Annotated in this window: 101 protein-coding genes, 2 tRNA genes, 1 other RNA gene and 6 pseudogenes (2 of these 110 cut by a window edge); 45 read left to right on the forward strand and 65 right to left on the reverse strand. The window is 57.9% G+C overall.

Features of this window, described 5'->3' with window-relative positions:
- The 11 genes from infB to rlmE form a co-directional block, all read right to left on the reverse strand.
- A protein-coding gene (gene infB, locus ACJJU9_RS21185; protein ID WP_048385662.1) for a translation initiation factor IF-2 crosses the window boundary here: on the reverse strand, positions 1 to 151 show its 5' portion. The gene continues 2,363 nt to the left of window position 1, outside the view; the window shows 151 of its 2,514 coding nt (coding positions 1-151); the start codon lies at positions 149 to 151; its stop codon lies off the left edge, out of view.
- A gap of 27 nt (positions 152 to 178) precedes the next feature.
- On the reverse strand, positions 179 to 1,660 hold the full coding sequence (nusA, locus tag ACJJU9_RS21190; protein ID WP_153334004.1) for a transcription termination factor NusA: 1,482 nt from the start codon (positions 1,658 to 1,660) through the stop codon (positions 179 to 181).
- Between the two features lie 47 nt (positions 1,661 to 1,707).
- Positions 1,708 to 2,166 (reverse strand): ribosome maturation factor RimP, encoded by a 459-nt coding sequence (gene rimP, locus ACJJU9_RS21195; protein ID WP_048385666.1) that lies wholly within the window; start codon positions 2,164 to 2,166, stop codon positions 1,708 to 1,710.
- Between the two features lie 142 nt (positions 2,167 to 2,308).
- Positions 2,309 to 2,385: transfer RNA gene (locus ACJJU9_RS21200), tRNA-Met, on the reverse strand.
- Positions 2,386 to 2,482: 97 nt separating this feature from the next.
- Positions 2,483 to 2,568 (reverse strand) — tRNA-Leu (locus tag ACJJU9_RS21205).
- Between the two features lie 29 nt (positions 2,569 to 2,597).
- Positions 2,598 to 2,981, reverse strand: coding sequence for a preprotein translocase subunit SecG (gene secG, locus ACJJU9_RS21210; protein ID WP_407729454.1), 384 nt, complete (start codon positions 2,979 to 2,981; stop codon positions 2,598 to 2,600).
- 4 nt (positions 2,982 to 2,985) lie between these two features.
- Complete coding sequence (tpiA, locus tag ACJJU9_RS21215) at positions 2,986 to 3,741, reverse strand: triose-phosphate isomerase (RefSeq protein ID WP_153372992.1); 756 nt, start codon at positions 3,739 to 3,741, stop codon at positions 2,986 to 2,988.
- A 66-nt stretch (positions 3,742 to 3,807) separates the two neighbouring features.
- The gene (gene glmM / locus ACJJU9_RS21220; protein WP_048373262.1) at positions 3,808 to 5,145 is read right to left on the reverse strand and encodes a phosphoglucosamine mutase; all 1,338 of its coding nucleotides are present in this window, start codon (positions 5,143 to 5,145) and stop codon (positions 3,808 to 3,810) included.
- A gap of 16 nt (positions 5,146 to 5,161) precedes the next feature.
- On the reverse strand, positions 5,162 to 6,013 hold the full coding sequence (gene folP, locus ACJJU9_RS21225) for a dihydropteroate synthase (RefSeq protein WP_048385670.1): 852 nt from the start codon (positions 6,011 to 6,013) through the stop codon (positions 5,162 to 5,164).
- An 8-nt stretch (positions 6,014 to 6,021) separates the two neighbouring features.
- On the reverse strand, positions 6,022 to 7,935 hold the full coding sequence (gene ftsH / locus ACJJU9_RS21230; protein ID WP_278941714.1) for an ATP-dependent zinc metalloprotease FtsH: 1,914 nt from the start codon (positions 7,933 to 7,935) through the stop codon (positions 6,022 to 6,024).
- 190 nt (positions 7,936 to 8,125) lie between these two features.
- The gene (rlmE, locus tag ACJJU9_RS21235) at positions 8,126 to 8,776 is read right to left on the reverse strand and encodes a 23S rRNA (uridine(2552)-2'-O)-methyltransferase RlmE (RefSeq protein WP_019410404.1); all 651 of its coding nucleotides are present in this window, start codon (positions 8,774 to 8,776) and stop codon (positions 8,126 to 8,128) included.
- A gap of 105 nt (positions 8,777 to 8,881) precedes the next feature.
- On the opposite strand from rlmE, the gene yhbY reads away from it, so the two are divergent.
- On the forward strand, positions 8,882 to 9,190 hold the full coding sequence (gene yhbY, locus ACJJU9_RS21240) for a ribosome assembly RNA-binding protein YhbY (protein ID WP_048373256.1): 309 nt from the start codon (positions 8,882 to 8,884) through the stop codon (positions 9,188 to 9,190).
- A 292-nt stretch (positions 9,191 to 9,482) separates the two neighbouring features.
- Here the strand turns inward: yhbY and greA are convergent, their stop codons facing one another.
- The 7 genes from greA to grpE form a co-directional block, all read right to left on the reverse strand.
- A complete protein-coding gene (gene greA, locus ACJJU9_RS21245; RefSeq protein ID WP_048373254.1) occupies positions 9,483 to 9,959 on the reverse strand; it encodes a transcription elongation factor GreA in 477 nt (158 codons plus the stop codon).
- Positions 9,956 to 13,177 (reverse strand): carbamoyl-phosphate synthase large subunit, encoded by a 3,222-nt coding sequence (gene carB, locus ACJJU9_RS21250; RefSeq protein WP_048373252.1) that lies wholly within the window; start codon positions 13,175 to 13,177, stop codon positions 9,956 to 9,958. Before carB ends, greA begins: the two co-directional genes overlap by 4 nt.
- 114 nt (positions 13,178 to 13,291) lie before the next feature.
- Positions 13,292 to 14,428, reverse strand: coding sequence for a glutamine-hydrolyzing carbamoyl-phosphate synthase small subunit (gene carA / locus ACJJU9_RS21255; protein WP_407729455.1), 1,137 nt, complete (start codon positions 14,426 to 14,428; stop codon positions 13,292 to 13,294).
- Between the two features lie 260 nt (positions 14,429 to 14,688).
- Positions 14,689 to 15,495 (reverse strand): 4-hydroxy-tetrahydrodipicolinate reductase, encoded by an 807-nt coding sequence (dapB, locus tag ACJJU9_RS21260; protein ID WP_048385673.1) that lies wholly within the window; start codon positions 15,493 to 15,495, stop codon positions 14,689 to 14,691.
- Between the two features lie 10 nt (positions 15,496 to 15,505).
- Complete coding sequence (gene dnaJ / locus ACJJU9_RS21265; RefSeq protein WP_048373247.1) at positions 15,506 to 16,630, reverse strand: molecular chaperone DnaJ; 1,125 nt, start codon at positions 16,628 to 16,630, stop codon at positions 15,506 to 15,508.
- Between the two features lie 319 nt (positions 16,631 to 16,949).
- Positions 16,950 to 18,866: a molecular chaperone DnaK gene (gene dnaK, locus ACJJU9_RS21270; protein ID WP_048373245.1), complete on the reverse strand. Its 1,917-nt coding sequence runs from the start codon at positions 18,864 to 18,866 to the stop codon at positions 16,950 to 16,952.
- A gap of 100 nt (positions 18,867 to 18,966) precedes the next feature.
- The gene (gene grpE, locus ACJJU9_RS21275) at positions 18,967 to 19,533 is read right to left on the reverse strand and encodes a nucleotide exchange factor GrpE (RefSeq protein WP_048373243.1); all 567 of its coding nucleotides are present in this window, start codon (positions 19,531 to 19,533) and stop codon (positions 18,967 to 18,969) included.
- 253 nt (positions 19,534 to 19,786) lie between these two features.
- Between grpE and recN the strand changes: the two genes are divergently transcribed.
- Positions 19,787 to 21,469, forward strand: a complete 1,683-nt coding sequence (recN, locus tag ACJJU9_RS21280; protein ID WP_048385675.1) for a DNA repair protein RecN — start codon at positions 19,787 to 19,789, stop codon at positions 21,467 to 21,469.
- A gap of 96 nt (positions 21,470 to 21,565) precedes the next feature.
- On the opposite strand, the gene fur is transcribed toward recN, so the two are convergent.
- Positions 21,566 to 21,979 (reverse strand): ferric iron uptake transcriptional regulator, encoded by a 414-nt coding sequence (gene fur, locus ACJJU9_RS21285; protein WP_048373240.1) that lies wholly within the window; start codon positions 21,977 to 21,979, stop codon positions 21,566 to 21,568.
- 98 nt (positions 21,980 to 22,077) lie between these two features.
- Between fur and ACJJU9_RS21290 the strand changes: the two genes are divergently transcribed.
- Positions 22,078 to 22,611, forward strand: a complete 534-nt coding sequence (locus ACJJU9_RS21290; protein WP_048373239.1) for an outer membrane protein assembly factor BamE — start codon at positions 22,078 to 22,080, stop codon at positions 22,609 to 22,611.
- 59 nt (positions 22,612 to 22,670) lie between these two features.
- Here ACJJU9_RS21290 and ACJJU9_RS21295 read toward each other — a convergent pair whose 3' ends face one another.
- Together ACJJU9_RS21295 and ACJJU9_RS21300 are read right to left on the reverse strand one after the other, a co-directional pair.
- On the reverse strand, positions 22,671 to 22,988 hold the full coding sequence (locus ACJJU9_RS21295) for an RnfH family protein (RefSeq protein WP_153372986.1): 318 nt from the start codon (positions 22,986 to 22,988) through the stop codon (positions 22,671 to 22,673).
- Positions 22,981 to 23,415, reverse strand: coding sequence for a type II toxin-antitoxin system RatA family toxin (locus ACJJU9_RS21300; RefSeq protein ID WP_048373235.1), 435 nt, complete (start codon positions 23,413 to 23,415; stop codon positions 22,981 to 22,983). Before ACJJU9_RS21300 ends, ACJJU9_RS21295 begins: the two co-directional genes overlap by 8 nt.
- Before the next feature lie 233 nt (positions 23,416 to 23,648).
- Here ACJJU9_RS21300 and smpB point away from each other — a divergent pair, with 233 nt between their 5' ends.
- Positions 23,649 to 24,131: an SsrA-binding protein SmpB gene (gene smpB / locus ACJJU9_RS21305; RefSeq protein ID WP_048373233.1), complete on the forward strand. Its 483-nt coding sequence runs from the start codon at positions 23,649 to 23,651 to the stop codon at positions 24,129 to 24,131.
- A gap of 89 nt (positions 24,132 to 24,220) precedes the next feature.
- Here the strand turns inward: smpB and ACJJU9_RS21310 are convergent, their stop codons facing one another.
- Positions 24,221 to 24,988: a GntR family transcriptional regulator gene (locus ACJJU9_RS21310; protein ID WP_048373231.1), complete on the reverse strand. Its 768-nt coding sequence runs from the start codon at positions 24,986 to 24,988 to the stop codon at positions 24,221 to 24,223.
- 260 nt (positions 24,989 to 25,248) lie between these two features.
- Here ACJJU9_RS21310 and ACJJU9_RS21315 point away from each other — a divergent pair, with 260 nt between their 5' ends.
- The 5 genes from ACJJU9_RS21315 (at position 25,249) to ACJJU9_RS21335 (ending at position 32,835) form a co-directional block, all read left to right on the forward strand.
- A complete protein-coding gene (locus tag ACJJU9_RS21315) occupies positions 25,249 to 26,943 on the forward strand; it encodes a lactate permease LctP family transporter (RefSeq protein ID WP_407729456.1) in 1,695 nt (564 codons plus the stop codon).
- Positions 26,944 to 27,087: 144 nt separating this feature from the next.
- Positions 27,088 to 27,912, forward strand: a complete 825-nt coding sequence (locus tag ACJJU9_RS21320; protein ID WP_407729457.1) for a (Fe-S)-binding protein — start codon at positions 27,088 to 27,090, stop codon at positions 27,910 to 27,912.
- Entirely contained in the window at positions 27,909 to 29,360 is a 1,452-nt protein-coding gene (locus ACJJU9_RS21325) for a LutB/LldF family L-lactate oxidation iron-sulfur protein (RefSeq protein WP_407729458.1), read from the forward strand. Before ACJJU9_RS21320 ends, ACJJU9_RS21325 begins: the two co-directional genes overlap by 4 nt.
- Entirely contained in the window at positions 29,357 to 30,028 is a 672-nt protein-coding gene (locus tag ACJJU9_RS21330; RefSeq protein ID WP_153327467.1) for a lactate utilization protein C, read from the forward strand. The genes ACJJU9_RS21325 and ACJJU9_RS21330 overlap by 4 nt, the downstream gene beginning before the upstream one ends.
- Complete coding sequence (locus ACJJU9_RS21335) at positions 30,025 to 32,835, forward strand: FAD-binding and (Fe-S)-binding domain-containing protein (RefSeq protein ID WP_407729459.1); 2,811 nt, start codon at positions 30,025 to 30,027, stop codon at positions 32,833 to 32,835. Before ACJJU9_RS21330 ends, ACJJU9_RS21335 begins: the two co-directional genes overlap by 4 nt.
- A gap of 138 nt (positions 32,836 to 32,973) precedes the next feature.
- Here ACJJU9_RS21335 and ACJJU9_RS21340 read toward each other — a convergent pair whose 3' ends face one another.
- Positions 32,974 to 33,324, reverse strand: a complete 351-nt coding sequence (locus ACJJU9_RS21340) for a DUF6124 family protein (RefSeq protein WP_048373219.1) — start codon at positions 33,322 to 33,324, stop codon at positions 32,974 to 32,976.
- A gap of 490 nt (positions 33,325 to 33,814) precedes the next feature.
- Between ACJJU9_RS21340 and ACJJU9_RS21345 the strand changes: the two genes are divergently transcribed.
- From ACJJU9_RS21345 to tnpC, 6 genes and pseudogenes are all read left to right on the forward strand, one after another.
- Positions 33,815 to 34,093, forward strand: a complete 279-nt coding sequence (locus ACJJU9_RS21345; protein WP_407729460.1) for a hypothetical protein — start codon at positions 33,815 to 33,817, stop codon at positions 34,091 to 34,093.
- Positions 34,094 to 34,165: 72 nt separating this feature from the next.
- Positions 34,166 to 34,557, forward strand: a transfer-messenger RNA (tmRNA) gene (gene ssrA, locus ACJJU9_RS21350).
- A 281-nt stretch (positions 34,558 to 34,838) separates the two neighbouring features.
- Complete coding sequence (locus tag ACJJU9_RS21355) at positions 34,839 to 35,324, forward strand: ImmA/IrrE family metallo-endopeptidase (RefSeq protein WP_407729461.1); 486 nt, start codon at positions 34,839 to 34,841, stop codon at positions 35,322 to 35,324.
- Positions 35,321 to 35,806, forward strand: coding sequence for a hypothetical protein (locus ACJJU9_RS21360; RefSeq protein ID WP_407729462.1), 486 nt, complete (start codon positions 35,321 to 35,323; stop codon positions 35,804 to 35,806). The genes ACJJU9_RS21355 and ACJJU9_RS21360 overlap by 4 nt, the downstream gene beginning before the upstream one ends.
- A gap of 613 nt (positions 35,807 to 36,419) precedes the next feature.
- Positions 36,420 to 36,755, forward strand: a complete 336-nt coding sequence (gene tnpB, locus ACJJU9_RS21365) for an IS66 family insertion sequence element accessory protein TnpB (protein WP_407729463.1) — start codon at positions 36,420 to 36,422, stop codon at positions 36,753 to 36,755.
- An 81-nt stretch (positions 36,756 to 36,836) separates the two neighbouring features.
- Positions 36,837 to 38,363, forward strand: a pseudogene (gene tnpC / locus ACJJU9_RS21370) (IS66 family transposase).
- A 241-nt stretch (positions 38,364 to 38,604) separates the two neighbouring features.
- Here the strand turns inward: tnpC and ACJJU9_RS21375 are convergent.
- Together ACJJU9_RS21375 and ACJJU9_RS21380 are read right to left on the reverse strand one after the other, a co-directional pair.
- A complete protein-coding gene (locus ACJJU9_RS21375) occupies positions 38,605 to 38,880 on the reverse strand; it encodes a hypothetical protein (protein WP_407729464.1) in 276 nt (91 codons plus the stop codon).
- Positions 38,881 to 38,994: 114 nt separating this feature from the next.
- Positions 38,995 to 39,258 carry a hypothetical protein gene (locus tag ACJJU9_RS21380; protein WP_407731021.1) on the reverse strand — a complete coding sequence of 88 codons (264 nt, stop codon included), beginning with the start codon at positions 39,256 to 39,258 and terminating at the stop codon, positions 38,995 to 38,997.
- A 166-nt stretch (positions 39,259 to 39,424) separates the two neighbouring features.
- Between ACJJU9_RS21380 and ACJJU9_RS21385 the strand changes: the two genes are divergently transcribed.
- A complete protein-coding gene (locus ACJJU9_RS21385) occupies positions 39,425 to 39,706 on the forward strand; it encodes a hypothetical protein (protein ID WP_407729465.1) in 282 nt (93 codons plus the stop codon).
- On the opposite strand, the gene ACJJU9_RS21390 is transcribed toward ACJJU9_RS21385, so the two are convergent.
- Both ACJJU9_RS21390 and ACJJU9_RS21395 read right to left on the reverse strand, forming a co-directional pair.
- Complete coding sequence (locus tag ACJJU9_RS21390; protein WP_407729466.1) at positions 39,673 to 40,497, reverse strand: ORF6N domain-containing protein; 825 nt, start codon at positions 40,495 to 40,497, stop codon at positions 39,673 to 39,675. The two genes, ACJJU9_RS21385 and ACJJU9_RS21390, sit on opposite strands and share 34 nt — an antisense overlap.
- Positions 40,494 to 40,643 carry a hypothetical protein gene (locus tag ACJJU9_RS21395; protein ID WP_407729467.1) on the reverse strand — a complete coding sequence of 50 codons (150 nt, stop codon included), beginning with the start codon at positions 40,641 to 40,643 and terminating at the stop codon, positions 40,494 to 40,496. The genes ACJJU9_RS21390 and ACJJU9_RS21395 overlap by 4 nt, the downstream gene beginning before the upstream one ends.
- A 32-nt stretch (positions 40,644 to 40,675) precedes the next feature.
- Between ACJJU9_RS21395 and ACJJU9_RS21400 the strand changes: the two are divergent.
- A pseudogene (locus ACJJU9_RS21400) lies at positions 40,676 to 41,152 on the forward strand (site-specific integrase); the annotation flags it as partial.
- Between the two features lie 452 nt (positions 41,153 to 41,604).
- A complete protein-coding gene (locus tag ACJJU9_RS21405; RefSeq protein ID WP_407729468.1) occupies positions 41,605 to 42,594 on the forward strand; it encodes a hypothetical protein in 990 nt (329 codons plus the stop codon).
- A gap of 160 nt (positions 42,595 to 42,754) precedes the next feature.
- Here the strand turns inward: ACJJU9_RS21405 and ACJJU9_RS21410 are convergent.
- Positions 42,755 to 43,037, reverse strand: a pseudogene (locus ACJJU9_RS21410) (helix-turn-helix domain-containing protein).
- Between the two features lie 377 nt (positions 43,038 to 43,414).
- Here ACJJU9_RS21410 and ACJJU9_RS21415 point away from each other — a divergent pair.
- Entirely contained in the window at positions 43,415 to 43,702 is a 288-nt protein-coding gene (locus tag ACJJU9_RS21415; RefSeq protein ID WP_407729469.1) for a hypothetical protein, read from the forward strand.
- 24 nt (positions 43,703 to 43,726) lie between these two features.
- Here ACJJU9_RS21415 and ACJJU9_RS21420 read toward each other — a convergent pair whose 3' ends face one another.
- Positions 43,727 to 45,337 carry a hybrid sensor histidine kinase/response regulator gene (locus ACJJU9_RS21420; protein ID WP_407729470.1) on the reverse strand — a complete coding sequence of 537 codons (1,611 nt, stop codon included), beginning with the start codon at positions 45,335 to 45,337 and terminating at the stop codon, positions 43,727 to 43,729.
- Between the two features lie 113 nt (positions 45,338 to 45,450).
- Here ACJJU9_RS21420 and ACJJU9_RS21425 point away from each other — a divergent pair, with 113 nt between their 5' ends.
- The 7 genes from ACJJU9_RS21425 to ACJJU9_RS21455 all read left to right on the forward strand — a co-directional run bounded on the left by ACJJU9_RS21425 (position 45,451) and on the right by ACJJU9_RS21455 (position 51,708).
- Entirely contained in the window at positions 45,451 to 46,053 is a 603-nt protein-coding gene (locus tag ACJJU9_RS21425; RefSeq protein ID WP_407729471.1) for a LuxR C-terminal-related transcriptional regulator, read from the forward strand.
- 450 nt (positions 46,054 to 46,503) lie between these two features.
- Positions 46,504 to 47,535 carry a phosphate ABC transporter substrate-binding protein PstS gene (gene pstS, locus ACJJU9_RS21430; RefSeq protein WP_048385760.1) on the forward strand — a complete coding sequence of 344 codons (1,032 nt, stop codon included), beginning with the start codon at positions 46,504 to 46,506 and terminating at the stop codon, positions 47,533 to 47,535.
- 71 nt (positions 47,536 to 47,606) lie between these two features.
- Positions 47,607 to 48,572 (forward strand): phosphate ABC transporter permease subunit PstC, encoded by a 966-nt coding sequence (pstC, locus tag ACJJU9_RS21435; protein ID WP_048372864.1) that lies wholly within the window; start codon positions 47,607 to 47,609, stop codon positions 48,570 to 48,572.
- The gene (gene pstA / locus ACJJU9_RS21440) at positions 48,572 to 49,465 is read left to right on the forward strand and encodes a phosphate ABC transporter permease PstA (protein ID WP_048372866.1); all 894 of its coding nucleotides are present in this window, start codon (positions 48,572 to 48,574) and stop codon (positions 49,463 to 49,465) included. The genes pstC and pstA overlap by 1 nt, the downstream gene beginning before the upstream one ends.
- 75 nt (positions 49,466 to 49,540) lie before the next feature.
- Positions 49,541 to 50,302: a phosphate ABC transporter ATP-binding protein PstB gene (gene pstB, locus ACJJU9_RS21445; protein WP_019410462.1), complete on the forward strand. Its 762-nt coding sequence runs from the start codon at positions 49,541 to 49,543 to the stop codon at positions 50,300 to 50,302.
- Between the two features lie 72 nt (positions 50,303 to 50,374).
- Positions 50,375 to 51,073: a hypothetical protein gene (locus ACJJU9_RS21450; protein ID WP_048372868.1), complete on the forward strand. Its 699-nt coding sequence runs from the start codon at positions 50,375 to 50,377 to the stop codon at positions 51,071 to 51,073.
- On the forward strand, positions 51,073 to 51,708 hold the full coding sequence (locus tag ACJJU9_RS21455; protein WP_048372871.1) for a hypothetical protein: 636 nt from the start codon (positions 51,073 to 51,075) through the stop codon (positions 51,706 to 51,708). Before ACJJU9_RS21450 ends, ACJJU9_RS21455 begins: the two co-directional genes overlap by 1 nt.
- Positions 51,709 to 51,853: 145 nt before the next feature.
- Here ACJJU9_RS21455 and ACJJU9_RS21460 read toward each other — a convergent pair whose 3' ends face one another.
- Positions 51,854 to 52,729 carry an EamA family transporter gene (locus ACJJU9_RS21460; RefSeq protein WP_273219897.1) on the reverse strand — a complete coding sequence of 292 codons (876 nt, stop codon included), beginning with the start codon at positions 52,727 to 52,729 and terminating at the stop codon, positions 51,854 to 51,856.
- 117 nt (positions 52,730 to 52,846) lie between these two features.
- Here ACJJU9_RS21460 and ACJJU9_RS21465 point away from each other — a divergent pair, with 117 nt between their 5' ends.
- From ACJJU9_RS21465 to ACJJU9_RS21475, 3 genes are read left to right on the forward strand one after another with little or no spacing between them, the layout of a single operon-like run.
- Positions 52,847 to 53,620, forward strand: coding sequence for an AraC family transcriptional regulator (locus tag ACJJU9_RS21465; protein WP_407729472.1), 774 nt, complete (start codon positions 52,847 to 52,849; stop codon positions 53,618 to 53,620).
- Positions 53,610 to 54,185 carry a helix-turn-helix domain-containing protein gene (locus ACJJU9_RS21470; RefSeq protein WP_407729473.1) on the forward strand — a complete coding sequence of 192 codons (576 nt, stop codon included), beginning with the start codon at positions 53,610 to 53,612 and terminating at the stop codon, positions 54,183 to 54,185. Before ACJJU9_RS21465 ends, ACJJU9_RS21470 begins: the two co-directional genes overlap by 11 nt.
- 26 nt (positions 54,186 to 54,211) lie before the next feature.
- Positions 54,212 to 54,394, forward strand: coding sequence for a hypothetical protein (locus ACJJU9_RS21475; protein ID WP_407729474.1), 183 nt, complete (start codon positions 54,212 to 54,214; stop codon positions 54,392 to 54,394).
- An 83-nt stretch (positions 54,395 to 54,477) separates the two neighbouring features.
- On the opposite strand, the gene ACJJU9_RS21480 is transcribed toward ACJJU9_RS21475, so the two are convergent.
- Positions 54,478 to 54,936, reverse strand: coding sequence for an Rrf2 family transcriptional regulator (locus ACJJU9_RS21480; RefSeq protein ID WP_407729475.1), 459 nt, complete (start codon positions 54,934 to 54,936; stop codon positions 54,478 to 54,480).
- Positions 54,937 to 55,079: 143 nt separating this feature from the next.
- On the opposite strand from ACJJU9_RS21480, the gene ACJJU9_RS21485 reads away from it, so the two are divergent.
- Positions 55,080 to 55,964 carry an NAD(P)/FAD-dependent oxidoreductase gene (locus ACJJU9_RS21485; protein WP_407729476.1) on the forward strand — a complete coding sequence of 295 codons (885 nt, stop codon included), beginning with the start codon at positions 55,080 to 55,082 and terminating at the stop codon, positions 55,962 to 55,964.
- 123 nt (positions 55,965 to 56,087) lie between these two features.
- Here the strand turns inward: ACJJU9_RS21485 and ACJJU9_RS21490 are convergent, their stop codons facing one another.
- The 9 genes from ACJJU9_RS21490 to ACJJU9_RS21530 form a co-directional block, all read right to left on the reverse strand.
- A complete protein-coding gene (locus ACJJU9_RS21490; protein WP_407729477.1) occupies positions 56,088 to 57,896 on the reverse strand; it encodes an ABC transporter ATP-binding protein in 1,809 nt (602 codons plus the stop codon).
- An 81-nt stretch (positions 57,897 to 57,977) separates the two neighbouring features.
- A complete protein-coding gene (locus ACJJU9_RS21495) occupies positions 57,978 to 58,496 on the reverse strand; it encodes a DOPA 4,5-dioxygenase family protein (RefSeq protein WP_153372926.1) in 519 nt (172 codons plus the stop codon).
- A 106-nt stretch (positions 58,497 to 58,602) separates the two neighbouring features.
- On the reverse strand, positions 58,603 to 59,724 hold the full coding sequence (locus ACJJU9_RS21500; protein ID WP_407729478.1) for an ABC transporter substrate-binding protein: 1,122 nt from the start codon (positions 59,722 to 59,724) through the stop codon (positions 58,603 to 58,605).
- Positions 59,721 to 60,896 (reverse strand): ABC transporter ATP-binding protein, encoded by a 1,176-nt coding sequence (locus tag ACJJU9_RS21505; RefSeq protein WP_407729479.1) that lies wholly within the window; start codon positions 60,894 to 60,896, stop codon positions 59,721 to 59,723. The genes ACJJU9_RS21500 and ACJJU9_RS21505 overlap by 4 nt, the downstream gene beginning before the upstream one ends.
- Before the next feature lie 2 nt (positions 60,897 to 60,898).
- A complete protein-coding gene (locus tag ACJJU9_RS21510; protein WP_407729480.1) occupies positions 60,899 to 62,752 on the reverse strand; it encodes an ABC transporter permease in 1,854 nt (617 codons plus the stop codon).
- A gap of 16 nt (positions 62,753 to 62,768) precedes the next feature.
- The gene (locus ACJJU9_RS21515) at positions 62,769 to 65,528 is read right to left on the reverse strand and encodes a TonB-dependent receptor domain-containing protein (protein WP_407729481.1); all 2,760 of its coding nucleotides are present in this window, start codon (positions 65,526 to 65,528) and stop codon (positions 62,769 to 62,771) included.
- A gap of 102 nt (positions 65,529 to 65,630) precedes the next feature.
- A complete protein-coding gene (locus ACJJU9_RS21520) occupies positions 65,631 to 66,596 on the reverse strand; it encodes a FecR family protein (RefSeq protein ID WP_407729482.1) in 966 nt (321 codons plus the stop codon).
- On the reverse strand, positions 66,593 to 67,102 hold the full coding sequence (locus ACJJU9_RS21525) for a sigma-70 family RNA polymerase sigma factor (protein WP_048385783.1): 510 nt from the start codon (positions 67,100 to 67,102) through the stop codon (positions 66,593 to 66,595). The genes ACJJU9_RS21520 and ACJJU9_RS21525 overlap by 4 nt, the downstream gene beginning before the upstream one ends.
- 210 nt (positions 67,103 to 67,312) lie before the next feature.
- The gene (locus tag ACJJU9_RS21530; RefSeq protein WP_153372918.1) at positions 67,313 to 68,473 is read right to left on the reverse strand and encodes an MFS transporter; all 1,161 of its coding nucleotides are present in this window, start codon (positions 68,471 to 68,473) and stop codon (positions 67,313 to 67,315) included.
- 273 nt (positions 68,474 to 68,746) lie between these two features.
- Here ACJJU9_RS21530 and ACJJU9_RS21535 point away from each other — a divergent pair, with 273 nt between their 5' ends.
- The 4 genes from ACJJU9_RS21535 (at position 68,747) to ACJJU9_RS21550 (ending at position 72,383) form a co-directional block, all read left to right on the forward strand.
- Complete coding sequence (locus tag ACJJU9_RS21535) at positions 68,747 to 69,553, forward strand: energy transducer TonB (RefSeq protein ID WP_407729483.1); 807 nt, start codon at positions 68,747 to 68,749, stop codon at positions 69,551 to 69,553.
- 82 nt (positions 69,554 to 69,635) lie between these two features.
- On the forward strand, positions 69,636 to 70,355 hold the full coding sequence (locus tag ACJJU9_RS21540; protein WP_407729484.1) for a MotA/TolQ/ExbB proton channel family protein: 720 nt from the start codon (positions 69,636 to 69,638) through the stop codon (positions 70,353 to 70,355).
- Position 70,356: 1 nt separating this feature from the next.
- Positions 70,357 to 70,758: a biopolymer transporter ExbD gene (locus ACJJU9_RS21545; protein WP_048372930.1), complete on the forward strand. Its 402-nt coding sequence runs from the start codon at positions 70,357 to 70,359 to the stop codon at positions 70,756 to 70,758.
- Positions 70,759 to 70,982: 224 nt separating this feature from the next.
- Positions 70,983 to 72,383, forward strand: coding sequence for a metallophosphoesterase (locus tag ACJJU9_RS21550; protein WP_407729485.1), 1,401 nt, complete (start codon positions 70,983 to 70,985; stop codon positions 72,381 to 72,383).
- Positions 72,384 to 72,525: 142 nt separating this feature from the next.
- Here the strand turns inward: ACJJU9_RS21550 and garD are convergent, their stop codons facing one another.
- The 3 genes and pseudogenes from garD to ACJJU9_RS21565 all read right to left on the reverse strand — a co-directional run.
- Positions 72,526 to 74,079: a galactarate dehydratase gene (garD, locus tag ACJJU9_RS21555; RefSeq protein ID WP_153372908.1), complete on the reverse strand. Its 1,554-nt coding sequence runs from the start codon at positions 74,077 to 74,079 to the stop codon at positions 72,526 to 72,528.
- 60 nt (positions 74,080 to 74,139) lie between these two features.
- The gene (gene kdgD / locus ACJJU9_RS21560) at positions 74,140 to 75,051 is read right to left on the reverse strand and encodes a 5-dehydro-4-deoxyglucarate dehydratase (RefSeq protein ID WP_153391155.1); all 912 of its coding nucleotides are present in this window, start codon (positions 75,049 to 75,051) and stop codon (positions 74,140 to 74,142) included.
- 327 nt (positions 75,052 to 75,378) lie between these two features.
- A pseudogene (locus ACJJU9_RS21565) lies at positions 75,379 to 75,681 on the reverse strand (Lrp/AsnC family transcriptional regulator); the annotation flags it as partial.
- Between ACJJU9_RS21565 and ACJJU9_RS21570 the strand changes: the two are divergent.
- Positions 75,680 to 76,084, forward strand: a pseudogene (locus ACJJU9_RS21570) (LysE family translocator); the annotation flags it as partial. The pseudogenes ACJJU9_RS21565 and ACJJU9_RS21570 overlap by 2 nt on opposite strands.
- A gap of 134 nt (positions 76,085 to 76,218) precedes the next feature.
- Entirely contained in the window at positions 76,219 to 79,395 is a 3,177-nt protein-coding gene (locus ACJJU9_RS21575) for an autotransporter domain-containing protein (protein ID WP_407729486.1), read from the forward strand.
- On the opposite strand, the gene ACJJU9_RS21580 is transcribed toward ACJJU9_RS21575, so the two are convergent.
- From ACJJU9_RS21580 to ACJJU9_RS21635, 12 genes are all read right to left on the reverse strand, one after another.
- A complete protein-coding gene (locus ACJJU9_RS21580; protein ID WP_407729487.1) occupies positions 79,392 to 80,168 on the reverse strand; it encodes a hypothetical protein in 777 nt (258 codons plus the stop codon). The two genes, ACJJU9_RS21575 and ACJJU9_RS21580, sit on opposite strands and share 4 nt — an antisense overlap.
- 326 nt (positions 80,169 to 80,494) lie before the next feature.
- A complete protein-coding gene (locus ACJJU9_RS21585; RefSeq protein WP_407729488.1) occupies positions 80,495 to 84,139 on the reverse strand; it encodes a toxin VasX in 3,645 nt (1,214 codons plus the stop codon).
- On the reverse strand, positions 84,139 to 85,035 hold the full coding sequence (locus ACJJU9_RS21590; protein WP_407729489.1) for a DUF4123 domain-containing protein: 897 nt from the start codon (positions 85,033 to 85,035) through the stop codon (positions 84,139 to 84,141). Before ACJJU9_RS21590 ends, ACJJU9_RS21585 begins: the two co-directional genes overlap by 1 nt.
- Before the next feature lie 72 nt (positions 85,036 to 85,107).
- The gene (locus ACJJU9_RS21595) at positions 85,108 to 85,620 is read right to left on the reverse strand and encodes an Hcp family type VI secretion system effector (RefSeq protein WP_048372946.1); all 513 of its coding nucleotides are present in this window, start codon (positions 85,618 to 85,620) and stop codon (positions 85,108 to 85,110) included.
- Positions 85,621 to 86,093: 473 nt separating this feature from the next.
- Complete coding sequence (locus tag ACJJU9_RS21600) at positions 86,094 to 86,672, reverse strand: TerD family protein (RefSeq protein ID WP_153391158.1); 579 nt, start codon at positions 86,670 to 86,672, stop codon at positions 86,094 to 86,096.
- A 111-nt stretch (positions 86,673 to 86,783) separates the two neighbouring features.
- Positions 86,784 to 87,818, reverse strand: a complete 1,035-nt coding sequence (locus tag ACJJU9_RS21605; RefSeq protein ID WP_153332132.1) for a TerC/Alx family metal homeostasis membrane protein — start codon at positions 87,816 to 87,818, stop codon at positions 86,784 to 86,786.
- Positions 87,819 to 87,868: 50 nt separating this feature from the next.
- Positions 87,869 to 89,041, reverse strand: a complete 1,173-nt coding sequence (locus ACJJU9_RS21610; protein ID WP_407729490.1) for a TerD family protein — start codon at positions 89,039 to 89,041, stop codon at positions 87,869 to 87,871.
- A gap of 192 nt (positions 89,042 to 89,233) precedes the next feature.
- Positions 89,234 to 89,908 (reverse strand): HAD family hydrolase, encoded by a 675-nt coding sequence (locus ACJJU9_RS21615; RefSeq protein WP_273219678.1) that lies wholly within the window; start codon positions 89,906 to 89,908, stop codon positions 89,234 to 89,236.
- 9 nt (positions 89,909 to 89,917) lie between these two features.
- Positions 89,918 to 90,865, reverse strand: coding sequence for an HpcH/HpaI aldolase/citrate lyase family protein (locus ACJJU9_RS21620; RefSeq protein ID WP_153332129.1), 948 nt, complete (start codon positions 90,863 to 90,865; stop codon positions 89,918 to 89,920).
- Positions 90,865 to 91,959, reverse strand: a complete 1,095-nt coding sequence (locus ACJJU9_RS21625) for a cysteine protease StiP domain-containing protein (protein ID WP_407729491.1) — start codon at positions 91,957 to 91,959, stop codon at positions 90,865 to 90,867. Before ACJJU9_RS21625 ends, ACJJU9_RS21620 begins: the two co-directional genes overlap by 1 nt.
- The gene (locus tag ACJJU9_RS21630; protein ID WP_407729492.1) at positions 91,952 to 92,710 is read right to left on the reverse strand and encodes a trehalose phosphatase; all 759 of its coding nucleotides are present in this window, start codon (positions 92,708 to 92,710) and stop codon (positions 91,952 to 91,954) included. The genes ACJJU9_RS21625 and ACJJU9_RS21630 overlap by 8 nt, the downstream gene beginning before the upstream one ends.
- Entirely contained in the window at positions 92,700 to 93,836 is a 1,137-nt protein-coding gene (locus ACJJU9_RS21635) for a phosphoribosyltransferase domain-containing protein (RefSeq protein ID WP_407729493.1), read from the reverse strand. Before ACJJU9_RS21635 ends, ACJJU9_RS21630 begins: the two co-directional genes overlap by 11 nt.
- A 265-nt stretch (positions 93,837 to 94,101) precedes the next feature.
- Here ACJJU9_RS21635 and ACJJU9_RS21640 point away from each other — a divergent pair, with 265 nt between their 5' ends.
- The 3 genes from ACJJU9_RS21640 (at position 94,102) to ACJJU9_RS21650 (ending at position 97,626) form a co-directional block, all read left to right on the forward strand.
- Positions 94,102 to 95,397 carry a carbohydrate porin gene (locus ACJJU9_RS21640; RefSeq protein WP_407729494.1) on the forward strand — a complete coding sequence of 432 codons (1,296 nt, stop codon included), beginning with the start codon at positions 94,102 to 94,104 and terminating at the stop codon, positions 95,395 to 95,397.
- 170 nt (positions 95,398 to 95,567) lie between these two features.
- Positions 95,568 to 97,034 carry an ArnT family glycosyltransferase gene (locus tag ACJJU9_RS21645; protein ID WP_407729495.1) on the forward strand — a complete coding sequence of 489 codons (1,467 nt, stop codon included), beginning with the start codon at positions 95,568 to 95,570 and terminating at the stop codon, positions 97,032 to 97,034.
- Between the two features lie 91 nt (positions 97,035 to 97,125).
- The gene (locus ACJJU9_RS21650; protein WP_048385823.1) at positions 97,126 to 97,626 is read left to right on the forward strand and encodes a hypothetical protein; all 501 of its coding nucleotides are present in this window, start codon (positions 97,126 to 97,128) and stop codon (positions 97,624 to 97,626) included.
- Between the two features lie 89 nt (positions 97,627 to 97,715).
- Here the strand turns inward: ACJJU9_RS21650 and ACJJU9_RS21655 are convergent, their stop codons facing one another.
- Complete coding sequence (locus ACJJU9_RS21655; RefSeq protein WP_407729496.1) at positions 97,716 to 98,438, reverse strand: histidine phosphatase family protein; 723 nt, start codon at positions 98,436 to 98,438, stop codon at positions 97,716 to 97,718.
- A gap of 503 nt (positions 98,439 to 98,941) precedes the next feature.
- On the opposite strand from ACJJU9_RS21655, the pseudogene ACJJU9_RS21660 reads away from it, so the two are divergent.
- Both ACJJU9_RS21660 and ACJJU9_RS21665 read left to right on the forward strand, forming a co-directional pair.
- Positions 98,942 to 99,874: pseudogene (locus ACJJU9_RS21660) on the forward strand (methyl-accepting chemotaxis protein); the annotation flags it as partial.
- Positions 99,866 to 100,729 (forward strand): methyl-accepting chemotaxis protein, encoded by an 864-nt coding sequence (locus ACJJU9_RS21665; RefSeq protein ID WP_371928891.1) that lies wholly within the window; start codon positions 99,866 to 99,868, stop codon positions 100,727 to 100,729. The pseudogene ACJJU9_RS21660 and the gene ACJJU9_RS21665, both read left to right, overlap by 9 nt.
- A gap of 36 nt (positions 100,730 to 100,765) precedes the next feature.
- On the opposite strand, the gene ACJJU9_RS21670 is transcribed toward ACJJU9_RS21665, so the two are convergent.
- From ACJJU9_RS21670 to ACJJU9_RS21690, 5 genes are all read right to left on the reverse strand, one after another.
- A complete protein-coding gene (locus ACJJU9_RS21670) occupies positions 100,766 to 102,211 on the reverse strand; it encodes a SulP family inorganic anion transporter (protein WP_407729497.1) in 1,446 nt (481 codons plus the stop codon).
- Between the two features lie 159 nt (positions 102,212 to 102,370).
- Positions 102,371 to 104,038 (reverse strand): gamma-glutamyltransferase, encoded by a 1,668-nt coding sequence (ggt, locus tag ACJJU9_RS21675; RefSeq protein ID WP_048372986.1) that lies wholly within the window; start codon positions 104,036 to 104,038, stop codon positions 102,371 to 102,373.
- 116 nt (positions 104,039 to 104,154) lie between these two features.
- On the reverse strand, positions 104,155 to 105,066 hold the full coding sequence (locus ACJJU9_RS21680) for a LysR family transcriptional regulator (RefSeq protein WP_353231182.1): 912 nt from the start codon (positions 105,064 to 105,066) through the stop codon (positions 104,155 to 104,157).
- Positions 105,067 to 105,197: 131 nt separating this feature from the next.
- A complete protein-coding gene (locus ACJJU9_RS21685) occupies positions 105,198 to 105,791 on the reverse strand; it encodes an NAD(P)H-dependent oxidoreductase (protein ID WP_407729498.1) in 594 nt (197 codons plus the stop codon).
- Positions 105,792 to 105,962: 171 nt separating this feature from the next.
- Positions 105,963 to 106,727, reverse strand: coding sequence for a sulfite exporter TauE/SafE family protein (locus ACJJU9_RS21690; RefSeq protein ID WP_407729499.1), 765 nt, complete (start codon positions 106,725 to 106,727; stop codon positions 105,963 to 105,965).
- A gap of 183 nt (positions 106,728 to 106,910) precedes the next feature.
- On the opposite strand from ACJJU9_RS21690, the gene ACJJU9_RS21695 reads away from it, so the two are divergent.
- The 3 genes from ACJJU9_RS21695 to ACJJU9_RS21705 all read left to right on the forward strand — a co-directional run bounded on the left by ACJJU9_RS21695 (position 106,911) and on the right by ACJJU9_RS21705 (position 109,847).
- Positions 106,911 to 107,795 carry a LysR substrate-binding domain-containing protein gene (locus ACJJU9_RS21695; protein WP_407729500.1) on the forward strand — a complete coding sequence of 295 codons (885 nt, stop codon included), beginning with the start codon at positions 106,911 to 106,913 and terminating at the stop codon, positions 107,793 to 107,795.
- Between the two features lie 139 nt (positions 107,796 to 107,934).
- Positions 107,935 to 109,338, forward strand: a complete 1,404-nt coding sequence (locus ACJJU9_RS21700; protein WP_048391243.1) for an amino acid permease — start codon at positions 107,935 to 107,937, stop codon at positions 109,336 to 109,338.
- 164 nt (positions 109,339 to 109,502) lie between these two features.
- Positions 109,503 to 109,847: a cupin domain-containing protein gene (locus ACJJU9_RS21705; protein ID WP_019410498.1), complete on the forward strand. Its 345-nt coding sequence runs from the start codon at positions 109,503 to 109,505 to the stop codon at positions 109,845 to 109,847.
- Positions 109,848 to 109,900: 53 nt separating this feature from the next.
- On the opposite strand, the gene mmsB is transcribed toward ACJJU9_RS21705, so the two are convergent.
- Together mmsB and ACJJU9_RS21715 are read right to left on the reverse strand one after the other, a co-directional pair.
- A complete protein-coding gene (gene mmsB, locus ACJJU9_RS21710; protein ID WP_153330092.1) occupies positions 109,901 to 110,788 on the reverse strand; it encodes a 3-hydroxyisobutyrate dehydrogenase in 888 nt (295 codons plus the stop codon).
- Between the two features lie 10 nt (positions 110,789 to 110,798).
- Positions 110,799 to 112,313 (reverse strand): CoA-acylating methylmalonate-semialdehyde dehydrogenase, encoded by a 1,515-nt coding sequence (locus ACJJU9_RS21715; RefSeq protein ID WP_407729501.1) that lies wholly within the window; start codon positions 112,311 to 112,313, stop codon positions 110,799 to 110,801.
- Between the two features lie 129 nt (positions 112,314 to 112,442).
- Between ACJJU9_RS21715 and ACJJU9_RS21720 the strand changes: the two genes are divergently transcribed.
- Positions 112,443 to 113,393 (forward strand): LysR family transcriptional regulator, encoded by a 951-nt coding sequence (locus tag ACJJU9_RS21720; RefSeq protein WP_407729502.1) that lies wholly within the window; start codon positions 112,443 to 112,445, stop codon positions 113,391 to 113,393.
- Positions 113,394 to 113,517: 124 nt separating this feature from the next.
- Here the strand turns inward: ACJJU9_RS21720 and ACJJU9_RS21725 are convergent, their stop codons facing one another.
- Together ACJJU9_RS21725 and ACJJU9_RS21730 are read right to left on the reverse strand one after the other, a co-directional pair.
- Entirely contained in the window at positions 113,518 to 114,024 is a 507-nt protein-coding gene (locus ACJJU9_RS21725; protein ID WP_123752181.1) for an OmpA family protein, read from the reverse strand.
- 5 nt (positions 114,025 to 114,029) lie between these two features.
- Positions 114,030 to 114,607: the 3' end of a diguanylate cyclase domain-containing protein gene (locus ACJJU9_RS21730; protein WP_407729503.1), read on the reverse strand. The gene runs 694 nt beyond the window's last position; the window shows 578 of its 1,272 coding nt (coding positions 695-1,272); the start codon falls outside the window, past its right edge; its stop codon occupies positions 114,030 to 114,032.

Raw genomic sequence — 114,607 nt, forward strand, 5'->3', positions numbered from 1 at the left:
TCAGGTGAGTCAGCAGAGCTTGCTTCTCACTGTCGGTCACATTCTGCTCGGCGGCGGTGTGCGGCAGACCTGCCTCACGCATCTGCTGCAACAGGCGCTCAACCGGTGTTTTGACCTCATCGGCCAGTTGTTTCACCGTGACTTGCGTCATGCATTTCTCTCCTCAGGCCGCGCCTAATTACTCGAACCAATGGGCTCGGGCGGCCATGATCAACTTGCCGGCACGATCATCGTCAATGCCGTCGATGTCGAGCAGGTCGTCAATAGACTGCTCGGCCAGGTCTTCGCGGGTAATTACGCCGCGCACCGCCAGTTCCATCGCCAAATCCTTGTCCATACCCTCAAGCGAGAGCAGGTCTTCGGCCGGATGGGCGTCTGCCAGCTTTTCCTCAGTAGCGATGGCTTTAGTCAACAAACGATCCTTGGCCCGAGCGCGAAGCTCGTTGACGATATCTTCGTCAAAGCCGTCGATGTTGAGCATTTCTTCCACCGGTACGTAGGCAATCTCTTCCAGGCTGGTGAAGCCTTCATCAACCAGCACCTGCGCCAACTCTTCATCAACTTCCAACTCTTCGATGAAGTTGCGCAGGATGTCGCCGGTTTCTGCTTGCTGCTTAGCCTGGATGTCCGATTCGGTCATCACGTTCAGGGTCCAGCCAGTCAACTGGCTAGCCAAACGTACGTTCTGACCGCCGCGACCAATCGCCTGGGCCAGATTGTCTGCGCCAACGGCGATGTCCATTGCATGGGCATCTTCGTCGACAATAATTGCCGCTACTTCTGCTGGCGACATCGCGTTGATCACGAACTGCGCCGGGTTGTCATCCCAAAGGACGATATCCACTCGCTCTCCGCCCAACTCGCCGGACACTGCCTGAACGCGTGAACCACGCATACCAATGCAGGCACCTTGCGGATCGATGCGTTTGTCTTTGGAGCGAACGGCAATTTTAGCGCGTGATCCAGGATCGCGGGAGGCCGCCATCACTTCGATCAGGCCCTCGGAGATCTCTGGAACTTCGATACGGAACAGCTCGATCAACATCTCTGGCGCAGTACGCGACAGAATCAGTTGAGGACCGCGGTTCTCGGTGCGAATTTCTTTCAGCAATGCGCGAAGGCGTACGCCAACACGGAAAGTTTCACGCGAGATGATGTCTTCACGGGCCAGCAACGCTTCAGCGTTGTTACCCAGATCGACGATCACGTTGTCACGTGTCACTTTTTTAACGGTGCCAGAAATGATCTCGCCCAAACGCTCGCGATAAGCATCGACTACTTGAGCACGCTCAGCTTCGCGGACTTTTTGCACAATGACCTGTTTGGCCGTTTGTGCAGCAATCCGACCGAATTCGATGGAATCGATTTTCTCTTCGATAACATCGCCGGCTACAGCGCCTGGCCGTTTTGCCTGGGCCTGGTCTACCGCCAACTCGATTGCTGGATCATCCAGATCTTCGTCTTCGACCACAGTCCAGCGACGGAAAGTCTCATAGTTACCGGTGTGGCGGTTGATTTCCACACGCAGATCGACTTCGTCCTCAAAACGCTTTTTGGTAGCGGTGGCCAGAGCCAGCTCCAGCGCTTCAAAAATTACGTTTGCCGGTACGCCCTTTTCATTGGACACCGACTCAACAACCAGCAGTACTTCTTTGCTCATCGTACGCCTCGCCTTTCGCAAGCCATTGGATCCGCGGGATCCGCGTCTCAGTCAAAACTGGGAATAATGTTGGCCTTGTCGATCATATCGATCGGCAACAAGAACTCGTGGTCATCCACTTGCACCACAACGTCCTGTTCCTCTACGCCGCGTAGAAGGCCCTGAAAGTTGCGTCGCCCTTCAAAGGGTGAGCGCAGCTTGATCTTTACTTGCTCACCGACAAACTGGGCAAACTGTTCAAGTGTGAACAGAGGGCGTTCCATGCCAGGAGAGGAAACTTCAAGGGTGTATTCAACAGCGATAGGATCTTCGACATCCAGAACGCCACTGATTTGACGACTGACAATTGCGCAGTCATCCACCAATACGCCGCCTTCTTTGTCGATATACACACGCAACATTGAATGGCGGCCCTGAGCCGAAAATTCAATACCCCAGCATTCATAGCCAAGGGCCACGACCACCGGGGCCAACAAGGCCTGCAACTCTTCTAGCTTGCTCGACACCTGAACCCCCTAGTGCATGTTTGTGCATGCTGTGCAAAATAAAAAAATGGGCGAATCGCCCATCTCTGAAACGTCGCTGAATATCGACGCTATAAAGTGTCCAGTTAACAAAAAGCCCCTGAAAAAGGGGCTCCGCTAAAACTGGTTGCGGGAGCCGGATTTGAACCGACGACCTTCGGGTTATGAGCCCGACGAGCTACCAGACTGCTCCATCCCGCGACAAAGCTGGAGCGGAAGTATACGGCTGATCCTTTGCAGGGTCAATTCCAGCCTTCCACATACAAGAAAGCCCGCAACTGCGGGCATTCTTGATAATTGGTACCGAGAAGGGGACTCGAACCCCTACACCCTATGGGCACAACCACCTCAAGGTTGCGTGTCTACCAATTCCACCACCTCGGCAATACTACAGTTACATCATGAAACCCGTTTTACTTTTGCTCTTGAGCTGGAGGTACGTCAGTCGCTGGAGCAGCCGACTTTTGCTCATTAAGCACCGGCACATCATCTGAAGCCGGTTTTTGCTTTGGTGCTTCCAACACTGCTGGATCTGGCAAACCTACTTGAGTCAGCTCATGAGCTTTCTCTTTAGCAAAGTAACCTAACCCTAAGCTGGTTATGAAAAAACCTGCGGCAAGTATAGCAGTAAACTTACTAAGAAAGGTAGAGGAACCTTGGCTTCCGAACACAGTATTTGATGCACCTGCTCCGAAAGATGCTCCAGCATCCGCACCTTTACCCTGTTGCAGCAATACCAGGGTAATTACACCCAATGCAGCCAACAGATGAAAAACCACTACGACTGTTTCCAGCATTTTCTCAGTTTCCCGCGGCGCGACAAATCGCACCGAACTCATCTGCATTCAGGGAAGCCCCACCAATGAGCCCCCCATCGATATCCGGCATGCTGAACAGTTCGACCGCATTGGCCGCCTTCACGCTGCCGCCGTATAGAAGCCGCACACCTTGTGCCACCTCAGGATTCTTCTGCGCCAGCTGTGCGCGAATGGCCGCATGCACATCTTGCGCTTGCTGCGGTGTTGCAGTCAGCCCGGTACCAATAGCCCAGACCGGCTCGTATGCAATCACTGCGCTTGCAAAGACATCAATACCGAACTCATCAATGACAGCGTTCAGTTGACGCTCTACAACCTCAAGCGTTTGCCCCGCTTCGCGCTGCGCCAGAGTCTCCCCTATGCACAACACCGGCGTTAAGCCAGAAGCTTGAGCAGCTGCAAACTTGCGATTCAGCGTCTCGTTCGACTCACCTAAAATCAGGCGTCGCTCAGAGTGCCCTATCAACACCAGCTCACAACCCGCATCCACCAACTGGCTTGGAGATATCTCCCCAGTCAGCGCACCTTGCTTGGAGTCTATCGCAGCATCCTGAGCGCCAACCGAGATTGGCGTATCTTCCAAGCCATTGATTACACGATCAATAAACAAGTCAGACGGGAATACCGCGATTTCAACATCACTCGGCAAGTCCAGATTACGCAGACCATCGATCAGCTCAGCGACGCTGGCGCGGGTACCGTGCATCTTCCAGTTACCAGCTACCATAGTGCGACGCATGCTTTACCTCGTCGGTCAAAGTGGGCGCAGATGTTACCCAACCAAATCAACGCTTGCAAGCCGAAATCAGGCACAAACTTCACTTACTAGCTTTGTCAGCTCTTCTGCGTAGCCGCGAACCATGTTTTCGTCGTCACCTTCGACCATGACACGCACCAAAGGCTCAGTGCCAGACTTGCGCAGCAACACGCGGCCACGGCCTTTCATTTCATCGGTAACACGTGCACACGCTTCTTTTACAGCCGGGTGCTCAACTGGATTGACGCCCCCGCTAAAACGCACGTTCAACAGCACTTGCGGGCATTTGCGCAGCGCTTGACGCGCTTGAGCGAGGCTTTCACCACGACGGCGCAGCGCCAACAACACTTGCAGCGCCGCAATAATCGCATCGCCGGTTGTGGTGTGCTGGAAGCAAACGATATGCCCGGAGTTTTCACCACCGATCTGCCAGTCACGCTCTTGCAGTGCAGCAATCACATAACGGTCACCGACACCGGCACGCACAAATGGAATACCCAGGTCAGCCAAGGCCAGCTCAAGCCCCAGGTTGCTCATCAGCGTGCCCACCACACCACCCTGCAGCTTGCCGCGCTCATGCAGGTCTCGCGCAATGATGAACAGCAACTCGTCACCATCAACAATGGCGCCCGTGTGATCCACCATCAGCACACGGTCACCGTCACCGTCGAAGGCGATACCCAGGTCTGCTTTTTCAGCCAGTACAGCCGCCTGCAACGACTCCATATGCGTCGAGCCGCAGTTGTCGTTGATGTTCAAACCATTGGGCTGGGCCGACAACACCGTAACGTTGGCGCCCAGCTCTTTGAACACGCTAGGGGCAACCTTGTAGGTCGCACCGTGGGCGCAGTCGAGAACCACTTTCAGGCCGCTAAAGTTGGTACTGGTCGGCACACTGCTTTTGCAGAACTCGATATAGCGACCGGACGCATCATTGATACGCGACACTTTGCCAAGCTTGTCCGAGTCCACAACGGTCATCTGTGCGTCGAGCAACTCTTCGATCATCAGCTCAACTTCATCGGGGAGCTTGGTACCCTCACCCGAGAAAAACTTGATGCCGTTGTCGTCATGAGGATTGTGCGAGGCACTGATCACGATGCCGGCTTCGGCATGAAAAGTTCGCGTGAGGTACGCAATGGCCGGTGTCGGCATTGGCCCCAGAAGCATGACATCTGCACCCGCAGCCGACAGGCCCGCTTCCAGCGCCGATTCAAACATGTAACCGGAAATACGCGTGTCCTTGCCCACCAGAATCCGACAAGCACCCATGCTACGAAACGCCATACCCGCCGCCCAACCCAACTTGAGCATGAAATCCGGGGTAATCGGATAAACGCCGACGCGACCGCGAATACCGTCGGTGCCAAAATACTTCTTCGTCATAAGTGCTCCATCATTCTTAGTCGGCGGACTCTACCGCTGCGATCATCCGTACCACATCAACCGTTTCGGCCACATCATGGACACGCAAAATACGCGCGCCCTTGGTCACGGCAAGTGCCGCCAGCGCAAGGCTGCCAGACAAGCGCTCAGTGACAGGCCGATTCAACGCCTGACCAATCATACTTTTACGCGACACGCCCACCAGCAAAGGCCGCCCCAACGCATGCAGGGCCTCCATATGCTTGAACAAGCTGAGGTTATGTTGCAGTGTTTTTGCAAAGCCAAACCCTGGATCCAGCACAATACGCTCTGGCGCAATACCGGCCGCAACGCATTGTCGGGTACGCTCCAGCAGAAACGCCGAGACCTCACCCACCAGATCCGTGTAATGCGGATTATCCTGCATATCGCCCGGCTCGCCCAACATGTGCATCAAGCACACCGGCAAACCTGTAGCTGCAGCAGCCTGCAAGGCACCTTCACGACGCAACGAGCGAACATCATTGATAAGCCCCGCACCGAGGCGCGCAACTTCCGTCATGACGATTGGCGTGGAGGTATCGACCGAGATAATCACATCTAGTTCACGACTGATGCGCTCAACCACAGGGGCGACCCGATCAAGCTCTTCCTGCGCCAGGACTACACGGGCACCCGGACGCGTCGATTCCCCCCCGACATCAATGAGGGTTGCGCCCGCCAGCACCATCGACTCTGCATGGCGCACAGCCGAATCCGCCGGCGCAAAGCGCCCACCGTCAGAAAAGGAATCGGGGGTAACGTTGAGAATACCCATAACATGCGTATGGGCCAAATCAAGAACCCGGTTGCCGCAAGGCAACCGGGTCAGGGACTGAACAGAAGTCATTTCAAGCCTTAGTGATCAGCTGCAGGACCGCCGATAGGCGCTTCTGGACGATCGGTCTTGTCCAGGGTCGGCGGGGGCGTCGGAGTGCCCTTGCCGCTGTCATCCCAATCACGCGGCTCGCGTGGCGTGCGTCCCGCCATGATGTCGTCGATCTGATCAGCATCAATCGTCTCGTACTTCATCAATGCATCAGCCATGGCTTCAAGCTTGTCACGGTTGTCCGTAAGGATCTGCTTGGCCGTGCCGTAGCACTCATCAATGATGCTGCGCACTTCAGAGTCAATCAGCTTGGCTGTCTCGCCCGAAACGCTCGCACCCTGACCACCACCGCCACGCCCCAGGTAAGACTCGTCATCCTCGGCGTACATCAACGGGCCCAGCTTCTCGGACAACCCCCACTTGGTCACCATGTTCCGCGCAATCTGGCTCGCACGCATGATGTCGTTGGAGGCGCCAGTGGTAACACCGTCAAAGCCCAAGGTCATCTCTTCAGCAATACGACCACCGTAAAGCGAGCAGATCTGGCTGATCAAAGCACGCTTGGAGAGGCTGTAGCGATCTTCTTCCGGCAGGAACATCGTCACGCCCAGCGCACGACCACGAGGAATGATCGACACTTTGTACACCGGGTCATGCTCTGGCACCACACGACCGACGATAGCGTGGCCCGCTTCGTGATAAGCCGTGTTGCGCTTCTCTTTATCCGACATAACCATCGATTTGCGCTCGGCGCCCATCATGATTTTGTCTTTGGCCAGCTCAAACTCTTTCATTTCAACAATGCGTTTACCGGTACGCGCAGCGAACAAGGAAGCCTCGTTCACCAGGTTCGCGAGGTCTGCACCCGAAAACCCTGGCGTACCCCGTGCAATCACACCCGGCTGAACGTCATCACCTACCGGCACTTTACGCATGTGCACTTTGAGGATCTGCTCACGACCACGGATGTCCGGCAAGCCCACCACCACCTGACGGTCAAAACGGCCTGGACGCAGCAGCGCAGGGTCGAGTACGTCAGGGCGGTTGGTCGCGGCAATCACAATGATGCCGTCATTCATTTCAAAGCCGTCCATCTCAACCAGCAACTGGTTGAGAGTCTGCTCACGCTCATCATGACCGCCGCCCATACCGGCGCCACGATGACGACCGACAGCGTCGATTTCGTCGATGAAGATGATGCAAGGTGCGTGCTTTTTGGCTTGTTCAAACATGTCGCGAACGCGGCTTGCACCGACACCCACGAACATTTCAACGAAGTCAGAACCAGAAATCGTGAAGAACGGTACTTTCGCTTCGCCAGCAATCGCCTTGGCGAGCAAGGTTTTACCGGTACCGGGCGGGCCAACCATCAGCACGCCACGAGGAATTTTGCCGCCCAGGCGCTGGAACTTGCCCGGATCACGGAGGAACTCAACCAGCTCGCCCACTTCTTCTTTCGCTTCGTCGCAGCCTGCTACGTCAGCCAGGGTCGTTTTGACCTGGTCTTCAGACAACAGACGCGCCTTGCTCTTGCCAAAGCTCATCGGGCCGCCTTTACCGCCGGCACCGCCCTGCATTTGACGCATGAAGAACATGAAGACCGCGATGATCACCAGAATCGGGAAGCTCGCTACCAGCAATTGAGTCCAGATGCTTTGCTGCTCAGGCAGTTTGCCTTCTACGGTCACATGGTTATCAACCAGATCGCCGATCAAACCGTTGTCCTGAATAGCAGGACGAATGGTTTTGAAGGTATCGCCATCACTGCGTTTGCCGGTGATCACGTAGCCATCCACGGCAACGCGCTCGACTTTGCCATCCTTAACTTGCTGGATGAAGTCGGAATAGTTGAGGGTTTGTGGCTCGTTTGGACTGGAGAAGTTGTTCATCACCGTCACCAGGACAGCTGCGATGATCAACCACAGGATCAGATTCTTTGCCATATCGTTCAATTAGCTACCCTCTGAAGCAAGCCCCGCTATTGAAGCGTGCTTCGCATGATATTCACCGGCATAACTTACTACATTGCCTACAACCCTTGCAGGCTCCGTCTGTAACCCTTTGTGAAACTTGCCTACACAATATTCGTTATGTCAGTTCTGTAAAGCGATACAAAAAAAGCTATCACTTCAGTTAGAGACGCTCATCGCTGGCCGAACCTTCGATGCCGCGGAAGCCGCGCCCCAATAAATACTGCTCGCGAGACCGGTCTCGTGACGACGTCGGCTTGCGCATCTGCACTTTATCAAAAAGTTTGCGGATGTCTTTGTGGTATTGGTCGAAGCCCTCACCCTGGAAGACCTTGATCAAGAAATCACCACCTGGACGCAGTACACGCCCGGCAAGATCCAGTGCCAATTCGCAAAGGAACATTGCACGCGGCATATCTACGGCGGCCAATCCACTCATATTGGGGGCCATATCTGAAATCACAAGGTCTACCTGTGTATTTCCGACGGCTTCGAGAATCTGGGCCAGAACGGCATCCTCAGTAAAGTCACCCTTAATGAAGGTCACGTCCGGGATGCTGTCCATGTCCAGAATGTCGGAAGCGATCAAACGCCCTTGGCCACCAATCAGACGACTGGTCACCTGCGACCAGCCACCCGGGGCCGCGCCCAGGTCAATTACGGTCATGCCCGGACGGATCAAACGGTCACGCTCCTGGATCTCCAGCAGCTTGTAACTTGCACGCGAGCGGTACCCATCCTTTTGCGCCATTTTGACGTATGGGTCGTTGAAATGCTCTTTCAGCCAGTTAAGGCTAGTCTTGGAACGGGCCACGGGGCACCTCAAAAATATAAACGGGTCGTGATTAACTGGGCGGTCCCGGACTCGCTCGGGTAAACTGGCCGCCGCTTTTACAAGATCAGACACAGGGGTCAGATTATGCCGCTCACTCAAGAGCAGAAGAAACAGTACAAATCCATTGGCCACCATCTGAAACCAGTATTGACTGTGGCTGATAATGGTTTGACTGAAGGTGTTTTAGCCGAACTCGAACGCGCATTGGGCGATCACGAGTTGATTAAAATCAAAGTCAACATCCTGGACCGCGAGTCTCGCCTGGAAGCCATTGCAGAACTCTGCAAGGCCGGCAAAGCGGAACTGGTACAGATTATCGGCAAAATGGCGCTTCTGTACCGCAAGAACGTCAATGTTAACAAGAACCTGTCGAACATCCATCGCTTCAAGTGATGCCGACAGGAGTCAAGGGTGCGCCTGGCGCGCCCTGACACTCTTGCTTAGCAATAGCAAAACTGCCCGCGCAATGCATCAGGCAATCAGATCTGCCCAACGCAACACTTCCCGCCGACAGCCACCCTCAAAACGCTATAACGCGTACTGACGAGCGCCTTGTACATCAGCGATGCCAGTCGGTTGTGACCAGCATCGTACACATTCGTTGTACTGCACCTGCCAGCTGCCAACCCGCAACATCCGGGCTGACGGCCAAAGCAGAACGCCCGCACGAAGCGGGCGCTGTTACTTAGATATGACGCACTTCGACAATCTCGTACTCAATGACGCCACTCGGTGTTTTCACCGCGACCACGTCACCCTCTTCCTTGGCAATCAAGGCGCGAGCAATGGGCGAACCCACAGAGATTTTTCCGAGCTTAATGTCAGCCTCATCCTCACCCACGATCTGATACGTCACGGATTCGTCAGTTTCAACGTTCGCGATTTCAACCGTGGTACCGAAAATCACTTTGCCGGTGTGCGGGATAGTCGTGACATCAATGATGACCGCGTTCTGCATGCGGCCTTCGATATCACGAATACGCGCCTCAACCATACCCTGCTGCTCACGGGCAGCATGGTATTCAGCGTTTTCCTTGAGGTCACCCAGCTCACGCGCCGTGCCGATATCCTGGCTCAGCTTGGGGCGAACAACCTTGGTCAGATGAGTGTGCTCTTCTTCCAGGGCTTTCGCGCCCTGGACCGTCATTGGGTATTTGATCATGCCTTCAATCCTGCGTGTAGATCCTGCAAGCGACGTACGGTTTTTTCAGGACCGAATTTAAGCGCTTCACAGATCGCCGCGCCAGCAGCAATAGTCGTGGTGCAGTAAATCTTGTGCTGCAGAGCGTTGCGGCGGATGGAGTAAGAGTCAGCAATCGACTGACGACCTTCAGTGGTGTTGATGATCAACGTCACTTCGTCGTTTTTGATCATGTCGACAACGTGAGGGCGGCCTTCAGTCACCTTGTTCACGCGACGCACTTTCAATCCGGCGGCTTCGATGAACTTGGCAGTACCCACCGTCGACACGATTTCAAAGCCGAGGTCGATCAGGTCACGCGCAACAGCAGCCACCAGCGGCTTGTCGTCGTCACGCACGCTGATAAACGCAGTACCGCCAGTCGGCAGCACTTCGCTCGCGCCCATTTGCGCCTTGGCAAAGGCCTCACCGAAGGTGTCGCCCACGCCCATCACTTCACCGGTGGACTTCATCTCTGGGCCGAGGATCGGGTCAACACCCGGGAACTTGGCGAACGGGAAGACCGCCTCTTTCACACTGTAGAAGTCAGGAATGATTTCTTTAGTGAAGCCGATTTCTTTCAGGGTCTTACCGGCCATCACGCGTGCAGCGATCATTGCCAGAGAGACACCGATGCACTTGGACACGAAAGGAACGGTACGCGATGCACGCGGGTTCACTTCGATCACGTAGATGTCTTCGCCTTGCAGGGCCAATTGCACGTTCATCAGGCCAACTACGCCCAGCTCCAGTGCCATTTTCTTGACCTGCTCACGCATCTCGTCCTGGATGTGCAGCGGCAGCGAGTACGGCGGCAGCGAGCAAGCAGAGTCACCGGAGTGAACACCAGCCTGTTCGATGTGCTGCATGATCGCGCCGATCACAACGTCAGTGCCGTCGCAGACAGCGTCAACGTCCATTTCGATTGCGCAGTTGAGGAAGTGGTCCAGCAGCACCGGGCTGTCATTGGACACTTTCACCGCATCGCGCAGGTAACGCTTGAGTTCTTCTTCTTCGTAAACGATTTCCATCGCACGACCGCCCAACACGTAGGACGGACGAACAACCAGCGGGTAACCGATCTTGCCAGCCGCACGAATCGCTTCGTCTTCGCTGCGCACAGTGGCGTTTGGCGGCTGACGCAGGTTCAGGCGCTCAACCATTTGCTGGAAGCGCTCACGGTCTTCTGCACGGTCGATGGCGTCAGGGCTGGTACCGATGATCGGCACGCCAGCTTCTTCCAGCGCACGCGCCAGTTTCAGCGGTGTCTGGCCGCCGTACTGAACGATCACGCCCTTAGGCTTCTCGACACGTACGATTTCCAGCACGTCTTCGAGGGTCACAGATTCAAAGTACAGACGATCCGAGGTGTCGTAGTCGGTCGAAACTGTTTCCGGGTTGCAGTTAACCATGATGGTTTCGTAACCATCGGCACGCAACGCCAGCGCCGCGTGAACGCAGCAGTAGTCGAACTCGATACCTTGACCGATACGGTTAGGGCCGCCACCCAGGATCATGATCTTGTCACGGTCCGACGGGTTGGCTTCGCACTCTTCCTCATAGGTCGAGTACATGTAAGCGGTGTCAGTGGCGAACTCGGCCGCGCAGGTGTCAACGCGCTTGTAAACCGGGAACACTTCCAGCTTGTGACGGTGGCGACGCAGATTTTTCTCGGTCACACCCAGCAATACAGCCAGACGTGCGTCAGAGAAGCCTTTGCGCTTAAGGCGGTACATGGTGTCGCGATCGATCGCAGACAGGCCCATGGTCTTGATCTTTTCTTCGTCCTTGATCAGATCTTCGATCTGCACCAGGAACCAAGGGTCGATCATGTTCATGCCGAAAATGTCTTCGACCGTCATGCCCGCACGGAACGCGTCAGCCACGTACCAGATACGCTCGGCGCCCGGCACCGTCAGCTCGCGCTTGAGCACGGCCATGCTTTCCGGGTTGCTCAGGTCCAGCTTTGGATCAAGACCGCTAACGCCCACTTCCAGACCGCGAAGGGCTTTTTGCAACGATTCCTGGAAAGTACGGCCGATGGCCATTACTTCACCCACGGACTTCATTTGCGTGGTCAGGCGCGCATCGGCTTTAGCAAACTTCTCGAAAGCAAAGCGTGGCAGCTTGGTTACAACGTAGTCGATGGACGGCTCGAAGGACGCCGGGGTCGCGCCGCCGGTGATTTCGTTTTGCAGTTCGTCCAGGGTGTAGCCAATCGCAAGTTTGGCGGCGATACGCGCAATCGGGAAGCCAGTGGCTTTGGAAGCCAGCGCCGAAGAGCGGGATACACGCGGGTTCATCTCGATCACGACCATACGGCCAGTGTTCGGGCAAATACCGAACTGAACGTTGGAACCGCCGGTTTCAACGCCGATCTCACGCAGTACCGCCAACGAGGCGTTACGCATGATTTGGTATTCTTTGTCGGTCAGGGTTTGTGCCGGAGCCACGGTGATCGAGTCACCGGTGTGCACGCCCATCGGGTCAAAGTTTTCGATCGAGCAAACGATGATGCAGTTGTCCTTCTTATCGCGGACAACCTCCATTTCGTACTCTTTCCAGCCGATCAGCGATTCGTCGATCAGCAGTTCTTTGGTTGGCGACAGGTCCAGACCGCGAGAGCAGATCTCCTCGAACTCTTCACGGTTGTAAGCGATACCGCCACCGGTGCCGCCCATGGTGAAGGACGGACGAATGATGCACGGGAAGCCCAGCTTTTCGAGAACCGCGTTGGCCTCTTCCATGCTGTGAGCGATACCGGAGCGCGGGCAATCCAGACCGATGGACTTCATGGCCTTGTCGAAACGCGAACGGTCTTCAGCCTTGTCGATGGTGTCAGCATTGGCACCGATCATTTCTACGCCGAACTTCTCCAGAACGCCTTCGCGCTCCAGATCCAGTGCGCAGTTCAGGGCAGTTTGGCCGCCCATGGTTGGCAGCAGAGCGTCTGGACGCTCTTTTTCGATGATCTTGGCAACCGTTTGCCACTTGATCGGCTCGATGTAGGTTGCATCGGCCATGTCCGGGTCGGTCATGATGGTGGCCGGGTTAGAGTTCACCAGGATGACGCGGTAGCCCTCCTCACGCAGAGCCTTACAGGCCTGGGCGCCGGAGTAGTCGAATTCGCACGCCTGGCCGATAACAATCGGGCCAGCGCCGAGAATCAGGATGCTTTTAATGTCTGTACGTTTTGGCATGGGTTTGTCACTCAAATCCGCAGGTCAGTCGGCAAGCCGTCAATCAGGTTCCTGAGCTGCACAAGGGGCCGCCGATTTCGGGGCCGCCTTGGGCTACTCATTACAAAGGACTGATCAGCGGCGCTTGGCCATCTCATTGATGAAGCGATCGAACAGCGGTGCAACGTCGTTCGGGCCAGGGCTTGCTTCAGGGTGACCCTGGAAGCTGAAAGCGCTCTTGTCGGTACGCTCGATACCTTGCAGGGTACCGTCGAACAGCGACTTGTGGATGGCACGCACGTTGGCAGGCAGGGTCGCCTCATCAACCGCAAAACCGTGGTTTTGGCTGGTGATCATCACAACACCGGTGTCCAGGTCTTGAACCGGGTGGTTCGCGCCGTGGTGGCCATGACCCATTTTCACGGTCTTGGCGCCGGAGGCCAGTGCCAGCAACTGGTGGCCCAGGCAGATACCGAATACCGGAATCTCTGTCTTCAGCACTTCTTGAATAGCCGTGATAGCGTAGTCGCAAGGCTCAGGGTCACCCGGGCCGTTGGACAGGAACACGCCATCCGGGTTGAGCGCCAATACATCGCTGGCAGGGGTTTGCGCCGGTACAACAGTGACGCGGCAGCCACGCTCAACCAGCATGCGCAGGATGTTCCACTTTACGCCGTAGTCATAAGCCACTACGTGGTAAGGCAGATCGCTGGCTTCGATAGTCGGGTGACTATCGGTTGCCAGGTTCCAGACGCTCGAACGCCATTCGTAAGTTTTGTCGGTGCTGACAACTTTCGCCAAGTCCATGCCTTTCAGGCCTGGGAAACCGCGCGCCGCTGCAATCGCAGCTTCGTCAGAAATGTTGTCACCGGCCATGATGCAGCCGTTTTGCGCGCCTTTATCACGCAAAATACGGGTCAGACGGCGCGTGTCGATACCGGCGATTGCCACAACATTGTTGGCTTTCAGGTAGTCAGACAGCGACATTGTGTTACGCCAGTTGCTGGCAACCAGCGGCAGATCACGGATTACCAAACCTGCGGACCAAACACGATCAGACTCGGCATCTTCCGGTGTAGTGCCGGTATTGCCAACATGCGGGTAAGTCAGGGTCACGATTTGCTGAGCGTAGGAAGGATCCGTCAGGATCTCCTGGTAGCCAGTCATTGCGGTGTTAAACACCACCTCACCAACGGTCTGACCGTCGGCCCCAATGGCTTCGCCGCGAAAAATGCTGCCATCAGCGAGGGCGAGTATGGCTTGCTTAGTCAAGAAGACCTCCCGTAAATAAAGCCTGAAAGGGCGATCGCAGGTTGTAAAAAAGCGGAGTGACGTATGGACACGTCACCCCGCTTCTTCATCGAATTATCTGCGCGCTTTTAGTGGACACACTAAAGCTGTAGCTTACAGAAAAAGGCTTTTTTGGTCTACCGCTAAAAGAGCCCAAAAGGCAGAGGAATGCGACAGATCATCGCTTAGCGGTTGAAAATCGGACTGTTGCGCTTGCAACAGCCCGATTTTACAAAGATGACTCAACGCAGGTCGAGCACATCCTGCATGTCGTACAGGCCGGGCTCGCGCCCGTCGAGCCACTGGGCAGCGCGAACGGCGCCCTTGGCGAAGGTCATACGGCTGGATGCCTTGTGGGTGATTTCCAAACGCTCACCCTCGGCCGCAAACAGCACCGTATGGTCACCCACCACATCACCACCACGAACGGTCGCAAAACCGATCGTCTCGTGCTCACGCGCACCGGTATGGCCCTCTCGACCATAAACGGCAACCTTTTGCAGGTCACGCCCCAACGCATCGGCAATCACTTCACCCATGCGCATGGCCGTGCCCGACGGCGCGTCGACTTTGTGACGATGGTGCGCTTCGATGATTTCAATGTCGGCATCATCACCCATCACCCGCGCTGCGATATCCAGCAGCTTGAACGACAGGTTAACGCCAACACTGAAATTCGAAGCAAAGACCACCGGGATGTCTTTGGCAGCGTCAACCAGTAACTGCTTTTGCGCAGCATTCAAGCCCGTGGTGCCAATGACCATGGCCTTGCCCGCCTGACGGCAGAACGCCAGATTGCCGAGCATCACCTCAGGCAGGGTGAAATCGATCAACACATCGAACTCATCTGCCACGTCTTCAAGGCTTGCAGACAACGGCACGCCAATTCGCCCGAGCGACACCAGCTCACCGGCATCAGCGCCTACAAGCGAACTGCCCGGACGGACAATCGCCGCCGTTAGCCCGCACACCGGCGAGCGCTGCTGAACCGCGTCAATCAGGGTTTTGCCCATGCGCCCGGCAGCGCCCATCACAGCTATACGTCGCATGCCCCGCTCCTTATAAGTCGCCGAAGAAGCGCTTCACGCCTTCGAACCAACCGGTCGCGTTTGGCGAATGACAGCTATCGCCTTCCAGTGTCGAGCGGAACTCTTCCATCAGCTCGCGCTGACGACGGCTCAACTTCACCGGAGTCTCGACCACGACGCGGCACATCAAGTCGCCAACACCACCGCCACGCACCGGGGATACACCCTTGCCACGCAGACGGAATTGCTTACCGGTTTGTGTACCTTCAGGCACTTTGAGCTTGACCCGACCATCCAGCGTCGGCACTTCCAGCTCTGCACCCAGCGCCGCATCAGCAAAGCTGATAGGCACTTCGCAGAACAGATGTTTGCCATCGCGCTGGAAAATCGCGTGCTCACGCACCTCGATCACCACGTACAGGTCACCCGCCGGGCCACCCTGCACACCCGCCTCGCCTTCACCCGACAGACGGATACGGTCGCCCGTATCAACACCCGCAGGCACTTTCACGGACAGGGTTTTGTATTCTTCTACGCGACCGTCGCCGTTGCAGCTTTCGCACGGGTCGGAAATGATCTTGCCCTGACCATGGCAACGCGGGCAGGTTTGCTGCACAGAGAAGAAACCCTGCTGCATGCGCACCTGGCCAATACCGCCACAGGTGGTACAGGTCACAGGCGAAGAACCCTTCTTCGCGCCCGAACCGTCACACGGTTTGCAGTTAACCAGCGTCGGCACACGAATATTGACCGTAGTCCCGCGCACCGCTTCTTCCAGGTTCAGCTCCAGCGTATAGCGCAAATCGCTACCGCGCTGCGCGCCGCCCCGGGAGCCGCCACGGCCACCGCCAAAGAAATCACTGAATACATCGCCGAAAATATCGGAGAAGTTCTGGCCACCAAAACCTGCACCGCCGCCGCCCATTTGCGGGTCAACACCCGCATGACCGTATTGGTCATAAGCAGCACGCTTGCTGGTATCAGACAGCACTTCATACGCTTCGTTAGCCTCTTTAAACAACTCTTCAGAGGCTTTGTCGCCCGGGTTACGGTCCGGGTGGTGTTTCATTGCGAGACGACGATAAGCTTTTTTCAGCTCGACCACAGTGGTGGTCCGTTCGACACCCAATACTTCGTAATAGTCGCGCTTTGCCATAATTCTTTGCACTCTCAAGGACGTTTGGAAGAACCCTCCCGAGCCTCACCAAACCCGCTGAGCCTGAACGTACAAGGCTCAACTCACGTCTTTTCAACGATATTGGTTTCTGATTAACAGCCAATGCATTGGCCGACAGGAGCGGTCACCTCGGGCAGAAACACAAAGAAGTCCCTGCCTCAACCGCCAGCATCCGAGCTTGTCGCATGCTGTAAAAATTCCCTTGCTCCAGACACGCCAACGCGGGAGCAAGCTCCCGCGCGGCGACATCCTACCAGTCACCGCTTATGCACGGTTAACCGGCCGACCAACAAGCTTATTACTTGTTGTCTTTAACTTCTTCGAACTCAGCGTCGACAACGTCGTCCGCTTTTTCAGCCGAATCAGCTGGCTTGGCCGCTGCGTCTGCCGGGTTCGCTTGCTCAGCGTACATTTTCTGTGCGACAGGAGCAGACACCTTGGACAGCTCTTCAACCTTGGCTTCGATAGCGGCTTTGTCGTCGCCTTTAACAGCGGCTTCCAATGCGACTACTGCAGCTTCGATTGCAGTTTTCTCTTCCTCGGTCACTTTATCGCCAGCATCGACGATCATTTTACGAGTCGAGTGAACCAGTGCGTCGCCCTGGTTACGTGCCGCTGCCAGCTCTTCGAACTTACGGTCTTCTTCAGCGTTGACTTCAGCGTCACGGACCATCTGAGCAATTTCGTCCTCGGACAGACCCGAGTTCGCCTTGATCACGATGGACTGGGATTTGCCAGTCGCCTTGTCTTTCGCGCTTACGTTCAAGATACCGTTAGCGTCGATGTCGAAGGTTACTTCGATCTGAGGCACGCCACGTGGAGCGGGTGGAATGTCCGCCAGGTCGAACTTGCCCAACGACTTGTTCTGAGCCGCTTGCTTACGCTCACCTTGCAGCACGTGAATGGTCACAGCGCCCTGGTTGTCGTCAGCCGTCGAGAACACTTGCGATTTCTTGGTAGGAATCGTGGTGTTTTTCTCGATCAGAGCAGTCATCACACCGCCCATGGTTTCGATACCCAGAGTCAGCGGGCTCACGTCCAGCAGCAGAACGTCTTTAACGTCACCGGCCAATACCGCGCCCTGGATAGCAGCACCCATGGCAACTGCTTCGTCCGGGTTCACGTCTTTACGTGCTTCTTTACCGAAGAACTCAGTTACCAGCTTCTGAACCAGCGGCATACGGGTCTGACCACCGACCAGGATCACGTCGTTGATCGCGCCAACGTCGATACCTGCGTCTTTCAGAGCAATGCGGCAAGGTTCGATGGTGCGTTGAACCAGGTCTTCAACCAGCGATTCCAGCTTGGCGCGCGAAATTTTCACGTTCAAGTGCTTAGGACCGGTCGCGTCTGCAGTGATGTACGGCAGGTTCACGTCAGTCGACTGGCTCGAAGACAGCTCGATTTTTGCTTTTTCAGCGGCTTCTTTCAGACGCTGCATCGCCAGCGGGTCACCTTTAAGGTTCATGCCGGTTTCTTTCTTGAACTCGTCAACCAGGTAGTCGATCAGACGAATGTCAAAGTCTTCACCACCCAGGAACGTGTCACCGTTGGTCGCCAACACTTCAAACTGGTGCTCGCCATCAACTTCAGCAATTTCGATCACCGACACGTCGAAAGTACCGCCACCCAAGTCATAAACGATGACAGTGTGGTCGCCTTTCGCTTTGTCCATACCGTAAGCCAGAGCAGCTGCGGTTGGTTCGTTGATGATGCGTTTTACGTCCAGACCCGCGATACGGCCGGCGTCTTTAGTCGCCTGACGCTGGCTGTCGTTGAAGTAAGCAGGCACGGTGATAACCGCTTCAGTCACTGCTTCGCCGAGGTAATCTTCGGCGGTTTTCTTCATTTTCTTCAGAATTTCAGCCGAGATTTGTGGCGGAGCCATTTTCTGGCCGTTCACTTCAACCCACGCATCGCCATTATCAGCCTTGACGATTTTGTAAGGGACCATCTGAATGTCTTTCTGTACAACTTCTTCGTCAAAACGACGACCGATCAGACGCTTCACCGCGTACAGGGTGTTATGCGGATTGGTCACTGCCTGACGCTTGGCCGACTGGCCAACCAGAATTTCGCCATCGTTGGCATACGCAATGATCGACGGCGTAGTACGCGCGCCTTCAGCGTTTTCGATAACTTTTGCTTTACCGTTTTCCAGAACCGACACGCACGAGTTGGTGGTCCCGAGGTCGATACCAATAATTTTGCCCATCTTCACTCTCCCTAAATTTGAATTTTTTTGCCGTAGCAGTAATGACCAACTACGGCATTTCTAAACGCATGACATCTAAATGGGGGCCTTGCGGCCGATTTCAAGCCTGCTCGTCAATCGATGGCGAAACCGGCGCTGGCGCCTTGCTGACTACGACCATAGCCGGGCGCAGTAAGCGACCATTGAGCTGATACCCTTTTTGAAACACCTTGAGCACACTGTTTGGCTCCAGGTCAGCGCTTTCCTGCATGGCCATTGCCTGATGGTGCTCGGCATTGAAGGGTTCGCCGTGCGGATCGATCGCTTCCAGGTGATAACGCTTCAGGGTGTCCTGGAACATTTTCAGCGTCAGCTCGATCCCTTCACGCATTGGGCGAATGCTTTCGTCATCCGGACTGGACAGCTCAAGGCCGCGCTCCAGGCTGTCGATCACCGGCAACAGGTCGCCAGCAAATTTTTCCAATGCAAATTTGTGTGCTTTTTCAACGTCCTGTTCGGCACGACGGCGAACGTTCTGCACATCAGCAGCCACTCGCAAAGCTTGATCGTTAGCTGCCGCCAGTTGCTCTTCGAGCTCCTGCACACGTGCCACCAGATCTACGCCTGCAACATCAGCAGCCTGATTAGCGTCTTGGTTCTGCGTATCCATAGTCTGTTCGTCTGCCATAGATTTCTCCTTTCAAACTTCGTCCGCGAGCTCGACTCGCGCTTCTGCCTCGGTATATGGGGTCGCAATTTTCAGGTTCAAGAGCCAAAAAGCACTAACAATTGCCTTTTAACGCCTCGGCGCACCCCACCCGCCCATACAAAACAGCCTAAAAAAGCCTCAATGCCAAGCAAATAGAACTAAGCACAGCCATTGTCAGCACGAAACAAAACACTGTATAAATAACCAGACATTACGTTTTGGAGCCGCTCCCATGCTGGTGCACCTGTCCGTACATAACTACGCCATCGTTGAACATCTCGATCTAGAGCTGGATCGCGGTATGAGTGTAATCACTGGTGAGACCGGCGCAGGTAAATCGATCATGCTCGATGCACTGGGCCTGACCTTAGGTGACCGCGCAGACAACGGGGTGGTTCGCCCCGGCGCTGAAAAAGCCGACATTCTGGCCACCTTCGACCTGCAGGACATTCCCGAAGCGCGTGCCTGGCTGGCCGAGCGCGACCTTGAGTGTGATGGCCCGTGCATCTTGCGCCGCGTCATCACCGCCGAAGGTCGCTCGCGCGGCTACATCAATGGCACGCCATGCCCCCAAGGCGACCTCAAGGCTCTGGGCGAGCTGCTGATCGACATCCACAGCCAGCATGAACACCAGTCGCTGCTCAAGCCCGACACCCACCGCCGCCTGCTCGATGAATACGCAGGTGCCACCGACCTTGCCCGTCAGGTGCAACTGGCCGCACAACGCTGGCGCCAGACCCGCCAAGAGTTGGAACACCTGTCCAACTCGGGTGATGAACAGCGCGCACGCCATCAACTACTGAGCTACCAGATCGAAGAACTCGAAACCTTGTCGCTCGGTGAACACGAGCTGGAAGAGCTGGAGCAGGAACACAAAAACCTGACCAACGCCGAAACCTTGCTGACCATTTGCCGGCAGGTTGTTGAGCAGTGCAGCGAAAACGACTCCGGCAACGTGCTCAACGCCCTGACCGTCAGCCTGAACCGTCTGGCGAGCATTCATAACAATACCGGCTCATTGAACGAAGCCACCGACCTGCTGGCCAGCGCGCAAATCCAGGTTGAAGAAGCCGTGGGCGAACTCAATCGCTTCATTGATCACTTTGATGCCGACCCCGGTCGCCTGCAGTACCTCGAAGAACGGCTCGACACCATTTACTCGCTGGCGCGCAAACACCGCGTGCAGCCAACCGAAGTCGCCGCACTGCAACAGCGCTTGCTCGATGAACTCGAAACCCTGAACGCCAACGATGAAAACATCGAACGCTTGACCCATGAGCTAGCGTCTTACGCACGCCACTATCAAGAGTGCGCCCGCGAGTTGAGCGACCTGCGCAGCCATGCCGCCACCCGCTTGGGCAGCGCGGTAGAAGAAGAAATCCAGCGCTTGGGCATGCCAGGCGGGCGCTTTGTGATCGAACTGCGTCCAATGAGCAGCAGCGACCCCATGCCTCACGGCCTTGAACACGTAGAGCTGCTGGTCAGCGCCAACCCGGGGCAACCCCTCAAGGCGCTGGCCAAAGTGGCGTCGGGCGGTGAACTGTCGCGTATCAGCCTGGCCATCCAGGTCATCACCGCACAGACCTCACGCGTCCCGACCCTGGTATTCGACGAAGTGGACGTGGGCATTGGCGGCCCGACCGCCGAGATCGTGGGCCAGCTATTGCGCCGCTTGGGCGAGCGCGGCCAAGTGCTGACAGTCACTCACCTGCCGCAAGTGGCAGCGCAGTGCCATCAACATCTATTTGTGCACAAGGTGCGCGAAAGCGAGACAACCCGTACCGCCGTCTCCAAATTGAGCAAAAAAGAGCGCGTAGAAGAAGTGGCGCGCATGCTCGGCGGCATCGACCTGACCAAAGAATCGTTAGCTCACGCCAAGAAAATGGTCGTCACTGCGAAGAATTTGGCCGCTTAGCGACGAACGGTCACAAAAAATTACATTTCAGATAGCACGAAGGCGACTCAGAGGTCGCCTTCGATCGTTTCGCGAACCGAAATTCGCGCGACATGCTTATTTACCTGACTTGCGTACGTACAGCACCAGGTTGTGATCCACCAACTCAAAGCCATGTTTAGTGGCAATGGCGTGCTGCAGCTTTTCGATCTCTTCGTCGAAAAACTCAATCACTTCACTGGTGTCCACGTTGACCATATGATCGTGGTGGCCACCGTCGGCATCAGCCAGTTCAAAGACCGCATGACCACCATCAAAATTGTGGCGGATCACCAGCCCTGCTGACTCAAACTGGGTCAATACACGGTAAACCGTGGCCAGACCGACGTCCTCGCCCGCGTTCATCAGTGCCTTGTAAACATCCTCGGCGCTCATGTGACGCTGATCAGCAGAGTCCAGCATTTGTAGAATTTTGACTCGTGGCAGAGTCACCTTAAGTCCGGCCTTACGTAGTTCGCTATTTTCAACCATGGTTAGCTTTCTCGCGGAAGCGGCTTCGCAGCTTCTCTTAATACGGGTATGATCGGCGTTTACGTTGTCCCAGCCAAGATAGTGGAAGTCGCCCACCGATGCAAAACACCAAGCTCTTGCTAACCAGTTTCACCTTTGTGGGACTGCTCGCACTCGCCGGTTGTTCATTCCCCGGGGTTTACAAAATCGACATCCAACAGGGCAATGTCGTCACGCAGGACATGATAAACCAGTTGCGCCCGGGAATGACCCGTCGGCAAGTGAAGTTTATTATGGGTAACGCCCTGCTGACCGATACATTCCACCCTGATCGCTGGGATTATTTGTATAGCCTGCAGCCCGGCGGCGGTGAACGCCAACAAGAACGCATCAGTGTGTTCTTCAACCAGAACGATCAGCTCGTCAGCCTGTCAGGCGATTTCAAGCCGGGCGTGAGCCGCGACGAAGCGATTCTGGGCAAAGAAGGGTCGACCGAGGTGATCTCACCAACGGATCCGGCACCAGAACCTGCCGAGAAGAGCGAAGTGCCGGCCAAGCCGGGCTCGTTGCTTGATCAAATCCAGAAAGACGTCGACGGCGTTAAAACAGTACCCGTCCCGACGCCTACACCGCTGGACACCCGCGACCAATAATCGCGCGTTGCAAAAAAGCCCGGCATGCCGGGCTTTTTGTTGTCTGCTAAAAAATCGACTTACAACCCGCTCAATCGCTTGGCCTCGGCCGCTTTGGCAGCACGCTGACGGCGGATCTCTTTGGGGTCAGCCAACAGCGGCCGGTAAATCTCGATTCGCTCACCGGCCTGCACCACGCGCACCTGCGGGTCCATGACCTGCTTGCCAAAGATCCCCACAGGGCAATGCTCCAGGTCCAGCTCAGGAAACGCCCGGCCAATCCCTGACGCCAGCACCGCCGCGCGCAACGTTGTGCCCTCAGGCACCGTCAACGCCAACAATTGCTGACGCTCTACCGCCGCGTAAACCACTTCAATCGCTATCACAGACTCAGCCATACAGCTGCTTGGCGCGCTGGCAAAACGCGTCGACCAAGGTATTGGCCGCCTGATTAAACAGGGGCCCCAAGGTCGCCTTTACGATTGCCCCGGCGTAATCAAAGGTCATGTCCAGGCTAATTTTGCAGGCCTTCTCGCCCAACGGCTTGAACACCCAGAGACCGTGCAGCTTGGTGAACGGGCCTTCTTCCAGGTTCATCTCAATCGACTGCCCCGGCGTCAACGTGTTGCGCGTTACAAAGTGCTGGCTCAAGCCGCCTTTGGCCACGCCCAGACTGGCGCGCATCAGCGACTCGGTGCTTTCGATAATCTCGGCCGATGAACACCACGGCAAAAACTCCGGATAACGCGCCACGTCGTTAACCAGGTCATACAAAGCCTGCGCCGGATACGGTAGCAAGGCGGAACGTTGGATATGGGTAGTCATGTCAGCGTTAATTCCACAGCTGGGCGGCAAATACCCTCGGGGTGCCAAGTGGCGCCGCATAAGCGCATCAAGAAAACAATCAGGACGAACAAGGGCAGCATGATACGCGAGGTAAGAAAATTACGCCCAAGCACTCAAAAATGAGCGTGTATTGTCCGGGAATCAAACTACGTGCTCAAGCACACAGGTTGACCGTAGCCGACTTGCTCGCAACTGCCTATAATGCCGCCCCTATGGCTAAACAGAAGAAGCACCCCACAGGGACCATCGCGCAGAATAAAAAAGCGCGACACGATTACTTCATCGAACATCGGTTCGAGGCTGGTCTGGTCCTGGCCGGCTGGGAAGTAAAAAGTCTGCGTGCAGGCAAGGCACAGCTGGTCGACAGCTACGTGCTCCTCAAAGACGGTGAAGCCTGGTTGCTCGGCAGCCATATCTCGCCGCTGACGACCGCCAGCACGCACGTTATCGCCGACCCGGTGCGCAGCCGCAAACTGCTGCTTAACAAGCGCGAGCTTGAAAAGCTGGCCGCCGCTGTGCAGCAAAAGGGTTACGCGTGCGTCTGCCTTTCGCTTTACTGGAGCAAGCACTTGATCAAGTGCGAAATTGCCCTGGGTAAAGGTAAGAAGGAATACGACAAGCGCCATACCGAGCGTGAGCGCGACTCTGATCGCGAGCTGCAACGCGCGGTGCGCAACAAGGGCAAGGACGACTAAGTCCAGGCCTTGTACGTGTAGGAGCGAGCTTGCCTCGCGATCTTTTGATGATTAAAAGATCGCGAGGCAAGCTCGCTCCTACAGGTCATTCACAACCCATTACGTCGCTCTGCCCGCGCCACGCGCTGAACTTCCTGACGTACCTCCTCCAACACTTCCTGCACGTACATGAGATGGCGGCTCGCAACGCCCCGCGCATCCTCAGCCCGACCTTCAACAATCGCCAGATACAACTCGCGGTGCTGATCAATCAGCATGTCGCGCGTTTCGCTGCGCTGCTTGTACATGCCGCCAATGTTGGTCACCACGTTGCGCTTGAGCAAATCGAATAACCCGCGAATCGTGTGCAACAACACCGCGTTGTGGCTCGCCTCGGCAATCGCCAGGTGAAAGTTGGCATCGGCCTCCCCTTCCTCGGCCCGGCTCACCTCGTCTACCCGCGTATAGCAATCCTGCAACCGTTCAAAGGCAAACCGCAGCCGCTCACGGTCCATCTCGGTCGCACGCAATGCTGCGTAATACGCGCAAGACGCCTCCAGGGTATGGCGAAACTCCAGCAAATCGCGCTGCGCCTCCGGGTTGCTTTCGAGCAATTGCAGCAACGGGTCACTGAAAGTCGAGCCCAGCGACGTCGCCACATAGTTGCCACCGCCCTGGCGGCTGATCAGCAAGCCTTTGGCCACCAACTTTTGAATCGCTTCACGCAACGACGGGCGCGACACCCCAAACTGCTCCGCCAGCGCACGCTCGGCCGGTAAGCGCTCACCGGCCTTCAACGTGCCCTCAAGGATCATGCCCTCAAGCTGCTCGACAATATCGTCCGACAAACGGCGCTGACGGATTTGACCAAACCCCATAACTGCTCTCCACGCACCCGACCACGCGCCGGGCCCTCTATTCTCGCCGATTGGCGCTCGCCAAACACCTATCAGAAAAACCGCCTTTTATCCCATCAGTTGCCCTGACAACGAACAGCGCGACTAAAGATTAAGTAGCGGCAAATTGACACACGCCATACAAGGCTTTTAACCTAGCCCACAGCGATTGTAAATTGGTATTACCAATTACCCAAATGCAGTCAGCAGCATCGACCAATAACAATTAGGGGCCACCCCATATGCAAACCTGGCAACAGCTTTACAGCCCGCTCGGCAGCCTCGGCTTGTCCGCACTCGCGGCCGTTATCCCGATTGTGTTTTTCTTCCTGGCCTTGGCTGTGTTCCGTCTCAAAGGGCACGTGGCTGGCAGCATTACCCTTGCCTTGTCGATTCTGGTGGCGATCTTCGCCTTCCAGATGCCGGTCGACATGGCGATTGCCGCCGCAGGGTATGGATTTGCTTATGGCCTCTGGCCGATTGCCTGGATCATCGTTGCCGCGGTGTTCCTCTACAAACTGACCGTTAAAAGCGGCCAGTTCGAAATCATCCGCAGCTCCGTCCTGTCGATTACCGATGACCAGCGTCTGCAAGTGCTGCTGATCGGCTTCTGCTTCGGTGCGTTCCTCGAAGGCGCAGCCGGTTTCGGTGCTCCGGTAGCGATTACCGCCGCCCTGCTCGTAGGCCTGGGCTTTAACCCGCTGTACGCCGCTGGCCTGTGCCTGATCGCCAACACCGCCCCGGTGGCCTTCGGCGCCCTCGGCATCCCGATCATCGTGGCAGGCCAGGTAACGGGCATCGACGCGTTCAAGATCGGCGCCATGGCCGGTCGCCAACTGCCGCTGCTGTCGCTGTTCGTACCATTCTGGCTGGTCTTCATGATGGACGGCCTGCGCGGCGTGCGTGAAACCTGGCCGGCAGCACTGGTGGCCGGCTTGAGCTTCGCCGTCACCCAGTACTTCACCTCCAACTACATTGGCCCAGAACTGCCGGACATCACCTCGGCACTGGCCAGCCTGATCAGCCTGACCCTGTTCCTGAAAATCTGGCAGCCAAAACGCACCGCCGGCGCGCAGATTCCGGGCGTGAGCTCTGACGTTGTTGTTACCGCCAGCGCAGGCGGCTTCGGCAAACCAAACAACTTGATGGTTTCGCCTTACAGCCTGATGCAAATCCTCAAAGCCTGGTCACCGTTCCTGATCCTGACCGTACTGGTCACCATCTGGACCCTCAAACCCTTCAAGGCCCTGTTCTCACCAGGCGGCTCGATGTACGGCTGGGTGTTCAACTTTGCGATCCCGCACCTTGATCAACTGGTGATCAAAACCGCACCGATCGTCAACGCGCCAACCGCCATTGCCGCCGTGTTCAAACTGGACCCGATTTCAGCCACCGGCACTGCGATTTTCTTCTCGGCACTGATCTCGATGCTGATCCTGAAAATCGACCTCAAAACCGGTCTGACCACTTTCAAAGAGACCCTCTACGAGCTGCGCTGGCCGATCCTGTCCATCGGCATGGTGCTGGCCTTTGCCTTCGTGACCAACTACTCGGGCATGTCCTCCACCATGGCCCTGGTATTGGCCGGTACAGGCGCCGCGTTCCCGTTCTTCTCGCCGTTCCTCGGCTGGCTGGGCGTGTTCCTGACCGGCTCCGACACCTCGTCGAACGCCCTGTTCAGCTCGTTGCAAGCCACCACCGCGCACCAGATCGGCGTCAGCGACACCCTCATGGTGGCCGCCAACACCAGCGGTGGCGTAACCGGCAAAATGATCTCGCCACAATCCATCGCCGTCGCCTGTGCGGCAACCGGCCTGGTAGGCAAAGAGTCCGACCTGTTCCGCTTCACCCTCAAGCACAGCCTGTTCTTCGCCACCATCGTTGGCCTGATCACGCTCGCCCAAGCGTATTGGTTCACCGGCATGCTGGTGCATTAAGCAACAGGGCTATGGTTACACCACGTTAAAAGCGCCGGGGCACGTCCCCGGCGCCCACACTTTATTACCCGGTCTGCCTCGCGGCTGAAGAGGGTTTTCAGCCGCTACCGTGGATCTATAACCGGGACCACCCGGAGACGCCTGATGAGCGAGCTTTTTTACAACGCCGTGCCCAACGCGACCCGTGTCGCCCCACCCCTTCCGACCCCGCGCCATTACCCTGCGCACAAACCCCGCAAGGTCTACCTGTTCGGCACCTGCGTCGTCGACCTGTTCTTCCCCGAAGCCGGGATGGACGCGATCCACCTGATCGAACGCGAAGGCATCGACGTGGACTACCCGCAAGGCCAAAGCTGCTGCGGGCAACCGGCCTACACCTCGGGTTATACCGACCAGGCCCGCGAAGTGGCCCGCGCACAATTGGCGCTGTTTGCCGAAGATTACCCCGTGGTCGTGCCCTCCGGCTCCTGCGCCGGCATGCTGCGCGAACACTACGAAGACCTGTTCAAAGACGAGCCAGACACCTTGAAAAAGGTCCACGCCCTGGCCGAACGCACCTTTGAACTCACCGAGTTCTTGCTGTTCGTGTGCAAAGTGAAGTTCAAGGACAGCGGCGCCCCGATCAAAGTCGCGCTGCACACCTCCTGCTCTGCCCGCCGCGAAATGAACACCCACCTGCACGGCCGCGAAATGCTCGCGCAACTGGGCAACGTCGAGCGCATCGACCACAGCCATGAAAGCGAATGCTGCGGCTTTGGTGGGACATTCAGCGTACGCCTGCCCGATATTTCCGGGGCCATGGTCGCCGACAAGACCCGCGCCCTTATTGAAACCGGCGCACACCAAGTGCTGACCGCCGACTGCGGCTGCCTGATGAACATCAACGGCTCCCTCGAAAAACAGCAAAAAGCCCTGCGCGGTCAGCATCTGGCCAGCTTCCTGTGGCAACGCACCGGAGGTGCACAATGAGCGCGTTGATTCCTGCGGTTGTTATAGAAGACTTCCGCGAGCGCGCCCACGAGGCATTGGCCGACAAACAATTGCGAAATAACTTTCGCAACGCCATGGACTCGCTGATGACCAAACGCGCGGTGTCCTTCAGCGATGCCCACGAACGCGAGCATTTGCGTGCGCTGGGCAATGCCGTCCGCGCTCGCGCCCTGTCCAAACTGCCTGACCTGCTGGAACGCCTCGAAGCTAACCTGACCCGCAACGGTGTGCAGGTGCACTGGGCCGAAACCGTCGAGCAGGCCAATGACATCGTGCTCTCGATTGCCCGCCGTCGTGCCGCCAGGCAAGTCATCAAAGGCAAGTCGATGGTCAGCGAAGAGATGGAAATGAACCACGTGCTCGGCGCACAAGGCATCGAATGCCTTGAGTCCGACATGGGCGAGTACATTGTTCAACTCGATAACGAGAAGCCGTCCCACATCATCATGCCCGCGATCCACAAGAACGCCGGGCAAGTGGCCGACCTGTTCCACAACAAGCTCGGCGTTGAATACACCAAAGACGTCGACCAACTGATCCAGATCGGTCGTCGCGTGCTGCGCCAAAAGTTTTTCGAAGCCGACATCGGCGTCTCCGGCGTCAACTTCGCCGTGGCCGAAACCGGCACCCTGCTGCTGGTCGAAAATGAAGGCAACGGGCGTATGTCGACCACCGTGCCGCCGGTACACATTGCCGTCACCGGCATCGAGAAAGTGGTCGAAAACCTGCGTGACGTTGTACCGCTGGTGTCATTGCTGACCCGCTCGGCCCTCGGCCAGCCGATCACCACCTACGTCAACATGATCTCCGGCCCACGCAAACCCGGCGAACTCGACGGCCCCGAAGAAGTCCACCTGGTGCTGCTCGACAACGGTCGCAGCCAAGCGTTTGCTGACAGCGAACTGCGCCAAACCCTCAACTGCATTCGCTGCGGTGCCTGCATGAACCACTGCCCGGTATACACCCGCATCGGCGGTCATGCCTACGGCGAGGTGTACCCCGGCCCCATTGGCGCAATCATCACCCCGCACATGGTCGGCCTGGGCAAAGTCCCGGATCACCCCAGCGCTTCGTCGTTGTGCGGCGCCTGTGGCGAAGTGTGCCCGGTAAAAATTCCGATCCCGGCTTTGTTGCGTCGCCTACGCGAAGAGAACGTTAAATCGCCCGATGCCGTACCACGCATCATGCGCGGTCAAGGCAGTAAGTACTCACGCAAAGAGCGCCTCATGTGGAACCTGTGGGCCAAGCTCAACAGCTCGCCCGCGCTCTACCGCGTGTTCGTCAAAGCCGCCACCCGGCTGCGCGGGCTAACGCCAAACAACGTAGGCCCGTGGACTCAAAACCACAGCGCCCCCACACCTGCCGCCCGCTCGCTGCATGACATGGCCCGCGAACACATGGCGAAAAAGTCGGGAGCCTCACGATGAGCGCCAAGCAAAACATCCTCAACAAACTGCGTAAAAGCCTGACAGGCACCACACCCGTGCCTGACAACTTCGACGAAGCATTGGTGACAGAACCGTGGACCTACACCCCGGAGCAACGCATCCCGCAACTGCGTAAGTTGATGGAAGCCGTGCACACCGAAATCCACCTCACCACTGCACACGACTGGCCCGCCCTGCTGGCGCAATTAGTCTGCGACCGCCAATTGCCGAGCCTGTTAATCGCCCCAACCACAGCGCACGGGCAGAAAGTGACGGCGCATTGGGCACAAAACCCTGCGCTGCCCCCACTCAAAGCCTACGACCGCCCCGTGGAAGAATGGAAAGCCGAGCTGTTCAATGACACCCCGGCCAGCTTCACCACCACCTTGGGCGCGATTGCCGCCACCGGCAGCTTGATCCTCTGGCCAACGCCAGAAGAACCGCGCCTGATGAGCCTGGTACCGCCGGTGCATTTTGCGTTGCTCAAAGCCAGCCAAATCCGCGACAACTTTTATTCAGTGCAACGTGAAATGAACTGGACCGCGGGCATGCCGACTAACGCATTGTTGGTGTCTGGCCCGTCAAAAACCGCTGACATCGAACAAGTGCTGGCCTACGGCGCCCACGGCCCGAAAGACCTGGTGGTATTAATTCTGGAGGACGCATGAGCCTGCCTGCGACGTTTACCCGTGATGCCGAGCGGTTGATCCCCGACGACCGCCGTTTCACCGACACGCTTTCGACCCTGGCTTTCGGCACCGACGCGAGCTTTTACCGGCTGATCCCGCAACTGGTGATCCGCGTCGAATCTGAAGACGAAGTGGTTGAACTGCTCAACCTCGCCCGCCGCGACCAGGTGCCCGTCACCTTCCGCGCTGCGGGCACCAGCCTGTCAGGCCAGGCCATCAGCGATTCAGTGCTGATCGTGCTCGGCGACAACTGGAACGGCAAAGTCATTCGCCAGCAAGGCGCGCAAATCCGCCTGCAACCGGGGGTCATCGGCGCGCAAGCCAACGCCTGGCTGGCCCCGTTCGGGCGCAAGATCGGCCCCGACCCGGCCTCGATCAACGCCTGCAAAATCGGCGGCATCGTCGCCAACAACGCCAGCGGCATGTGCTGCGGCACTGCGCAAAACACCTACCACACCCTGGCCGGTATCCGCGTGGTACTGGCAGACGGCACCCGGGTAGACACCGAAGACGCGGCCAACATCGCCGCCTTTCGTCAAAGCCACGGCGCCCTGCTCGACCAACTGGCGACATTGGCCCGCGAGACCCGCGCCAACGCTGAGTTGGCTGCAAAAATCCGCCACAAATACCGTCTGAAAAACACCACGGGCCTGTCACTCAACGCCCTGGTCGACTTCGATGACCCGCTGGATATCCTCAGCCACTTGCTGGTCGGCAGCGAAGGCACCCTGGGCTTTATCAGCTCGGTGACCTACGACACGGTCATCGACCACCCCAACAAAGCCTCGGCGCTGATCGTTTTCCCCGACGTCGAGACCTGCTGCAACGCGGTCACCGTGCTGAAAAGCCAGCCCGTGTCAGCCGTGGAGCTGCTCGACCGCCGCAGCCTGCGCTCGGTACAAGACAAACCCGGCATGCCCGCGTTCGTTAAAGAACTGTCGGCCAATGCCTGCGCCCTGCTGATCGAGTCCCGCGCGGCCAGCCAAAGCTTGCTGCACGAGCAACTGGCGCAGATCATGGCGTCGCTGGCCGACTTTGCGGTCGAGAAACAAGTCGACTTCACGGAAAACCCCGGCGAAAACGCCAAACTCTGGGCGATTCGCAAAGACACCTTCCCGGCCGTCGGCGCGGTGCGCAAAACCGGCACCACGGTGATCATCGAAGACGTGACCTTCCCGGTCGAGCAACTGGCCATCGGCGTCAACCGCCTGATCGAGCTGTTCGACAAACACCACTACGACGAAGCGATCCTGTTCGGCCACGCCCTGGAAGGTAACCTGCACTTTGTGTTCACCCAGGGCTTTAACAACCCCGAAGAAGTCGCCCGTTACCAAGCGTTTATGGACGACGTGGCGCAACTGATCGCCGTGGAGTTCGGCGGCTCGCTCAAGGCCGAACACGGCACCGGGCGCAACATGGCGCCGTTTGTTGAGCTGGAATGGGGCAGCGACGCCTACCAATTAATGTGGGCACTCAAGCGTTTGCTCGACCCGCAAGGCATCCTCAACCCCGACGTGGTGCTCAGCGAAGACCCGCACATCCACCTCAAAAACCTCAAGCCGATGCCGGCCGCCGACGAGATTGTGGATAAGTGCATCGAGTGCGGTTTTTGTGAGCCGGTGTGTCCCTCTAAAGGCCTGACCCTCAGCCCACGGCAACGGATTGTGATCTGGCGAGACATTCAGGCCAAAAAGCGCGCCGGAGTCGACACCCGCGAGCTGGAAAAAGCCTACGCCTACCAAGGCATCGACACCTGCGCCGCTACCGGTTTGTGCGCCCAGCGTTGCCCGGTGGGCATCAACACCGGCGAACTGGTGAAAAAACTGCGCGCGCGCAGCGCCAACCACCTCAAAGCCGCCGACCTGCTGGGCAATCACTTTGCAACCACGCTACAGGGTGCGCGCTTCACCCTGCACGTGGCCAATGGCGCACGCATTCTGCTAGGTGCGCCGCGCCTGGGCAAAATCTCGGCAGCGCTGACCAAAGCCAGCAAAGGCCGCGTGCCGCTGTGGACCAACGCCATGCCGCAACCCGAGCGAGCAATACGCTTCAGCCCGCCGGTTAAAGATGCCCGCCCGCGGGTGGTGTATTTGGCGGCCTGCGTGTCCCGCGTCATGGGCCCGGCGGCGGGCGACAAAGAGCAAACGTCGCTGCTCGATAAAACCCGCAGCCTGCTGGAAAAAGCCGGTTACCAAGTGGTCTTCCCCGAGAACATGGACAGCCTGTGCTGTGGCCAGCCGTTTGCCTCCAAGGGCTACAACGAACAGGCCGAACACAAACGCCAGGAACTCATCGGCGCCTTGCTGCACGCCAGCCGTGGCGGGGTCGACCCCATTTACTGCGACACCAGCCCGTGCACCCTGCGCCTGGTCCAGGACCTGGGCGAAACACGCCTCGACCTCTACGACCCGGTGCGCTTCATCCGCACCCACCTTGTGGATAAGTTGAACTTCACCCCACAAACCGCCCCCATCGCCGTGCATGTCACCTGCAGCACCCAGCACCTGGGCGAAAGCCAGGCGCTGATCGACATCGCACGGCTGTGCAGCACCGAGGTGGTGATACCGGAGGGGATACATTGCTGCGGCTTTGCCGGCGACAAAGGCTTTACCACCCCCGAGCTGAACGCCCACTCACTGCGCACCTTAAAAGACGCCGTGCAGCATTGCAGCGAAGGAATATCGACCAGCCGCACGTGTGAAATCGGCCTGAGCCAACATGGCGGCATCGACTACCACGGCCTCGTCTACCTGGTAGACCGCGTCAGCACCGCTCGTAATCTTTGAACCCCACGTAGGAGCTGCCGCAGGCTGCGATATGTCTCGGCAGCAACTTAGGCTGTAGGAGCGAGCTTGCCTCGCGATCTTTTGACGTTAATCTTTAAACCTGAAAACGCGCCTGCTTGCACTCAGGCGCGTGCTGCTCTAGTGCGTCGTCAACCCATCCAGCGACTTATCCACATACGCCTTGGCCAACTCTACCAAATGCATGCTCGACAACACCAAACTGCGCGCATGCCCGCTCAAACCATTCCCCGCCTCACACGCCGAAGCACCCGCGCAGCGCAACAAGTCTGACGCTTGGGCCAAAGCCGCTTCTACATTGACGTTGTCGGGTATGGCATACGTGGCCTGATCCACGTGCCGTGGAGGCTTATGGTCGTGCAGGTAGTAATTGAGGGCGCGCTCGGTGGCCGCGCGGTCTAACGACAGTGCATCGCACTGAACAGCCTCTTGTGAGGGTAAGGCAGGTGGATCGGGGACAATCTTTTTCATCGGTACAACTCCATCATTATTTAAGGAGCTGTCACCTGTCGCTACTAAACGAATGGGTGGCAGCCATGCGCAGGTTAGTAGACCGGTAATGACGGAAACCGGCGCGCCACATGGGCGCCCTGCGCACGGCCACCATAAAACGCAGGCCAAAAAAAACGCCTCGCGGAGGTGGCGCCTTGCGCCGTCAATTTAAACCGGGCTACTAAACCCGACCGCTGATGTGCAGCGATGGGCCGAGACTATGCCCCGAACTGGACAGGCGCAAGCGAACGAGAGTGTCTAGGAAGTTTCATAAGAAGGAAAGGGATCGGGCCTACGAACCGCCTGAAAACGCCCCCTTTTTGTGCACAAAAAAATTCATCAAATACTGGCCAAACGCAGGCAGAACTCCTGAGCGTGGCTATAGTCAATTGGCTTGAGCCCTAACGATTGGGGCCTATAACCGAGCCCGGAGCCACCGGGCCTAACTGTGCACAAGGAGCTTGACCCTATGAAACGTACCGCATTGGCTGGTCTGTTTGTATCCGCTGCAATGTTGGCCTCTCCGGTGTTTGCGGCAGATGACCTCTGCCAGATCAACCTGATAAAAATCGCCGATGCCCGAGCGACCCTTATTGCCACCAGCGAAAACACCAAAGGCGACATCGACGCACAGGTTGAAAAAGCAAAAGCCGAGCAAGCGGCTGGCAAAACGGAAGATTGCATCGCGACCACCAGCCAAACCTTGCAGAGACTGCAAAACCTTATTAAAGGCGGTGATGGTAAGTAAGCCCATGAGGTTGGCCTTCTGCGCCGAATTGGCGTAGACTGCGCAGCTTGCTGGTTACGGCCAGCAAGCATCGGGGCCGTTTAGGATTCGACGCCGGTTGCGAAACTCTAGGTGCATGCCGAGTTGGTAACAGAACTCGTAAATCCACTGTTGCAACTACTTATAGTTGCCAATGACGAAACCTACGAGGGTCAAGCTCTCGCAGCGTAAGCTGCCTTAGCCATCCTCCTGGTACCTTCGGGTCCAGCAATCACTAGGGGATGCCTGTAAACCTGAAGTGATTGTCATATAGAACAGGATCGCCGTGCAGTACGTTGTGGACGAAGCGGCTAAAACTTACACAACTCGCCCAAAGCACCCTGCCCTTCGGGTCGCTGAGGGTTAACTTAATAGAAACGGCTAAGCATGTAGTACCGACAGCGGAGTACTGGCGGACGGGGGTTCAAATCCCCCCGGCTCCACCAAATGATCCATACAAATCAGGCACTTAGCAATTAATGCGAGTGCCTTTTTTGTGCCTGAATGGGTGGTTTTGGCTCGGTAATGCCAGCTTAATGACAGCCTTTTCATATCGCCTGCATCCATGATGCCCATCCATTTATACTGTACATAAAACCAGTTAAATTTTAGCGGCAGGCCATCGGCTGGCGTTGTAATTAGGGCTAATGATTTGCATAATTGGCGCCCGCTGGATTCTTCATCCACAATTAATGCACAGATTTATCCACAGGAAAGGGAGGGTTCAATGTCTACATATCTAGCCAGCAACGCTCTCAACCAGTACTGGAATGGCTACCTACCTGTCGACCCCATCCATATTGCGAATCAGTACGGAATTGCCGTATTCGCCGAGGAGGAATTGGATGAGGTCGGTGCGAGCGGCGATTGCTATTTTGACTCTAAAGGTCGCCCGGTTATTCGATATAACCCTAGGGAGGCGATAACGCGTCAGCGCTTTACGATTGCTCATGAGCTTGGCCACATACTTTTGGGCCATATCCAGCCTGGTGAGCGCGCGCATAGAGATCCTAAGCGGAGCTATGACGCCTACAACGAGCGCCCAATGGAGCGCCAAGCGAATGAGTTTGCTGCGCAGCTATTAATGCCGGAGTCCGTGGTTAGGATGGCTGCAAAAAATAACCCAAGCACGCAAGATCTAGCGTATGACTTTATGGTTTCTGTCGACGCAATGGGCTATAGAATTAGAAATCTAGGAGTTATGGCTTGGTGAGCAAGGACGAAAGCAGTACTGCTGCTGAAAAGGATGTTGATCAGTACATTAAAGAGCAAGGCAATCCTCCAGGAGAAAAGCCTCCGAACACAGCGGTAGGGGGTGAGCATAAACCAGATGACAAAAATTGGCTCACTGCAGTAGCTTCAATTCAGCACCTGAAAGAGGGACTTGTCATTTTTTCAGCAGGCGGTGTTTTGATATGGCTAATGTCTATTCTGACGATGTTGATGAATTCAGTCATTTCACTTTTCAGCGAGGCAGTACGTCTTCACTCAGCTCCAGTGACCGTCGTAAAAACGATGGACTGGCATGTGTTAGGGTTGGGAGTCTCTTTGATAGTCTCTGTTTCCGCAGTCTCGATTATCTTAATGAAAAGCGTGTTTGGATCAGGCGGCAAACAAACTCCAGACGGGCTTAAATTATCGGACCTCCCGGTCGGAGAATTTGTTGAGAGTTTGAAGACTTGGTTTAAGCGCTAGGGCCCTCGAGGACCCGTTTATTCTGAAGCAAAATCTGCCGTCAAATCTAAAAGCCCCGGCCTTCGTGACGTCTGGGGCTTTTTCAGTTCACATCTATTAATTCCTGCACATATGCCTAGCACGCCGCCAGCGCGATCAATCCTTGGTCGCTGGCGTCGGTAATGCCAATAACTTGTTGAGCGGTAACCGTCCGGCCAACACACCTTCCTGACGCCGTCGTATGAAGCGATGGTGTCCACCTAAATTAAGTGGACACCATTTTTAGCCTTTTTAAGCGGACGCCCATGCCACAAGAACGCCGTTCCTATTCCAAGTCCTTCAAGGCTTAGGTCATTGCCGAGTGTGCACAGGCTGATACCTCGATTGCCAATGTCACCTTGACCCACAACCTCAATGCCAACCTCGTCCATAAATGGATTCGGGTGCATGTTCAGAAAAACCTGGCACTGCAAACGGCCTTTGTTCCGGTCAAGGCATTGTCGTCGACAGCGGCACCTCAAGTTCTTCCTGCCACGATTCGAATCGAAGTGCCTCATTCAAAAGGCGTAGTCGTGGTGAGCTGGCCGGCAGAAAATGTAGCGGCATGCTCCGCTTTCTTGCGAGACCTGCTGCGATGATTCGCATCGACTCCATCTGGCTTGCCACCGAGCCCATGGACATGCGGGCCGGCACTGAAACCGCGCTGGCGCGAGTTGTCGCGGTGTTCGGTGCGGCGAAGCCGCACTGTGCTTACCTGTTCGCCAACCGTCGCGCCAATCGCATGAAAGTGTTGGTGCATGACGATGTGGGGGTTTGGCTTGCCGCCCGGCGCTTGAATCAAGGACGCTTCTTATGGCCGGGTGTACGACACGGCTCCGAAGTTGAGTTGGATGCCGAGCAACTTCAGGCCCTGGTGCTCGGTTTACCTTGGCAGCGCGTCGGTGCAGGCGGAATCATCTCGATGCTTTAACACCTGCCATGGCGCGCTTGCCAGCGCAATTGGCCCATCAGTCTGTCGCAGGCATGTGCCCTCTCTGGCAAAATCGGCGGCATGACTTCGCATCCGAATCTCGATCAATTAAACCCTGAAGAACTGTGTGCCTTGGCGGCGCAGTTGATCCAGCGCGTCGAGACAATGGACAAGCAAATTGCCCATCACAAGTCCGTCAACGAGAAGCTGGCCCACGAGATTGCGCTGCTCAAACGCTTCAAGTTTGCCAAGCGCAGCGAGCAGCTAAGTCCGGATCAAGCCAGCTTGCTCGACGACTTGATCGACACCGATATCGCCGCCATCGAAGCGGAGCTTGAAGCACTGCAACTGGTGCCTGTCGAAGCCAAAATGCGTCAGCAGCCCAAGCGTGCTGTGCTGCCAGCACAGTTCCCTCGCACGCTGATTCACCACGAACCGCAAGACAGCCACTGCCAATGCGGCTGCGCCCTCAAGCGTATCGGCGAAGATGCCAGTGAAAAACTCGACTACACACCGGGCGCCTTCACTGTGGAGCGCCACATCCGTGGAAAGTGGGTCTGCGAGCAGTGTGAAACACTGATCTAGGCGCCGGTACCGGCGCACGTCATCGACAAAGGCATACCGACCGCAGGCTTGCTGGCCCATGTCATGGTGGCCAAGTTTGCTGATCATTTACCGCTGTATCGTCAGGAAAAAATCTTCGGTCGCGCCGGGCTGCCCATCGCCCGTTCGACCTTGGCGCAGTGGGTGGGCAACTGTGGCGTGCAACTCCAGCCACTAGTCGATGCGCTGCACGAAGCCGTGCTGACGCACGGCGTCGTCCACGCCGACGAGACACCGGTACAAATGCTGACGCCTGGCGCGAAAAAAACTCATCGCGCTTATGTCTGGGCCTATGCCACCAGTCAGTTCTCCGATCTGGCGGCGGTGGTTTACGACTTCAGCCCGAGCCGCGCTGGCGAACATGCCCGAGCCTTCCTCGGCAGTTGGAACGGCAAGCTGGTCTGCGATGACTTTGCTGGCTACAAGGCAGGCTTTGAACTGGGCGTTACGGAGATCGGCTGTATGGCCCATGCCCGCCGCAAGTTCTTCGACTTACACGCGACCAACAAGAGCCAGGTCGCCGAAAAAGCGCTGCACTACATCGCGGCCTTGTATGAAGTTGAACGAGAAGTCCGCGAGCTGGAACCGGGTGATCGGCAGCGAATACGGCAGGAAAAAGCAGCGCCAATCGCCGACGCACTTCATACCTGGATGATTGCCCAGAGGCAGCTTGTGCCTGAGGGATCGGCCATCGCCAAGGCCTTGGATTACAGCCTCAAACGCTGGATAGCGCTGACGCGCTATCTAGATGACGGCGCTGTGCCCATCGACAACAATTGGGTTGAAAACCAAATCCGCCCGTGGGCTCTTGGCCGCTCGAACTGGCTGTTCGCGGGCTCGTTACGCAGCGGTAAACGTGCGGCGGCGATCATGAGTTTGATCCAGTCGGCGCGGCTCAACGGGCATGATCCGTATGCTTATTTGAAGGATGTTCTTACTCGCCTGCCGACGCAGCGGGTGAGTGAGATTATCGAGCTGTTGCCGCACAGGTGGGTGTCCGTTTAATCACGCAAGGTGTGTTGGGCCGACGCTTACGTTGAGCGTACGCTGTGTCAAGTTGGGCTATACGGACCGCATGAACCACGCCAACTACTTGGAGCAGCGCCGGGGCATGGCCGGAGCATGGCCGGAGCATGGCCGGAGCATGGCCGGAGCATGGCCGGAGCATGATGCAGGAGTGGGCCGATATAATCACTCAAGAATACAAAAAAGCATGATTGTACCCAGTTTTCACCGGCCGGCAGTCCTAGCCTTTCTTAACCCATTTATAGATACGCTTGGCGGCAGATAAAAAATCCCATGCTAGTGCCGCACCAATGGCTACACCAGCTAGGCCAATGCGAAATACAGTCTGCTGCCAATCGGTAGATCTATCGAAAACCAAAAATCCAAGCCGATTTAGACCAACACCATAATACGAGTGGTAGGTTACCAAGAAGGCAATTATGCAAAACGCCGCAGACAAACAAAAAACTACAAATCCCAATCTTTTCGTAGGGCTTTCAAACTTTTTAACAATCATTATCAACGGCTCGTAGCTGGAAATAGCGCATTCAACCCATCCCCAATTGTAAAAGCAAGAAGCTACGCACCTAGCCCGTCCCCCTCACGCCGTTCTGCCGACCAAACACAATCCCTACTGACACGCACCAACCGCTGCAACCAGCTCCCGCTCATACCCAATTCGCTGACGGCGCTCGGCGAGCAGCGCCCTTACCTTCACCTCGAGCGAATCAGCTTTCAGCAACCCTGCTGCTGCCCAAGGCGGCACCGCGACCACTTTCGTCTTGCATGGGACCAGTACCGGCACTTCGACACGCACAGTGCGCACTTCGGGCTCGCGGGTGCCGCATCCGGCCAGTATCAGCAGAAAGCAGGCCGGGAATAATTTTTGGAATATTTTGCAGGTGCTTTTGTAGTTCACAGCCCAACTCCTGATCAATGATTGATGCAGCAGGCTTTACAGAAGCGGCTGTCTCGCCGCGTAGCACCCCCGAGCCGACAATAGGGATGTGCATATCCGGTACTTCCTCTCCCGCCAACAAGCAGCGACTGGCAATTTCCCAGTGCTCATCGGAGACCTTCTCTGCATCGCCGCCGGTCTTGCGCTCGAACAGAACCTTGAGCGCCCAATACGCCTCGATGAGCTCCACGTGGGTATCGTCTCGCTGCTCAATCACAGAGCCACCATCGATGGCCTCGACGGCATTCTTGACGCACTCGAAGCACTTCAGCATAAGCGCGGCATCACCGAATTTTTCGAAGAAGGCCTGATCAATGCTTTCGGTCTGTACCGACTTAGGGGGGGGGATAGTCACTGGGGCTTCTCCGGATTGAACTTTTCGTAAAAGAACTGACCGTCCCAGGTCTTTTTCATGGGCAGCTTCTCGGCCATATACAGGTCGAACAGCTTCTTGGTGCCCTCTTCAAGCATCACAGGGGCATAGCGAATAAACCCGGCCATGCCCTCTCCGCTTACCTTGAAAGGTTTTTCGGTGAGCCAGTGCTTATCGCGCGCCATGGAATACACGCGGTACTTGGGGGAGTGATCGGAATTGCTTTCGGAGTTGTAGATCCACTTCAGCTCAAGTAGATAACCGAGAACCAGTTGGGAGTTAACGCCGTTCAGGCGCTTGGCGAACTGAGGAACTGTCTCGCCGGGCATGAACAAGTGCTCCAACGCCTCGATCTTCTTGGCCTGCTGCTGGTTTTCGAGTGCCAGGAAGGCCTTTTCCTCGGCCAGTTCAGCGGCAAGGCGCAGGGCTCCGGGCAGATCCTGCGGTAGTAATGGTGGCTTGGACGGTGAGAAGTACTCGTCGACGAGGCGTGACTGAACTTCCCAAGCCAAGTCATCATTGAATGGCTTGGTCAACAGCATGTAACCGCGCTCAGTGAGCAGAATCCCCTTTGGGGTGCGAGGAAGAAAAACCTCACCCATTGACTGACGACGAATTTCGTCGGCAGTGAGCTCGAAATAATCTCGACCCAAAACGAAGCGCTCGCGATGTTCTCGGAGATTCCGCCCGGCGGTTCCCTCTGGGCGCTCATGCACCTGATCGATCATGGCAAGCGTGACAACACGCTGACCGCGATACTCGACGACGGGTAGTTGGGTGTTATGGATAGTAATTGAGATCATTTCGCGCCCTCATTGCTCAGTGCGCGAAGCTTGCCGAATTGCTCCATGTAGAACTCATTACTGATCAGATCTACGTTAAAAAGCGCCGAGATGAAGCCCTGCGCGCGCCCAATTTCAAGCCAATCCCCTTTTTTGGCATTCTTCACCGCAGCCTCAACCAGCTTCTTGCTTGTCCAATATGGCGACAGCCTGGAAGGGAAAGGTGGAGACAACGAAGACCGCCGCCGGGCGCCGCAGCGTGAAGCTGCTCAGACCTGCGCTGGAGGCTTTGAAAACACAGAAGGCGCACACGTTCCTGGCTGATGCTGAAGTCTTCCAGAATCCGCGCACGCTTGATCGCTGGGCGGGAGATGGTCCGATTCGGAAAACGATGTGGGTGCCTGCGATGAAAAAGGCCGGTGTTCGTTATCGGCGGCCATATCAGACCCGCCACACCTACGCATCAATGATACTGTCCGCTGGCGAGCACCCGATGTGGGTGGCGAAGCAGATGGGTCATACCGACTGGACTATGATTGCCAGAGTGTATGGTCGCTGGATGCCCGCAGCGGATGTAGATGCTGGTCAAAGAGCAGAACTCGCGTTTCTACAGCAAGGTGATATAAAAACTGTTCTACATCAAGGAGATATTGACGCATCAAAACTATTACTTTGACGCTTTCCGTGTCGTCACTGAGAATGCGCGCCAAGCACAACGCCATCACCGGAACTGTTTTATGTTAACAAATGGATTTGATTTCCTTGAACCACTCCCTGACAGCTGCCCACCAGCCAAGGTAACTGCGCCGAGCGAACCTACGCTTTGGCGGCTCTTAAGAGCGGGCAACCATACCGCCAGCGATTTCGACTCACAGCGCAAACGCTCTTCAACACACAAATATCCTGATGAGTGTTCAGCCAGATCTGTTTCGCTGATGACTTCTCTGGCAGCGTGTCGAGCTGCGGCGAAAAGTCCGAGAATGGTAAAAATGAAGTTTACTCATGCCGTTGAGGTGACGTGCAGTAACGACTACGGTGTATGGCACAAAGACCAGCCCACGCACGTGAATTGGTGGCCATACAAATCGGTCGACCCCACAGCAATCACTGGAAAAGTGGAGGCTCTCAATGGCTAAGCTAACGGTTGAAAAAATATTGCTTAGCTATGATGTTCCATTGATTGCGCTCGCTAAGGCAAAAAATGGAGACAAATATTTAGGCGTAAACTATGACGATGGCGAAACCGCATTCAAATTTTATTTTTCCAGAATAAAAACTGAACATCTCAAACAGTTGTATTCAGAAAAAATTGATGTGCACTATGCCGTCACCAAACTTCACAAAGGCAAGTATGAGCTCGGAGAGGTGTGGGGAAGTATTGGAGAAGAATTCAAAACAAAAAGCTCGGCAGTACTTCCGCCTGATGCATTACCAGAGCCTGGGATGTTTATCCCAGGGCACGCCGAAGAAAGCTTGAATAGCGACTTCAAAGTAGTAGATATTGATGGACAGTGGGAAATCAGTGATTTAAGACGGTTCTCAGACTTGGTACAGGATTGCTATTCACTCGGATTTGCACTTCTTGGTGCGACGGGCCAAGCAGCTACCAATAAAATAAACGCGGTGTTTCACAAGCATCCATGGAGAGGCGGATTTAGCTCTGTTAACTTCTTTAAGGAGCTATATAGAAACATTCCAAATGAAGACAGAGCCGCAATCCGGAAAATTGATTACGCGTCTCCAGGTGAAATAAAGTTCTACATGAATGGTGACGTTGCTGATTCAATCAGAGAGCTTGTGAACGGCATCAACGATGATGAAAGCTCGGCTCGCGAAGCCTACAAGAGAGCATACGGATATCTTCAAAACCTGGGCTGGCTTAGTAAATCGGACACTGATATTACGCTTTCAGATCAAGACATCGTCGAACTTGTCGAATTGCTGGAGAATACTTGTGAGGCATTTGGCCTAGACAATAGCGCCTCACATATTCTTGATCTCGCCAGCTTAGATCCGTTGTCAGCTATCAAAATCGTCTTAGCATATTATCGTCGGCTCCAAGGCCTAGCCGACTACGTAGCGACCGGAAAAGCTCAGGATATCTTCCACGACGCCTAATGGCAGCAATATGACAGCCTAGCCGCTGAAAGCCCCGTAACACGGGAGTTAGACGGGGTTTCAAATCCCCCCCGGCCCACCAAATCCGAAAAAAAGACGCCTTAGGGCGTCTTTTTTTGTGTCTAAAATTCACTGAATTAAAGGCCTTCACACCTCAGCATCAGATAGCCTGCAGATCCCACAACGCTTCGATGCTGACTTGCAACCCTTAGCAGCGTCTGTGCCGTCCCCGCAGGTCTGCGACGACCTTGCTCCCAATCCTGCAACGTACGCAGGCTGACCCCGAGAAACTGCGCAAATGCACTTTGAGATAATCCGACTTTAGCTCTCGCCTCAGCGGCGACCGAAAGTGTCACCTCAGTTGCGCGCGCCGCCTTACCAGCTTTCATTTGGCGAACAGAAGCCAACAAGTCTTTCTGAAAATTTTCCATTTCATGATCCATTACTCATCCCCTCTTTCAACTGATTCGGAAAGGCTGTCGGCAGGATTTCGGTTTCAATGACCGTATACGTAGCCAAAAATATACGTAAGCCGTATTAACACAACACCACATTCCCGCTCACCCAACACATCCTCCCCATAGCCAACAGCCACTAGCCCATCCGCCCTAATTGCCCTCCCCTCACCCACCCCCAATACTCCCAACCTCCACCCCAACTCAATCCCAAAAAAACACCCACGGCGGGCGCGGCGTTTAAACCTTGAACGGTTAGCCAGTAGCTAAAACAGGGCCTGCCCCTGCGATGTTCAGTGCGCCTCATAAAGCCCCGCCAATCCAAAACCCCATCAAAAAACAATCAGTACTCCCCAGAGGTTGCCATGAAGCTTTTTCACTCAATGACGGTTCTTACTCTATTCAGCACGTTGGCTATCGGCATGTCCGGGTGCCAAGTGGTCAAGCCTGCGGAGGGTGATCTTAAGAGTCGCGCTCAAACCAGTATTGGTAAGCCGGTTACGGATATTTCGAACATCCGCAACGATTTCAATACCACTTACTTCAGCGTTAAAACCGCTGGCGGGGAATATACGTGTGAGTTGCCCAGCGGCCCGATGGTGGCTCTCGCGTCCATGGGCATGGGGGCAGGCGCGCAGTGCAATAAGCAGTAAGCTCGCACTCGCGCTAACGGCTGGTTAACCCGCTTGTTTGCGCGCGAGTTCTCGCAATGTTGTGCGTAATTCTGTCGGGCGCACGGGTTTGGAAAGGATGGCGATATCGTTTTCTCGTAGCTGTGTCTGGATTTTATCGGTGTCGTGCCCGCTGAGTATCAACGCGGGCACCGCCCAGCCGCGTTGTTGGCGCAAGGTGTTGATGCACTCGATGCCGGTTGCGTGGTTGCCCAGGTCATAGTCGGCGATGATGACGTCGCAGTCGCTGCTCAGGTTTTGCCCGGTCAATTCAGCTTGCACTGTGCAGCCCCAGCGCTCCAGCAGTGCGCGGGTGGCCATTAATACGTTGTGATCATCTTCGATCAGGCAGACTTTCAAGCCTGTGAGCAGCCAGGCTTTGTGCTCGCCTTCTTGAGGGGCAAGGGTGGGCGGCGGCACTGTCGGCGTTAAATCATACAAGCAGACTGACGTGCCGTGGCCGACCCGCGAGCGGATAGCAACCTCAAGGCCCATCAACTGGCCCAGGCGCTTGACGATGGAAAGGCCCAGGCCAACGCCTTCAACGTCTTTGTCGCGCTGATGGCGCACGCGATAAAACTCGTCGAAAACTTTTAGCAGGTGCTCTTTATCAATCCCCCGCCCCTGGTCATGAACCTCGATCGCAAGCCCTTGGTCGCGTTTGCGCACGCCGATCAGTACCGGGCGCTGGGCACCGTATTTGAAGCAATTGGACAGTATGTTTTGCACCATGGTTGTGAGCAGCACAGGGTCGGCCCGAACCCAATGCGGGCAAGGCCGCAGGCGCAATTCAACACCTGCCCAACGCGCAGCTTCGGCGTTTTGCCGCACCACGTCGGCCAAAAACTCCCCCAGGTGCAAGGGCTGAAAGGTCGGTAGTACGCGGCCGTTGTCCAGGGTGTAGAGGTCGAGTATCGAGCGAAAGAGTTGCGAAACGTTGAGGAGCGAGCGGTCGATGCTGTCCACGAGGCGTTGCTCGTCATCCCCCAGGCGGGCTTCGCGCAAGCACGCGGTAAAAAGTCCGATGGAATGGATGGGCTGGCGCAGGTCATGGCTGGCCTGGGCCAGAAAGCGGGATTTTTCCAGGTTGGCGGCTACGGCTTCTTCAGACGCTTTGCGCGTACGCTCCAGCAAGAGGTGTGCATACAGCGGAATCACCGTGCTGGTGATCATCAGCATCAGCACCATAAACGGTTGCGTCTGCCACCAGGGTGTCAGCCAGTAGACGATCATTAACGCCAGCAGCGCCAGCGCCGTGGCAATGGCCAGGTAGCGCGAACCATAGCGCATGCCGTTGCCCAGGTTGACCCAGACCATCACCGCGTAGAGGGGCAACGCCGCTTCTGCGCCGACGATCAACCCGAACGAGGTCCCGGTGTAGTCGTGAATCATCCCCAAAATTCGGCGCACAGGGTAATGCCCGGGCCAATGAGAAATGGCGTAACGAAAGCCAATGGACGCCAGCAGGAACAGCACGTAATAAAGGATGACAGGGACATAACGTTCTACCTGGTGCCCCGGCAGAAAGCCCAGCACGCTGATGTAGCCAATGGCGCAGAGGGTCACAATGATGCGCAAGTTGGCCTGGTCGAGTTCGGTGTTCTTCTGAAACGTCATACAGAGCATCCTGAACTGAGCATCTGGCAGGCCGTGATGGGCCCTACGGGTTATCAACAGGCTCGATGCTAAAGCCATCCTTATAAAAAGCCTGACTCAAGGTAAAACACGATATGTCATGCAGAATCATTATTGCCGACGACCACCCGATGTTTCGCGAGGGGATGCTGCGCACCGTGCAACGCCTGTTACCTGAGGCGACGGTCGAGCAGGCGGGCGACTTTCAGACGGTCAAGGTGTTGATACAAACGGGCGAAGAAGTCGACACGCTTATCCTCGACCTGCGCTTTCCCGGTCTGACCTGCATGAGCCTTTTGCATGAGCTGAGACAAACGTTGCGGCGCACCACGCTGATCGTCGTGTCAATGGTCGATGACCCGGCGCTGATCGAGCAGGTGATGGCTTTGGGCATCGACGGTTTTATTGGCAAAAATATCGCCCCGGACGACATCGGGCAGGCGCTGCTGGAAATTCGAGAAGGCAATGTACTGGTTAAATGTGCGCCCTCGGGCTTGCTGCCACTGCACACCCATGTGCTCACCACTCGCCAGCAGGAAGTGTTGCGCCTGATTGCGGACGGCAAGACCAACAAAGAAATTGCCAAAGAACTCTCTATCTCGCCCTTTACCGTGCGTATTCATGTGTCGGCACTCTTGCGCGCCTTGAATGTGCCCTCTCGGGCAGCAGCGGCGGTGAAGTATTCAGGCATCCATTGAGGCCTGACTGTATCAGTGCGCAAGTACGGGGTAACTACCACAGATGGGCTAGTAGCGGATTGATAGGCGGCGCAGAACGTGGTCTTACACCACCCCGGCGCTCACAGCGCAAACACCCGCCACAGCACTTTTCTGAGTGGAAATGGTCGTATAGCCTTCAAAAAAATGGCCTTTAAAAACCGTTATAAAATGTCCGACACTGCCTTTTGCCACCTCTACCCACCCGTCTACGCTCCAACCTCAAAGCGCCCTGGCGTCGATCAAAGCAGCAGTTTCCACCATTAGGAATTAAGCATGGGAGTGAAGTAACTCGCCCGTTTCAGTGTGCGACGGACCCAGATCGATGGACACCCAGGGTGCTGATGACCCTGTAAGAACAATCGACATTCATAAAAGTGTCACACGATTGTTGCAAAGTTCTCGGGCCCGATCTCACACGGAATTTCTTTGATGAAAAGCTTAATGAAGTCTGCTGCACTGGCTGTTGCTGTTTCTCTCTGCGCTACGTCGGCGGCATTTGCTGCTGAAAGCGTACGTCTGACAGGTTCCGGTGCCAGTTTCCCGGCTCCGATTTACCTGACCTGGTTTAAAGATTTCAGCAAGAAAACCCCTGGTGTCACCGTGGACTATCAGTCCAAGGGCAGCGGTGCGGGCGTTCAGGACTTTTTGAACAAGACCGTTGATTTCGCTGCAAGCGACTCGGCAATGAGCAAAGAAGACATCGCCAAAGTGGCCGAGGGCGTGCAATTGCTGCCAATGACCGCCGGTGAAATCGTCTTGGCGTTCAACCTGCCAGGCAACCCGAAAGAGCTGAAATTGCCACGTGATGTGTACTCCAACATCTTCCTGGGCAAGATCACCAAGTGGAACGACCCACAAATCGCCGCTGCCAACCCTGGCCTGAAGCTGCCTGATCTGCCGATCACTGTGGTGGTGCGTGCTGACTCCAGCGGTACCACCGCGGTCTTCACCAAGCACTTGGCTGCCATCAACCCTGAGTTCAAAAAAGACCTGGGTGAAGGCAATACCGTTAACTGGCCTGCCAGCGACAAGTTCATCAAATCGCCTAAAAACGATGGTGTGACTGCCACCGTTCGTCAGACTCCAGGCGCCATCGGTTACATCGAATACGGCTTCGCCAAGTTGGCCAAAGTTGACTTCGCTCAACTGCAAAACAAGGCCGGCGAGTATGTTGTGCCTAACGCTGAAAGCGGCGCCGAAGCCTTGGCTGCGGTGAAGATGCCAGAAGACCTGGTGGCCTGGCTGCCAGATCCGGACGGTGCCAAGTCTTACCCGATCACCACGTACACCTGGATGATCTTCCGCAAGCACAACGAAAACCCGGCCAAGGCCAAAGCCATGCGTGAAATGGTTGAGTACGGTCTGACTGAAGGTCAGAAAATCTCTGACTCGATGGGCTACATCCCGCTGCCACCGTCGGTTGTTGATCAAGTTCGCAAAGCGTCTGCCAACATCCAGTAACACGCGTGAGGTCTCTCCCGGCAGGCGCTTGCCATGCCGGGAGAGTGTCCCCCCAGCTCCGGAATTAGCCAATGAATACACCATTTGTCGTACCGGTTAATCCGGATTCTGCTTGCCAACCACCGTCCACGAAGGACTTTCTGGTTGATCGCACCTTCCGTGCACTCGCTCGCATAGGGGTCGTTTTGATTCTGGCGTTGGTCTTCGCCTTGGTATTCGAGGTAGGACGCAAGGCCCTTCCCGGCATGGAAAAGCACGGCTTTGACGTGATTTTCGGCAGTGTCTGGGACGTTAACCAAGGCAAATACGGCATTCTGCCGGCTATTTGGGGCACGCTTTACAGTGCCTTTATCGCGTTGCTGATCGCAGGCGTGTTCGGCGTCAGCATGGCGATTTTCCTGACCCAAGATTTCTTGCCAGCCAAACTGGCTGCTGTGTTTCGCACCATCGTAGAACTGCTCGCCGCCATCCCGAGTGTGGTGTATGGCCTGTGGGGCATCTACGTGGTGATACCGGCCATTCGCCCGCTGACCGCGTGGTTGAACACTGAGCTGGGCTGGATTCCTTTCTTCGGCACCTCTTTAAGCGGGCCGGGACTTCTCCCCGCGGCACTGGTACTGGCAATCATGATTTTGCCGACCATTGCTGCTGTTTCGCAGGACGCCCTCACCGCCGTCCCGATGAAAACCAAGCAAGCCGCCTACGGCATGGGCACCACCCACTGGGAAGCGATTCTCAAGGTGATGGTGCCATCGGCCGCCACCGGTATTTTCGGCTCCCTGGTACTCGGCCTCGGCCGTGCGCTGGGTGAAACCATGGCCCTGGCGATGCTGGTAGGCAATGCAAACAATATTTCACTGTCCCTGTTTGCGCCGGCCAATACACTGGCCGCCTTGCTGGCACTGAACTTCCCTGAAGCCGGGCCCAACGAGATCGAAGTGCTGATGTACGCAGCCTTGGTGCTGATGTTCATCACGCTGCTGGTTAACGTGTTCGGCTCCATGATCATGCTCTACGCCCAGCGGGGTCATAAGTAATGACAAACCTCACGTCCCCTACCAAGGCGCTGCCAAGCCTGCAACGTCGGCTCGAAGGCCGCTCGCTGCGCAGCCTGATTTTGACCACGCTGGTCTGGTTTGGCGCGCTGCTGGCCAGCGTGCCGCTGATTTCCGTGCTTTATATGTTGATCACCCGCGGCGGTGCCCGCCTGAGCCTTGAAGTGTTCACCGAGCTGCCACCCACCGGCTTTGAGACCGGCGGCGGTTTCGGTAACGCCCTGGCGGGTACATTTGTGATGGTCGGTATCGCCGCTGCCATCGCAGTGCCGGTCGGCATCCTGGCTGCCGTGTTCCTCGCAGAGCTTGGCCCGGACAGCAAGCTGGCCAACGCCTCGCGCTTTGCCGCCAAAATGCTCACCGGCCTGCCGTCGATTCTGGCCGGTGTATTTGCCTACGCGTTGGTGGTGATGACCACCGGGACCTACTCGGCGCCTGCCGGTGGCGTGGCACTGGCCGTGTTGATGCTGCCAATCGTGGTGCTGACGGCTGAAGAGTCGATGAAGATGGTGCCCAAGATCATGAAAGACGCCGCTTACGGCATGGGCTGCACCCGCTCGCAAGTCATCTGGAAAATCGTCTTGCCCACCGGCCTGCCGGCCATTTTGACCGGTGTGATGCTCGCCGTCGCACGCGCCGCCGGTGAAACCGCGCCGCTGCTGTTTACCGCACTGTTCAGCAACTACTGGATCTACCACGACGGCAGCCTGGCGGTGATGAATCCAACGGCCTCGCTTGCCGTACTGATTTACAACTTCTCTGGCATGCCCTTCGACAACCAGCTCGAACTTGCCTGGGCAGCTTCGCTGGTGCTGGTGATGATCGTACTGCTCGTGAATATCGTCAGCCGTATTTTCGGCAAGCCCAAGTATTGAGATAGGGAGCACCTGATTTTGAACGTATCAACTGCGCAAATAGCCGCTCCGTTTATCACCCAGGCCCCTGTGGTCATGGACTGCAAGCTGGACAAGATTTTCTACGGCAACTTCCTGGCCGTCCGTGACAGCCATGTGCCGATTGAAAAGAACAAGATTACCGGCTTCATCGGTCCTTCTGGCTGCGGCAAAAGTACCGTGCTGCGTAGCCTCAATCGCATGAACGACCTGGTCAAAGGCTTCCGCTTTGAAGGCCACGTGCACTTCCTTGGGCAGGACGTCTACGGCAAGGGCGTAGACCCGGTTGTGGTACGCCGCTACATCGGTATGGTGTTCCAGCAGCCGAACCCGTTCTCGATGAGCATCTTCGACAACGTCGCCTTCGGCCTGCGCCTCAACCGCTACAAGGGCGACATTGGCGACCGCGTTAAACACGCCCTGCAAGGCGCGGCGTTGTGGGATGAGGTCAAGGACAAGCTCAAGGTCAGCGGCCTGTCGCTGTCTGGTGGTCAACAACAGCGCCTGTGCATCGCCCGCGCCATCGCCACCGAGCCAGAAGTGCTGCTGCTGGATGAACCTTGCTCGGCACTCGACCCGATCGCGACCCGTCGTGTGGAAGAGCTGATGGTCGAGTTGAAAAAGGACTACACCATCGCCCTGGTGACCCACAACATGCAGCAAGCCATTCGTGTGGCGGATACCACGGCGTTTTTCTCGGTGGATATCTCCCAGGGCACCCGTACCGGTTATCTGGTTGAGATGGGTCCTACCACCCAGATCTTCGATAACCCACGCGAACAAATGACCAGTGACTACATCACCGGCAAGTTCAGCTGATTAACAGGCGCCCGCACGTCAGCGGGCATCGGTTTGTTTCAACGTGTTTTTTACAGTTTTTCAGGGATACCAATGCCTGCATCGCGTCGTCTTGATCTGCCAGCCATTGAACACTCACTGCGTGAGGTTCAAAGCGGCTTTGCCGAGCTCAGCCGGCACTTTACCGAGCAGCGCGATCCGCTGACCGACGAAGTGCTCAACAATGTGCTTGAAGGCTATGCGCTGATTGATGACTATGTCGCTCGGGGTGTCGACCTGTTTGACCTTCAGCAACTCAACCTGATGCTGGAGATCAATGCGACCGTGCTGTGTGGCAGCGACCCGCAGCGGCGCCTGGAATATGCTCAGCACCTGTTGGCGACCGAGGAGCACTTCTTCAACAACGTTGAGGGAGGCATAAAGGACTTGTTCAACTGGTACGGCGCGCATCGCAACGAATCCGTGTGGAAGCGTGCGGCCGGGGTCTATGTACGCATCCTCAGCGAGCCGCAATTGTTTATCGAAGGCAATCACCGCAGCGGTTCACTGATCGTCAGCTATCTGCTCATGCGCGAAGGCTTGCCGCCGTTTGTACTGACGCTGGAAAACGCCGAAGGCTATTTCAACCCGTCATCGGTCATACGCAATTCGGCCAAACATGGCGTCAGAGCGTTGTATGAATTGCCCAAGATCAAGAAGAAGTACGCGGCTTTCCTGGAAGATCAGTCACCGGCTCCCAGAAAGTTTTTTCTTAAAGACAAACCCTTGACCGTCATTCAAGGAAGGCACTGATGAACAAGGAATCAACCCTCGCTAACGGCCCTACGGTGGTCGGTCGATTAAAGCAGGCCGTCCAGGCCAGCCTCCCGACATCGCTGCAAAAACGCCAACGCGTGCGTATTTCATTTGATATCGATGACACCCTCGCCTGCCAGCTTCACCATTGCGACGTCGAGCAAAGCCGCCTGCCCGATTGCGTCCATCGCTGGTTGGGTGAACCGCTGCGTTTCGGCACCCGCGCCCTCATCCGAGAACTGCGCCGCCAGGGCTGCAGCATTTGGGTCTACACCTCGTCCGGCCGCACCCCGGCCTACATCAAGCGCTGGCTCATGCTGTACGGCATCCGCGTTGACGGCGTGGTCAACAGTGATCGCCACAGCCTTGCGCTGGCCGCTCGCGGGCTGTCAAACGCCCCGTCGAAATTGCCATCGGCCTTCGATATCGACCTGCATGTGGATGACTCCGAAGGCGTGAGGCTTGAAGGTCAGGACCACGGTTTCCGCGTTGTCGTGGTTCACCCCGAAGACGAAAACTGGGCCCGGCAAGTGCTGGACGCCGTCGCCGTGGTCCAGGCGCAACTGGACTGGCAGCACTCGTTCAAACGCCCAGCCCCGGCAACACAAACCGCCAGGGCGTTTTCTTCCTGATCCCTGTAGCCCGCCACTCAGGGTCGCTTCGCAACCCATCGCAGCCTCATGCTTCGGCAGCGACTACAGGGTTCATGCAGCTTTTGTAGGAGCTGACGAGGCACGAAGGCTGCGATGCGGGCCGCAGGACCGCCATTCAAAGTGGCTACGTCCGGCCAACAAGCCGTCGCGGCCACCTCACCATCCCCACCACCAGCGCCAGCAACATCACCCCCAGCGACACCGCTTCGCTCGCCCCCACCCGATGGCCCAGCATCAGCATCGAGCCCACAACCCCGAACACCGGGATCAGCAACGATAACGGCGCAACCCGGGACACCGGGTATTCCCTGAGCAATACATTCCAGCCCCAGTAACAAAAATGCGTCGCGACATAGACCTGAAACAACAGCGACAACACGGCCACCCACTCAACGTGCGAAACAACGCTGACAAACGGTGCGCTGCCGTGTGCCAGCCACGTGAGCGCAAGCAACGGCAGCGGCGGGAACAGACTGGCCCAGACCACAAAGGCAAAGATTTCGCGCACCTTCGACTGCTTGATGATGATATTGCCCACGCTCCAGCTAAAGGCACTCACCACCAGCAACCCATAGCCCACAGTCGTCCCATGGCCAGGGCTACTGAGGATGATACTGATCAGCCCCAACACCCCGAGCCCTACTCCCAGCTTCTGCCCAACACTCAACCGCTCACCAAACAGCAACACGCCCCAGCCCAACGTGAAAAACGCACTGAACTGAATCAACAGCGCAGCGGTGCCCGGCGGCACGCCCATCTCAATGCCCAGGTTAATCAGCGCCCACATCGCCACGCCGAAAATCAATCCATACGCCGCCAGCCATTTCAGGGCGATGGGCGGTCGCTTGATAAAAAACACCCACGGTAGCGCCGCCAACGTAAAGCGCAGCGCGGTGAGCAACAGCGGATCAATGGCCGCCAACCCCAGTTTAGTGATGGGAAAGTTAAGCCCCCACATCGCCGTCACGGCGATGGCCAAGGCCAGGTGTTTGTTTTGCATCGTGATGGCGTCCAGTCGTCAACGCGGATGCCTGTCTGCATTCGCTGGACGTCACTATGCGCACTACGCGCCATGGCCCGCTTGCACTCCAAGGTCAACATTCATTAAATTCGGGCCATGCGCGAAATAGACATAGATCCTTACGAAAACACACCCCGCGATGCTGTCGTCACGGCCAATGACTACCCCCACGGGCAACACTTTGCACTGCACACCCATCAACGCGGGCAATTTGCCTATGCCGCCTGCGGCGTAATCACCGTGTTCAGCGGTCAAGGCAACTGGGTGGTGCCGCCGCAACGGGCGATCTGGGTGCCGGCGGGTGTGGCTCACGAAATGACCATGGCCGGGCCGGTGACCATGCTCAACACGTACATTGCCAACCCGGTCGCCGGGCAACTCGCCCTGCCCGCCCACTGCCAGGTCTTCGGCGTTTCGCCCTTGCTGCGTCAGTTATTGCTGCAAGCCCAGGACATTCCTGCGCTGTACGACGAAGCTCAGCGTGAGGGCCTGCTGATGCGCTTGTTGCTGCACGAAATCGCCGCCATGCCACCCTTGTCCCTCAACGCGCCCCTGCCCAACGAACCCCGGCTTGCACGTGCCTGCCGCCACCTGCTGGCACAACCGTCACTGGACATCGGGATCGACGACATGAGCCGACAAGTGGGCATGAGCCGCCGCACCTTCACCCGGCTGTTTCGCCAACAGACCGGCATCAGCTTTGTCGAATGGCGCCAGCAAGCCTGCTTATTGGCCGCAGTGGTGCGCCTGGGCAACGGCGAACCGGTCACACGGGTCGCCACCGACCTGGGCTACAGCAGCCCCAGCGCGTTTACCAGCGTGTTTCGCAAAGTCTTGGGTGAGGTTCCAAGCCGGTATTTTGCGCAATAGCACGTGCAGGACAATACAAATAATTTTTTGTACAAACCCAAAAAATGACCAACAACATAAATTTTTATTTGTATTAAATAGAAGGCCTTTTTTCTATGACCTACAATACAAACAAATATTTGGCTTAAAGCTCAAAGCAGCCATTACACAAAGGATTATTTACCTTATGCGTATTCAACGCATGTCTGACGAAGCCATTGCCATTCAGTTGGGTAAAGCCATCCGTGAGCGTCGATTGCGCAAAAACACCACCCAGGAACAACTGGCTGAAGCCATCGGTGTCAGTACGCCGACCCTGCAAAAACTTGAAAAAGGCAAAGGCACCCTTGCCGTCCTGATTGCGGCGTTAAGAGAACTCAATGCTCTGGAACTGCTTATAGCGCTGACTAGTCCTGCGCCAGCCAGCCCTTTGGCAGCGTCTAAAACCCCTTCTTTGCGCCTCAGGGCTAAAGGCCGCCCAAAAAATGCATCAAAGGATGTAAGCCAGAAGTATCCGGGCAGCACTACAGGCAAACTGCTCTTCCCTAAAATAACAACGGAGACTGGACTGCCAAACACCAAATGACACTCAACGCAAAGCGGGATGACTTTGTGCTCGAAGACCTGTTCAGAGTCGCGACTCATATCGCCAACTTCAATCCGCGAACAGTCATCAAAAAGGTCGCTTCAGCCGTCAGTCGCTGGAAAACGTTTGCGACCAAGGCGCAGGTTCCTGACGCGCTTATCGACCAGATTGCAGCGTCTCACCGGCTGTACCTGGCTAAAGATCTATAACACTGTCCTCTGCAGCACTCTCAATACAAGGGCTGTAAGGCGACGATCTGAACGTCGTTTAACGGCCCTGAAAGCTCCCCACATCACTGCGCCGTGCTTCCCTCCTCACACCGCCCCAACCCCTGAAAACGCGCCTCAAAATCCTCCGCCAATTGCTCCAGCGTCACACTGCCCAGGCGCTCGATCAGCAGTGCTTGAGCGGCATCGAAAGCATCGGTCAGGGCGGCATTCACGGCTTGTTCAACCAGGCATTCCGGGTGGTCGGTGGATAGGCCAATGGCGAATAGCGAGGCCGAGCCGAGGGCTTCGTGGATGTCCAGCAAGGTCATGTCCGCCAGCGGCTTGGCCAGTGTCCAGCCGCCGCGATGGCCCTTTTCTGAGCGTACGTAACCTTGTTCCTTGAGCAGGGCCATGGTGCGCCGAATGACCACGGGGTTGGTGCCCAGCATCTGCGCCAGGGTGTCGGAGGTCGCCGGGTGTTCGTGGCGCGCCATATGGATCAGGACGTGCAGCATGCGGGACAGGCGGGTGTCGTTTCTCATGGGCGTTCGTTTCAGGCGTGAAGGTGCGCAGAGTATCGCTCGCCACACTAAAAGTTACGAGAGTGTTGACACGCTCACTTCACGTAACTTACGTTGTATCGAGAAATCTTCGAGGGGTCGAAGAGATAACGAGAGGCGAGATCATGGTTTACGACGTGGTGATTGTGGGTGGGAGCTATGCCGGTCTGTCCGCGGGCTTACAGCTGGCGCGGGGCCGGCGCAAGGTGTTGGTGATTGATGCGGGGCTTCGGCGCAATCGATTTGCCCAGCACTCTCACGGGTTCCTGGGGCAGGACGGCCGCGCCCCTGGTGATATTGCCGCTCAGGCGCGGGCGCAATTGCTGGCGTACCCGAACGTTGAATGGGTCGATCAATCGGCGGTCAAGGCCGACCAGTGCGCTGAAGGGTTTGCCGTGGTGACGGCCGACGAACAACGCTATGCGGCGCGGCGTTTGATCATTGCCACCGGCATGGTCGATGTCCTGCCAGAAATCCCGGGGCTGGCAGAGCGCTGGGGCAAGCACGTTTTTCATTGCCCGTATTGCCACGGCTATGAACTGGACGGTGGGCCGATCGGGGTGCTGGCAGCCACGCCAGTGGCGTTGCATCAGGCGCTGATGCTGCCGGATTGGGGCCCGACCACCTTGTTTCTGAATGGTGTGTTTGAGCCCGACGCCGAACAACTGGCCAGCCTCGAAAAACGTGGGGTAACGCTGGAACGCGAGCGGGTTGTGTCCATCAGCGACCACGCGGATATAACGCTGGCCAGCGGGCGTGTGGTTGAGTTGGCAGGCGTGTTTACCCAGCCGCACATGCACATGGCCAGCCCGTTGCCCATGCAACTGGGCTGCGAGTTCGAGGCCGGGCCGATGGGGGATTTCATCAAGGTCAATGCCACCCGCGAAACCAGCGTGCCGGGGGTGTTCGCCTGTGGCGATGCAGCCGTGGCCGCTGGCAACGTAGCCATTGCCGTAGGTGATGGCGCGCGAACCGGGTCCGCGGCGCATCAGTCACTGATTTTCCGCTAATCTCAACACCCCTGTAGGAGCGAGCTTGCCTCGCGATCTTTTAAAAGATCAAAAGATCGCGAGGCAAGCTCGCTCCTACAAATTATGTGGTGCCCGGCGTAGCAGTTGACGAGCTTTGCGAGGCTACGTCCGACTGGGATGCAGCGGTAACACACCGCCCACCTGACGCTCCCATAGTCGACGGTACGCACCATTGGGCCGTTTCAGCAGTTCGTCGTGGGTGCCATCCTCAATGATTTTGCCGTTATCAAAGAACAAGATCCGATCCAGTTGCGCGACCGTTGAAAGCCGATGCGCCACCACGATTACGGTTTTGTCCTGCATCACGTCCGTCAGGGTGTCTTGAATCGCCTGCTCGGTGATGGAGTCCAGGCTGGCCGTTGCCTCGTCCATAATCAAAATGGGCGCGTTTTTGATGATGATCCGCGCGATGGCCACCCGTTGACGCTGGCCGCCTGACAATCGAACCCCGCGCTCGCCCACCAGCGAATGGTATTGGCGGTCCATTTTTGCAATGAAGTCATGGGCGTGAGCCTGTCGGGCGGCCGACTCTACATCCAGTTCACTGGCGTCCGGATTACCGTAGCGGATGTTGTCCAGCAGGCTGCGATGGAACAGCCCGGGTTCCTGAGGAATCAAGCCTATCTGTGAGTGCAAGGAGTGCTGGGTGAAGTGCCGGATGTCTTTGCCGTCGATACTGATGGCGCCTTGCTGCGGGTCATATTGGCGTAATAACAGGTTTAATAACGTCGACTTGCCAGACCCCGAATACCCGACCAGGCCCACACGTTGCCCGGCCGGAATCACCAGGTTCAGGTTGTGAAACAGCACTTGGCCAGCCTGGTAACCAAAGGTCAGGTTGCGTACTTCAATACTGCCACTGACGATTTTGATGTCACGCGCCTGTTGGTCATCGACGATCTCATGGGGCACCACAATGGTTTTGACGCCGTTTTCGATGTTGCCGATGTATTCGAACAAATCAAGAAAGCGCCTGCTGATGTTGCGCGCTTCGGCAATGACGACAAATGACAGGGTGGTGCTCATCACGAACTCCGGCACACCGATGCTGCCTTGCTGCCATAACCACAGCGCAAAGCCCAACAAACCGACTTTGAGCACCAGCGAAGCACTCATCTGGAACAGGACAATTTTTTCGTTAAAGCCAAATGACTGTCGCGCCGCCTGGACTTCACGGGACAAAAACTGCTGCAAATGCGCACGTTCGAAACCGATACGGGCAAACAGCCGCACGGCCGTCAGGTTGCTCACGGCGTCCACGACACGCCCCGTGGTTTCACTGCGCGCCGCAGAAAACGAACGTGAGTACGGCTGGCAACGGCGCGCCAGTAAGTAGGAGCACAGTACAAACACCACAGACCAGACAAACGTGAACATGGCCAGCATGGTGCTGGCCGTCGCCAGAATGATCACCGCCACTGTCAGCGTCACCAGCACCGGCAACACATCAAAGATCAACGCCCACAGCGTCATGTTGACGCCCATCGACGTTTCGGAAATGCGATTGGCCAGTGAGCCGGCGAAGTTGCTGCCAATGTAGCGTTGGGAGTGATGCTGGAGGTAGGCAAACAAGTGCGCCGTGACGCGGGTCCGTTGCAGCGGCGCAACATGCACCCGGCAGAACCCGGCGATGCGCCCGAACACCAGTTCACCCAGATTCAACGCTATAAACAGCGCCAAAGGTGGCCAGATGGCACTTAAATCACGCGGCCCATTGAGGCTGTGGCTGAGCACCCCAACCACCTCACCCAATGCCAGTGATACCGTCACGCCGCAGGCCGAAGACACCACCTGCAAGATCACGATCAACACGTACCAGCGCATGAAATAGCGGGCAAATTGCAGCGTAAAACGAAACGGGCTTGAGGCCAGTTCAGGGATGTGCGAGTCAGAAGTCGCGGTCGACGTCATGGTATTCCTTGGTTCAGACAGGCCGGTTGACCGGTTGTTGTTGGCACAGCCCTCAGTGGGAGGGCTGTGTTATCGAGCGGATCAGGCGCTTGCAACGGGTGGCCATTCGCGGGTTTTGTAGGTGTCATCACCGGGGCGGTAACGCACCGTACCCGCCAGATGGCGCTGCTGGCCCACCAGCAACACGCTGTTGACTTCGGTCTGCTCACCGGCAAGGCGTTGGGCTTCTTTTTCACGCATGCTGTCGAGCCCCAACTCCAGTTGCTTGCCAAACCACAACGTCAGATACGAATGGTCGATGTAGACGTTTTCGGTAATCGCATGCAGCAGCACGCTCAAGCCTTGGCGCGCTTCCAGCAACCAGTACACATAACGCTCGAAGTCTTCTTTAAGAATCGCGAAGCGAAACATCGGTGAGGGATGCAGTCCATTGGCCTGGTCGAGCCAGCGGTAATCCCAGATTTTGAAGCGGTCCTGAAGCTCTTCATTCAGGCGCTCGGCGATGGCGCGTGTCTCTTCAGAAAAATAAATATGGCTGTGCCAGGCGACGATTTCGTCGATCTCGGCAGGTACATCAGGGACGGTAGGCAAGTGAGTCATGAGGCGATCTCGGGCAAGGTTGATAAGGCGCGTTGCGGTGTGGCATCCAGCGAGAACGCTGCATGCTTGCTGGCTTCGGTCATGTGAAGTTCCTTGAAGGGTTGGCTCATAGGGTTTGCTGCCAAAGCGCGCGCAGTTTCGGCACCCACTCTTTAAGGCCGCGGGCGGTTTCCTGGGGGCTGAGCATGTTGAGCCGGGCGGTGTGCGCGGCCTCTTCTGGTAACCCTGGCGGGAGCGGCGCACCCGGCAAATTGCCCAATGAATAGGCTTCGCTGGCCAGCAGGGCCTGGGCGTCAGGGGTCATCAGCCAGGTCAGCAATAAACGCGCAGCGTTAGGGTGCGCAGGCTGCCTGACCAGCCCCTGGCCAAAGGGCACCAGCAAGGTGAAGTCCGCCGGGTACTCAATGGCGATCGGCACCCCCAGCCGTTGCTGACGTAGCAAGGGTGGCAGGTAGGCCCACGGGTTCAGCGCCCGACGACCTTGGGCGAGGCTGATCACCCCGGCCTCTTGCGCGCCACCCGCCCCGCCGCGATCGCGGAGCTCACGTAACTGCTGAAGGTCGATGCGCTGGCGCGTCAGCAGTTGCAGCAGAGCCACGTCGGTGGTGCCTGCACCGCCACCCGGCGCGCCATACTCAAAACTGTTGCGCCACTTATCGTCGAGCAGTTGCGCGACATCCACAGGCAGGGTTTCACCCCCTACACGGCGCGTGCTGTAACCCAGCCCATACACCTTGTTGAAGGTGAAATAGACCTGGTCCTTGTAGCGCCAAGTGGGGTCCAGCGAGGCGCTGCTGCTCGGCGTCCAGCCTTCCAGATAGCCGCGATCGGCGATGTCCATCACCACGTTGACCGGCTGACTGATCAGATCGCCGTAGTGCGCGCCGGTGACTTTTTCGACGTCCAGCCGATCCGTAACCGCCGTGGGCGACAGGTGCATATAGGTCACGCGAATACCCGGAAAGGCCTGGCTAAAACGCGACCACAACGGCTGCCACTCGTAATCCATCGCCGCCTGATACATCACCACCTGCTGCTCACCGCCTTTGATCGCCGCGTGATACAGGGCTTCCATGTCGGCCTGTTGCTGGGCGGTGCCGGTCAATGCGCGGGTGCGCTGAGTCACCTCTTCATCGGTGAACGCCGCTTGGCGGGTGCCGAGGGCGAACACCCCAATAAGCACACCGACCACCAGCAACAGCCGCACGCTGTAAGGAAGGCGCCTCATGCGGCCTCCCGGCCGGGGGCTACGGGCGCTGCAACAAGGGTTTCGGGGCTCTCGTCGCGCGGCATAAGCACCGCAGCACCCGGCTGGATCAACAGATTCACCGCGCGCCCGTTCAACGACTCACGGGTGTGGGCCGTGGTGCCCCACACATCCAGCGCCAACGTCACGGCCAAGGTAAGCCCTTGAACCTGTGCTTGCGCCAGATAGCGATCGCCGGCATAGGTGATCTGCGAAATGACGCCCGCAAGCACCGTCGCATTGGCTGGCGCCGGGTGCTCAAGCGGGACGGCCACCACTTGTGCGGCACGCAGGGCCAGCCATACCGCTGCACCGGGCAAAAGACCGGCTGGATTACTGGAGGCCAGCCACTGATCGCTACCACTGAGCGGCACCTTTGCCACGCCGTCAGATGCGGCGCTGATCTGGCCACGCAGGATATTTTCGAAGCCGACAAACTCCGCGACAAAGTGCGTACGCGGGGTCAGAAATATCTCACTCGGCGTGCCCACCTGTTCCAGCTTGCCGACGTTCATGACAGCGATGCGATCAGCCAGCGCCAAAGCCTCGGCATGGTCGTGGGTGACATAGACCGCCGTGTAGCCCAATTCATCATGAATTCGTCGCAGGTCCTGGCGCAGCCGAATGCGCAGTTGGGCGTCCATGTTCGATAGCGGCTCATCGAACAGCATCAGCCCGGGCCGGGCGACCAAGGCGCGTGCTAACGCCACGCGCTGCTGCTGACCACCGGACAGCTCTGCCGGGTAGCGCTCGGCATGATCGTGCAAGCCGACCAGTTGCAGCGCCTCAATCACTTGGCGCTGCTGGGCTTCACCGAGACGGGTGCGGGTCTTGAGCGGGTAACTGACGTTTTGCCGTACGGTCATGTGCGGCCACAGCGCGTAGTTCTGAAACACCATCCCGATGTTGCGTTTCTCGGGGGCCACAAACAGGCCTTGCTGCACATCGGCCACAGCACGTTCGCCGAGCAGGATTTGCCCGCCGTCGGGTTCTTCCAGCCCCGCAATGCAGCGCAGCGTGGTGGTTTTGCCGCAGCCGCTGGGGCCCAGCAACACGAAAAATTCTCCGGCTTCGATCTGCAGATCCAGATGCTCAATGGCATTGACCCGACCGTCGAAAGCTTTACGGACATTCTTGAGAATTACACGGCTCATGCTCAGAGACCTCCCGTTGTACCCGCGGCCAGGGCCAGGGCACGTTGCTTATTGCGATGGTTATTGAGGTGTCGCGCACGGCGGAAGATCCACAGGGTCAACAGGCTCGCGCCCCACAGGAAAATCGAGAACGCCATCAACACCATGAGCAGCGCAGCGGCCATGCTGTAGTCGCCTGCGCTTTGCAGGTTGTAGGTGATCACCGCCAAGGTATTCACCCCGGGGGACTTGAGCAGCAGCGGGACTTCCAGGTTGCCCGAGACCATCAACGCGCTCATGAACCAACCGGCAATAAAACTCGGGGCGGCGAGCGCCAGCACGATCTCGAAAAAGGTCTGAACAGGTCCGGCGCCACTCATGCGCGCAGCCTCGGACAAGGACGGCGCGATCTGCGAGGTTGCCGACAAGGCGATCTGGCTGGCGAATGGCATGGCCGTGACGATCAACGCCAGTGCCACCAGCCAGATCGAGCCATACAACTGGGCAAAGGCGGGGATGCTCAGCCAGGCCCAGGAGATCGCAACGGTGGTGACCACACCCGGCATGGCCAGCGGGATTAACGTGGCAAAGCGCAGCGCTGCCTGGCTGCGACGCCCCAACTGGCGAGACAGCGTTGCGACGCTGAAGGCCAGGGTCATGACCACCGCACCAACAATCACCCCCAGTACCAGCGTCACGCGGATCGCTTCGATCACTCGGGGTTGCTCCAGCACGCTGATGTAGCGCGCCAGCGACAAATCGCTATAAACCCCCGGGTAAGGCTGGATCGACGAGAACGCCAAAGCCCCCAGCGGCAAAACAAACGAAAGCACTAAAAACAGCAGCACCAGCACGCAGACCAATGAGCGAAAGCCGCGCAAACGCAGGAGCCTGGCACGGGAAAACTTGCCGCTGACTGACACGTAGCCCTTGCGCCCCAGAACCCGTAGTTGGCCCATGTAGATCAGCGCAATAAACGCGACAAACAGGCTCGACAAAATGCTCGCCTGTGCATAGTCGGCAGGTCCGGCTCCGCCCCCTACCAGGTTAAGCAGCAAGGTGGCCATCACCACAATGTTGTCTGGCCCGCCGAGAATCAAAATCGGCTCAAACACCTGCAGCCCGGCAATGATCCCCAACAACGCAACGCTGGTCAGCGCGGGGGCCAGGCTCGGCAGGTTAATGCTAAGAAAGGTTCGAAACGGCCCCGCTCCCGACAGGTACGACGCCTCATCGTGCGAGCTGTCCAATGCGCGGAATGCCCCCACGATAAACAAATACGTCAGGGCGACCTTTTTAAGGATCAGGACCGTGTAAATCCCCCACCAGCCCTGAACGTTCAGCCATGGTGATTCAACGCCCAAGCCATAGCGCAACGCGTCATTGAGCAACCCGGTCCAGGGGTTGGCCAACTGGGTGAAGGCAATGGCGTAGAAAATGCCCGGAGTGACAAACACCAACAGCATGCACGGCATGATCCAGCGACGTATCCACAGGTCCGTGCGCTCGCTGATAAATGCCAGGGCGATGGCAAAAAACAGCGAGGCCACGGTGCTGACCACGGCGATCTTCACGGACGCCCAGATCGCCGCGAGCATGCCCGGGTTATGGAACGCCACTTGCCAGGCCGCCAGCGTCCACTCACCCGGCAGAAACGGTGCACTGCTGCGAAACGCGCCGACCACCAGCATGATCAAAGGCCACACAAACAAGACCGCGATCACCGCAAAAAAAGGCACGAACCACGCGCTTTTAATCAGCGCACGCGGGCTGGCGCGGTTCCCGCTCAGGCGGGCCAGATACATCAACAAACGCTGCCTGAGCCCCGGTTCAAGCGCTTCGCGAGGCAACGTGGCGCCTGGATTATTACGACTCATGCTCCTGCTCCCTGTTTTAGAACTGGTAGTTCAAACCCACGTAATAAAAGGCACCGGAGGCACCCGCCGGGGCGATGAAGCCGTAGCGGTTGATCCCGTTGACCTGGTTGTACGATTTGTATTTCTCGGGGTAGGTATCGAACAGGTTATTAGCGCCTGCGTTCAGGCCCAGCTCGCGGGTCAGTTGGTAACGCACATCAAGGTCCACGACCCATTGCGGGCTGAACGTCTGGTCGCGGCTTTCGAGGGTCGGGTGGTTGTAGGTGTACTCGCCAAAGCGCGTGGCTTGTACGTTCACGCCCCATTTGCCGAGGGTGTAGTCGCTGGACAAAATGAGCTTGTTTTCTGGCGTGCCGTTTTCCGGGTTGCGCAGCACGTCACGGGTAAACAGCGTGGTCCCGGTGCGGGTCAGGACCGAGCCCTGTTTTACGTTGCTGACCTTGGTGTCGATCACGCTCAGGCCCGCCCCCAAGTCCAGCCTGCCGTACTGTTGCAGGTCGAGCCGGTGCTTGAGCTGGGCGTCAACGCCGGTGGTCCGGGTGTCGTAGCCGTTGGTGTAGAACGAAGCGCCGGAGAAGTTGCTCAGACCAGCCTTGGCCAAAATGTCGCGCACGGCCGTCGAGCTGTTGTCAGCCGGGTCTTGCAGGGTCTGAGTCGCGAGAATGTTGCCATCGATGTCGATACGATAAGCATCGACCGTCAACGATGTCCGCTCATCAGGGGTCCAGACAAAACCAAGCGAGAAGTTTTTGGCTTTTACCGGGTCGAGGTCTTTGGCGCCAAAGGCTGCCACCGCGCTGTCACCGGGGCGAAACAAGCGGGTACGACCGGGTGCTGCCGCGCCGCCGTCGAAGCTCCAGTTACCCGTGTAGGTGGTGGTTTGCGTGGACAACTGCCCCAGGCTCGGCGCACGGTAGCCGGTGCTGAACGTCGAACGAATGGCAAACGCCGGAGTAAACGTATACCGCGCAGACAGCTTGCCGTTCACAGTGTCGCCAAAGTCTGAATAGTGCTCGGCCCGCAGTGCGGTGCCTATTTCTAGCTTGTCGGTCAGGTGGCCTTCAAGCCCGGCATACACGCCCGCCACATTGCGCGACAGGCTCCCCAGGTCATCAGGGTTGATACCGGCAATGTCCACTGCGCCAAACCGCGCCCGTTGCCCCGCGCCCTGTTGCCCGGCAGGAATCAGCCCGCCGCCGTAATCCCAGGACTGTTCATCACCAATGTCGTTAATGGCAAAGTTTTCATGCCGATAAGCCGCGCCGCCCGACAACGTCCAGGGCGAAGGTGCCCAGTTGAAATCCAGGTCATGGGTCCAGTCCAGCGCCAGGTTGGTGGTCTTGCTTTCACTGGCCCCGCGATAGAAAGAAGTGGCCGACGCCAGCCCATAGCTGGGGCTCAGGCTGTTCTCCAGATAGCCGCGGACCTCGTTCTTGCCATACGACAACGACAGGTCAAAGTTACCGAGGAAGGCCTCGGCATACTTCACACCGACCACAGCGGAGGTGTCGTAGCGTTTCTCGGAGACACGCGGCTGAAAGCCGTCCGGGTAGATCGCCTTGATGTTGTCCCGCGAGGTGGAATAGTTGGGGTTAACGTCGTTGACGTTGTTCGAGTAGGCGTAATTGAGTGTGGAGTACAGCCGGGTTTCATCGTTCAAGCCCAGCTCCGCGTTGGCCAGCAGTGAACCCTGATCACGACCGCCCTGCCCCCATCGACCCGTGCGCAAATCACCCGGCGGGCCTGCGTTGACGTACTGATTGTCGACCCCGCTGCGGTCGACCGGGTTGTTGCTCAGGCCATCGGCACTAAGGGTCAGAAACCCGTCGCCCGGCAAGCGGGTGCCCCACCATCCATTGGCGTTGCGTGTCTCGCCGTCACCTTTTTTGTATTGCCCATAACGGGTTTGCAAGCCGCCCCCGCTGTCCTTCTCTTTGAGGACAACGTTAATCACCCCGGCAATCGCATCCGAGCCGTACTGCGCCGAGGCACCGTCGCTCAAGACTTCAACACGCTCGATACCGCTGATAGGAATGTTGTTCAGTTCTACCAGTTGGTCCGCGCCCCACGGGTCGACGCCCGACAAGCGCCCGGTAGGGTTGCGGCGCTTGCCGTTGACCAGAATCAGGGTGTACGCCGGGCTCAGCCCGCGCAGTGAGGCCGAGCGCACGGCGCTGGTGCCCTTGGAGGCGTTTTGACCTTGGGGAAAGTTGAACGAGGGCACCAGCAACGTGAGCGCCTGATTGAGCGTTACGGCCCCCGAATTTTGAATCTGTTCAGGGGTGATCAGCTCCACCGGCGCCAGGCTTTTGAGCGCCGTGACATCCTGGCGGCGAGTACCGAGGGTCACCACCGTGGCCAGCGTCGGATCAGCACCATGAGCCGCTTGCACCGGCGCGGTTTTGGCGGGCACCACAGCGGACGTTTTGGCGCCCGCCTGCGTAATCACAATCGCCCCGCTGGCGGTGCGGCTGGCACGCAAACCGGTGTTGTGCAGGGCCCGATCAATCGCCTGGTCACGGCTCAGCTCACCCTGAATGGCGACGCTGTCCAGACCTTCCAATGAGGCTTGATCAAAGGAAATCGGCGTGCTGGTTTGCCGAGAAATCGCCAGCAAGGTATCTGCCAGCGGACCTGCTTCAAGGGTGAAGTGTTCGAGGCGCTGATCAACCTGCGCTGGGTCATCTGCCAACGCAGCAGACGGCAATGCACCGAGGCTCAACAGCAGCGCGCAGGCAAGAGGGGCAAGGGCAAAGTTACGAGTGGGTATCGGCATTTCGAATTCACTGTGCTCAAGGAGGATTACTTTCCATGAGCAACTGCTTCAGTGAATTTTCAGGAGCGCCCTAGATCGTTTACGCCTATCGATAGAACTCGCTCACGCACGCTCAATGCTGATCCAGTAAGGGCCAAAGCGATTAACCCGAATCGGCAACTGCTGCTCGAGCATTTCCAGGGTCTGGTCGCTGTTGTCCAACGGATACAGTCCGCTGACAGACAGGCTCGCCAAACTGTTATCCAGGCGCACGATGCCCCGTCGATAGGTGCGAAGGGTGTCCACGACCTCGCCCAAGGGCTGATTGCGCGCTTCAAGCCAGCCACTGAGCCAGGCCGTCTCGCCCTTGCGCATGGCTTGCTGTTCTACAACCACCCGGTCATTAAACAGCACGCTGCGCTGCGGCTCGATCGTAATGCTCGGGCCTTTGCCGGGCGTCAATTGCAGGGACCCTTCCAATGTACTCAGACGGGTGGCATCGGCGTTCTGGCGCACCATCAGCCGCCCACCGGTGCTGCTGATGACACCTTGAGCGGTACGTAAGGTAAAGGGTGTACGGGAGTCTTTAGCGACATCCAGCACCAGTTCGCCCTGATACAGCTGCAACCGGCGCTGGTTGTCGACAAACGCCGTCGCCACCCGGCTCCGAGCATTGAGCTGTACATGACTGCCGTCAGCCAATTGCCAGGTACGCCGCTCAGCCGTGCCGGTTTCCAGCTCATCCACAGACGGCCATGACACGCCCGCCGTACGCCCCAACACGCTGATCGACAACGCCAGACCACCGAAGGCCAGCGCATTGCGCAAGAACGTGCGGCGCCCGGAAGGCGCATTGATCGCCTGCAGGATCGGCGCACTGGAGCGACCACGCCAAGGCGAACTCTGGGCGGCCCCCAAACCCTTTTGAATCCGGCTGAACGCGGCAGCATGCCGAGGGTCCGTCGCCAGCCAGACTTCAAAGGCGTGGCGCTCTGCGCTGGCGACCTCACCCGACTGCAAACGCACCATCCACAGGACGGCCTCTTCAGCCACACTGTCTTCAAGCACGGCACCTGCGCCACGACTCACGATTCAAATACCTGATAACAGCAGCGCAATGCCTGAGCCATGTAGGTGTGTACGGTGCCGAGCGAAATACCCAAGTGCTCACAGATACGGGTGTAAGTCAGCCCTTCAATCTGATTGAGCAAGAACACCGCTTTGGCCTGGCTGGTGAGGCCATCAAGCAACTGGTCAATGGCCAGCAAGCTCTCGATCAGCATCAACTGCTCTTCGGGCGCCGGTTGGAACTGTTCAGGGATGTTCTGCATGGTTTGCAGGTACGCCCGCTCCAGATCGCGGCGACGCCAGCCTTCATACATCAAGCGTTGGGCAATGGTCGTCAGCAATGCCCGAGGCTCACGGAATGAGCCGGGGTCCGGGAGGGTCAAAATGCGCGCAAACGTTTCTGCCGCAATGTCTTCAGCGCCATGCGGGCAGTCCATACGTGAACGCACCCGGGCGCACAGCCAGTGGTAATTAAGCTTGAATAACTCGCCGATTCGTTCGCGATTTTGCGCACCTGAAACGCTCATTTCTATCACGCCAAAAAGCTGCTGCCCCGCTCCTTGGTAGGGTGTTCAGCCAGCGGTTTACTGTCGGCGTCCTTGAGTTTTGGTGCGCCCTGTCGCCTTGGGCAACAGTGCGTGGACTATGACTGAACGCTGTTTAGCGGAGAAAGAATAAAAAAATCGGCTGTGTTTAATTTTGGAATAAAAGCCCCCACCGACAGGTTTTCGCGAAGGCTATTCAGTTTTTCGAAACACCAGCATTGCGGCAAATACAGCCCCCACGGCAGCGATGCACAGCATAAGCGCCTGATCACTGATATACGTCGCCACGGCCCCGGTGGCGATGGGGCCCAGTACGCCGCCCAAGGTGTAGAACAGCGCTATTGCGGTCATGGCGGTCGACACTTGATGCTTGGCCACGCGGTCGGCGGCTTCGATCACGGCCACGGTGTTCATGCCGCCAATCGCTCCGCCCCAGACAAACACCACCAGCGCCGCCAGCCACGGCAAAGGCTGGCTGAAGGGGATGGCCAAGGTGCCCAGCAAGAGCAGCAGGCCGCAGATCAATTGCGCGGTTTTGTAGGAACTGCGGTCGGCCATCCAGCCGATGGGCAGTTGCAGCAAGGTGCCGCCCAGCCCGAACACGGAGATCAGCAGCGTCGCGGCAGTCAGCGGGTAGCCCGCAGCCAGGCTGTAGGGGGCGAGAAACGACACCGTAGAGGTCTCGGCAAACCCTGCAATCAAGGCGGCGCCCAAGGCGATGGGGATGAGGCCGTAGAAGTTGCCATGGGCTTTTTCTTGCGGTGTTTGCGGCTGCGAATCGTGGCTTTTGAGGGTCAGCGCCAGCGCGCCCGATAGCAGCACGATCGCCGCGCAGGCGTAGTACGGCAGCGCGCCGTCAACACCGAACACCACCAGCAGCAACGGGCCAATCGCAATGCCCAGGCCCATCAGGGTTTCATGCACACCAATGGCTCGCCCGCGGCCGTCGCGCGACGACACGGCAACGATCCAGGTGTCACAGGCGATCCAGCGCAAGATCAACCCCACGCCCAGCACAAAGTTCAGCCCGAAGATCAGCACCAGATCCTCAGTCAATGTCATGCCCAGCAACGCCAGGCTGGTGAGCAGCGCGCTCAGCACGTTGGCCTTGACCAGGCCGAGTGAACCCAAAACGCGCGGGACGATTTTGTACAGCAGCAAAATCGCGATCCACGAAGCGCTGACCACCACGCCGATTTTCGCTGCGCTGACGCCTCGCTGCTCCAGCGACATGGACAGCAGCGGCGTGATGGTGCCGATCTGCACAATCTGCGACAGCACCGACAGCGCATTGATCTTGGCCAGCACTAACCAGCGGGGTGGATCGGTGTATTCAGCACTCGGCGATTGCATGCGCACAACCCTTCCATGAATGACCGCGCAATCATGCGCTTTTTTTGACTCATTGAAAGGGGCATTCCCTGGCGCTTAACCGCTGAACACTCGCTATGGGCAATTCTCGTTGGCGAAGTTCTAGACGCATCGAACAAAAAATCACATATATCTTTATCGAATATTTAAATACTAATTAAGACTTTTTTAGTCTATTGAAATATCGTGCATCATCCTTTGGCGCTCGCTCCTGCAGAGGGTGTAACACGAACATTTTTTAAACGGAGTCAGTCAATGGGTAAAGTCCACACCGCGAGCGCTGTGCCGGACGCGTTATGGCGCCCGGCACCGGTCGGCGACTTGCTCGATCTGGGCCGCGCCTATCGCGAACCGCTGGCGCTGGGGCGGCTGCAAAGTACCCCCAAGCGTATTTTGAGCCGCCCGGAAGCGGTGCTGATTGGCGTGTTGGCGCTGGCGTTGCACGGTGCCGTGATTTATTGGATCAGCCAGAACCCGGCGCCGGTGTTGCCGATCGTGCCGCCGGAAATCCCGCCGATGACGATTGAGTTTTCACAACCGGCGCCGGTGGTCGAAACACCGCCACCACCGCCTGAGCCGATTGTGCAGCCGGTCGCTGAGCCGCCTCCGCCCGTCGAGGACGAGTTGGCCGTCAAGCCTCCTCCGCCGCCCAAGCCCAAGCCAAAACCTGTGGTCAAGCCTGTGCCCAAGCCCGTGCCGAAACCGGTTGAGCAACCACCCACGCCGCCAGCACAGCCTGTGGCCGCCCCGGCGCCACCGGCACCGCCTGCGCCAAAACCGGTGACACCGGCCTCGGCCAACGCCGGTTACTTGCATAACCCGGCGCCGGAATACCCGTCGCTGGCCATGCGCAGAGGTTGGGAAGGCACGGTGTTGCTGCGTGTGCACGTGTTGGCCAGCGGCAAACCGGGCGAGATCCAGATACAAAAAAGCAGCGGTCGTACCCAGCTCGATGACGCCGCCCTGGCAGCCGTCAAACGCTGGAGTTTCGTCCCGGCCAAACAGGGCGACGTGGCCCAGGACGGCTGGGTCAGCGTACCCATCGACTTCAAAATCAAATAACTGAACCTGATTGTTCCAGCGGGCTACCTGACAAAAGGCGCATCGCACTACTGACTTAATGCCTTTGTTGGAGAGCCACACCATGAACCTGATCGCTTCCCCTTTTGAATCCATCGAACACGCGGTCATCTGGCTGCTGATTATTTTCTCGGTCGCCACGTGGGGCCTGTTCTTGCTCAAAGGCGTGCAGTTCGGCCGCCTTAAAAGCCAGGACCGCCGCTTCCTTAAGCAATTCTGGGCCGCCACCAGCCTCGACTCCGCAGCCGAACTGGCCAGCACCGCGCCGGGTGCCGCTGCCCGTGTTGCCCAGGCCGGTTATGCCGCGATTCAGGTGTCTGACACTCAGCAAGCCACTGACCTTGCTCACGCCATCAACCATCAGGACCGCCTCGAGCGCTCGCTGCGCCAGCAGATCGTGCGTGAACGCCGCTCACTGGAAACCGGCCTGGCGATCCTCGCCAGTATCGGCAGCACCTCGCCTTTTATCGGCCTGTTCGGAACCGTGTGGGGCATCATGTCGGCCTTGAAAGGCATCAGTGCTGCGGGGTCTGCCAGCCTTGAAACCGTGGCCGGGCCGATTGGTGCGGCACTGGTGGCGACCGGCGTCGGTATCGCCGTCGCGGTGCCTGCGGTGCTGGTGTACAACTACTTTTTGCGTCGCCTGAAACTGAGCGCAGCCGACCTTGATGACTTTGCTCACGACTTCTACAGCCTGGCCCAGAAGAGTTCGTTCCGCGTGCATTTGCACCCGGTGCTGAACACCGCGGCCGGTGCCGCAGGCAAAGTGAAGGAGGCGTCTTGAGATGGCTTTTTCAACCCAAGATAACGATGAAGTGCTGAGTGAAATCAACGTCACGCCGCTGGTCGACGTGATGCTGGTGCTGCTGGTGGTGTTTATCGTCACCGCACCGCTGCTGACCAACGCGATCCCGATCAACCTGCCGAAAACCGAGGCCGTGGCCCCGATCGAGCAAAAGGATCCGGTGGTGGTGAGCATCGACGACAAGGGCAAGGTGTACATCAACAAGGACGAAATCCAACCGGATCTGCTGGAAGTCAGCCTGCAAGATGCCAAGGCGAAAAACCCGGATGTGCGCGTGCAGTTGCAGGCCGACAACGGGGTGAGCTACGGCGAAGTGGCCAAGCTTATGGCCTCGATTGAAAAGGCCGGCATTACCAAGCTGGCGGTGATCACGGCCAAATAAACAGGGGTTACCTCGCGATCTTTTGGGACCAAAAGATCGCGAGCACGCTCGCTCCTGCCAATGGGCTTGATCTTAAATGACCCGCCGGGGCTCAACGTTTAATCCTCCCCTGCTTTAAAGCACAAAAAAGCCGGTGAAAACCGAGCTGAATCGACCCCCGACCGTCATCCCGATGTCACGCAGCTTTGTTTCCTTGGGCGCATTTCGCCACTCAAGGAGGCTCCATGATTCGCCCAACGCTGCTCGCCCTCGCGCTGTTTTCTGTGATCAACAGTGCAGCGGCCACCCCTGACTCACCCCTGCCCCATTCACCCGGGACACCCTATGCCGCCAGCGGTCTGGCGGATCGAATTGTGCTGACGCCGGGGGCCAATCCTGCGCGAGAAATGGCCGTGACCTTTCGCACCGACACTCACCAGCAAGCCAGCCAATTGCAACTGGCGGTCGCCCTCGACGGGCCGCAACTGGCCAAGGCTGCCCATACGCTGGAAGGAACTCAACTGAGCCTGGATACTGAGAACGGCCCGGCCCTTTACCACCAGGTGCGCCTGCACGATTTACAGCCAGACACCGCCTACGTGTACCGGGTTAAAGGTGCTGAAGGCTGGAGCGAGTGGCTGCAGTTTCGTACTGCTGCCGAGACGTTCAAGCCATTCAGTTTTATCTACATGGGCGATGTGCAAAACGACATTCTGTCACTGGCCTCGCGCAGCATTCGCCAGGCCCTGAGAAGTGTGGCCAACCCCGCACTGATCGTGCATGCCGGGGATCTGGTGTCGCAACGCGATGACCTGGTGCATGACGATCAATGGGGCGAGTGGAACCAGGCCGGCGGCTATAACTACGGGATGATCCCGCAGGTGGTGGCCATCGGAAACCACGAATACCTGGACGGCACAAACCCTGATGGCAGCGAAAGCCGTACCCTGAGCCCGCACTGGAATCGTCAGTTCGCGCTGCCGGACAACGGCGTGCCGGGCTTGAAGAACACCACGTATGTGATGGATTACCAGGGTGTACGTTTTATCGTGCTGGATGGCACGGCGGCCCTCGACATGGGCACCTTGGCCGAGCAAACCAAATGGCTTGAGAACAGCCTGAAAAACAGCCCGGCGCGCTGGAATATTGTGGTCAACCATCAGCCCGTTTTCACCTGCGCCCGCCCCGAAGACACCGAACCGTTGAAGGCCGCCTGGAAGCCGTTATTTGAGCGCTACGCGGTGGACCTGGTGCTGCAAGGTCATGACCATTGCTACAGCCGCGTGACCAGCGAAGCCGGGCGTGCGGCCTCCCGCGCCGACCGTGCCAGCGGCAAGGTGCAGGGCCCGGTGTACATGGTCTCGGTGGCGGGGTCGAAGATGTACGGGCTCAATGACCGGGCGCACCTGCAACCGGATCGCAGCGCTGAAGAAACACAGTTGTATCAGACCATCGACGTGCAGGACTCACGCCTTGAAGTGCGCAGCTACACCGCGGCGGGCAAGCTGTATGACGCGTTTGACCTGGAGCGTGATGCGCAAAACCGCAATCACCTGAGCGAGCCGGTAAAGTCCCTGCCTGCTGAACGGGCCTGCACCGGCACGGCTGGCCCGGATGGTTACCCGTGCAGTTCGCGGGGTAAGTAAGCCCGGCCTCTCCTTGTAGGAGGGCCGCACCGTCTTTTCAGCATCCCCCAATCAGTCCCCTCTCCCGCCGGGAGAGGCGTGGTGAGGGGCTCTTGGATCAAGATCAAAAGATCGCGAGGCAAGCTCGCTCCTACAGTTTGGGTCAGGTAATGGGTGCCGGGTTGAACAGGGTGAGGTCGTTGTGCAGTTTGTGCTGTTCGGCCCAGGTGTGTTTTTTGCCGCTGGCCACGTCCAGGTAATAGTGGAACAACTCCCAGCCCAGCTCTTCGATGCTCGCCCGGCCGGTGGCAATGCGCCCGGCGTCGATGTCGATCAGGTCCGGCCAGCGCTGCGCCAGCTCGGTGCGGGTCGAGACTTTCACCACTGGCGCCATGGCCAGACCGTACGGAGTGCCACGGCCGGTGGTGAACACGTGCAAGTTCATTCCGGCCGCCAGTTGCAAGGTGCCGCAAACAAAGTCACTGGCCGGGGTGGCACAAAAAATCAGTCCTTTGTGGGTAAAGCGTTCGCCTGGGCCGAGCACGCCGTTGATGGCGCTGCTGCCGGACTTGACGATAGAACCCAGCGACTTTTCGACAATATTCGACAACCCGCCTTTTTTGTTGCCAGGCGTGGTGTTGGCGCTGCGGTCAGCCTCGCCTTTGGCCAGGTAACGGTCGTACCAGTCCATTTCACGCACCAGTTCTTGGGCAACCGCCTGGCTTTGCGCCCGCGAGGTCAGCAGGTAAATTGCATCGCGCACTTCGGTGACTTCAGAAAACATCACCGTCGCCCCGGCCCGCAACAGCAAGTCCGAGGCGTAACCCAATGCCGGGTTGGCGGTGATCCCGGAGAATGCATCGCTGCCGCCGCATTGCATGCCGAGGATCAGTTCGCTGGCCGGCACGGTTTCGCGGCGACGCTGATCGAGCTTCTGCAAGCGGGTTTCGGCCAACGCCATGATCTGTTCAATCATTTCGGTAAAGCCATGGCTCGCCTCCTGCAAGCGGTATAACCACGGTTCGCTGAGGTCCACCGAAGGGTCGTTGTCGTGCATCACCTGCCCGGCCTGAAGCTTTTCGCAGCCCAGGCTGATGACCAGCGCTTCGCCGCCCAGGTTGGGGTTGCGCGCCAGATTGCGTACGGTACGAATCGGGATGTAAGCGTCGGTGGCACTGATCGCCACACCGCAACCGTAGCTGTGGGTTAGCGCCACCACGTCATCGACATTCGGGTAATGCGGCAGCAGTTCGTCACGGATGCGCTTGACCGCATGGTTCAACACGCCGGTCACGCACTGCACGGTGGTGGTGATGCCCAAAATATTGCGCGTGCCCACGGTGCCGTCGGCGTTGCGATAACCCTCGAACGTAAACCCTTCGAGGGGCGCCTGTGCGGCCGGTACGTCGGTGGCCAGCGGCAAGCTGTCCAGCGGTGGCGCGGTGGGCATGCGCAGTTGGTCTTCATTGACCCAACGCCCCCGCGTAATCGGCTGCAAGGCGTAGCCAATGGTTTGCCCATAGCGAATCACTTCGCCGCCCTGGGGTATATCGACCAGGGTGACCTTATGGCTTTGTGGCACAAAGTCCAGGGTCACCAGGCCATCCGCCAGCTCGGTCCCGGCAGGCACGCCTTGGTCATTCACCACCACGGCCACGTTATCCCGCGCGTGCAGGCGGATGGTGCGCGGCGAGTCGGCATGTTCAATCAACGTCATAAGCCCGCTCCTTGGTTTTACGCAAAAGGCCGCTGATTGCTCAGCGGCCTTGGGCATTGTTTATTGCGGGCCTTGCTTGTCGATCAAGGCGGCCAGCGCTTCGTATTCTTCTGGCAACAAATCGGTCAGCGGGGCGCGCACCGGGCCTGCGCTGTGGCCAGAAATGGTCGCCCCGGCCTTGACGATGCTCACGGCGTAGCCTGCTTTGCGGTTGCGGATGTCCAGGTACGGCAGGAAGAAGTCGTCGATGAGCTTGCCCACGGTGTCGTGATCTTCGCGGGCAATGGCGTGGTAGAACTCCATCGCGGTTTTCGGGATGAAGTTGAACACCGCCGAGGAATACACCGGCACGCCCAGCGCCCTGTAAGCCGCGGCGTAAACCTCTGCAGTCGGCAAACCGCCGAGGTAGCTGAAGCGGTCGCCGAGGCGACGGCGGATCGAGACCATCAGTTCGATGTCGCCCAAGCCGTCCTTGTAGCCGATCAGATTCGGGCAGCGTTCTGCCAGGCGCTCCAGCAGCGGCGCGGTCAAACGGCAGACGTTACGGTTGTAGACCACCACACCAATGTTCACCGACTTGCACACCGCCTCAACGTGGGCGGCAACACCGTCCTGGCTGGCTTCGGTCAGGTAGTGCGGTAATAGCAGCAGCCCTTTGGCGCCCAGGCGTTCGGCTTCTTGCGCGTATTCGATGGCCTGACGGGTAGAACCGCCGACACCGGCCAGAATCGGCACGCTAGTGGCGCAGGTATCGACCGCGGTTTTGATCACTTGCGAGTATTCGCTGGCCGCCAGAGAGAAAAACTCACCGGTGCCGCCTGCCGCGAACAAGGCAGACGCGCCATACGGGGCCAGCCATTCCAGGCGCTTGATGTAGCCCTCACGGTGAAAATCACCCTGAGCATTGAAATCGGTGAGCGGAAAAGACAGCAGGCCAGACGAGAGGATGGACTTCAGTTCTTGTGGATTCATTATTCGAACACCCTGGGACGTGTTGTGGGGATAAGGATGGCAGCACTTGGCTTTGTCGTACGTCATCGTACAACTATTAACATTATCGTCAATCCCTCTTATTGAAATCACGCCCACAGAGGCGCCTTGGCCGCTCAATAGCCACAGGCCAAGGGCCGTATTAGAGCGGTCAAACGCTGGATGAAATAAATATCAGAAAGGCTAAAGCTGCGGATATAAGTGCGTACAGCGATGATAGCGCTTTGCGGTCCCGCGCAGATTCGTGCCTCGTGAGTGCCAACTAGGCATGCCATTAAACAAGCCGCGATGTTGTACGATCACAACGCCTCATCCCTTGGGGCCTTTGACCGGATACGCCATAAACGGCTTGATTTCCTTGAGCACAAACATGCTTTGCATCTCTTTGATCCCGGTCAAGCGCCGGATGACCGACATGGCAAAGTCGGCAAAGGTGTCCAGGTCCCGCGAGACCACTTGCAGCAGAAAATCCGCATCGCCGCCAATGCTGTAGCAGGCCACCACGTCCTCAAGGGCCATGACCTCCTGCTCAAACTTGCGCGCTTCAACTTCGCTATGGCGGTCAATGGTGACCCGCACAAACACCAGCACGCCGAGGCCGATGTTGGTCTTGGTGCGAGCGTGTGCGGCGGTTTACCTGGGCTATCTGGCCTGGCAGTTCTGGTGGGCGAAACCGCAGCCGGTGGTGCTCGGTCGGCCGATCAACAAGCGCGAGCTGTTCAGCGCCTGGCTGTCCGGCCTGACCATTACGTTGGGCAATCCGAAAACCATTGCGTTCTACCTGGCGCTGTTGCCGCTGGTCATCAATCTGGAGTCGGTGTCGCTGCACACGTGGGGCGTCGTGCTGGTGCCGTTGACCATCGCGGTGCTGTTTATCGTCGGCGGTCTGTTTGTGCTGGGCGCGGTGCGCATCCGCCACTTGCTCGTCAGCCCGCGCGCTCAACACTACCTGTTTAGAGGCGCGGCGTTGATGATGCTGGGGGCAGCGCTAGCCATGCTGGCGCAGAATCTGTAAGAAGCGCCCTGAATAATCGGTTTGCCCTACGACACTCCCGGACCTCTCTCCCGGCCAACCCCGCCGCGTCCGATACGCATCCTGTTGCAGATTGCCCACGCTACGCAGCGTCAGCAATCACGCAAAGGATCCCCATGTCGAACGTACCGCAATCTCGGCGGCGAGCACTGCCGAGCGCCTGCTCATTGCCCGCGAATACCCTCACTCTGGGCCTGTTGGCGGGCTTATGGACGCTGCCAGCACACGGTCTTGCCTATCACGAACAAGGCCGCCTGCACGACGCCGCCAGTTGGCACAGCCAGGAATTCACCCGGGACTGGGGCCTGCAAGCCATCGGTGCAGACGCCGCCTATGCGCGCGGGCTAAGTGGCCGCGGGGTGAATCTGGGTATTTTCGACTCCGGTGTCGACCTTCGCCACGGTGAGTTCGCGGGCAAAGACCATCGTGCTACCCGTTTGGCAGACCCCGGTTGCACCCGTGAGAAGCTGCCCACCGAGCTAGCTGATGGCTGCTTTTTCAGCAACGGGGACCGTGCCCAGGTCGTTTATAACGACCTGCCGCCAGACGTATTGGAGGCGCTGCACTACCTGGTTTCCATTGGCGATCTTTCAAGCGATGACTTGAACGATTACCTCGACATGGCCGGCATCGAATATGAAGCGCACGGCACCCATGTGGCGGGCACAATGCTGGCTAATCGCGATGGCGTGGGCACACACGGCGTGGCCTATGGTGCCGCGCTGAACACGGTACGGATTTTCAGCAACACCTATAACTTCCTTCCTCCCGTGTACAAAAAAACCCAGAGCATTGAACCGGGCCATTTAGACACATCCACGCCCACCTATAAGCAAATGCACGCGCAGAACGTACGCGCGATCAACCATAGCTGGAACCTCTCTGACCGCTTCGCCGACCTTGATCAACTGACGGCAGCGCTGGCAAAACACCGTGAGGGCGTCGGCCGCTCCGTGGCTCAGGGCTCGCTGGATTTCGGCCTGCTCCAGGTCTGGGCGGCCGGTAATACAAGCTCGCCAAACCTCTCACCTGAACAAGCCCCCATGGCGGGTGTTCTCGCGACGCTACCGCTGGCCATTGCAGGCCTTGAGCCATACTGGCTGAGCGTGATCAATGTGGACAAAAACCTGACCCTTTCACCCGGCTCATTTCGCTGTGGCTACAGCATGGACTGGTGCGTAGCAGCCCCCGGGGCCGCTATTACTTCGTCGGTAGTCAGCGGCGAAATTGACGCCAACAAGTGGTACGACGAAGACGGCGAGGTCAATGGCTTTGAAGTGACAGGCGACCGGCCGGTTTTTGGTTATGAAACCTGGTCGGGTACCTCCATGGCCGCCCCGCATGTGACGGGCGCGCTGGGGTTGTTGATGGAGCGATTCCCGTACCTGGACAACCCGCAAATCCGTGATGTGTTGCTGACAACCGCTCAAGACCTCGGCGCGCCCGGTGTCGATGAGGTCTATGGCTGGGGGCTGATCGACCTGAAAAAGGCCATTGACGGGCCGGGGCAACTGCGGGTCGACACCCACGTACAGATGGACCGTCGCGCAGGCGGCGCCGTGGTCTGGCAGGGTGGTGCCTGGGACGATTGGCGCAATGATATCGGTGGCCCGGGGCGGCTGAACAAAGACGGTGTCGGCTGGCTGCGCCTGAGCGGCAATAACCGTTTTGCCGGTGCGACCCTCAACCAGGGCATTCTGGAATTCGACGGCACCAACCACCTCACCCGCGACATCACGGTTGAAGGCGGATTGCTGCGGCTCAATGGCGCCTTGCATGGTTCTGCGCTCAACGTTAACGGCGGCATCGCGCAGATCAACGGCCGGGTGACCGACGCCACGACCTGGGTCGGTGCGGCCGGTTTGCTCAGTGGTGACGGCGAACTGTCCCACACCCACGTGCAGGGCACGCTCATGCCGGGCAGCGAACACCGGGCCTTGACGGTAAACGGCGATTACCAGCAACAGGCCGGCTCAACCTTGATCGCCCGTCCCGGCCTAAACCCTGGTCTGCCTGCGCTACAGGTCACGGGCACGGCCCATTTGCAAGGCGGTACATTGCGTTTGGCACCTGCGCCGAATGTGTTCGCCCTGGGTCAGCGCTACCGTGTATTGCAGGCAGATGCGGGGATTAATGGCCGATTCGACGCGCTGGATCATCAGGCGTTTTCACCGTTTCTCGGGTTCACCCAAATCCACGAGGCCGAGCAGTTATCGGTTGATGTCAGCCGTGGCCTGCCATTGGTGTCGGCAGCCAATAGCGCCAACCAGCGCGCCATGGCCAAGGCTGCCGATGCACTGCCCATGTCTGCACCTTTGGCACAGCGCCTGACCTCACTGTTCCCGGAGCCGGCGCAACGGGCACTGGACCAGCTCAGCGGCGAACTGTATGCCAGCACCCAGTCAGTGTTGCTGGAAAACAGCCACGTTATACGGGATGCCGCCCTCACCCGCGCATCGGGCCTGTCGCCTTCTGGCCTGTGGGTACAGGCGTTAAATCAAAACGGCCGACTCGACGGTGATGGCAACGCCGCAAAGGTTAGCCACAGCAACACCGGGGTCATGATCGGCGCCGCCCATGGGTTCGAACAGGGCACGCGCGCGGGGCTGCTGTTCGCCAACAGCCAAGGCCGTGTCAACACCGGGAGCGCAGGCAAAGCCTCGCTCGATACTGTCCAGTTCGGCCTGCATGCGGGTCACACCTGGAACGCGTTTGGGCTTTACGGCGGCCTGGCCTATGCGCGCAACACGATACAGAGCAAGCGCCGGGTCAGTTTTGCCGACATCGATGAAGGCCTCTCGGCCAATTACCTCAGCCACACCCGACAGCTTTTTATCGAAGGCAATTACCGCTTGAACTACGACGCCTGGGCGCTGCAACCCTATGTGCAACTGGCCCATGTACGAGTGCGCAACAAAGGGTTTAGAGAGCGTGGCGGCCAGAGCGCCTTGCAGGGCAGTAAAACCAGCAGCGCGGTCAATTTGAGTACCGCGGGCGTGCGTTTCACGGTTGACCTGAGCCAGCGTCAGATCGGCCCATCGTGGTTGAGCTTCAATGCAGGCATGGCCTACACCCACGCCAGCGGCGACCTGCAACCCACCACCCAGGTTGCCTGGCAGGGCGCCAGCAGCCAGCGCATTGCCGGTGCTCCTCTCAGCAGTACCGTGCAACTGGACCTCGGTGCGGTAGCACGCCTTTCGCGGGGTAGCACGTTAAGCCTGAACCTGAATGATCAACGCGGTAAACGCTCACGTGAACAAGGCGTCACGGCGCAGTACCAGTACACTTTTTAAGGCCTGTTCACCTCGGCGAAAATCTCCGTGATCGCTCGCCGGGGTGAGCGTTTGACCAGCGCCTTGACCTTGGCGCTCAAACGTAGCAGCTCGGCACTGGGCTTGGCCCATTGCTCGGGCGGCAACGGCTCGGACCATTCACGCATCGCCTCGGGCAGCGCTTTGCGGCCGATCTTGGCGATGCGTTTTATCTCCCACTCAACCAAATGGTTGGGCAAGGTCCATAACGTCATGACGTGGTAGACGTACCAAAAAAAACCGTAGATCCACCCCACTTCTTTCTCCCGTATACGCCGATGCAAACTGGCGCGAGCATTGCGAAACGTGTGCAGGCCTTCATGGGGCGGGTCGCCGGGAGTCTGAAGTTCCAGCGGGTCCTGGATGGCGTGCAGGTCGTTGAGTTCGTACTCCATGTAACCCCGCACGGCCTCCCAATTGGCAATCGCCAGTTGCAGAGCGCCGCACTGGAATTCGACGCTGACCAGCTCACCTTCATGCATAAAGCCCATGCCCATCCCGTAATGGCGGGTGATGCCGTATTGAGTCGCGCTTTGGCCTTGAACGACCCAGGCAGACAGGGATTCCCAAGGGACGAACAAGGGTTCTGTGGCACCGTCGGGCATAAAACAGACTTCACGGCGTTGACGGTTGAAGCGGGTGGGGATGACTTTGGTGAAGAGTTTGTGGGCTTGGAGCCAGACGTAAAAGCAAATGGCAGATGCAACTAGCCACAAATACGCTGAGTATTTCCAGGCCTCAACAAAGTAGTCCACTGAGAGCGCCCAACTTTCTTCCGCACCATACCCCAAAGCCAAACCAATAAACCAAAGCAATAACGGGAACCCGAAGGCACTAAAAAATGCTGCGCTAAATGGTGCCCCTAAAATAAGTTGATACGAAAAAACATTCGGCTCCCCTCCCCCAAAGTCCAAGTAAATATCGGTGTAATCACTGATATAGGGACAGCAAGGATCTGCCTCTGTGGGCAGCGGCAAAGGAGCCAAGTAGGTTTGTCGGCCAGCAAGACAAAGCTCTATGTCACCCGCTTTTCTTGGGGAAGCTTCCACTGATTGTTGAGGTGATATCGACTTGGAAGTGGTCATTGCAAAAGCTCCAATGCCATGACATCAACCCCCAACAAAGGCATTTCCACGTTCGATGCGAAATGCTGCCTTGACGAGAGAAAGCGTCCGCTTTCAACAGGATTGAAACGAATACGGTAATTACGCCGAACCAATTGCCCCTCGTCATCTAACGACTGGAGCTCAAGCTCAATCAATAACTCCTCGGAAATATTGCCGATAGCACGCTCAGGGTTGCGTGGATAAGTCAGCTTGATCATTAAGGGGGCTGGCCCGCTCTGTTCTTTTTCGGGCGTGCTCACCATTCGATACAACCCTGCCTGCACCTGCTCGGTTACAACCTCGCACTGCTCCATGGGAACACCCCGATCCCCACGAAGAAACGTTGTAATTCGCAGTGCGCCGATCTTAAGACCATGACTGGCCTGCCCATCCAGCCTGCCTTGATAATCAGCCAGCGTCAGCCCCGGCAGGATCACGAAAATTTCACCCGGCTTGGCACCGGCCAGCATGCATTGCCAAAACGGTTCATTATCTGAACGTTTGATTTCTACAAAAGGCGCCTGCTGCTGCAACGTCAAGTAATGCTGAAACTCTTGAAGGCTGAAATCCCTGCGCTTCTCAACATCCAGCCCCCACGGGGTGCTTTGCAGCCACTGATCATGGGCACTGGTGTTGTAGCGGTTATAAAGCCAAATGCCTGCCAGCTCCAGTATCGTAAATAAGCTACCTACCCAGCTGAAACGGAAAAACACACCGCTAAGACGAGTTCCAGCAACCTCCCAAGCGACCTTACGAGCCTCACCTTTGGCAGCCACCAACACCCGAAGTCCAGCTTGAACGGTATTACCCAAACCATAAGCATTTGTAAGAACTAAACCTCCAGATGCAACCAGTGCAATTATTGCACCGCTTTGAGCACCTCGATTACCGCTACGTATAGCCGCGAGCCAGCTATCTCGATAAGAATTAAAACTAATGGCAGCAGCAACCAATCCAAAAATATAACTAAGCGCACCCAACCCAACATGCAACTTACCCATAGTAACTTGCAGTCTACTTAGCGAGTTTGTAACTAGTGCCTCACCAAGCTTTTTTGCCTGAGCACTTAAAGCTGTATCGAACACACCTTGCGCCGCCGCAAAACCAGCAGCACCGGTTGCAAATGCAGAGCTTATCAATGGTGTTAGTTGACGAGCATCATGTGAAACAGACAAAGTCTCTTTAACCACCTGCACCAAATTCACCGCCTGTGCCACAAACAGCAATAACGCCGCGCCATCCCCCAGCACGTTCATCACCGGCGCGCGATGGACACCTTTACGAAAGTTATCCATCAACCCGGCCACTTGCCGTTTGCCTTCATTCGGGAAGATAACCGTCAGCCCTGCTTTGCCCTGTGTCGAACCGAAAATCCGTGCATGCTCATCCGGCAACTCCGGGATGGGGCTAAGGCTGGCGGCCAGCCGTCTTTGCTCCAGATCCAGCCGTTGGCTGTCGTACTGGATTTTCTCCAGCAGCTCCCGAGAGGTCTGAGATTTGTGTCCGTGTTGACGATTGGATTGGGCCCGCTTCTTTTTAAGCAGGGCTATTTCCTGGCGCAGTTTGAAGGTCTCACCCAGCGTTTCGCGTAACGCGGCCTGTTCTTGCGGGGTCGCAAAATGGAACGTCACGCCTTCGGTATTGGCGGCCTGCACTATCCGCGATTTCAGGGCCACGGGCAGTTTGCGCAGCAGTTCTTCAACGTCGGGCATGGCGTTGTTTTTGAAGAACTCGTCAAAGTTGACCAGCACGTTTTCCAGCCCGCGATTAAGCGCCGGGGTCAGGGTGTTGAGGGCGGCATTGGCCACTGAGCGGGTGCTGTCGGGGAGATCGTCCAGCGCCGGTAAGCGGTTCTGTTCAAGGGTGCGCAGGCGGGCCAGGAGTTCAGGGCTGTTGTTGAACAAGACCATGCCCGCGGCCAGCAAAAATGCGTAGTGCACCCACAACGAGGTTTGGTCGCTGTAGGGCAAGGTGTAATACAGCGGGCGGCTGAATTGCGGGTTGCGCTCGCTATACGCCAGCAGTTGTTCACAAGCGTCGTCGCTGCGGCAAATGTCTTTGAGGCAGGCATATTCAGTGGCAAACGCGTGCCCGGCGTGGCCGATGTCCATCGGGTCAAAGTACCAGCCCGCTTTATGAAACGCGCCCGAACACATCAGTTTGACCCGGTCGGCAGTGATGGCATCGAGCAGGTGGTTCCAGCGCGCCAGACCGGCTCGATGGGCGAGTAATTCTCGGTCCATTGCTTCGCGGTCGATCAGGTCATTGACGCCGCGTTGGCCAAATTTCGCACCGTACAGCAGGTCATCAACTTGATTGAATCGGTGCTTGCCCAGAGCAATCAGGGTTTCGAAATGCGTGTCGACAAAAGCCACCGGCGCGACCTGAAAATGTTCGCGGGTGTAGAAACGACGGTCGACGTCTTCTGCTGCGCTTCGAGCATTTGAGCCCATGGCAGTGCCTTTTAAGCGGTCCTCATTGGCCAGCATCTGCGCCCGTTGACGCATCACCTCCAACTCCGCCGGCACCGGGCTGCCCGCTGGCGGGGTCATCAAGCCACCTCTTTCGAGGTACTCAATAATCGCGGTATTTGTGACCCCGTGTTGCGGCTCAGCCATGCCCTGCAAATCATCCAACAGTGCTTTGTGCGCCGGGTCCGTGCTTTCACCGATCAGCGTTTTGACATCCCGCGCATTGAGCTGGCTGAGGGATTCGATGTAGCACGCCAGCACGTAATCACGTTCGTTGTGGCCCGGTTTCGCCCCGCCATTACTCCAGTCGTCGATCCAGCCAACCACGTGGTCCTGATAATTGGCCAGGTCGCGCATGACCCCCAAGGTGTCTTCCAGCACCAGATACAGCGTGTCGTGCCGGTACTGTGGATGAATGCAGCCGGTGAGGCGGTTCATGGAGGTTTGAGCGAAACGCGCGGGCGTTTCCCACAGATAAGGCAAACGCTCGTGCTCGGGCAGCTCCGCGTCCAGCCGTTGTTGGGTGCTGCTGGTGTGCTCGGCCAGCGTGGTGGCAGGGTTCTGTTGCTCTGCCTCGATCCGCTCGGTGGCGACTTCGGCCAGCCAATGCTCGGTCATGTCCGGGGTCAGCAGGTGGGGCCCGCCGGTGTCGCACTTGGCCTTGCTCAAGTCGACCGCTTGCATGAAGTGATTACGCTCGGACGTTGAGCTCAGCACCTGCTGGCACTTTTTCGCGGTCCACGGGACTTCAGAATACGTGACGTACAGCGTGCTGGTTTTGGCGTAAATCAGCCTCGGTTCGTGGATCGGTGCTTCACGGTCGTCTTCGAATACCTCACGACCTTGCCACAGCATGGCGCTGACCAGACCGTCTTCAATACGGTACTCGGACAAGGTGCCGCTGCTGCCCTCAATCACGTACAACCAGCCATCGCGCAACAGCCGGATGCCCAGCGGCCGGGCACCGAGGCTGTAGGGCATGGCAACCTCGCTCGCGGGGTCGAGTGCCGGGTTGTCGACGATGGCGTAGCGCAGCGGGATCAACTGCACGGTGGTTTTCATCAGCGGGCAGGTGCCCATACTGTTTCGCGCATCATCGCGGGAGAGGTTGACGTTATTGGGGTTTTTGGGCCAGAAGACGGTCGACATCAGGCGGGCTCTCTCAGGTGCAGTGCTCGGCAGCGGGCGATTTCTGCCACTTTCTCGATGCGTTGCGCAGGTGTAAGCGCCGAGACGGTGGTCAGTTGAAGGTGCACATCGGGATGGTCCCGCAGGGCGTGTTCGCCCAGGTAGCCGTGCACATTGGCGTAAAGGGTGATGTCGAGTTCACTGTTAAAGCCGCGCTCATAGGCCATGCTCGCCAACGCGTGAACATGCTCCCGGCGCTCCCTTGGCGAGAGGTGGACCTGGTACGCAGGAAAGTAATGACGTAGATGCCGGTCGAGCCGCAGCACCACATTGCGAAAACTGACGACATCCAGCTCACTCGCCTCTTGCTCCGAGAGCAAGTAAGGCGTGCCTTGTTGCGGGATGGGCGCAGGGCCGGGACGCTGATGGAGGTGCCAGACACCCTGCGCTGCGTCGGCGATCAGAATCTGCTGGCAAGGGCCAAACAGTGTGGGATCCCCCGCTTCGACCGCCAGCGTGAATAATGCATGCATGACCGAAGGGTCTGCCAGACGCAGAAACACACGCTGTTCGTGGGGCATGCGGACCACGGTCAGCCAGCGCAGATGGGCAATCATGGACGGCCATTCACCGTCACAAAACAGCAGGTAGCCCCATTCCTCTTCGGCCTTGGCTAAAAATTGTTGGAGCACGGGCTGAGCCGGTGTCTCGACTTTCAGCACACGCGGTGACAGCTCTTCAAGACCCGGCATCGTCGAAGCGGTGTACAGCGGCTCAAACACCCAGGGATTGTTCCACTGCGCCAGGTGTTGGGAGCGTTTGATCAGGCTGACCGCGTCCAGTAATAAACCGCAGCGTCCTTGCCATTCAAGGTCGGCAGGTAGACCTGCCGACAACGAAAGATCACGCGTAACCATTGAATGCCTCCTGCGAACGACACCAGCCCGCCGAGGCGGGCTGATGAAGTTTATGGGTACTTGGGTTTAACCTCAGACCGGGGTGCGCCAGTCATCAGAGCCAGAAGTACCGCTGATTTCGTGAGTCCAGGTGATTTTGCGGTAAGTGAATTGCACGTCTTCCAGGTGGGTGAAATGGCTGTTGGCCGGGTCCTGGCAGTTGTGCATGTAGTCTTTGATGTCGACGATGATCGCGTCTTCAATTTTGGTGGTGTAGTAATGCTCTTGGGTCCCGGAAGCCGATGTCCGAAACCATTGAATAACGATTTCGGTCATGCGCTCGCCGGAGGTCAATGCTTGCAGCAGCAACGGCGAAGACTTGTCAAAAACCTTGGTGATGCACAGTGGCTTGTGAACACGCTGACCGGTGGCCTGACCCGATTGCGGGTCACGCGGGATGATCACCTCGTGGCTGAAACCCTGAACCATGACCTGGTCTTCGTGCCCTTCCTGATAGGTGTTACCCACTGAATCGGCCGTGAACGCGCCGGATGTGATCAGGCCCTGTTTTGCACCGGTGATGGACATATACGCTGGCGTAGCCATGAAGCTCTCCTTGCACAAAAAATGTGATAACCCGGCAAACAAAAACGTTGCGCGGCCATAGGAGAGTTCAATAGTTGTGCCAGTTAACGTTCAGCCCTTGTAGATCAACGCCTGTAGACGACCGTGTGTTTATCGACAGGGAATTTAGGCGAAATATCAGGGGAAAGTGCGCAAGGTGTTGCGCACTGCTGCGCAAGAAGTTGCGCAGTTCGCTGGAGCCCTTTGTTGATCAGGCCTACAGCAAAGTGTTCGGTGTAAAAACAGCGTTTAAGTGCGCAATTTTTTGCGCAGTTGTTAAGTGCAGTTTTATGACCGACTACAGCGATGAAAGGAGCATCTTCTCAGGCTCAACAATCAAGATATCGCGAGGCAAGCTCGCTCCTACAGGGGGCGAAATTTTGGATGGCTGCGGGATTTAACACAAAAAAAAGACCCTGCCCGGCATCGGGGAGGGTCTTTTTTAACGCAGGGGATTAGCCCAGGTTTACGCCGTGAGACGCGGCCAACGGGCCCAGGCCGCCAGCAAAACCCTGGCCGATGGCTTTGAACTTCCACTCGCCATTATTGATGTACAGCTCGCCAAAGATCATGGCGGTTTCGGTTGAGGCGTCTTCGCTCAGGTCATAGCGCGCCAGCTCTTTGTCATTCGCCTTGTTCACTACGCGAATGTACGCATTGGCGACTTGGCCAAAACTCTGCTTGCGCCCGGCCGCTTCGTGGATGGTGACGGCAAACACCAGTTTTTTGGTGTCTGGGGCAAAGCCGGACAGTTTGACGTGCACTTGCTCATCATCGCCATCACCTGCGCCTGAGCGGTTGTCGCCCTGGTGCACAACGTTGCCGTCCGGTGAGGTCTTGTTGTTGTAGAACACAAAACTGCCGTCGTTCAGCACTTTGCCGCTCTCGCCAACAATAAACACCGAGGCGTCCAGGTCGAACTCCTGGCCGTCGGTTACCCGTGGATCCCAGCCCAGCCCCACCACGACCTCGGTGAGACCCGGTGCTTCTTTACTCAGGGATACATTGCCGCCTTTACTCAGACTTACTGCCATGTGCGTGAATCCTTATTTAAAGAACTGAATGGGAACGGCTTGAAAGACAAAGCCATCCCCCCTCGACTGCATCGTGTGCTGCGCCTCCTGGCCGTTGACAAGGCAAAGCTGTCAGCCGTTTTTAACGTCCGATTTTTCTTCTTTGCCGGGGAAAACAACGCTGGCCGCAATGCCGATGGCCAAGACCACCAACACCACCAGCAAGCTGGTGTTTGGCTCAATGCTGATGCCATGGCCAAACAGGTGATTGGTTGCATTCAACGCTAGCTTGGCAGCGATAAAGAACAACAACGCGATAACCGATTTTTCCAGGTGCACCAGATAACGCTTGAGGGCTTCAAGTACGAAGTACATGGTCCGCAAGCCCAAAATCGCAAACATCATGGCGGAGTAAACGATCAGGGGCTCACGGCTGACGGCGATGACGGCTGGCACGGAGTCAAAAGCGAACAGGATGTCCGAGACTTCAACCACCACCACACACAAAAACAGCGGTGTGGCGAACAAAGCGCCTTTGCTGGCCAGGGTCATGCCCTTGTTCTCGGGCTTGGTGATCTCCTGCTCCAGCACCGTGCGCGACACAAAAAACTGGTGGCCGTGCAGCTTCGGCCACACCGGGAACAGTTTTTTCGCAAACCGGTAGGCGACGTGTTTGGAATAATCTTCGTCTTCGTCGTCTTCATTGCCGCGCAGCATCATGATCGCGGTCCAGGCCACAATCACCGCAAACAGCACTTCCACCCATGGGCCAAAAGCCAGAAGCCCTGTACCGATCGCCACGAAGATCAAGCGGAACACGATGGCGCCGATGATGCCCCAGTACAGAACACGGTGACGCAGCACATCGGGGATCTTGAACCAGGCAAAGATCGCCATGAACACAAACAGGTTGTCGACGCTGAGGACTTTTTCCAGGGCGTAACCGGTGACAAACAGGCTGGCCACGCTCGGACCATGGGCGTAATACAGGTAGCCCGCAAAGGCGAGTGAGATCAGCACCCAAAAAATCGACCAGCAGGCCGCGTTGGTCAGCGTGACGGGTTTATCGCTTTTGTGGGTAAACAGATCGATTGCCAGGGCAATGACCGCAAGTGCTACAAATACAGCGATGGTCGTTGGCGGAAAGCCAATTGCCGTGTTTTCCATGGTGTCCTCAAAAATCAAAATCGCCAGCTTCGGCGGTCGTTATATCGCGGTCATTTTGACCCGGCAGCCCAGCGCATGCCCCAGCCAAAGGCCGTGTCCATGTCTGAATGGCCATTGTAGAACTCAACCTTGCGATTGACCTTGACGCTGCCGCCAATGTTTTCAAGCAAGACGACAGCGCACATGCCCTTGGAGCCGCCCTCTTCGCTCAAGCGCACTTCGACGGGCGGTTCGCCCGGCATGTACAAGGTGATGACGCCGTCAGTGGCCTGCCAGTTCGGCGCGCCTTTGTAGATGAACGCGTAGACCAGCACCCGGCGTACTGCGTGCCACTGTTTGCCATTAATGCGCAGCCACTCGCCATCGCTGGCGGCCCCGGTACGGTCATCGCCCATCAGTTGAATAAACGGCTCATCGGCAAATTCACCAAACGCATTACCCAGGGCCTGGACGGCGCCTTTGCGGCCGTTTTGCAGCTCATACAGGCAACCCACATCCAGATCGATGCCGCCTGATTTGCCGAGCAGCGCCGCAAAAAAACCACCGCCTCCGCTGTTTTGCGGGGCCCGGTTCCAGTTGAGGTTTATTTTGATCTCGCCGAAATCCCCGTCATTTTTAACGAGGCTGATGGAGGGGCGCTGCTTGTCGAGGGTGACCTTTGACAGATTGACTCGGGTTACAGGAGCCGGCACCACAGGCGCTGGGGATGGCGTGACCGGGGCGTCAATTTCCATACCAAAGTGTTCAGCCAAGGGGGCCAGGCCGCCAGCAAAGCCCTGAGCGACACAGCGGAATTTCCACGCACCCTGGCGACGATAGAACTCACCCAAAATCAATGCGGTTTCCGACATGCCCTGCGTCGGAATCGGGGCCTCTATGCCGCCGCTCACCGCCACGGTCAGATGGGGAAATGCCGAGAATTTAGCCTTGTTTTCATAAACGGTGGCGGTCAATGCGACTTTGTCGACTGCGGGATCAATTGCCTGCAAGTCGAGGCTGAACACTGCCCGACCGGGGCCGGACTCAAGCAGTTTGACCGCGCCATTGTTGACCGTTTTCTGGCCGAAGAAGCACATGTCGTTGTCGCCACGCACCTTGCCCGACGCAGTGAGCAGGAATGCCGAAACGTCCAGCTCCGCGCACGGCACAGGGCTGTAGCTGACGGTCACGTTCAAAGTTTGCGTATTAACGCCTGTGTTGGCGCCCGGCGCCAGAAGGGTCATAAACACACCATCAGGGGTGCGTTGCAGGTCAGGTTCGACCCAATAGATACTTTTTTTAGCCCCGCCCCGGCTTCCATTTCCAGGGATACCGCTTGGTTCGTTGACAACGAAATAGCCATGTAGCGTTTCCTTTCCTTGTCTGAACTCAGGGACGGGGGCCGACAGTCACTGCTGAATCTTGATCTGTTCTGCTCAGAGTTCCTCTCGCAGACACACATCCAATGGCCGCTTGCGACGCCACAGCGCATGAAACTCGCGCCAATGTGGCTCTTGGGCTGCCCCCAGCAGTTGCTCGTCGCCCCGGGTGTCTCCCCAGGCACGTAATGTGTATTGATCCAAAGGCCCGTACCGGGCCTCCAGCCGAATGACTTTTTGCTCGCATCGGCAGTTGGTGCCGTCGATCTCTCCGGTCAGCACGCCATCAACCGACTGCAGCCGGGTGCCAATGAGGGCGATACCGAGCTTTTTGGCAAAGGGCCTGAGCACCAACTCAGGCGAGGCCGAACAGATGGTCACAATGGCCTTCTGTTCAAGCTCGGAGGCGACCGATACTAAGCCCAAAGGTCGCATCAGTTGCTGCCAGGAAGCGTCACAAAATGCTTCGGCACGCTCGGCCACCCATGCTTCCTTGGCTCCCGTGAGATAGACCGTAATGAGTTTTTCTTTCAAATCATTTCGGCTGATCCGGCCCAGCAAATAAGCAGTGGTCGCAGGGATCATTCGCAAGAGCCGCATCGCGAACAAGCGGTTGCCAAACGCGAAGCGCAAAAAGGGCACAAAGCTGTCGTGATAGGTCAACGTGCCATCAAAATCGAAAGCCGACAGGACCTGCTTGCCCTTCTCAGGCGTATTTAAAACTTCATTCAACCGACTAATTCAGCCCATCGCAGGCTGCCTCCAAAAAGGGTCTATCGAGCGGGTCATTTCGGGGCGAATCCCTTGCCAATGCGCTCGTTCAATAATCATTTGCGCCCATTTGCCATGGGTCGCGGGTTCACACATCGCATCGTTGAACTTAAACACCGCAGGCGCCGTATCACTTTGTATCTGGCGTGCGCTGTTGAAATCTTCAAGGCTGACTTGCAGCGCCCTGTGGATAACTGCAATTTGCCCCGGATGGATCGCGGTTTTACCGACAAGTCCGTGGGCGATATCCAGCGCCAATTCCTGCTCCAGCAGCTGCGGCGCGTTGAGCTGTTCAAACACCGGCGCCGTCAGCGCAAACCCCGCAGAGCCCATGATCCCGCATAACATCGGGATAACGTAACCCATCGGTGTGCTGTAAAGCGTCATCATCGGTGATCGACGCAGCCCCAGAGAGCCCATCAGATCATTACCGCCTATGCGCAGGGCAATGATACGCCCCGGCAAGTGTTCGAGCAGGGCGCTGCGCAATTCAACCATGGCGCCAGGGTCAAAGACCTCAGGTGTTTCAAGGGTTGGCATCAACATCAAGTCGTCGCAGGCCACGGCCTGTTGCCACTCGCACAGGTTACTCAGACACAGTTTAGGCACAACAAATCCATCGACGTGGCGCATTAACGGCCATTCATTGAGCAGCGACGCCATGCGGCTGTCACGCGGCCGGATAAACAGAATCGGCCCGCCGAACGGTCGACCGCCCCGTGCCTCGATAGCCTCCAGCAGGTGTTTAAGATTGTTCAGTGCCTGTTGCACATCGGTGGCGGCCACGGCGTCTTCGAGGCACAGAACCAGCGAACGCAACCCCTGGATTTTTTCACCAGACACCACGTCCAGGATGTCAGACCGGGTGGCCGGCATGTACAGCGTGGCCCCCAAGGCATAGGGCGAATGCTTGATCATCAGCGCACGCTCCTGATGACGGTGAGGGCGCGATACGGCCCCAGCTCGTCACCGACTTCGCGGACCTCGATGTTGGCCTGACGGCTCAGGTGCATCAGCAGCTGCACGTCCTGATCGTCACGCCGGCGCACCAGCACTTGTTCGGGCACGCGGCGCATGACGGCACGGGTCGCCTCGGCAATGCCGGGCTTGATCCGGTTGCTGTTAAGTACCGAAAAGCGCTTCGAGATACCGTCCAGCACACTTTGCGCGCGGCGTTGCAACGCCCAGCTCTGTGCCAACGTCCAGGGTTGAGCGCTGGCGGGCCTGGTTAACCGGGCACGTTCGGTTTCGATGCTGTGGATAAAACTCATGGTCACGTCATGCCCAGCCAAATGGGGGTACATCACGCACCCGTGTAAGCCGGGTTCTGGCGACCAGATTGAGCGTGATACCAGACCGGACACGGTGGCCCCCAGAATCCCCGAGGGGATCAGCCAGTCTTCGGCAGACGCCGCCAGCCAGGCACGCCCACACGGGTCAGCCAACACCACCAGACGCGGCCGGGGCGCAAAGCGAGAGTCGGCGGCCAGGCTCTCACGCAGTTGCTCGCTGATCGCTCCTTTGCCCGTCCAGCCATCAACGAAGACGATGTTTTCGGCACCGTGGGCCTTGATGACCGCTTCGAGGGCCACGTTGTCGATGCCACGGTCGCGGACAATGCTGACCCCGTAATGCCGGGTATCACGACCGGCCTCAAGCAATGCCCGGCGCAGCAATACGCCCAGCGGCACCCCGGCGCGCACAAATGACACCAGCGCAAGGGTGCTGCCGGTGCAACGTTCGTTCAAGGCGTTGGCCAAGGCCTGCACATCCGTGGCCATGCGCGCCGCATTGTGCGCCAGCGCCCGTCGATAGAGGTTTTGATGAGGCTGGGAGGGCGCATGCTCCTGGCTGATCATTTCGGAGTAGTGGCGCTGCCGGGTCTGGATCAGGTGCTCTTTTTCCTGCACATCGGTGGCTTTAATGTCCATCGCACGCAGTAAAAAGTGCACATCATCACGGCCGTAACTGCCGCTGCCGACGGTATTCAAGCCCGCATAAACATTACGCATGGTCCACGCTCGCACACACATGGCTGGCCAGCTGACCGCGTTTTGGGGTGCCCCACCAGTCGCACTCGGCCATAAAACCCAGGTCTGACACGCTGTCGCCAAAGCCGAGCAATGGCCGCTTGCCGTTGAGTGCATGATCGCGGCGAATCCACTCGCGCACCGCTTCACGCTTTTGCAGCGCCTGCGGCAGGAAGGCCAGATTATTCCCGTTACCCTGCACGTTGAGGCCGTTGAGTAACCCCCGCGCCTTGACCTCTGCGCGCACGACCAGTAGCGCCTGATCGGTTTCATGGCTGTGTTTGGTCACCACGTAAGTGGCCAGGCCTTGCTCCTCCACCACCCAACTGCGTAGCGAGAAGCCCAACTCTGCGCCAATCCCCCGGGTTTGCTCGCTCAGGCGGTGCAAACGCGCCTGCTCCGGCGCCAACTCGTGGCACATGCGCGCATGCCAGTCGCCATCGGGCACACCTTCTGCGCTAAGGATGACGCCACCGTGGGCACAGATGGCCCCGTGCGCGAATGGAAGCTGCACCCGCTGATACGCCTCAACGCTGCGCGCAGTCACGGGAACCACGTCGGTGGTGGCCAGCAACCACTCGACAAAGCCCTGCTGCGTCGCATTCATAAAGCCATTGGGCTGGCCAAAAGCATCAAGCGTGGCGGTGCAGCGCGGCCCTTCGGCCATTTTGCGGGCGGTTTGAAACAACGTGTCGTCGAGGTCAACGAATACCAGCGGGCGATTAATGGCCATAAACAATGACCTGCGCATTCAATGCCCGCAGCAACGCCGGATCCAGCGCAGCCGCCGGGGTTTCGCTGCAAATCAGCACACGGTCAAACTGTCCGGGGGCAACGTTGTACAAGAAGTTGGGAATGCCCAGGCCATAGTTGTCGGGAAATGACAGCGCATGGTCGATGGCGTGCCCCAAGGCGATGGGTGAACGGCTGGTGGCGCTGAAATGCACATCAGCGCCCGCACGCTCCAGCCGCTCAGCGAGCAAAAAAGGCGGCCAGACAAACTCACTGGTGCCAATCACAATGACCCGCTCGCCGGGGGCGACGTGCAGATCAGGGGCCAGCGTGTCGCGGTGTTCGCACACGCCCATGCGCCCCCAGTCTCGATCAGGCTCAAGTGGCCAATGACCTTGGCCCACTGTGCCAACGCTGGGCATTTCTGGCAGCTCGGCGTGAGCATCTTCGGCAAACGTGTAGCGCCCGGTGAGCAGTGAAACGCTGCTGGCGTGACTGCCCTTGACCTTGCGCAACGCACCCTGGGACCAGTCGGTGAGGGTTGCGCTAACGATGCGTTCAATCGACTCAAGCCCGGCGTCAGCCAGGGCGTTACACACATTGATAAAGGTGGTGCCGGTAGACGCCTCGTCATCCACCAGTACCAGTGATCGGGCCGTCAGCATCAGGGCACGGGCCTGCGCATTCTGCGGCAGGTGCAGTAAATGCGAAGTGGCGTGGCTGTGTTCTTCTTCAAAACGGGCAAATACCGCGCTGCCGGTTGGATGCCGGGTGCTGCACAGATAAACACTGTCGTTGCGCGTGCGGGCCAAGGCGCGGTGCACGCCAGCGCCGAGGCCGACAGCCGTTTCGGCCATGCCGATGACCAGCACCGGGCCGGGCAAGTCAGCAGGGATTTGCGCAGCCAGCGCTTCGAAACACTCGGCCATCAACGACGGCCGGGCTGGGATGTGCCGCCCCAACACACACGAGACAAACAAAAAGGCGCGCTTGGGGTTACGCCGTTCAGCGAAACGGAACAGGGCCTGTGGCTCAAAAGTCGATGCATTGACCTCAACCTCCAGGCGACCGCGCTTAAGGTTTGCGGACAAAGCCTTGGTGCCGATCATGGGTTTAGCGCTGCTCATCAGAGTCTATTACCTGGGAATACGTCGAAAGAGCGCGGACGATTCGCCAGTGACCCGGCTAAAACAAGCAGAAAATCGTTACCTAACATGCCGGCATATGCGCCGAAATCTCGCTAAAACTGCGCGTTTTCACCTTCACAGCGAACCGCATCCTCTCGTCGCGGCAATATGACGAAATATTAATTTTATGAACTAACTAGTTCATACTGTGCGACATCGTGTCGCCCCCTGCTTTGCGACACCGCTTTTGAAGGAGCACTTTTAGATGTTTTTTTCTTCCCGCGCCTTGCTGACTTCCGGCCTGTGCAGCGGCTTGTCACTCTTGGCCCTCGCCCCCGTTTGTGCGCTTGCAGACACTTCTGACGACCTGATGAATCGCTCAACGCTGACCGGCGATTGGGGCGGCGAACGCCAAAAGCTGATCGACAAAGGCATTAAGCTGACCGGCGACTACAACTCCGAAACGTTTTCCAACCTGCATGGCGGGATCAAGCACGGCACGCGCTATTCGCAGCAAGTGCGCATCGGCGCCCAGTTCGACCTGAGCAAGCTGCTCGACACCCCGGACGCAGGTCTGGTGCAGATCACCGTCAACGACCGCCGCGGCCATAGCGCCTCGGAAGACTTGGTGGGCAACCGCTTGCCGGTGCAAGAAAACTATGGCGGCCAGTACACGCGGCTGTCTGAGTTCAGCTATCAGCGCACGCTGTTCAGCCCGGCGCTGACCACCAAGCTCGGCTTTCTGGCAATGGGCAACGACTTTGGCGGGATGCCGCTGCTGACCAGTTTTGTTAACGCCGGTTTCTGCGCCCACCCGTTGACCATGTCTAACGGCAGCGGCTGGAGCAACTACCCGACACCTCATTGGGGCGCTGAATTGCGCTACACCGTGAGCCCGGCGCTGACCTTGCAAACCGCTGTGTTCCAGGTCAACCCGGAGTTCAACAGTCGCTCCTCCGAAGCGTTCACCATGACCACCCGCGGCACCACCGGCGCCATCCTGCCCTTGGAAGCGATCTACAACCACAACGCCTGGCTGAGCGGCCAATACAAAGCGGGCTGGTACTACGACACCTCCAACACCACGAAAATTGGCAGCACGCAAAAAGCCAACAATCGCACCGGCGCTTACGTACTGGTCGACCAGGCGATCTGGCGTGATGAGCAAGACCCCGAAAGCGTCTTGCGCGCCTTTGGCCAGGCCGCCACCAGCAATGCCGCGACCTCGGCCATGCGCCGTTGGTACGCAGTGGGCCTGGTAAAACAAAAGCCGTTTGCCAGCCGCCCGCAAGACAGCATCGCCTTCGCTTACGGGCGCGCCGTGTTCAACTCACGCTCGCGTGACGTGCAAGAAGCTGCGGCTGCCAACCCTGAGCAAGCCAACATGATTGCCAACCTCGACAGCGGCGAGCAGTTGCTGGAACTCAACTACGGCGCGCAAGTGACGCCGTGGTTGCTGCTGCGTCCGGATGTGCAATACATCATCGAACCGGGGGCGTTCTACGGCAAAAGCCGGGGCAATGCACTGGTCGCAGGCCTGCAGGTCAAGGCAACGTTCTGAGTGTGATCCTGACCCGGTCATCGCCGGGTCAGGAATAAACATGAAGCCTGCAAACACTGCGGTACCTTCACGGGGCTAAAAGTCCTGAATCGGCCATTTTTCACATTTTGTTAAACTTTCCCCTCCTATACTCCAGCGCATTATTCACTGAAATATTGCCTGGTAACCCAATGCGTCTGACTCGTCCCGCTCTGCTGTTACTGCTGCTCGGTTGTGTGTTGATGTTTTTTGCCTTGGGTAACCACCATCTGCAAGGTTCCACCGAATCCCGGGTCGCCGGGATTGCCATGCAAATGCACTTGAGTCAGGACTGGGTCACCCCGTCCCTGCTGAATGAACCCTTCCTTGAAAAGCCCCCCCTGAGCCTGTGGCTCGATGCGACGGCGATCCAGCTGTCTGGCGGCCAACTGTTTGCCGTGCGCCTGGCATCCGCCATCGCCGGGTTGTGCAGCATCATGCTGCTGTTCACCATGCTGCGCCGTTTTGGTCGGCCGACAGCCATGGCCTGGACGGCTGCCGCGATGCTGGCCACCATGGGCAGCTTTTGGGCGAATGCGCGCCAGGTCGGTGAAGATTCGCTGCTGACCTTGGGCGTCAGCATGGCGCTGCTGGCGTTTTACCAGGCCAGCCGCCAGCCGCGCTTTGCGGCCGGTAGCTGGTTACTGTTTGCCGCCGGGATTGCCATTGCCACCTTGAGCAAAGGCGTGTTCGGCCTGGCCTTGCCGGGGGTGGTGATTTTTACCTATCTGCTGTGTGACAGCCTGATCAACAAACGCTTTGCCGTGAATGACTGGCTGCGTCCGGCCCTGATGACCCTGGTGGGTTTGATCCCGCTGCTGATCTGGCTGTGTGTGCTGTATCAACGTGGCGGGCTGCAAGCGGTCAGCGAAGTGGTATTGACCAACAGCATTGGCCGTTTCAGCGGCTCCTTTGTCGAAGCCGGGCACTACGAGCCCTTCTACTATTACCTGCGCAAACTACCCGAAAGCTTCCTGCCGTGGAACCTGCTGACGTTCCTGGGGCTGTGGCATTTTCGCAAGCAACTGCGCAGCAACCCTTACCTGCTGTTTTTCTGCGTGTGGCTGCTGGCGCAATACCTGATGCTCAACATCGCCTCAAGCAAGCGTGCGGTGTACTTGATGTCGCTGACCCCAGCGGCCGCCGTGATCGCTGCCGAGTACGCCGGGGTGGTACTGCAATGGCTGCGCAAGAAAAGCCAGGACTCGGCCATCGCCAAGTTTTTGAGTGACTATCATCGCTCGCTGGCCATCGCGCTGCTGGCCGGGGTTGTCACCACCTACCTGATCGCTGCGGCGGTGTGGGCGCCGCGCGCCGATCGCAGCGAATCCTTCCAGCCCGTGGCCGCGCAGGTCATCAGTCTGCAAGCCAGCGGCAAACACATCGCCCTGCTACAACCGGACGAGCGTCTGGGGACCGTGGTGTTTTATAGCCAGCAACTGCCGCACACGTTGAACTCAGCCGCCGAGTTGCAGGCGTTTTTGGCTGAGTCGCCCGACAATATCGCGGTTATCGACAAAACCGAGGTGCCGGGTGTGGCGCTGAAGGTGCTGGACACGGTCAGTGTTGGTCGTCATCACTTTTACTTCGTGACGCTGGCACCCGCTTCAGAAGATTGATCCGCGGCAATAGAACGACACTTGGCGTGGCCGATTACGGCACATTGGCTACGCTCCCTGTGCTGGACGTTACCCAGTCAAGGAGCTAGCCATGACCATCAGCATTACCAGCCAGAGCCTGAGCGACTATAACGCTCAGTTGGCCTACAAGACGGCGACGGCGTACCTGCGCCAATCCGGCCTCGCCCGTTATCTGATTGACCAGCTTGAGCACCAACATTTAAAGCTGAATATCGAGGTCAGCATCGACCCGACATTGGCCGACAAAGACGTCTCAAACAACGGCGCGCTGGTCTGGAACCTGCGCAGCAGCGTGTGGCCAAACCCGCAGGTGACAGAGGTCACCGCCCTGCTCAACCGCAGTCCGGTGCAACAGAAGGCGTACCTCACCAGCCAGTGGGTGCTGATGCACTTGCTTGCCCTCGCGTGCCAGCAGCTGAACGACCAGCTCAACTTTCGCGATGCGGATGCCACGTGGCCGTGGCTGGATGAGAAAGAACTCAGCGCTGACGACATCGAAAAAGCCGTGGCCCAGGAACTCAGGGACGTGCCGCTGCCTGTCGAAGATAATTGGAATCGTGTGTTGGCTTAACGGTATCCAATTGTAGGAGCGAGCTTGCCTCGCGAGCTTTTAAAAGATCAAAAGATCGCGAGGCAAGCTCGCTCCTACACGTTGAGGTGTTAAAACCGTGAGGCTTCGAGGCTATGGCCAGCTGGCAGGGTGCCTGCCGGCACGATGGCGCTCCAGTCTTGGGTTTCGACATAACCGAGCATTTGTGGCTGCGCGCTGGCGCCCTCTACGTTGATAAACAACGAGGCGCCATAACTGAAGGTAGTCTCTGTGGGCACATGCATCTGGCTCTCAAGCTCGTCCATGCATTCGCTATGGGTGACCAGCACCAGGTTGCGGCCCGGGACTTTGTGCTTGAGCACGTCGCTGAGCATTTTGCCTCGGCAGTTGAACACCCAGTCTTGAGCCTCAACCGGGCGAACGAACATCGCGTCTGCCGTCTGCCGTGAGCGTGTCAGCAAGCTGCTGTAGATATCGGCATGGGCCAGCCCCATTTGACGGAACTCATAGCCCAGCGACTGGGCAACGGATTCGCCGTGCACGGTGATGCCGTCTTCAGGCCCCAGGCACAGTGTGGAAGTGCGGTCGCAACGTTCGCCATGACGAACCAACGCAACGACATCGCCTTTAGCCCAGCTTAGATTCAGGGCTTGTACACGACTGGCATTGCCGGGCAACGCCAGGTTGGGCGCGGAGGCAGGCGCCAGCAATTGAAGGGTAATAAATACCGTCAAAGCCGTTGCGACGACTATCACCAGTGTATTTCGATAACGCGCGAACGCTTTGCGCAGTAATGCGCGCTTAGCACCCGCTAAACGAAGACTCAAAATCACGTAGAACGCCCCTATGGCAGTCAGTGAACGACAGTCGCTGCCACCCTATAACGCGAATATGACAATGGATGGGTGAACAATCACGCTGGTAAGAAAACAGTCTTGCATAGCAAGGCTTTTCCCAAACTGAACGCAGTCTATAAATCCGGGTGTAGGAGGCAGGTGAAGCAAATGTGAAAAAAGTCTTTAAACACACCTTTGATTGCCGTTTTGGAGGACCTTTTTAACCACTGATCACTGCGCATCAAAAAACGTTTCAGCTCTGCTCAACGCCGCCGATACAGCTCAACACACGTATTTTGCTGGGCCAAAAAAACAAAACCCTCCAGCGAGAACAGATCCTGCGCGCACCGTTCCTGGAGATTGAAATGAACAGTTGGCTGAGCAACATAAGCGTCAACATGAAACTGGCCTTGGGCTTCGGCCTGGTATTGGCCCTCACCTGCCTGATGGCAATCAGCAATTGGTTCAGCCTGGGGACATTGATTGACCGCAGTAACTGGATGACCGATATCACGCAACTCAACAGCGCGCTGACCAACCTGCGGGTCGCACGGTTGCAGTACATGCTGACCAATGGCGACGAGACCGCCGCACAGAACGTGCAAAACAACCTGGAGGCCTTTGAGGCGCAGCAAAAACAACTGCTGGGCACGTTCAAGAGCCCCGAAAACCTCAAGTTGCTGAACGAGCAACACGACCTCATCACCCGCTACCAAAGCGCACTGGTGGGCATGCGCAAGGCTTACGTTGAGTCTGCGGTGTCGCGTGAGCGCATGGACCGCAGCGCCAAAGCGACGCTGGCCAATATCGCCACTTTGGATGCCCGCACCTTGCAACGCCCGGCGGGCGAAGAAGGCCGTTTTGAGCAGTACCAGGCGGTCACCAAGGTGCGCGAACAGTTCCTGATGGCCCGTGATCTGGGCCGGGCTTACATTGCCTCGCCAACACCTGCGACCGAACAGGCTGCACGCAGCCAACTGGCCGCTGCGACGGCCAGCCTTGCGGGGTTGAACGCTTTTTTCAGCGCCAGCGCCGCTGACACCTTGCGTGCGTTAAGTGATGCCATGGCTGAGTACACCCAGGCGTTGCAAGTATTCACCGACACTGACAACAGCATTATCGACCGCCGCAAAGACATGACGGACTACGGCAACGGCATCGTTAGCCGCAGCACCGAGCTGTACAACATTCAGCTGGAACGCCGTGACACCGACAGCGCCAGTGCCAACCGCCTGCAATTGATCACCACCTTGCTGGTCTTGCTGCTGGGCGTGGTGGCGGCGGTCGTGATCACCCGCCAGATCACCCGCCCGCTGCGTGAAACCCTGGAAGTCGTTGAGCGCATTGCCAGCGGTGATCTGAGCCACAACCTGCAGGTTACTCGCCGCGATGACTTGGGCATCCTGCAACAAGGCATTGCGCGCATGGGCACGACCCTGCGTGATTTGATCAGCGGGATCCGCGACGGCGTCACGCAAATCGCCAGCGCAGCTGAAGAGTTGTCTGCGGTCACCGAGCAGACCAGCGCCGGGGTCAACAGTCAGAAGGTCGAAACTGATCAAGTGGCCACCGCCATGCATGAAATGACCGCGACCGTGCAAGAAGTCGCACGCAATGCCGAGCAAGCATCCCACGCCGCAGCGGCCGCCGACGATGAAGCCCGCGCCGGTGACAACGTGGTCAATCAGGCCATTGACCAGATCGAGCGTCTGGCCGTGGAAGTCGGTCGTTCGACCCAGGCCATGGCTGTGCTGCAAGAAGAAAGCGACAAGATCGGCAGCGTCATGGACGTGATCAAAGCCGTGGCCGACCAGACCAATCTGTTGGCGCTTAACGCGGCGATTGAGGCCGCACGTGCCGGTGATGCCGGGCGTGGGTTTGCGGTGGTGGCCGATGAAGTGCGGGCCTTGGCGCAGCGCACGCAAAACTCCACCGAAGAAATACAAACCCTGGTCGCGGCGCTGCAAAGTGGCACTCAACAAGTAGCCGTGGTCATGAACAACAGCCGCACCCTGACCGACAGCAGCGTGAACCTGACCCGCCAGGCCGGCACTTCGTTGCAGGGCATTACCCGCACTGTGTCGAATATTCAGTCGATGAACCAGCAAATTGCCGCAGCGGCCGAGCAGCAAAGTGCCGTGGCAGAAGAGATCAGCCGCAGCATCCTCAACGTGCGTGACGTGTCAGAACAAACCGCGGCGGCCAGTGATGAAACCGCCAAGTCCAGCGTTGAACTGGCGCGGCTGGGGACACAACTGCAAGCAATGGTCAGCCACTTTAAGGTGTAACCGACCTTTAGAAACCCTCTCCCACGGGAGAGGGTGTTAAACGTGAGGGACGCGGGCGCGCTTGAGCAGTTTTTTGCAGCGCTCCGACACATGTACAACGCGCAAATGCTTGCCCGCTTTGCGGTAGCGCTCGCGCAACGTGTCCAGCGCGGCAATCGCCGAGTAATCAACAAAGCTCAACTGACTGCAATCCAGGGTCACGCTGGCGGGATCTTCGGCCGGGTCAAACAGCTTGAGAAACGCCGTGGTCGAGGCGAAAAACAAGGTGCCATGAACCCGGTACAGTTTGCTCGCGTCGCTTTGCACCGACGTCTCGGCATACAGCTGCCGCGACTGTTGCCAGGCAAAGTTGAGCGCCGCGATGATAACCCCGCACATCACCGCAACCGCCAGGTCGGTAAAGACGGTGATGACCGTGACCGCAATAATCACCAGCACATCGTTCAACGGGACTTTGTTCAGCACTCGCAAAGAAGCCCAGGCGAAGGTCTGTTGCGAGACCACGAACATCACTCCGACCAGCGCTGCCAGCGGAATTCGCTCAATAAACGGCGACAAAAACAGCACGAACAGTAAGATCATCACTCCGGCCGTCACCCCCGACAGCCGCCCTCGCCCGCCCGAGCTGAGGTTGACCACGGTTTGCCCGATCATCGCGCAGCCGCCCATGCCACCGAACGCCCCCGACACCATGTTCGCCGCCCCGAGCGCCACGCACTCGCGATCCGGGTAACCCCGGGACTCGGTGATTTCGTCGGTCAGGTTCAAGGTCAGCAGGGTTTCCAGCAGCCCGACCACGGCCATCACGATTGCGTACGGCGCAATGATGCGCAGGGTGTCGAGGTTCCACGGGATGTCTGGCAGGGCAAACGTCGGCAAGCTACCGGCAATGTGCGCCATGTCGCCGAGGGTGCGAGTCGGCAGGCCCAGAAAGTACACCGCCAGCCCCACGCTCAAGATCGCAACCAGCGCAGGCGGCGCGGCGCGGGTCAGACGCGGCAACAAATAGACAATGGCCATGGTCAGCGCCACCAGGCCGATCATCACGTACAGCGGCATGCCGCTGAGCCAGGTGTCGCCGTCCTTGAAGTGATCCAGTTGCGCCATGGCAATGACAATCGCCAGCCCGTTCACAAACCCGAGCATCACCGGGTGCGGCACCATGCGCACCAGCTTGCCGAGCTTGAGCAACCCGAACGCCAGCATGATCAGCCCGCTCAGCAGCACGGTCGCCAACAGGTACTGCACACCGTGTTGCACCACCAGCGCCACGATCACCACCGCCATCGAGCCCGCAGCCCCGGACACCATGCCCGGTCGACCACCGAACAGCGCGGTAATGGTGCAAATAATGAACGCGCCATACAGGCCCATCAGCGGGTTGAGATGAGCCACCAGGGCAAAGGCAATGCACTCGGGCAGCAAGGCAAATGACGTCGTGAGCCCGGCCAGGACATCAGCGCGCAGACGTGAGAATTTCATGGGTTACCTAAAAGACGGGAGATGCGAAGGGAGAAAACGAGAAATGGATGGTAACAAATTGTGCAGAGAGTGAGAAAACTGTAGGAGCGAGCTTGCCTCGCGATCTTTTAAAAAGATCAAAAGATCGCGAGACAAGCTCGCTCCTACAGAGTTAAGAGGTTACTTCACGACTTGCCCTACGCCACGGCCGCGTGGGTCGGAGGCCGTTTCCAGGGCGGTGCCGTTAACACGGATGGCCTGGATGTCGCCCATGTTCCAGCCCTGATCTTCCAGGGTGTAGCCCATGGCTTTGAGCTCATCCGCGACTTTGCCGGTCAGCGGCGCGTAAGCGTCGTAGTAGATCGTGTCTTTAGGCAGCAACTGGTGATGCACACGCTGCGCCGCCACGGCTTTTTCCAGCGGCAGGTCGTAGTCGTAGATGTTGTTCAGCACCTGGAAGATCGAGGTAAAGATCCGCGAACCGCCCGGCGTGCCGAGTACCAATGTGACCTTGCCATCGCGTGTGACCAGGCTTGGGCTCATCGACGACAGCATGCGTTTGCCCGGCTCGATGGCGTTGGCATTGCCGCCCACCACACCAAAGGCGTTGGCCACGCCCGGCTTGGAGCTGAAGTCGTCCATTTCATCGTTGAGCAAGAAGCCCGCGCCTTTAACCACAACGCCGCTGCCGTAATCCCAGTTCAGGGTGTAGGTGTTGCTCACGGCGTTGCCGTCTTTATCGACGATGGAGAAGTGCGTGGTCTGATGCGGTTCCAAACCCGGTTTGACCTTGGCGGTTTCGGAAATCGCTTTCGGGTTCACTTCTTTCGCACGCTTGGCGATGTACGCCGGGTCAGTCAGCTCGGCCACCGGCATTTTGCCGAAGTCCGGGTCGCCCAGGTAATCGGCACGGTCAGCAAACACGCGCTTTTCGATTTCCGCCAGCAGGTGAATGTACGGGGCCGAGTTCAGCTCCACACCTTTAAAGTCTGCCGCGCGGTCTTCTTTAATGCCGATCAGTTGCGCCAAGGCGATGCCGCCCGAACTTGGCAACGGCGCGGTGTACAAGGTGTTGCCACGGAAATCGACACGCATCGGCTCACGCCAGCTGACCTTGTAGTCATTGAGGTCTTCTTTGGTGATCAGGCCTTTGTCTTTTTGCATTTGCGCGACCAGCAGGTCGGCGGTTTCACCGTGGTAGAACTCTTTGGCGCCTTTGTCGGCGATGCGCTCCAGGGTCTTGGCCAGCTCTGGCTGCTTGAAGGTTTCGCCCGGCTTCATGGTGCCGAAGTAATCGCCGAAGTTGGTGGTGCCGTTAAACAGCGCCAGCGCATCTTCGCGGTACTGGAATTGCTGGTCGGCCACCTTGAAACCATTTTTTGCGTAACCCACGGCCGGGGTGATCAGCTCGGCCCATGGCAATTTGCCGAAGCGCTGATGCGCCTCCCACAAGCCCATGACCGTGCCCGGCACGCCCGCCGCACGGGAGCCTACCAGGCTGAGGTTTTCGATGACTTCGCCTTTGTCATTGAGGTACATGTCGCGGCTAGCCGCTTTGGGGGCGGTCTCGCGGTAGTCGAGGAAGTAGGGTTTGCCATCAATGAACAAAGTCATGAAACCGCCGCCACCGATGTTGCCGGCTTCGGGGTAAGTCACGGCCAGGGTGAAGGCCGTCGCGACGGCGGCGTCGACCGCGTTGCCGCCTTTTTTGAGGATTTGCGCTGCCACTTCAGCGCCGTATTGATCCGGTGCAGCCACTGCGCCGCCTTCCAGAGTGACGGCATACGCCGAGGAGCTGGCGGCAATGGCCGCCGTCAAGGCCAGGGTTTTGAACCACACAATACGCATTCGCTACTTCCTTTTATTGTTATCAACTGTTGCCGAACCTTGTCTGATTTCGTCAAAAATTTCAAACAGCAAAAGGAAAACTGCGCAGCGCCGCACACCCTGCAAATGTCAGCCCGTCAGTCTTTGAAATACGGCGCTGCATAGCTCGCCAGCTTGGTCTGGATAAAGTCCAGAAAGCATTGAATGCGCAACGCCAACTGCGAGTTGCGGTAGTACACGGCATGAATGGGCTGGCGATAGCCGCTGTTGAATTCGCCTAACAGCACCTGCAAGCGCCCGGCGCTGATGTCTTCGTGGGTCATGAAGTGCGACAGGCAGGCAATGCCCTGCCCTTGCAGCGCCAAGTGGCGAACGGTTTCGCCGCTGGAGGCGCTGATGGCCGGCTGGATGGGCCAGCGATCACCTTGGGCAAACCGCAACGGCCATTGGTTGAGGCCGTCGTTTTGGGTAAAGCCGATCAGGGTGTGGTTGGTCAGCTCGGCCACGCTGTTGGGTACACCGTGCCGGGCGATGTACTCGGGGCTGGCCAGAATGTTGAGCGGGCTGCAGCCCAATGAACGGGCGTGCAAGGTCGAGTCAGCCAGCGTGCCGATGCGGATCGCGATGTCGGTGCTTTGCTCTAGCAGGTCGATGATCAGGTCGTTGCTGTTGAGTTCCAGCTGGATCTCGGGGTACAGCGCCCGGAATTCAGGGAGGTACGGCACGATGGCGTGCAGCATGAACGGCGCCGCTGCGTTGATGCGCAGACGCCCGGACGGTGTGCGCTGGTGCGAGATGAGGCGCTCTTCGAGCTCGTCCATTTGCTCAAGAATCAACTTGGCCTGCTCGAAGAAGAACTTGCCCTCTTCGGTCAGGTCCATGCGCCGCGTGGTGCGGTTGATCAGCGTGGTTTCGAGCTTGGCCTCCAGCCGTGACAGCGTGCGGCTAACGGCCGAAGGCGTTTGCCCGGCTTGCTCGGCAGCGGCGGAGATCGAGCCGCACTCAATCACCGAGACAAATATTTGCAGCTCATCGGATCTGGCTTTCACTCGTGCCCCTCATTGGTAACGACTGAATAGTAGCCGCTGACGAGGTTCGAGGCTGCGATCGGCTGCAAAGCCGTCGTGAAATAAGGTGGCTCCCTCGCAGCCTCGTGCCTCGACAGCGACTACGGCAGCTTTCAGGCAAGTTTCAAGCCGAAGACTTCGGTCAAGTGTTGCTGGTAACGCGCCGCGTCAACGTCCGGTTGCGGGCGTTTCATGACGTCGACACACAGAAAGGTCGACAAGCCGGTCATACCCAAAAATTGGTTGGCTTTATGGAACGGAAAGTACACCGCGTCCACGCCTTTGCCTTCAAAGAAGTCGGCCGGGTCTTCGAACGCTTGCTGCGGTGCATTCCAGGTCAGCGACAACATGTACTGTTTGCCTTGAATCAAGCCACCGCTGCCATAACGCTGCGACGCGTCGGAACGGGTGCGCCCATCACTGGCGTAGAGTTTGCCATGCCCTTGGGTGAAGACTTCGTCGATGTATTTTTTGACGATCCACGGCGCGCCCATCCACCAGCCTGGCATTTGGTAAATAACCACGTCGGCCCACAGGTATTTTTCGACTTCTTCGGCCACGTCGTAGCCTTCGTCGATGTGGGTGACTTTGACTTCAAAACCCTGACGATCAAAAAAGGCCAGTGCGGTGTCGTGCATGGTCAGGTTGTAGCGGCCATCGGAATGGGCGAATTTTTTAGCGCCATTGAGTAACAGAATTTTTTTCATGAGCAGCCTCTTCAGGAGTTAACCCTCAGCGCTGTTGAGCGGCACGGGGGTCTTAAAGGATTAAAACGTAGGGCCACGATATAGAGCCCAGCCTTTAGGAAAAACCCGCGCTAAAGCAAATTACCTTTGCGTGCAGATCACGAATAGCTATTAGATTGTTGCAAATCAGCTTTAGCCGCTGATCAATAAATGAGCACCCAACACCGCCATGCCGATAAAAAATACGCGTTTGAACAACGCGGCGCTGATGCGTTGACGCAAACATTGCCCCAGCCACATGCCCAGCATCGCGGGCAACAGCGCCAGCACCGAGGCATTCAGTTCGCCACCGCCCAACGCGCCGCGCCAGTAAAGCCCGGCCGCCAGGGCCAGGGTCGAGACGCTGAAGGACAAACCCAAGGCCTGGACCAATTGGTTTTTGTTCAAGCTCAGGGCTTGCAAGTACGGCACGGCAGGAATCACAAAGACGCCGGTGGCCGAGGTGATGATGCCTGTGATCAACCCACAGACCGGTCCCGCCCAGCGCTCGGCAGACGCCGGCACGTGCAGGGCTGGTAGAAGCAGCCCGACCAGGGCGTACAGCAACAAAGCCGCGCCCAGTGCGCGCACGGCCCAACCGCCGCTGTCGACGCTCAGCCATAGCACGCCCAGACCGGTGCCCAGCATGATGCCCACTTGCATGGACCACAAGCGCTTGATCAGCTCGCGCAGTTGCCCGCCGGCCACCAGTTGCCAAGTGTTGGTGACGATGGAAGGGATGATCAGCAACGCCGCAGCCTGCGCCGGAGCGATAGCCAGGCCGAGCATGCCCATGGCGACGGTGGGCAAGCCCAGGCCAATCATGCCTTTGACCGTGCCCGCCAGCAGAAAGGTCATCATCACCAGCAGTGACAAGGCCCAGCCCAAATGTTGGTAGTACGCGATTAATGTATTCATGTGGCCATGCTGGGGGATGGCGCAAGGTTTGAAAATGCGTCATACACTGAGCCAGACTCTTGTTTAGACATAGGCAGAACAATCCCCCCCTGTAGGAGCGAGCTTGCCTCGCGATCTTTTTAAAAGATCAAAAGATCGCGAGGCAAGCTCGCTCCTACAGTTGAATTGAGGCGTACTCGGAATATGCATTTCGACCTGATTGATCTGCGCTTGTATTTGAATGTGGTGCAGGCGGGCAATATTACGGCGGGCGCCAGCCTCAGCCATTTGTCGCTGGCCGCCGCGAGTGCGCGCATTCGTGCCATGGAGGCCGCATTTGGGGTTGAGTGTTTGCAGCGCAGCCGCCGGGGTGTGAGCCCGACACCCGCCGGGCAAGCCCTGGCGCAACATGCCCGGCTGTTGCTGCAACAGGTCGAACGCGTGCATCACGACATGGGCGAGTACGCCCAAGGCTTTAAAGGCCAGGTGCGCCTGTTGTGCAATACCGCCGCCATCACTGAGTACCTGCCGGAGTTGCTGGCCGATTTTGTGCACCAGCACCCGGCCATCAGTGTCGACCTGCAAGAACTCACCAGCCTGCGCATTACCCACGCCTTGCGCCAGAACGCCGCCGACATTGGCGTGGTGTCCAGCGCGGTGGATACCCACGACCTGTACACCCGGCCTTTTCGCGACGACCCGCTGGTGCTGGTGATTCCGCAGGACCACCCGCTGGCTCAAGAATCCGCGCTGAAGTTTGCAGACACCCTGAGCCATAATTATGTCGGGCTGTCGGCCAATAGCGCGCTGGCGGTGTATCTGGAGGAACAAGCGCTGCATGCGGGCACGCGCATGCAGGTACGAATCCGCGCTGAAGGGTTCGACGGTGTGGTGCGCATGGTGGCCAGGGGCGCCGGGCTGGGCATTGTGCCCAAGGCCACGATTGAACGCTGGCAAGCGCCGCCCACGTTCAGCGTTTTGCCCCTGAGCGAGCCGTGGGCGGCGCGCAAATTGTTACTGTGCGCCCGTTCGTTTGAACAATTACCGGCTTACGCCAAGGCCTTGTTTGAGGCGTTATCGACGAATTAAATCTGTAAGAAATCTCCCAGAGACGCCTTCGCCTGTATGCCTGAATTTTTACCAAGAGTAATATCCCCGGCTTGCTGGCACCCAAGGCATCCGGGTGATGGCATCAACACACTGAATACACCAACCAACAGGGCAACCGATGGCTGACGCTAACTCCCCCCCGGTCACACTCAAACGCGGCTTGAAAAACCGCCATATTCAGCTGATTGCCTTGGGCGGCGCGATCGGTACGGGGCTGTTTCTGGGCTCGGCAGGCGTGCTCAAGTCGGCGGGACCGTCGATGATTCTCGGCTATGCAATTGCCGGTTTTATCGCCTTTCTGATCATGCGCCAACTGGGCGAAATGATCGTTGAAGAGCCGGTGGCGGGGTCGTTCAGCCACTTTGCGCACAAGTACTGGGGCGGCTACGCGGGTTTCCTGGCGGGCTGGAACTACTGGGTGCTGTACGTACTGGTGGGCATGGCCGAGCTGACGGCCGTGGGTAAATACATCCAGTTCTGGTGGCCCGAGGTGCCGACGTGGGTCAGCGCCGTGGTGTTCTTTGTGCTGGTTAACCTGATCAACACGCTGAACGTCAAAGTCTTCGGCGAGATGGAGTTCTGGTTCGCAATCATCAAGGTGGTGGCGATTCTCGGCATGATCGTGCTCGGTTGCTACCTGCTGTTCAGCGGCGCCGGTGGCCCGCAAGCGTCGATCAGTAACCTGTGGAGCCACGGCGGATTCTTCCCCAATGGCGGCACCGGGCTGCTGATGGCCATGGCGTTCATCATGTTCTCCTTTGGCGGCCTTGAGTTGGTGGGTATCACCGCCGCCGAAGCCAGCGAGCCGAAAAAAGTCATCCCCAAAGCCATCAACCAGGTGGTGTACCGGATTCTGATTTTCTACGTGGGCGCACTCACCGTGCTGCTGGCGCTGTACCCGTGGGACCAGTTGCTGATCACGCTGGGCGCCGGTGGCGATGCCTACGGCAGCAGCCCGTTTGTGCAGATTTTTGCATTGATCGGCAGCGACACCGCCGCGCAGATCCTTAACTTTGTGGTGCTGACCGCCGCGCTGTCGGTGTACAACAGCGGCGTGTACTGCAACAGTCGCATGCTGTTTGGCCTGGCCGAACAGGGTGATGCGCCGAAAGCACTGATGAAGCTGACCAAAAATGGCGTGCCATTGCGGGCGCTGGGCGTGTCGGCGCTGGTGACGTTGTTGTGTGTGGTGGTCAACTACGTGGCGCCGCACAAAGCGCTGGAGCTGCTGTTTGCACTGGTGGTTGCCTCGCTGATGATCAACTGGGCGCTGATCAGCCTCACCCACATCAAGTTTCGCAAGGCGATGGCCCAGCGCGGCGTGGAGCCTGGCTTCAAAGCGTTCTGGTCGCCGTTCAGCAACATGCTGTGCCTGGCGTTCATGGCGGTGATCGTCTCGGTGATCTGGATGATCCCCGACGTTCGCCCTTCGGTGTATGCGATGCCGGTGTGGTTGCTGATCATTTACGTGTTCTACCGCGTGCGTCTGCGCATGGGCAAGGCGCTGGTTAACCGCCACTAACCCCGACACGCAATTAAAAAGCCCCGGCACTTGCCTTCAAGTGCCGGGGCTTTTGCGTATCTGGGGGTGCGTATTCGGGCCGCTGAGTGTCGGAACCAGGCATCTGCCCACGCGCATGGCCCGTTAGGGTGAGGTTTGTGTCTCACACCCTCAACGGAGTTCTTATGTCTGCGCCGATTACCGTACTTCGCGACACGCATCCTTTGCCCGTACTGGATGCCTGCAAATGGGAAAAGCTCGAAGGCGACCCGCATACCGTCAACCTCAACGCCTACACCAGCGAGGACGGCGACAAAATAATGGGCACGTGGATCTGCACGCCCGGCAAGTGGTACGTGGAGTATGTGAAGTGGGAATACTGCGATTTCCGTGAAGGCTATTGCATCATCACCCCGGAGGGCAAAGAGCCGATCCATCTGCGGGCCGGTGACATTTTTGTGATTGAGCCGGGGATGAAAGGCACGTGGGAAGTGGTTGAAACCGTGCGCAAGTATTTCGTTTTTGCCTGATCGCATCCGGTAAAACCCAGGGAATCCGCCCGACGCGGATTCCCTGGAAAACCCTATTCGGGTTTGCGGTAGCCGTTGATGATGGCCGAGAAGTCTTTACCGCCCTCTCCGCGCAAGCTCATGGCTTGATACAACTGTTGCGCCACGGCACCCAGCACCACCGGCTGATGGGCCTGTCGCGCGGCCTCAGTGGCCAGCCCCAGATCCTTGAGCATCAGTTCGGCGCCAAAACCACCGGTGTAGCCGCGTGATGCCGGGGCCGTCTCAACAATGCCCGGCCACGGGTTGTACACCTCGGAACTCCAGCAGCGCCCGGTGGAGCTGTTGATCACCCCGGCCAGTACTTGGCTGTCGATGCCCAATGCCGCGCCCAACGCCATGGCTTCGCTGACCGCGATCATCGAGATCCCGAGCACCAGGTTGTTGCAGATCTTGGCCACTTGGCCGGTACCCACCTCACCACAATGGACGATGTTGCGGCCCATCTGCGACAGCACCGGGTGCAGCGTGTCGAACAGCGCTTTGTTGGCGCCGACCATAAAGGTCAGGGTGCCCGCTTGCGCGCCGCCGGTGCCGCCGGACACCGGAGCATCCGCCATGTGCACGCCCTGCTTGGCGGCTGCGGCGGCAACGTCGCGCACGGTTTGCGGGTCGATGGTGCTGCAATCCACCGCAGGCACGCCTTCGGTGATACCGGCCAATACGCCGTCTTCACCCAGCCACACGCTGCGTACATGGGCCGCCGCTGGCAGCATGGTAATCACCAACTCAGCGCCCTGCGCGGCTTCACGTGGCGAGGCGCTAATGTGCCCGCCCTGCGCCGCCAGTTCAGCGAGGATGTCTTTGTTGAGGTCAAACAGGTTTAACGAATGCCCAGCCTTGAGCAGGTTGCGGGCCATAGGCGCGCCCATGTTGCCGAGGCCAATAAATGCGATGTTCATGATCGTGCCCTCAACGAAGATTGATGGTGGTGTTGACGCCATCATTCACGCTGTCATCGTCGAACCAGCGGCTGGTGACCGTCTTGGTTTGAGTATAGAACTGCACCACTTGCTTGCCGTACGGGCCCAGATCGCCGAGTTTGGAGCCGCGCGAGCCAGTGAAGCTGAAGATCGGCACCGGCACCGGGATCGGAATGTTGATGCCGACCTGGCCCACGTCGATTTCGCTCTGGAACTTGCGCGCCGCCGCACCGCTTTGGGTAAACAGGCCGGTGCCGTTGCCGAAGGGGTTGGCGTTGACCAGAGCAATGGCCTGGTCGAGGGTATCGACCTCGATCACCACCAGTACCGGGCCAAAGATTTCCTGGGTGTAGATTTGCATGTCAGTGGTCACGCCTGAGAACAGGGTCGGGCCGACGAAGTTGCCGTCTTCAAAGCCCGGCACGCTGATGTTGCGACCATCGAGTTCCAGTACCGCACCTTCTTTGACCCCGCTTTCGATCAGCCCCAGGATGCGTTCTTTCGCACGCTTGGAAATCACCGGGCCGACATCCGTACCCGGCTCGCTGCCCGCGTTGACCTTGAGGTTTTGCGCCAGCGCCTTGAGGTCAGGCAGCCATTGTTTGGCCGCGCCCACCAGCACCACCACCGAGGTGGCCATGCAGCGTTGACCGGCCGCCCCAAAACCGGCGCCGACCAGTGCATTGAGGGTTTGCTGACGGTTGGCGTCAGGCAGTACCACGGCGTGGTTTTTCGCGCCCATCATCGACTGCACACGCTTGCCGTGCTTGCCGGCCAGGTCATAGACGTGAGTGCCGACGGCGGTTGAGCCGACAAACGACACGGCCTTGATGTCGGTGTGGGTGCAGAGCGCGTCTACCACCGCTTTGCCGCCGTGCACCACGTTGAGCACACCCGGTGGCACGCCCGCCTCCAGCGCCAGCTCGACCAGCATCAGGGTCGACAGCGGGTCTTGCTCGGAAGGCTTGAGAACAAAGGTGTTACCGCAGGCAATGGCCATCGGGAACATCCACAGCGGGATCATGGCCGGGAAGTTGAAGGGGGTAATGCCCGCACACACGCCGATAGGTTGGCGCAGGGTGTAAGTATCGACGCCACCTGCCACGTTTTCAGCGAATTCGCCCATTTGTAAGGTGCCGATGGAGCACGCGTGTTCGACTACTTCCAGGCCACGGAAAATATCGCCCTCGGCGTCGGCAATGGTTTTGCCTTGTTCAGCACTGAGGACGGTGGCGATGCGTTTGGAGTGTTCGCGGATCAGCGCCTGCAACTTGAGCATGATGCGCATCCGCGCGCCGATGGGCGTGAGCTTCCAGGTCTGGAAAGCGCGTTGCGCGGCCGCAATGGCGGCGTTGACTTCATCAGGGGTGGCAAACGGGACTTTGGCCAGCACTTGCTGAGTGGCCGGGTTAACGATGTCGTGCCACTCGGTGGCCTGCGACTCGACCCATTCGCCATCAATCAGCAGGCGGGCATTTTGGTACGGGGTGGTAGAAACGTTCATGGAAGTCTCCGAATTTATTTTTATGAGCCCGTAAACGACAGGGGCGGGCGTCCAGATTGGTCGCAGGACTGTTTTTGGAGTATAGGTGTGCGTTCTTCTAATAAGAACGCACATAAAAGCCGGTCAAACATGCAAAAAAACATCACATCGTTAAGCGCATTGAACTGGGACGACCTGAAGTTTTTTCTCGAGGTAGCCCGAACCCGCAAGGCCAGCAGCGCGGCCAAGCGCCTGGCCGTGGACTACACGACGGTGTCGCGGCGCATCAGCTCGCTGGAAGCCGCCCTGGGCACGTTGCTGTTCGAAAAGTCGCGCACCAATGGCTTTACGCTGACCAGCGAAGGCCAGCGTTTGCTGGGTTATGCCGAGTCTATTGAAAGCACGCTGCACATGGCTTGCGAGCAAGTGTCCGGCTCTGGCGTGGCGTTATCGGGGCACGTGCGCATGGGCTGCACGGAAGGTTTCGGGAGCTTTTTCATCACCCCGCAACTCAGCCATTTTGTCGACACCTACCCGGCCATCTCGGTGGATATCCTGCCGCTGCCGCACTTCATCAGCCTGTCCAAGCGTGAGGCGGATATCGTGATTGCGCTGGAGCGCCCGGAACACGGGCCTTATGTGTGCTGCAAACTGTGCGACTACCGTTTGCAGTTGTACGCCACCCAGGACTACCTGGACCAGCACCCGCCCATTCGCCGGGCTGGCGACTTGGCCGAGCATCCGTTTATCAGCTACGTCGACGACTTGGCGTTCAGTTCCGAGTTGCTGTACCTGGCCAACGTACTGCCTGGCGCCAGCGCCAACTTGCGCAGCACCAGCGTGATCGCGCAGTACGTGGCGGCGCAGCAAGGGCGCTCGCTGGCGATTTTGCCGTGCTTTTTGGCGGCACAAGACCCGCGTTTATTGCCGGTGCTGCCCGATGAAATCAACCTGACACGGCAGTTCTGGATGTACTGCCGCGAGGACTTGAGGAAGTTGAAACGGATTACGCTGCTGTGGGATTACATCCGCAACGTGACGGAGCTGAATGCGCCGCTGCTGCTTGGGGAGACGCGGGCGTTGAGGTTTGCAGATTCTTGACTGGGTCTTGGTTTAAGGGCTCTCCCTCACCCTAGCCCTCTCCCGAAGGAGAGGGAACCGATTGGGGGATGCTGTCGATTATCGGTGGCCTGTTGCTGTCGTAGACGGGTGTTCCAAAGGGGGGCTAGTCGGCAATGACGATGATCGAGACGCGGCGGTTTTCGGTGCGCCCGGCGCGGGTTTTGTTGGAGGCCACAGGGGCGCTGCTGCCCAGCCCACGGGTCTGGATGTTTTCAGGCTGCATGCCGACTTTGGTCAGTGCCTTGACCACGCTGTTGGCACGGCGCACAGACAGTTGTTGGTTGTAGGACTCTTGCCCCGAAGAGTCGGTGTGCCCGTCTACCCGCACGCGCGGGATGTCGGCGGCAAGCAATGCGGTACCAATGCGTTCAACGACTTGCTGGCTTTGCGGGTTGAGGGCGTCCAGGTCACTGCCAAACAGCACCTTGCCCGACAGGTCAAACGCCCAGCCTTCGTCGGTCAGTTGGAAACCTTGCTCCTTCAACACGGCGATCTGCGCGGCGCTCAGGCCTTTTTGCGGGGCGGCGGTCTGGCAGCCGGTCAAGACCAGCACGGCCATTAACCAGACAACGCCGAACAGTTGTTGGTAGCGACGAGTGACTGTATGCATGGGGGTTAAGCTCCTGGTAATAGCGGGGTTGGCGAGTACTCCGACTCGGCAAGATGTTGTCCGCCCCGGGCGAGGCGTTTGGCTTGGTACATCGCCGCATCCGCTGCGCAGAGCAGCAAGTCCGGGGTTGCACCATGTTCGGGATAAACGGCGATGCCGATGCTGAGCGAGGTCACGATGCTGATGTGACCGGGCAACTCGACCGGCTCCTGCATGCTGGCGATGATCTTGTCGGCGATGCGCTGGGCGTCTTCAACGTGATACAGCGGCGCCAGGAGGATGGCGAATTCGTCGCCGCCAAAACGCGCGACCACGTCGTCTTCGCGCAATTGCGCGCGCACGCGGGTGGCCACGGCGACCAGGACGGCATCACCGGCGGCATGGCCGTAGGTGTCATTGATGTTTTTGAAGCGGTCGCTGTCGAGAAACAGCACGGCGACTTTATCGTTGACCGGGTTGGTCGAGCGCAGGGTTCGCGCCAGCCGCGCAGCAAAGTAAGCGCGATTGGGCAGATTGGTGAGCGAGTCATGGCTGGCCTTATGCGCCAGCGCCTGATTTTCGCTTTTCAGGTGGCTTTGCCAAG

The sequence above is a fragment of the Pseudomonas helleri genome (assembly GCF_045830615.1).
In the GTDB taxonomy this organism is placed as follows: Bacteria; Pseudomonadota; Gammaproteobacteria; order Pseudomonadales; family Pseudomonadaceae; genus Aquipseudomonas; species Aquipseudomonas helleri.

Coding starts and splice junctions, on each gene's coding strand:
- ACJJU9_RS21325 (WP_407729458.1), top strand. CDS start 27,909: ATGAGCGCGTTGATTCCTGCGGTTGTTATAGAAGACTTCCGCGAGCGC.
- ACJJU9_RS21335 (WP_407729459.1), top strand. CDS start 30,025: ATGAGCCTGCCTGCGACGTTTACCCGTGATGCCGAGCGGTTGATCCCC.
- ACJJU9_RS21345 (WP_407729460.1), top strand. CDS start 33,815: ATGAAACGTACCGCATTGGCTGGTCTGTTTGTATCCGCTGCAATGTTG.
- ACJJU9_RS21695 (WP_407729500.1), top strand. CDS start 106,911: ATGCATTTCGACCTGATTGATCTGCGCTTGTATTTGAATGTGGTGCAG.
- ACJJU9_RS21460 (WP_273219897.1), bottom strand. CDS start 52,729: ATGCAAAACAAACACCTGGCCTTGGCCATCGCCGTGACGGCGATGTGG.
- glmM (WP_048373262.1), bottom strand. CDS start 5,145: ATGACGAAGAAGTATTTTGGCACCGACGGTATTCGCGGTCGCGTCGGC.
- ACJJU9_RS21490 (WP_407729477.1), bottom strand. CDS start 57,896: ATGACGTCGACCGCGACTTCTGACTCGCACATCCCTGAACTGGCCTCA.
- pstS (WP_048385760.1), top strand. CDS start 46,504: ATGAAAAGCTTAATGAAGTCTGCTGCACTGGCTGTTGCTGTTTCTCTC.
- ACJJU9_RS21375 (WP_407729464.1), bottom strand. CDS start 38,880: ATGATTGTTAAAAAGTTTGAAAGCCCTACGAAAAGATTGGGATTTGTA.
- ACJJU9_RS21605 (WP_153332132.1), bottom strand. CDS start 87,818: ATGGAAAACACGGCAATTGGCTTTCCGCCAACGACCATCGCTGTATTT.
- ACJJU9_RS21700 (WP_048391243.1), top strand. CDS start 107,935: ATGGCTGACGCTAACTCCCCCCCGGTCACACTCAAACGCGGCTTGAAA.
- kdgD (WP_153391155.1), bottom strand. CDS start 75,051: ATGAATCCACAAGAACTGAAGTCCATCCTCTCGTCTGGCCTGCTGTCT.
- ACJJU9_RS21500 (WP_407729478.1), bottom strand. CDS start 59,724: ATGAGGCGCCTTCCTTACAGCGTGCGGCTGTTGCTGGTGGTCGGTGTG.
- dnaJ (WP_048373247.1), bottom strand. CDS start 16,630: ATGGCAAAGCGCGACTATTACGAAGTATTGGGTGTCGAACGGACCACC.
- ACJJU9_RS21485 (WP_407729476.1), top strand. CDS start 55,080: ATGGTTTACGACGTGGTGATTGTGGGTGGGAGCTATGCCGGTCTGTCC.
- ACJJU9_RS21310 (WP_048373231.1), bottom strand. CDS start 24,988: ATGGGGTTTGGTCAAATCCGTCAGCGCCGTTTGTCGGACGATATTGTC.
- ACJJU9_RS21625 (WP_407729491.1), bottom strand. CDS start 91,959: ATGCGTAATGTTTATGCGGGCTTGAATACCGTCGGCAGCGGCAGTTAC.
- ACJJU9_RS21425 (WP_407729471.1), top strand. CDS start 45,451: ATGTCATGCAGAATCATTATTGCCGACGACCACCCGATGTTTCGCGAG.
- ACJJU9_RS21715 (WP_407729501.1), bottom strand. CDS start 112,313: ATGAACGTTTCTACCACCCCGTACCAAAATGCCCGCCTGCTGATTGAT.
- ACJJU9_RS21590 (WP_407729489.1), bottom strand. CDS start 85,035: ATGGTTACGCGTGATCTTTCGTTGTCGGCAGGTCTACCTGCCGACCTT.
- ACJJU9_RS21465 (WP_407729472.1), top strand. CDS start 52,847: ATGCGCGAAATAGACATAGATCCTTACGAAAACACACCCCGCGATGCT.
- ACJJU9_RS21415 (WP_407729469.1), top strand. CDS start 43,415: ATGAAGCTTTTTCACTCAATGACGGTTCTTACTCTATTCAGCACGTTG.
- ACJJU9_RS21685 (WP_407729498.1), bottom strand. CDS start 105,791: ATGAAAAAAATTCTGTTACTCAATGGCGCTAAAAAATTCGCCCATTCC.
- ACJJU9_RS21575 (WP_407729486.1), top strand. CDS start 76,219: ATGTCGAACGTACCGCAATCTCGGCGGCGAGCACTGCCGAGCGCCTGC.
- ACJJU9_RS21355 (WP_407729461.1), top strand. CDS start 34,839: ATGTCTACATATCTAGCCAGCAACGCTCTCAACCAGTACTGGAATGGC.
- smpB (WP_048373233.1), top strand. CDS start 23,649: ATGGCTAAACAGAAGAAGCACCCCACAGGGACCATCGCGCAGAATAAA.
- ftsH (WP_278941714.1), bottom strand. CDS start 7,935: ATGGCAAAGAATCTGATCCTGTGGTTGATCATCGCAGCTGTCCTGGTG.
- ACJJU9_RS21315 (WP_407729456.1), top strand. CDS start 25,249: ATGCAAACCTGGCAACAGCTTTACAGCCCGCTCGGCAGCCTCGGCTTG.
- ACJJU9_RS21525 (WP_048385783.1), bottom strand. CDS start 67,102: ATGAGCGTTTCAGGTGCGCAAAATCGCGAACGAATCGGCGAGTTATTC.
- yhbY (WP_048373256.1), top strand. CDS start 8,882: ATGCCGCTCACTCAAGAGCAGAAGAAACAGTACAAATCCATTGGCCAC.
- ACJJU9_RS21515 (WP_407729481.1), bottom strand. CDS start 65,528: ATGCCGATACCCACTCGTAACTTTGCCCTTGCCCCTCTTGCCTGCGCG.
- dapB (WP_048385673.1), bottom strand. CDS start 15,495: ATGCGACGTATAGCTGTGATGGGCGCTGCCGGGCGCATGGGCAAAACC.
- ACJJU9_RS21420 (WP_407729470.1), bottom strand. CDS start 45,337: ATGACGTTTCAGAAGAACACCGAACTCGACCAGGCCAACTTGCGCATC.
- ACJJU9_RS21510 (WP_407729480.1), bottom strand. CDS start 62,752: ATGAGTCGTAATAATCCAGGCGCCACGTTGCCTCGCGAAGCGCTTGAA.
- carB (WP_048373252.1), bottom strand. CDS start 13,177: ATGCCAAAACGTACAGACATTAAAAGCATCCTGATTCTCGGCGCTGGC.
- ACJJU9_RS21705 (WP_019410498.1), top strand. CDS start 109,503: ATGTCTGCGCCGATTACCGTACTTCGCGACACGCATCCTTTGCCCGTA.
- grpE (WP_048373243.1), bottom strand. CDS start 19,533: ATGGCAGACGAACAGACTATGGATACGCAGAACCAAGACGCTAATCAG.
- ACJJU9_RS21585 (WP_407729488.1), bottom strand. CDS start 84,139: ATGTCGACCGTCTTCTGGCCCAAAAACCCCAATAACGTCAACCTCTCC.
- ACJJU9_RS21390 (WP_407729466.1), bottom strand. CDS start 40,497: ATGATCTCAATTACTATCCATAACACCCAACTACCCGTCGTCGAGTAT.
- ACJJU9_RS21545 (WP_048372930.1), top strand. CDS start 70,357: ATGGCTTTTTCAACCCAAGATAACGATGAAGTGCTGAGTGAAATCAAC.
- ACJJU9_RS21670 (WP_407729497.1), bottom strand. CDS start 102,211: ATGAAATTCTCACGTCTGCGCGCTGATGTCCTGGCCGGGCTCACGACG.
- ACJJU9_RS21505 (WP_407729479.1), bottom strand. CDS start 60,896: ATGAGCCGTGTAATTCTCAAGAATGTCCGTAAAGCTTTCGACGGTCGG.
- ACJJU9_RS21620 (WP_153332129.1), bottom strand. CDS start 90,865: ATGATCAAGCATTCGCCCTATGCCTTGGGGGCCACGCTGTACATGCCG.
- ACJJU9_RS21630 (WP_407729492.1), bottom strand. CDS start 92,710: ATGGCCATTAATCGCCCGCTGGTATTCGTTGACCTCGACGACACGTTG.
- ACJJU9_RS21320 (WP_407729457.1), top strand. CDS start 27,088: ATGAGCGAGCTTTTTTACAACGCCGTGCCCAACGCGACCCGTGTCGCC.
- ggt (WP_048372986.1), bottom strand. CDS start 104,038: ATGCGTATTGTGTGGTTCAAAACCCTGGCCTTGACGGCGGCCATTGCC.
- ACJJU9_RS21330 (WP_153327467.1), top strand. CDS start 29,357: ATGAGCGCCAAGCAAAACATCCTCAACAAACTGCGTAAAAGCCTGACA.
- ACJJU9_RS21595 (WP_048372946.1), bottom strand. CDS start 85,620: ATGGCTACGCCAGCGTATATGTCCATCACCGGTGCAAAACAGGGCCTG.
- ACJJU9_RS21340 (WP_048373219.1), bottom strand. CDS start 33,324: ATGAAAAAGATTGTCCCCGATCCACCTGCCTTACCCTCACAAGAGGCT.
- ACJJU9_RS21455 (WP_048372871.1), top strand. CDS start 51,073: ATGAACAAGGAATCAACCCTCGCTAACGGCCCTACGGTGGTCGGTCGA.
- ACJJU9_RS21720 (WP_407729502.1), top strand. CDS start 112,443: ATGCAAAAAAACATCACATCGTTAAGCGCATTGAACTGGGACGACCTG.
- ACJJU9_RS21530 (WP_153372918.1), bottom strand. CDS start 68,473: ATGCAATCGCCGAGTGCTGAATACACCGATCCACCCCGCTGGTTAGTG.
- ACJJU9_RS21650 (WP_048385823.1), top strand. CDS start 97,126: ATGACCATCAGCATTACCAGCCAGAGCCTGAGCGACTATAACGCTCAG.
- ACJJU9_RS21405 (WP_407729468.1), top strand. CDS start 41,605: ATGGCTAAGCTAACGGTTGAAAAAATATTGCTTAGCTATGATGTTCCA.
- pstB (WP_019410462.1), top strand. CDS start 49,541: ATGGACTGCAAGCTGGACAAGATTTTCTACGGCAACTTCCTGGCCGTC.
- ACJJU9_RS21690 (WP_407729499.1), bottom strand. CDS start 106,727: ATGAATACATTAATCGCGTACTACCAACATTTGGGCTGGGCCTTGTCA.
- ACJJU9_RS21290 (WP_048373239.1), top strand. CDS start 22,078: ATGCAAAACACCAAGCTCTTGCTAACCAGTTTCACCTTTGTGGGACTG.
- ACJJU9_RS21450 (WP_048372868.1), top strand. CDS start 50,375: ATGCCTGCATCGCGTCGTCTTGATCTGCCAGCCATTGAACACTCACTG.
- ACJJU9_RS21640 (WP_407729494.1), top strand. CDS start 94,102: ATGTTTTTTTCTTCCCGCGCCTTGCTGACTTCCGGCCTGTGCAGCGGC.
- greA (WP_048373254.1), bottom strand. CDS start 9,959: ATGATCAAATACCCAATGACGGTCCAGGGCGCGAAAGCCCTGGAAGAA.
- ACJJU9_RS21495 (WP_153372926.1), bottom strand. CDS start 58,496: ATGACTCACTTGCCTACCGTCCCTGATGTACCTGCCGAGATCGACGAA.
- ACJJU9_RS21645 (WP_407729495.1), top strand. CDS start 95,568: ATGCGTCTGACTCGTCCCGCTCTGCTGTTACTGCTGCTCGGTTGTGTG.
- tpiA (WP_153372992.1), bottom strand. CDS start 3,741: ATGCGTCGCACTATGGTAGCTGGTAACTGGAAGATGCACGGTACCCGC.
- dnaK (WP_048373245.1), bottom strand. CDS start 18,866: ATGGGCAAAATTATTGGTATCGACCTCGGGACCACCAACTCGTGCGTG.
- pstC (WP_048372864.1), top strand. CDS start 47,607: ATGAATACACCATTTGTCGTACCGGTTAATCCGGATTCTGCTTGCCAA.
- mmsB (WP_153330092.1), bottom strand. CDS start 110,788: ATGAACATCGCATTTATTGGCCTCGGCAACATGGGCGCGCCTATGGCC.
- nusA (WP_153334004.1), bottom strand. CDS start 1,660: ATGAGCAAAGAAGTACTGCTGGTTGTTGAGTCGGTGTCCAATGAAAAG.
- ACJJU9_RS21725 (WP_123752181.1), bottom strand. CDS start 114,024: ATGCATACAGTCACTCGTCGCTACCAACAACTGTTCGGCGTTGTCTGG.
- garD (WP_153372908.1), bottom strand. CDS start 74,079: ATGACGTTGATTGAACATGCCGACTCGCCGCGCACCATCCGCCTGCAC.
- ACJJU9_RS21300 (WP_048373235.1), bottom strand. CDS start 23,415: ATGACTACCCATATCCAACGTTCCGCCTTGCTACCGTATCCGGCGCAG.
- ACJJU9_RS21635 (WP_407729493.1), bottom strand. CDS start 93,836: ATGAGCAGCGCTAAACCCATGATCGGCACCAAGGCTTTGTCCGCAAAC.
- ACJJU9_RS21600 (WP_153391158.1), bottom strand. CDS start 86,672: ATGGCAGTAAGTCTGAGTAAAGGCGGCAATGTATCCCTGAGTAAAGAA.
- ACJJU9_RS21480 (WP_407729475.1), bottom strand. CDS start 54,936: ATGAGAAACGACACCCGCCTGTCCCGCATGCTGCACGTCCTGATCCAT.
- folP (WP_048385670.1), bottom strand. CDS start 6,013: ATGACTTCTGTTCAGTCCCTGACCCGGTTGCCTTGCGGCAACCGGGTT.
- pstA (WP_048372866.1), top strand. CDS start 48,572: ATGACAAACCTCACGTCCCCTACCAAGGCGCTGCCAAGCCTGCAACGT.
- recN (WP_048385675.1), top strand. CDS start 19,787: ATGCTGGTGCACCTGTCCGTACATAACTACGCCATCGTTGAACATCTC.
- ACJJU9_RS21540 (WP_407729484.1), top strand. CDS start 69,636: ATGAACCTGATCGCTTCCCCTTTTGAATCCATCGAACACGCGGTCATC.
- ACJJU9_RS21535 (WP_407729483.1), top strand. CDS start 68,747: ATGGGTAAAGTCCACACCGCGAGCGCTGTGCCGGACGCGTTATGGCGC.
- ACJJU9_RS21295 (WP_153372986.1), bottom strand. CDS start 22,988: ATGGCTGAGTCTGTGATAGCGATTGAAGTGGTTTACGCGGCGGTAGAG.
- ACJJU9_RS21610 (WP_407729490.1), bottom strand. CDS start 89,041: ATGACCCTTCTGGCGCCGGGCGCCAACACAGGCGTTAATACGCAAACT.
- tnpB (WP_407729463.1), top strand. CDS start 36,420: ATGATTCGCATCGACTCCATCTGGCTTGCCACCGAGCCCATGGACATG.
- ACJJU9_RS21550 (WP_407729485.1), top strand. CDS start 70,983: ATGATTCGCCCAACGCTGCTCGCCCTCGCGCTGTTTTCTGTGATCAAC.
- ACJJU9_RS21665 (WP_371928891.1), top strand. CDS start 99,866: ATGGGCACGACCCTGCGTGATTTGATCAGCGGGATCCGCGACGGCGTC.
- secG (WP_407729454.1), bottom strand. CDS start 2,981: ATGCTGGAAACAGTCGTAGTGGTTTTTCATCTGTTGGCTGCATTGGGT.
- fur (WP_048373240.1), bottom strand. CDS start 21,979: ATGGTTGAAAATAGCGAACTACGTAAGGCCGGACTTAAGGTGACTCTG.